The following is a 113,570-nucleotide window of genomic DNA, read 5'->3' as shown; positions in this document are numbered from 1 at the left end:
CCCAAAATTTGTGGAAGCTGGGTATGGACCTCCATGTACCATCGTGTCGCTGACTTCCACTCCAGTCGGGAAGCCATTTACAAGAACCCGGCCAGCTTTGCGTTCAAGAACAGGCATCAACATTTGGGCAATTTCTGCGTCACCTGGATCCATGTGCAGCGTGCACGTGAGCTGCCCCTGCAGCGACATTGAGACTTCACGCATCTGCCCCATGTTTTCTGCGACTACGAGAAGCCCCAATGGCCCGAAAACCTTATGTCCAAGTGTTTCATTACCCAGCCAATCCTGTGCCGAGACCTGGTATAGGAATGGGGTTGCTGTGCGCCCGTCGGACACGCTTGCCAGCAATTCGGTAACAGACGGTTCTGCAGCAAGCGCTGACTGACCACTGCGATAAGCCGCCGCAATGCCGTCCGTCAGCATCGGTTGAGGGGCGGTATCCTTCAAACATTCGACTGCTGCCTTGGCCATTGCTTCGGCGTGGTCCTTCAATACGACTGCAACGCCAGGGTTGGTACAGAATTGGCCCACACCCATCGTAAGCGAACCTGCCCAGCCGGCACCAATTTCAGCACCCCGGGTGGCAGCGGCAGCCGGCAGGATGAACATCGGGTTGATTGAGCCCAGCTCACCAAAGAACGGAATAGGTTCAGGACGCTGTGCACAAAGATCGAACAGTGCCCGGCCACCGGTCAGAGATCCGGTAAACCCTACCGCTCGGATCAGCGGGTGTTTTACCAACGCCTGGAGTGTTGCTCAAACTTGGAGTTGAGGAAGATCGACGCCGGAGCGCGACGCGCGTAGTCGCCGAAAAGATCGAAGAGCGTGTTGAGGAAGACAGACTTGCCGTTCCGACCGGTGCCGTAGAGAAACAACATCTTATGCTCGCTGGTCATGCCAGTCAGCGCATAACCGGCCGCACGCTTTATGAAAGAAATCACTTCCGCGTCGCCGTCAAAAACGTCACGCAGAAACTGCAACCAAAGCGACGGTTCTATACCGGCGGGAGCTGGTGCCACGGCGGTCTGTTTCGTGATCATGTCATCCCGGCGTGCTGCGCGCATTTCACCGGTGCGTAAGTCGACGGTTCCGCCCGGCGTGCCGAGGAGCATTCGGTTTCCGTCGAAATCGTCGGGACTGGCCGCGCTTGCCGGGTTTGAGCGGGCAAAATCCGCGACCGCGGCAACAGTTGTTTTCCCACGAATGATGTCCGCCTGTTTTTCCACCCTCTTGGATTGACCATCATCCTTGGCTTGCTCGATCAGCTCTGCCGCACGTTGCCGCAAGAATTTACGCGTCAACGTCATGTGCTGCAGGCGATCGTCGATCGCCCAATGCGTGCCAGTCCAGAATAGCCACTTGTTCCAGGCTGCAACGTAACGCGCATCCTCATTCCATCCGCTCTTTCCGAGTGCGATCGCGAGGGCATCATGGCTCAGGTCGACGGGTTTAATCGCATCGGATCGCGGCATGCCGCCAGACGACAACGGTGGCCTTTTGCTAAGAACGCTGCGCCAGATCGCTTTGTTTTGCGCCTCACCGACTGCCTGTTTCAGCAAGGCCAGAGCGGGTGCGATGGAGGTGATGCTGTGCGGGTTGCCGGATGAGTTCCAAACTTTGGCTGCGTCCCTGGCAGCGCAATCGCCACCGACATACTTCATTGAAAAGTCGATGAAGTCATCGCGCAGCGTGTCACCGAAACCTACACGCAACGAGACGGCAAGCTTTACCCAGTCTTCTCGGATCAGAGTGTTCGGGGCCGCCGCGAGCAACTCTCGCATTGCTTCAAGAGTTTCGTCATCCGTCGCTTGGGCCTGGCTGAAATCAATGACTTCGACTTTTGGCGTCAATGACGTTTGAGCATATTTTGCTGTGTCCTTTACGGAAACAGCTTTAAAATATGCCTCGAGCGGAAAGCCGGGCAGGTCCTGGGCCTCAAAGGCGGCCGATAGGTTTCGGCCCTCATAGGCGTAAGTCGCTCCGTTAGCCATGATCGAACCGGGTGCAATTATGTATCCGCCATCGCCACGCGTATCGACATGGCTGGCCGCTTTTTTGCTGGACGTGGGCGCGCCCTCGACATGCATGAAGATGAGCTGTACGCCGCCCGATTGCGTGCGCACCTTCACCGCATCCGGGTGCGACAGTGACAGTTGCTCGATCTGGTCTTCACCGACGGCTTCTCCAGTTTTCTTGTCAATGTCGCCATCAACGACAGACAACCCTGAAACACTCCCGGTCGGCAAACCGACGACCGCGCCGGGATACAGCTGCCACCATCGATCAATGGTGGCGATGTCAGCCGTCGCATCCTTGAACCCGCGCGACGTATATGGCGCTTTGGCTTTCTTGGTGCCGCGGTCCTCTTCCAAACAGGGAAATACAGGCACCCCGGCTCCGGCGAGCTTTCTTGCTAGCAAGTGGTTGTCGCGGATTCTTGTCTCGGGCGGTTGGAAATCGGCCGTTGCGGTGTGCGTTGCGGATGAAGCAGCCGTCATATCGCTTGCTCCGCATCATTTTCCGCCTCATCTTCGGGATTTTGTTCAGCCTCGGACTGCTCGGCTAGGGTAGTAGCCCCGGACCGATTGGCAGACGTTTTCGCCCTCATGGCGGCTTTTCTGTAGGCCTTGGGGACGCACCCCATGCGAAAGTCCCAAAGTGCACAACTTGTCTGAACGCATTAGCCCGACCCTGTCTGCCCCAGAGAACACCGCTGACGTTCCTGATTGGCTGAACCAGCCGGAGTCGACTCTCGTCCGTCTCCGGAGCACTCTGGGTGCAATCTGGAGCGGGCACCGGCGCGCCGCGCGCGCTGATCGTTATCGGGGCGGGTCAGCTGGATTGCCAGAAACTGGTGTTCGAATTCGACTGATAGCACTAGGCTCACTTCGGTGGACGACCTAAGGGAAAAATAGGAAATTCCTGCTCGTTCTCGGTACCAAACGACACAGGCCATGTCTCTGGGCCTACTATTTTCTGTCTGGACATCCATGCAGCGGCGATGAACACCAAAACTCCGGCAACAACATCTGCAACATAGTGCGCGCCTTGCCCAAGAATTGCGGGCAACATCGGAATGTTGACCACTACGACGGGCCAGCGTACAGGGGTGTCCCATGCATAAACCAAGACCAAAAGAAGCATCACTGTATGGTAGGATGGGAACGCAATAAGACCGAGTTTTGGTGTCGGCGGCACGGTGCCAGCACCATCGGTGACTAGATGCCACACTTCTGATTTAAAACGTGAATTGTTGACCAATTGAAATTTCGCTTCGGCTTCGGGGGGGAGTGTGTAAAAGATAGCGGGTCCAAAACTGGGTGCGATAATCCAAATGGCGACAGTTGCAAAAAGTGCCACAAACGCAGTTAGCAGCATCCGATACAAGGTGCGATCCCGTCCGGTTAGCGAAAGCACCGCAGCCATAAAAACAATCTGAAACAATGATGAAATATAGATGAAGCCCAATGTGTTGGCGATCTTGGGGTTTTCCGAAAGCCAAACCACAAAAGTCAGCCAGTCGTACCCAATCGCACTATCCGCAGCATCCAAAATCGGATCAAGCCATAGCGTGTCCACCGGAAACCGCAGGTAAATTAGGTTCATAGCTCCTGAAAGCAGGGCGATCAGAAAACCCATCGTAATGAAAAGTTTTGCCGATGCCTGAAGCTTCAGGCGAACCCTGAGATAAACGCCAAAGCAAACAGTTCCAAACATAAGTAGAAATTCAAATGTGGCCAGGTAACAATCAATCTCGATACCGCGCACCATCGCGATCAGCGGCCAAAGCACGTTCAGTGCAACAACCATTAGGCCGAGCGCGCATTCCACCGAGTTAATAAATTTGGAGATACTTATCTTGGCTTCAAACATAGTTCCGCTTTGAATTGCTTCATAACAGTTGAAGATTGGACGAAGTTTACCTGTCGTGAATTCTAGGAATCTTAGGATCGGGCAAGCGGTTTTATCCGACATTCCGTTTTACTCCACGTTGCCACTAACATGTTCACAGAGCAAGCTTCTCGGCGGCGCGTGGCCCCTTGCGTTTTGTTCCTGTCAGCCGATAAAGTCTCCGTTCAAACAACTTGGAATTGTCGAATCCCCTCAGGGCCGCTTAAAATGCCACCGAAACCGCCCCAGTTTCTCGGGCTTCGCCAAAAAGCCGATAACAATCATCAGAGGGCAAGGATTCTTACCACCCCAGCCAGTTCATCAGGATGCCCAACTGGCGCTACAGTACATGTAGTGATCTATTGCGTGTGCGCTGGATCAGCAAAAAAGCACGATGTTTTTCCGCAGAATTTGGATAGACATGTTCAATGAAGAGGTTCGCCTCAGGTTTTCTTTCAGCCAACGCCACTTGATGTCAGACCGTGACTAACCTTCGGTTTGCCATGGCTACCTTTGCAACACTAAGACGGGTATTTGCTCGAGCACGGATGTGCATTGGACAAGAAACTGGGCGCGTCTGAACGCGCCCAGTTTCGTCAAGTCGCGACGTGAGATATCTCTTTGTCCGGCGAGTATATGTCCAAGATGTTCCAGTGTCCGGTCGTTGGGGTTGGGTTGTTGATCATTGGCACATCGAGCACGGTTGGCTTGCCACTGGCGATTGCCGCTTCCAATGCGGGCAACAATTCGTCGGCAGCGCTGAGCCTGTGCCCTTCCGCACCGTAGGCTCGCGCTATGTCGGCATAGCCCGGTCCGTTTGCGGGTGCAGCGGCTGATCCGGGGAACGTGGTTCCGTAGGTCAAACCGTAATGCGCTTTTTGAAGGCCGGCGATCGTTCCGAAGGCGTTGTTGTTCATTACCAACCAGATGATACCCAGATCAAGTTCGACGGCCGTTGCGAGCATCGACGGATTTTGACCGAAGCCACCATCACCGACCAGACTGAGGACAACGCGATCAGGTGCCGCCAGTTTCGCGCCGATAGCTCCTGGCGGACCAAAACCCATGGTAGCGAACCCGCCCGGGGTCAGGATCGAACCGGGGGTCAGGATATCGAATTGCTGTCCGACACCGTTCTTGTTCCACCCAACGTCCGTGGTGATGATGGCATCCTCAGGCAGTGCCTTGCGGGTATCTGCCAGAATACGCTCGGGCATCATCGGAAAGGCTGCTGAGGTCGCCATTTCCACGTTGCGCGCTTTGAAATCCGTCCGGAATTCGGCGATCTTTTGTTCCAGAGCGGGGCGTTTGAAGCCGTCCGGATACATCTCGCGGGCAACGCGGGTCAGAACGCGCAAGGCGGCCTTGGCGTCAGCAACGACTCCGATCTCGGTGGGATAATTCCGGCCGATCTCCTGCGGTTCGATGTCGATATGGATGACCTTGGAACCGGGAATATTGAACGTGTACCCGGGATACCAGCTGGAGCAATCGGCCTCTTTGAACCGAGTGCCTACGGCAAAGATGTAGTCCGCATTCAAGCAGGACTGGTTGACCAATTCGGTGCCCCAAAACCCAGTCATCCCCAGCACAAGCGGATGGTCGTCCCGCAACGCGCCTTTCCCCATCAGGGAATGCGCGACTGGCAGGCCCATTTGCTCAACAAATTCTCGCAACTCCTCGCTGGCTTGCGCCAGGAGAATACCACCTCCGACATAAGCGACTGGGTTTTCGGCTTTTGCCAGCGCTTCGACAATCTCTCGCGCAGTCTCGTCGTCAATCGACGGTTTCTTGAGCGCGCGCGTGTTGTCGCGGATACGGTCGAAACTGTCCGAGGGGATCACCTCGGAAAAGATGTCCATGGGGACATTGACCAGTACCGGCCCGGGCTGGCCGCTTTCAGCGAGATGAAACGCCTTTTCCAGAATCTCGGCCATCAGGTCTGCCCGATCTACGCGCCATGCACGTTTGACAAAGGGGCGATAAATCTCCCATTGGGCAGCGTCCGCGTGCAGGTTCACCTCCTGATGCGGGTGTTTACCGTAGTAATGGGTCGGAATATCTCCCGCGATCACGACCATAGGGATACAGTCCAAGGCCGCGTTGGCGACCCCGGTGGCGCAATTGGTCAGTCCCGGGGAGAGATGGGACAGCACCACCGAGGCCCTGCCCGTCACGCGGGCATAAGCGTCCGCCGCGTGGCTGGCGATTTGTTCGTGTCGTACTGTGACGAAATCAATTGGACTTTCGGCCAAAGCAGCCAGAACCGCGATGTTCGTATGGCCGCACAGGCCGAACACGTGCTTGACCTCGCGACGTTCGAGGAAATCAACGATGTGTTCGGCGACGGTTTTACCGTCCAGTTTGCTTGCGTCCATCACGCGACCTCCTGTCCGTAGAACTCACCAAACAGGTCCGGCTCCGAGGGGCGGTCCTCGGGTATCGGACGGCTGACCCAGGTGTAGTTCATCATGTGTTTCATGGTGACGTTTTCGTTGGTGATGTTGCCGCCCCAGATGCCGCAGCCCAGGCTGCTGGTCATAGGCATGCCATTGGTCCAGGCACCCGCATTGGCCTTGGACTGAGGCTGTCGCACCATCATACGGCTGACCGGAGCCAGACGCGCCAACCGGTCGATGTGATCGTCATTGTGGCTGTAGATGCCGCAGGAATGGCCCTTACCCCCGGTGTTGTAGATCTGGCTGACCGTTTCCAGCGCATCATCGAACGTGTCGAAGTGATAAAGCGCCATCAGAGTGGTCAGTTTTTCCTTGGAGAACTTGTGCTGCGGGCCGATTTTCCCCTGATTTTCAACCATCAGAAACCTGCGATCTTCGGGGATGCTAAAACCGGCAACCTTGGCCGTTTGCTGCGGCGGACAGGCGATGGTCGGAAACGTACGGTTTCCCTTTTCATCCCACATAGCCGCTTCGAGCATGGCCTTCTCTTCATCCGAACACAGGTAGCCGCCCTCGGCTTGAAGCGCCTTCACCATATCGTCGTAAACCGAGCGCTGGATGATGATGTTACCGTCGGCCGAGCAGCCCGACCCAAAGTCAGACGTCTTTGAAATGCGAGTGTTCTGAGCGGCGATGTCCAGATCGGCGGTTTCATCGATGACGATGGAAGAATTGCCCGCGCCGACACCATAGGCCGGGCGCCCAGAACTGTAGGCCGCTTTGACCATCGGCTTGCCGCCCGTCGCCAAAGTCAGGTCGCAGATTTCCATCAGGTGTTGCGTCAACGGGATCGAGGGCTTGCGAATGGACTGAAACAAGTCCTCGGGGGCACCGGCAGCCCGACAAGCTGCGCGCATGACCTCAACCATCTCAAAGGTGGTATGGGCGGTTCGCGGATGCGGGCTGAAGATGACGGCATTCCGGGCGTTCGCAGCGGAAACACCGGTCACCGGTGGTGTCATTGCTGGATTGGTCATCGGGATGAGGGACGCGATGACGCCAGCAGGCTTGGCATATTTCACCAGACCTTTTTCCTCATCCACCTCGACGATACCGGTCGATGGAGTGCGCAGGACATCACGCAGCACCATGTGAATCTTAAATCGCTTCGCAGGACGCCCTGCGCGATCTCCGATGCCGCTCTCGTCCACGCCTTGCTGGGCCAGACGGGTGAAGGTTTTCTCGTTCCCCGCGTACCATGCAATGGCCTGAGACAGGCGGTCCAGCCTGTCCTGATCCCAATCCTCGATCTCGGCCATGGCAGCGCGGGCGCGTGCCAGCATATCGGCCGCGAGTTGTCGGTCGTTTTCAGTGAGCTCTTTGCCCATGATGATCCTCTTGGTGTTTTAGAATGGCTGCATCGGGCATACGGCGCTGTGATCGCGCCGCGCCGAATGTTCGCTTGGCGTGGCTGAGACAGCGACGCGCGTGTTCTTCATATCCCAACTCGGCAACGCGGCTTTGGTTGGGCAGTTCGATGGAATAGTCGACGGGCGGCATCCGTTCGATGATGCCGGTGAAATCGATCCATCCCTCACCGGGATAAAGCCGCGCATCGCGCGCCAGCTGGATCATGCCCTCACGCGTATCGGCGATGCCGGGCAGGCAATCAGAGATATGCAGGAAGTGAAACAGGTCCGAGGGGACGTGTAGAAGCTCTCCCAGATCTACACGGCTGAGGTGCAGGTAAAGCGTATCGACCAGAATACCGCCGTTGGGCTGATCGGAGGCACGCACGATATCAAGCGCCTCATCCAGAGTGCGCAAGCGGGAGAAGCTTGGAAACTCAAGGTCCACTGTTAGCCCATACGGAGCCGCCAGTTCGCAGGTCTCGGAATAGACGTCGATCAGGAAGTCACGATCATCGCGGGTGTTGGTCCACGCGCTCATGATCATGCGTTTAGCGCCCAATTCCCCACCGATCTCAAGAGAAGGCTCAAAACTGCGCGGATCGACATCTTCGGTGATGCGCGCAAGTTCGACATCGAGGACTTTCAAGCCAGTGGTAGAGAGAGCAGTTTTTGTGGCCTGCACCTGCGCCTTGTCGATTGGCGATTGAGTGAATTCACCGGGCACATGCATCGGAATGAACCGAGGGCTGACGGCATCGTAACCGGCGCGGGCGGCGATATAGACCAGCTCGGGCGGCGTACAGCCGATCAGCGTCAGATGCGCCAAGGAATAGAGAGAGGGGCTTGCGCCAACCTCTTCGGGTTTCACCATGAACGACAGCTCCACGTGTCTGCGAATCTCAATTTCATCACACGTAGTAAAAAATATCTGATATTTTGTAAAATATCAACTTATAATACTGGGAAGGAAATGAAAGCGCCCGGGCAACTGCCCGGGCGTGTTTTACATTCGTGTTGGCAGAGACTTAGAGAGTGACCCAGCCCCCTCCGGACTGGTGAGAGCGCACGGAGGCGTCAATGAATCGGACACCGTCTGCACCTTGTTCGACACTGGGATAGGCAAGCCAATCGGCCGGAACGGTAAGGCCATCCCGACGCGCGGCTACGGCCATGGCAAATTCCGTATAGAGATTGGCCCAGGCTTCGATAATCCCTTCGGGGAAGCCGCGCGCGGTACGGATCAGACGTTCTGCGCCGGGGCCGATACCATGCCCGTGGCCCCGGCTGATGATACGATCCGGCTCACCAAACCGATTGAACTTCAGCTGCTCAGAGTTCTCCAGGTCCCACTCGAGACCTCCTTCGCTCCCGAATATGCGCAACCGCAACCCACCCCGATTTCCCGGGGCAAGGCGTGTCGCCATCAGGGTTCCCGGAACCTCGTTTTGATAGCGGGTGAACATGAAAGCTGTGTCTTCCAAAGGCTTTGGCGCGCCGCAGACATGAAACTCGGCCCGTAGATGGGTCAAGGGCAGGCCCGAGACAAAACTGGCGAGATGCGCGGCATGGGTGCCAATATCGCCGACACAGCTGGTCGGACCAGAAATCTTTGGGTCCAGCCGCCATTTGACATGGGGCGCATCGGCCACATCTTCGGGCGTCATCCAGTCTTGCATGAACTCGACATGGATTTGGTTGATTTTTCCGATGCCGCCGTCCGCCACGATTTGTTTGGCCTGACGGATCACTGGAAAGCACGACATCGCATAGCCGACAGCAAAGACCTGCCCCGTGTGCGCGGCGATCTCCTCAAGCCCCTCGGCCTCGGCGACTTCGTTGGTCAGGGGCTTGTCGCACAGTACATCAATGCCCGCCTCCAGAAACGCTTTGGCCGCGTCGAAATGAACGTGGTTCGGAGTGGTGATCATCACCGCATCTACGCCATCCGAGCGCGCCGCCTCTGCCTGCGCCATCTCGTCGAAGGACGCATAGCACCTGTCTGCTGGCAGATACCACTCGGCCCCGCGCGCCTTGCTTCGCGCGGCGTCAGGACTGAGCGCGCCTGCGGTGACCTCCCACCGGTCGGTCATCCGCGCAGCCGTTGCCTGCGTGACAGAGATCCGTCCACCGCCAACAACGCCCAGCCGCAAACGGCGAGACAAGCGGGGGAAAGGGCCGTCAAAGTTCAGGACCTCGAGTAAAAGTCTCTCAGCCATTCTGAACCTCCATTTCCGGGACCCGTACGCCTTCCGGCAGCATTTCCACCGCCATGAAAATGCTGGGGGTAATCGTCTCGTATTGATGCCAGGGATAGTTGCCTTCGGCGTCATACATCGGTTTGTGCGTCGTGCCAGGGGCCATGAATTCTTCAAGGTAAAGGGTTTCAACGTCCCGTTCGCGGCATTGCTGCATTTTGCCAAAGCCTACGATTTGCGTATGCACTTCGCGAAATCCCGGTACCGGGCAGAACGGATGATCCTTGTGCAATCCGACATTCAGCGGCACTGAACCGGAATGGTACATGGTCAGTCCAACGTTACCCACAAAGACCTTCGGGGACATGTAGTGACTGACACCGCGCAGACGCTCCTCTTGGCGGATATCAAAAGCAGATGGCCATGTATCTTTCACCCATGCGAACAGCTCGTTGTCATCGGCATGGGCGTCGAAACCGTGGACAATGACTGCACGTTCCACGCCTTTGAGAGAGCTTTCTTGCACGATAACAGAGGAAAGCGGTGCAACGGTCTGATCCTCGACAGATAGATTTCGCCCCCCAAGGTTAAGGACGATAGCGCGACCCTCAACCGATACTCTATCTTCATCAGCGATGTGCTGGACGCGAAAGAATGGTTGAGCAAAGTCGAGTGTCTCAATCGGCATGAACCAATTCCTTCCTCTCATCGTTAAGGAAATCGACCGGCAGAGGCTCCGGGGCCGCGCAACGGCTTTCTATCGTCTGATAGGCGCCAAATTTCGGTGCCCGCTCGATCGCATCCATGACCTCAAAAACGTGGTAGGCAAGCGCTCCACTCGCTCGGGGTTGGCGTCCATCTTGTGCCGCCAGCGCGAGGTCCAACAGGCCGAGACCGCGGCTGTCTTCATTAAACCCATGTTTGTTCTCGACCACCTGCCAGTCTTCGCGACCGGTTGGACGAGGCTGATGAGACCAGCGTGAGGTCTCCCGCGTTTTCAGCCAGACATCCCCTTGAAAGATATTCGCACCATGAACCGGGTCAGGATCAGGAATGCTGATGGTGCCGTTTTCACCGTAGATCTCGAACCGCGGAGTTTCGCTGTCCCAGACGTCGAAGCTCATGGTCATCGACCCTATAGCTCCGGATGAGAACTGCAGCAGGCTTAAGGAGTGCGTGTCGACCTCGACGTCCATCCATTCGCCGTTGCGAGGGCCGTTTTCAATCATTCGTTTGTCGAATGTGCGTCGAGCCATTCCCGCGACCCGGTCAATTTGCCCAAGGCAAAAAATCATAGCGGTCAGGTAATATGGCCCAAGGTCCAGCAACGGCCCGCCACCGGCCTGGTAATAGAAATCCGGGTTGGGATGGTGGCGTTCCGTCCCGTGGGTACCGACATGAGCAAAAACTCCTGTCGGTTTGCCAATTGCACCCTCGTCGATCAAGCGCCGAACGGTTTGCCAGCGACCGCCCAGAAATGTGTCGGGCGCGCAACCGACCAGTAACCCCTTTTCAGATGCCATGTGCAGGATCGCCTTACCATCCGTTCGATTCATAACCAGCGGCTTCTCGGAATAGACGTGCTTGCCCGCCTCCAACGCGCGCAGGCTGATTTCCGCATGCGCCGCCGGAATTGTCAGATTCAGAACGCAGTCGATCATCGGATCGTCAAACACTTCATCTGGCGTGCAGGCCTTGGCGATGCCGTATTGATCCGCTTTGGCACGGCTTTCAGAAGGATCAAGGCTTGCACAGGCCGCGACCTCGATGTTTGAGAATTTGGATAGCGTTTTTAGATAGATATCGCTGATACGACCACAGCCGATAAGGCCGACCCGGAAGGATTTCGATGTCTCACGTGTCATCATTCCTGTCTTCGTAGAGGGGTAAGTAATTCGGGGGCATCGGCCCTTTGTTCCGACCGCCCTGCCCCATCTGCTCCCAAGCGTGGGCGAGTATTCCGACCGAGCGGGACAGGCAGAACAGCCCTCGTGACAAGGGCGCAGGAAAGCCAAGTTCGCAGAAGATCACAGCTGTCGCGCCGTCGATATTCATGGCAATCGGCCGACCGCCGCGTTGACGGCCAAGCTCGGCTTGAACCTCTTCTCCGATATCGGCAAACCGGCCAGAAACTGTGCCTTCTGCCGCCGCATCACGAACAAGTTGCATCAATCGTGGTGCGCGTGGATCGACGGGTTTGTGAAACCTGTGACCAAAGCCCGATACGATCTTGCCGTAGGTTTCGCGCCAGCTGTCCAGGCCGTCCTTTGCACCGCCATTCAACGATGCTCCTGCATCCATGCGGGCGGCGATATCATAGTACAGCTCTGCACATTGCTCCCCTGCCCCGCCGTGTACATCGCCCAGCATGTTCACTGCAGTCGCCATCGCATTATTAAGACCTACCCCGCAGGTGGCGGCCATACGCGCAGCCGCGATTGAGGGAGCTTGAGGGCCGTGATCCACGCCTGCGACCAAAGCAGACTCGAACAGGCGCGCTTGTGCATCGCTGGGCAGATCGCCCCGCACCATCAACCAGATCATCTGCGGGAATGATACGTTCCCGATCAGGTCCTCTATGGCGTTGCCGCGAAAAACGATCTGGCCTGGCTTCATGTCGATGATGGAGGTGCGCCACCATTGGCGAACGGCGCGCTCATCGCTTGTCATCTGTGTGGTCATTGCGCCTGCACCTCTTTCACCGCTTGTGTTTTGCTTTGTGCGGCGAGGCGAATGGGTGCGTTTCGCGCGCCATACCCGGCATAGCCCATGCGGCGCTCAACAATTTCAAAGAAGAAGCCGTTAAAGATGGGGCGGCTGTATATCTGAAAATACTCGGCACCCGCTGCCCGGTCGTAGAGAATGTTACCCCGGCGCATCTGGGCGACCAATTCGTCATCCAACCCGAATGTCGCTTGCAGATCAGCGTAGTAGTTTTCAGGGATGGACAGGCTGGGAAAGTCGCACTTGAGCAACTGAGTTGAGGTTTCAAAAATATCATCCGACTGGAAGGCGATGTGCTGAACACCGGCCCCAAAGCCATCTTCAAGGAATGACGCCGCCAGTGTTCGGCGCCCAACGGCCCCGTTCAGGTTCAGGCGCACTTCGCCCTCGGGGCTTTCGATGGCCTGGCTTTGCACAACACCCGACGGGTCGGCGACGTTCACGATAGGAGACTTTGCCATCTCAAAAGTCGAAATGTAGTAGAGCAGCCAGCTTTGCATCTCATCATGGCGCATCGTCTGCGCCAGATGATCGATACGGCGCAGACCGGCAGGCTGGATCGCTTTGGTTTTCGCAACCGGCTCGAACTCGATGTCCCAAACCCGATGCAGATCGGATTTCTCATCAATGAAATGAACGACGTTGCCACCAACGCCCCGAATGGCCGGGATATCCAGTTCCCCGGTCCCTACCGGTTGTGAGAAATTCGGCGCGCCCAACGCGGTCGCTCGCTGAACCGTCTGATCCGCATCTTTGACACGCAACCCCATGTCACAAACGGAGGGGCCGTGGCCCAGGAAAGCCGAATGGGCAAAACCTTCCTTTTCGGTATTCACAACGATGTTTATCGCGCCCTGCCGCCACAGCTCGACGGACTTGGTGACGTGTTTTCGCTCCATTCGAAAACACATTGCTGACAGCATATCTGCCAGTTGCGCGCCGCTTGTTTCGTCGGCTGTAAATTCGACGAACTCAAAGCCTGACGCATAGACGCGTTCCGGCAAGTCCGGGATGCCGAAATCGGTTCCCGGCTCGGCCCGTGATACCTCATCCAGGAGGTTCACCAGCGACCTGTAGCTGTCCCGGGCCAGTGTTCGGCCACCGGGTTGAGGAGCTGCTTCGTTGACGCGCGCAATGGACCAAGGCCCCTTGTACCCGGCGCGGGCAAGCACGCGCACAAAGCCCGCAAGGTTCAGCGACCCAAGCCCCGGCAGAAGCCCAAAGTGCCGTTTGAGCCGACGTATATCCATCTCAAGCCGGGGTGCATCGGACAGTTGCACATGGAACAGCCGCTCGCCAGGAATGTCCCGAAGGCGGGCTGGTTTGGACCCGTCGGCAAGCGAGAAGAAGGAATTCAAGGCCAGCCCCAAATGAGGGCTGTCAATGGCTTCAACGACGCGTAACGCCTGCTCATCCGAGTGGATGAGGTTGGACCACGGCAAGCCCATATACGCCAGACGCATCCCCATTTCTTTAGCGATTTGGGCCGCCTCGCCAAGATCTGCGATGACCTTTTCTTCGGTCGCGGCGACATCTACCTCGAAAGCGGACCCGATGAGCAGCAGGTCCGTGCCCAGATCATTCATCAGATCGAGTTTGCGCTTCAGCCGATCAAAGGCGCGCTCACGTCCGGCATCGGGCTGGCCTTCAAGGTTATGGAAAGGTTGCAGCAAGCAAATCTTCAGGCCGAGGTCCGATGCAATCTCGCGGACTTGTGACGGCGGTCCGTCAAAAGCGGTCAAATCCGGTTCGTGTAATTCAACACCCCCGAATCCCGCGTCAGCGATAGCACTCAGCTTTTCTGCCAGATCACCGGGGATCGACGTTGTCGAAACCGAGAGGCACATTATCCCTGATATCCAAACATACGCGGCAACCACAGGACCAAATCCGGCATCAGCATCATTATCACCAAGGCGAAGATGAGAACTGCGAGGAAGGCCCAAATCTCCGAGATGATTTCACGCAGCGGAATGTCCGTCACGGCGTTGATCACAAAGAGTAGAATGCCATAGGGCGGCGTGATCAGACCGATCATCGAGTTCACGACGACCAGCACTCCGAAATGCACCAGATCAATCCCAAGCGCTTCGCAGGTCGGGATGAACAGCGGCACGATTACCAGAATGATCGTTGTTGCGTCTAACACGCATCCCAGCGCGAGGATCAGCAGGTTTACGAGGATCAGGAACACAATCGGGCTGACATCCGAACCCTCCAGCAGCGCCGAGATCGACTGCGGGATCTGTTCCTGAATGACGATGAAGTTCAGAATGAACGCGCCCCCAATGACCACCCCGACCGCTGCGGAAGAGCGCGCGCTGTCGACGAACACTTGATATAGGCCACGGAAGGTCAGCGCGCGGTAGAATAACGCTGCCAATAGCAGAGCGTAGAATGCAGCCACGGCTGCAGCCTCGGTCGGAGTGGTAACGCCGCCATATATGCCGTACAGCAGGATGGCGGGCATCAGCAGTGCCGGGAACGCGTTGGCGGTTTTAGCCGGCAACTCGCGCAGTGGAACAGGTTCTTCCAATGCAAAGTTCCGCTTTCCGGCCAGATAGTAGTTCATCGCCATGAGGACGACGCCCATGATCAGGCCCGGAAGAATCCCGGCCAGGAACAGCGACCCGATAGAGGCCTTGGAAACGAGCGCGTACAAAACCATCGGGATCGAGGGCGGAATGATCGGGCCGATCGTCGCCGACGCCGCCGTGATTGCGGCTGCGTAACCTCGGCTGTAGCGGCCATCCTTGGTCATCATCTCAATGATGATCTTGCCGATCCCGGCAGCATCCGCGACAGCCGAGCCGGACATACCCGAGAAAATCAACGACGCCACCACGTTGACATGCCCGAGGCCGCCCTTGAAACGACCGACAGCAGCGACGCAGAAGTTCAGCAGACGGTCCGTGATCGACCCAGCATTCATGATATTCGCGGCGACGATGAACAACGGCACGGCAAGCAGGATCGTGCTTTTGTAGAAGCCTTGCAGGATCTTCTCACCCGCGAGGGCGACGTCCAATCCAGCCGTGCCCAGATACACTAACGAGGCCAAAAGGATGGAATAGCCGATAGGTGTCCCGATGCCTGCCAGAAGAAAGAGAGCGAGCAGGCAGGAAAGAAGTTCAAAACTCATTTCTTAACTTCCTCGTCCTCTTCGACGTCGACACGGGGATGGTCGTCAACAACGTTGTACCCAACGACCAGTTCCAGCTCGGTTTTAGGTGGGCCATTGCGCATGACGTCGAAGAATAGCCACGCGTAGCGCGCAGCCACGACCAGCATGAATACCGCATAGATCGAAAACACGGTGCGCAGTGGAATCTTCTCGCCCGAGAACGGATTGCGGACAGTCGATGTCTTGCGAATTTTCATCCAGTCGATGTAGTCCCACGTCGGCAGGAAACTGTAGAGCATACCGACCACGATCGCTGCGGCCGCCAGCATCGCAAAGACCTGCCGCACGCGCATCGGTACGGAAAGGTAGATGATGTCGAACTTCACGTGATCCCGTTCACGCACTATGAAAGCGCAACTGAAGAAGATCACCCAGACCCACAGAATGCCGATGAGTTCAAGCGTCCATCCGGCGGGGGTAAAGAAGTAGCGCAAGAGTATTTGCAATAGGAAGATCAGGAAGATTGCCGCCAGCATCCCGCCGGCAATCGCTTCGGTCAGTCGGGAGAACCCCTTGATAAAGGCTTTCATTATGGTTCTCCCTCCCTTGTCTTGCTGGGCTCAGTTGCCCAGAGCGTTTATCTGATCCAGAACGCCTTCGGGCCATGAGCCTGCGAACTCGCTATCCAGATACATAGACTGTACCTGATCGCGGAACGCAGCGAGATCGGGTTCGTAGATCTCCATGCCTTGCTCTTTCAGGAAGCTGACAAGATCTTCTTCTTTCTGAAGCTGCTTCTGGCGACCGGATTCAGCCGCTGCATCCGCAGCTTCCTGAACCTTGGCTTGCTGTTCCGGGGTCAGCCCGTCCCAAACCTCTTTGCCGATGGCGATATAGTTCAAGTCGACCAAGTGGGATGTCAGGATGATCTGATTGGTCACTTCGTAAAACTTGGCATCAACCACGGTCGGCAATGGGTTGTCCTGACCGTCAACGGCACCGGTCGACAGAGCTGTGTAGACCTCTGAGAACGCCATTGGTGTCGGGGCGGCACCCAGCGCTTTGCCAAGGAACTGCCACGCATCTGTGCCCGGCATCCGAAGGTTCACACCCTCCAGATCAGCCGGAGTGCTGACGGTCAGTTCATCCTTGGGTTGGCGCAGGTTCACCTGACGACGGCCCAGATACATGACCGACAGCAGTTTGACGCCCAGTTCTTCTTCGGCCTTTTGCTTGAAGGCATCCATTAGGGGATCGTTGAAGACAGCCACCTGATGCGCGGCGTCCTGGTGGACATAGCCTGCGGTAAAGATCGAAAACTCGGGGAAGAACTGTGCCAGTTCCTGCGCCGAGGTGATCGACATTTCCAGGTTACCCCGGCTGATGGCATCCAGCTCAGTACCCTGAGCGAAGATGGTTCCGTTATAGCTGGGCTCATAACTTGCGAAATCAGCGACCATGGGTGCGAAAACCTCGGCCATGGCGACCGAGCGCTGATCGGTCTCCGATCCTGATGTTGCGAGGCGAAGTTGCACTTTGTCTTCCGCCAGCACACCACTTGTTGCGCTAAACAGAACACCGGTTGCGACCAGGGCTGATACAGCAGCCCGGCGGGTAAGTTTGGTAATCACTTTGCTCCTCCCTGAGACATCATGATGCATTTTTCCGATTCTGAGTTTTGACCTATTTTGGACATTTTGCAAGATTTTTTACAAAATATCTGATATTTTATACTGCGGTCATGTTTACCTTTGGTGTCTTTTGTAAGTTTTTGATCCTGATCGTTTCACCTGTTCTGCAGGAATTCTGAATAGCTTCAATAACTTGAAGCGTTCTGAAACCTTCCCACCCAGACACAATCGGCTCTGCTTCGTGCCGAGCTACTTCAACAAAGTGCCTAAGCTGATTGACCAAGGGGTCGGATGCCCCCTTCTTCAGCGCGGTTGATGAGATTGGCGTCCACCAGTCTCTTTGCTCGCTCTGGTAACTCCACAATCGAAGATCGGGAACGGACAGCGAACCATGAGAGCCACCTATCATGTAGCTACTCTCGGTGGTTGAAGGATAGATTGGATATTCCTGAGACGTCATCTCCCAGCTCCATGGGGCAACGATGCTGTCGGACACACTTATGGTCCCTATCGCCCCGCTTTCAAACGTCAACAGAGCACCGGCAACATCTTCGTTGTCGTAACCCCGCTGCGATGCAGCCGATTGAGCCTGCACGGTCACGACTTCTCCGGCCAAATACCGCAGAAGATCGACGTCGTGGACCAGATTGACCGAGATCGGCCCTGCACCGGGTTTCTTTCTCCAGGGCGCAGCCTCAAAATACTCGTCTGGCTTATAGAACCAGCAATTCGCATGGACAGCGCGCACATCTCCAATCTTTCCATCGACAATGGCTTCCTTAGCCGACCGGATTAGGGGATTGTGTCGACGATGATGCCCGACCATCAGTGGCACATTGGCCTTCTCCGCTGCTTGAACAAGCTCAAGTGCAGCGGTGGCTTCTACGGCGATCGGCTTTTCGACAAGAACGGGACAACCATGTCGAACACACATGAGGCCTTGTTCAACATGAAGCGTAGTTGGGGTCGCAAGAACAGCTCCGTCCGGCGTCTGATTTGCAAACATGTCCTCGAGGGTCTCGTAACATGCGACCCCGTGCTCAACGGCGTAAGCACGACCTTCATCGCTGGGGTCGACCACCGCGACGAGATCAACATGGCGCAACGCTCGGATGGCGTCTGCGTGGCGGCGTCCAACAAGACCAATGCCGACAATGGCAATGCGAAAATTCTTAGACACTTTGCTTCCTTCCGGAGGGTCTGGAAAATCCCGAAACCGATGATTGCGGTCGGGCTGCTTTGCCCAACTTGGCCACGACCGTATTGGGGTTTTCGCGATTCCGCAATAATGTATGATATTTTTATTTTTACCATACATCAGTTTGGATTGCTGATGTCTCTGAAAAATGCTAATTGAACGAGGAAACTAATAATATCGGGTGAAACGCATGGCGAAACAGCCGTCTACGATAGGTGCAAGCACCTATCAGCGCATCAAGCGGGACATCATCTTCGGGGAGCTGCAGCCCGGCTCCAAACTGAAGCTGGACGCCTTGAAGGAACGCTACTCGGCAAGCCTTTCGACACTTCGTGAAACGCTGAACAGGCTCGCCAGCGATGGATTTGTCGAAGCTCCCGAGCAACGGGGTTTCCTGGTCACGCCCGTTTCACGAGAAGACCTGACCGAGATTTCAGAGCTGCGCGTTCTGTTGGAATGCCACGCGTTGGAATTGTCCATTGCGAATGGCGACACGGACTGGGAAGGCAACCTCGTTGCCGCACACCACAAGCTGCACCTGATGGAACAGCAGCTTCTCAAGGGCGACGAGTCCGAGAAAGAAACCTGGAAACGATATGATTGGGAGTTTCACCAGGCGATGATCGCGGCCTGCAACTCCAAGAACCTTCTGTCTCTGCACTCGATCATCTACGACAAGTACCTGCGGTATCAGATGCTCGTGCTGACCTATCGCGGCGAAGAGGCCGTCAAGGAGCACAAGGGCATGTTCGATGCCGCACTGGCCAGAGACGCCGACACGGCCAAGAAACTGTTGGAAGATCACATCCGAAACGGCCTCACCCACACGTTGGAGGCTATGTAAGGCGGCATGCTGATTGCGTGCTTCGACGTCTTCAGGTCGATTTGGCAGGGAATATCTCAAAATTCTACATTTAAACCGAGACGTTTGGGAGCGGCCCAAAGCGGCCATTCGCGTTGCTGGTTGCAGCGTGCAGCCCTCCTACCCAGGCTTCCATTGGTCACTGACGCGAACGGTCAGACTGCCATCCAAATCAACTCAAGCGGGCTGACATGCTACGAGTCGACCTGTCTGGAGATCACAAGGGGCAGCGTTCGCGCGATCGGACATAAAAGAGCGCGGATTCCAAAAGGTATCGATGTCAGCAGCGGAACCGTCACCCCAGACGAGTTCAAGCGGATGCGCCAATCAGCAATGCTGGCGGGCGGACCCGGTTCTGGCAATCGTTAAACGAAGGAGAGGTCGCGATATGTTCAACGATGACGTCCAGGCACGATGCCCGGAATGCGGCTCGCCGGATACGGTGATTACGGGCGAGAAAGCTGCCTGCAATGCATGTGGGTACGAGGAGCCTTACCTGCTAGATGAAGAGATGCGCGACGGAGCGCATGAGGTTGTGGCCCACGCGCAGAAAATGGCACGGGCAAGAGACGTTCTGCAGCGCTGGGATTTTGCTGGGTAAATGGGCGGCTAAGGGGTCTGAAATCCAGAAAAGTGAAAACGCGCTGTGCGGGCCTATCAGGGACGAAACGACGGCCGCACCTGTCACGATAGGAAAATCCGCCCCCCTTTGAATGGGCTTAGAAGGGGTTAATCTGCTGCAACTTGCCCGGCAGGGCTCACGCGCTTCATTCTGCGCGGGGTGCGCTGTAATCCTCGTCTGAGACATGCTCCATCCAATCCGCAGTCTTGCCCTCGACAGAGGTCTGCACAGCCAGATGGGTCATCGCACAGTCCGGCGACGCGCCGTGCCAATGCCGCTCTCCTGGCGCGAACCACACTGTATCGCCAGGGCGCAACACCTGTACTGGCTTCCCCTCAGAACCAGCCAAGCCTAAGCCTGACAAAACATGCAACGTTTGACCGGCAGGGTGCGTGTGCCACGCTGTCCGTGCGCCGGGCTCAAAGGTCACCGTAAGGATCTTGACCGGCGAGGGATCACTCCCCGTCACAACGGGATCAAAACGGACCGTGCCGGTGAAATACTCATTGCCGGGAAATTGAGAGGGCCGGTCCCCGGCGCGGTGAATCTCCATGACGTGCTCCTTCGTTGCGCTGCTTATTGGGACTTAGCAGAATTCCAATTTCAAACCCAGAAGCGCGCCGGGTCGACGTGGCCGTCTGAGCACCATTGTCGAATGCCCAGAATGCGACTGGAACCGGACATCGGTTTAGACAGGATTTACGTCCGAGTTGCGGACTTTGCTGCCTTTTGCATTGATTTTCCAGATGTCCGCTTGCCAAATAGTATTTATCGCGCTAATTCCCGGCCACGCGCTGCACCGACGCAGAGCGATGGAGATTTTATGTCTACGATTGCGGCCCGCCGCTAAGGTCCACCCGATTGGACCATCTTGAACCAAAAGACGTCCGCGCGAGATGCCGGATGCCTTTTCGGCTGACATAAGACCAAGAGACAATCCATTGAATATCTCAAAACACGAACAGCGTGTTTTGCACGTTCTGGCACAAGGTGGAGCCATCCACTTTGAGCGCATGACGAACGGCAAAGTGCGCGCAGTTTCCTGCTTTACACGCGACGGCCATGTTTTGGCTGATTGCTCGTTGAAGCTATTCAACCGCCTGAAGAAACGGCGGTTCATCAAATCTGAAAACGGACGACCCTATCGCGCCACAAGGCTGGGCATTCGCTCTGTGAACCCTCAGTACGACAACCGATAAGGACATACAAAAAAATGACAAACCCAATCATCAAAGCAACTTCGACCGATGACATTGCGGGGCTTCGGGCCGTGCTGGATGGGACCGAGCTTTTTCCAAGCGAGATGCTTGCGGATATGCTGACCCCTTACTTGGCGGGAGAAACAGAAGCCTTTTGGCTGACTTGCCACATCAACGGAGAAGCTGTGGGCCTGTGCTACACGGTACCAGAAGACCTAGCCGATGGCACATGGAACATGCTCGCCCTCGCGGTGCGCCCAGATTTGCAAGGCAAACGGCTGGGGGCGGCGTTGGTACGCGCAGCCGAGCAGCGCCTAATAGACAAGGGCCAACGCATCTTGATCGTAGATACGTCTGGTACAGATGACTTCGCATTGACGCGCAAGTTTTACGCTCAGAATGGCTATGAAGAAGAAGCACGTATCCGCGACTTCTGGGCTGAAGGTGATGACAAAGTGATCTTCCGAAAAGCCCTCTAGACAGCACAGACCTCCGCCATCCTTGTGGCGGGGGGCGCTCCATTGCCTACGTTCGCTACGATGCAACAACTTGGTAGGTTTGGGCTCAGAACGGTCGTTCGCGGCAGTTTGCCTGAACGTCCGCGCCACCCCGGCCAGTCCTTCAGAACATGGAATGACAACAGGTATTTGGGTCAGTGATACCCAAATAATGAACCGGCGATTTCAACGTCATTGCGGGTGAATGGTGTTGAGGCTCCAAACGCGCCAAAGGCGGGTATCGCGCGCCTCTCGTCTAAGCCAAACTTTAAAAAACTCTGTAAACTGTATATAATCTGCCGAATTACACTGATCTATGGTCTCGTTCACGGGGCGTGTCATGGGGGGCGAAAAACCAAAAACTGCCCAACGGAATGGCGGCGAGTGGCATGCCTCCATGTCGGTCGCCTTGGCGCTTGGGCTGGGTTTTTTTGTTCTGACCTCGGTCGCAGGTGTCTTGGGCGTAGGACTGGTCGTCGGCTACCGAAATACCTCGGAACTACTGACGCAAAAAGGGCAACTCATAATTGGCGCACAACGCCAACAGGTTGAGCGCTATCTGACTGCAGCTTCAGACCAGATCGATTTCATCGCCAGCAGGATTTCATCCGGAGAAGTGGAGCCGGACGGGTCTGAAGAATTTGTTAGCCTGCTGCTTGGCGCCGTTTCAGCGACCCCCCAGATCCTACGGATACAGTTTATCGACAGAGAGCAAATCCTGACGGGCGTTGAGCGTGACGAAGACGAGACGCTTCCCATTTTCATGAAACTCGGCGACGACGTCGACCTGCGCCAGCTCATCGACGAGACAATTGAAACTGGAAAAGCCCATTGGGGTAATATTCTTTGGCGCGAAGAATACGGCCAGTCTGTGCTGACATACCAAAGGCCGGTCATTCAGAAAGGTCGGATAACCGGCGTTCTTTCAGCTTGGATTTCGGTGGTAAAACTGTCTGAATTCCTAGCTGATCAGGAAATGGAGTTCGGCGCAAACGTCTTCATGTTGCACGGAAGAAATGCAGTTCTGGCCCACCCGCTCATGGCGTTTGGTTACGCTGGCTTGAACCGCGCGGCACCGCTTCCGCAGCAAGACCGTTTCTCTGACCCTATTGTTTCGGCAATGTGGCTGCCCAATGACCAATTCAGCGTCGCAAAGTACTTTCTAACCGGTGAAAACACCCGCTTCGTTGCATATGCCGACTGGGAATATGTTGTATTCTTTGAGGAGTTGTCTGCCTATGGCGTTCAGCCGCTCACGGTTGCTACTTACTTTGAAGCCCACGACATTATTGCAGAAGCGGCTCGACTGAGGTGGGCGATAATATTCTGCCTAATCATGGCGGTCGTTTCGGCTGGGGTGGCGGCCTTGATCGGTCAGAAGATCGCCAAACCGGTGCGGCGCCTGTCCGAAAGTGCGAAACGCGTTCACGATCTGAATATCTCGAACATCGCTGAAATCGAAGGCTCCTTTTTCAGGGAACTGGACGAGGCGGCGCGTTCATACAATTTCATGCTGGAAGGTCTGAGGTGGTTTGAACTCTACGTCCCGAAACGATTGGTCCGCCAATTGATGCGCCGCAATGCAGGAAAACGGATCGACTCGTCCCACAGAGATGTCGTCATAATGTTTACAGATATCGTCGAGTTCACGACACTGTCGGAACACCTTACCGCCCCGCAAACGGCGTTGTTTCTCAACGACCATTTTGCGGGGCTGGCTGATTGCATCCAAAAAAGCGGCGGCACAATCGACAAATTCATCGGCGACTCGGTTATGGCCATATGGGGGGCTCTGGAACATCAGGACGATGCCGCTGACCTCGCGTGTAACGCCGCAATCGAGATCGGAAAGTGGATTTCGGAGTATAACCGACATGAGCGAGTAGAAGCGGGCCTGGCCTATTCAGTCAGGCTGCGTATCGGCATCCACATAGGCCGAGTGGTCGTTGGAAATATCGGCAGCGAAGGGCGGCTCAGCTATACCGTGGTCGGAGACGCAGTGAATGTCGCGCAACGGCTGGAAGAAGCTGGCAGAGTTTTGGGCAACACTCAGGGTGAGGTGAATATCCTTGTCTCCAGCTCTGTTCGCAGCGCGTTGGTCCAGCCAATAGAATTTGAGCGTATCGGCGCACACAAACTTCGCGGCAGAGAGGAGTTGGTCGAAATCTATTCGCTAACAACAAACTAGCCACGAAGCCTGTTTCAACAGCTCACCAATCTGATGACGAGACCATAGACAATAAATGAACAAATACTGAGGCAGATGCGGGCTGGTTCAAAATCTATGTCGGCACCGATTCATTGACAGATGCGAATAAGTATCCTCCACTATTCCCACCCACGACCTGAACTTTTCAAAGTTGCGAAGGGAAATTTTCAATGACCAGATTCAGCGTATTTTCATTGGTTGGCGCAGCTACTCTTGCACTTACCGCTTGCGATGATGCCAGCAGCACAAGTGGCTCTGCCGAAACAACGCCTGCGCAACAAGCCTGTTTGCGCGATGTGGCCGCTGCCACGAACAATACACAGGTTGTCGTCCTTGCCTCTGCCTTCAGCGAGGCCGGAACACAAGTGCAAGTCGGCGTGGGCCCGGATCAGGCGCCTTGGAACTGCATAGCTTACAGCGATGGCACAACGGCGGGCATAGAATCTCTCAGCGATGAGGGGACGCTTTAGGCGCTGAATAGCTGCCACCATTTCTCGAGCCCCGTCGTCGGGTCCCAAGTTCATGCCCATAGAGCGACCCTATCAATCGAAAGGACAACGTGATGCTTAAGAGATACTTTTTGGCGCTTGCCATTCTACCCATGCCCGCACTTTCAGACATATCCGACGAGGCGAACGCTTGTATTGATGAATTGGTCTCACGATTTGGGAACATTGGCGGCGAAGTCCTGGGGCAAGAATTCAGCGAAGCCGCGACTATGGTCCGACTTCGCGACGGGAATGGGGTCGAGTACGAATGTATCGTTTGGTCCGGTCCCGAAGTCGCTGAATTGCGGGCCGTCGGGGAAAACGCGGACGCGGCTGATGACGGAGGCGGCGCAATGGACGGCGCTTCTGCGCCGATAGTTTCGGGGGATCACGTCGTAAAGTTCGATGCCGGAACAAGCGGCACAGCCATGAGCGCAACCCTCCAGCCCGGCACGTCGGTGCGATACATCCTAGGTGCAAGTGACGGCCAGTTTCTGAATGTCGATGTCGGATCACGGGGCGGAGCATTGGACTACAAAATAGTCAATCCAGACGGCTCTTTTCTGTTGGACTTGATCGCTTCGGACACTCCGTACCGAGGTCAGCTTTGGCAGTCTGGCGACCACGTTGTCGAGGTTGTCAACGCGGGTGCCCAACCGGTGACGTTTGACATCGGCATCGGCATTGACTGATCCGTGGAAAGTCGCAGTAACCCGGTTTGAAGATAGAGGACCTACCTCTTTCGCTTTACGGAAATGATGCAGCCTGAATGTTTCGGATGTCGCGCAGGAACATCCCGTGCCATCGCATCTACGTTGCCGAGGTGTCGTAGCGCCCCACTGCTCAGCAACACTCCCCGACCGGCGTCATACCGTCGCTGGCCAAAGCCGCTTGCGACGCAATCCCAATGCTCTCCGGTCTCGGCCTTCCGAAAGCGCGGTAGATCATGCGAGTCGTGACGCCCCGTTGTCGTAGCAATATGATCAAACTTCTTTGAGGCCGTCTGGTGGGTCTGGTGATGGGTCACCTGGGTTTTGCCGGGTTGTGCCACCGCTCCCTTAGTCGGTCGGGGCTTTGGACGCGTGATTGTCACGACACCATGAGGTTTGGGGTGACCGGGAACAGCGACATGTGTGGCAATTGGACGAGCAGCCAAAGGCGGCACCTGGCCGGGCACTGCAATCGGAACCTGGTTTGGTGTCGCAGTCGGTACCTGGTTCGGCGTTGCGGTCGGCACTTGTGGTGGTATCACAATGGGTTGCGGGACTTGCCCCTGGACAGCAACAGGAGCCTGGTTCGGCGTCGCGGTCTGCACCTGAGACGGAACGGCGACCTGCGGTTGAACTTGAGGGGGCACCGCAATGGGAACCTGGTTCGGTGTAGGTGTGGGAACCAAAGGCGGAATTGCGTTTGGAGCAACGATCGGGGATGGAACCTGTCCGGGAACGGCGATCGGTGTTGCTACGGGAACTTGTCCCGGTATGGGGTTGGGAATGGCGTCAGGAGCCAGAACAGGAACTACAACCGAAGACGGCGTTTGCTGTGTCCCTTTGGGTGGTAACTGGTTTGCAGTTGGTTGGGTCGGACCCGAAACTTGGTTGCTGGGCCTTTGACCTCCGGCTTGTCCGCATCCTTGGCTGGATTGATGCGGGTTTCCGACCCCTCGACACCAACCGTAGTGGTTTCCTCTTGCAAGTGTTGGCACTGCCGCTGTTTCAACAACCAGGAAAGCCGCGAAAAAGATCAATGTGGTGTTCAGTTTCATAACGTCCTCACCAACTTGTTGTTAAGGCCAGATACCCGCCCGGATCGCCAGAATCTGTCAAAGGTCCGTCCCGCAAAGGAACGCCAACATATCCGGAAAGGAAGAAATTCCGTTTGAAGTCTACATCCAAACCGATGCCGGCAGAAGCCAGTGTCGCGTCCTTGACCTCGAAACTGGCAGGGTCGTTGTTCGAGACATACCCCACATCGAAAAATGCAAAAGGCGTCAGACGATCAACGCTTTGCGAGTTGGGGAAATAGGAATGCGACACCTCAAAAAGGGCAGATATCCCGGAATCCCCTTCGACCTCATCGAACCGATACCCACGAAGGGCATATCGATCCCCAAGAAAAAACTCTTCAACCGATGGCAAGCGATCTGGCGTGTATTGACCCCAGATTTCCGTGCGCCATGCAGTATTGGGCGACACTCCCGTCAGTGGGCTTTCGTACCCGACCCCTCCACGAAGATGCCAGAACGAAGGGTCACCGTCGTCAAAATTTGCGTCGGCTGTTTCGTTTTCGTTGTTCCCAAATGACAGGGTTGCCCCTGCTTCAAGCGCACGACCGTCGGTGTAATTCTTGCCGAAAAGGTAGGTCAGCCCAAATACGCTTGCGTCGCTAGACAGCGGCTCGCCGCCACTGACTGAATCCGCCTTGGACAATCGATAATCCAGCAGGACATAGCCGTATCTTGCGACATCACGGATCACGGGGTAACCCAACGCGACAGTCAGGTTTTCGCCGTCGATATCGGTGCGCGCAAAGTCACCGGAAAGGTCCCGGCGAGCATTTATGTTCCCGTAGTATATCTCGCCATATAAACCTTCACTATTCAGCGGTGTTCGGTACGTCAAAGCCCCCCAGAGCGAACGCTCGTCTTCTACATCCCAGTTATAGGCACCCGATCCTTCAAACCTCAGCAGGTCGCCTACGGCCAGCGTGGAATAGAACTCCTGCACGACATAAAAGCTCAACGCTTCGCCAAGTTCACGAGGAGGGTTATCAAGTGTTGCGCTGCCTGCCTGCTTGCGAAGTGGGTCTCCCAAGACACGAAGCCTTCCACCGGGACCATTCGGAAAATCAATCTCGGTCGATACTTCAAGGTCGGGGATATCTTCGGCGAGCATTACTGCGCGCTCAAAGCGCTTCAGCGTCAAAGGTGCTTCGGTCGTCAGCGGGGCAAAAATCCTCTCGAGTGTTTTGAAAGTCCTGCCGTCTACGCCCTCGATGTTGATGGTCTCAATATTTCCTTCATCAACTATGATGTTTCGCCCGTCGGGTGCGGGCCATGCCTCGGCAAGGAAATAACCATCTTCGCGATATATCTGGGTTATGATTTCGGCAACGTCCCCCGCCGTGATACGCCCAGAACGATCATACGCCAGTTGCCCTGCAAAAGTTAAAAGCTCGTCACCGTCATATACTGTGACACCTTGAACCGAATGTCGGGCCTCAATATCCCAAATCTGGGCGCGCAGAGAGCTTGGTTTAATTGCACCGGCACACAGAACAAGGGCTACAAATAACAATTTAACTATGCGCATTTCCGTAAACCTCTTTCGGGTTCTGAAAACTAGAGTTTTGAATAGCATGGCGTGATCAATGCGGACGCGTGAAATAAAAAAAATAAGGAAATCTGTGGCAAACACGGTCCACACTTAAAGGGTAAAACCGCTGGTCTGGAACGGTGCCACCACCCAAGCCCTGAACCTGGGGAAACCGCGTCTCGGAACAAGATCACACCTAGATTTTTAGGATCCTGCGAAATCAAAACTGGGCCGCCCCGCGAACTACAGCGCCACCCGGAAGGGGCAACGACCGCATCGGTCTAGTCAAGGAACCTGAAACAAACGCGCGTTCATGTCCCAGCGCCAAAGACACTTGGAGGGCAATTTTCTAAAGATAGGGCAGCCTACGTACTCAATGATCAAGACGCTCGGCTTGGGTATGCCTCAATGGTAGCGGTTCACCTGCCGCTGCATCTGGGAACAGCGACGCAATAACCGGACCAAAGGTTGCACGATTGCAGAAGGATACGAGGGGTCAACGTGTGTTGCGATTGAAGTCGAATGGGACATGGCGGCCTCCTAACATTGACGCCACGTTAACCTAGGTCAATGGAAAGGTCTGTGAACCAGAGCACACAAGGCGGCAATCTTTGAGCAATCTTAGACTTGGCAGTGCCAAGACTGCTCATCTGGATCACATCAAGAAGGACACATAGCTGTCTACGGACGCTTTCTGGAGGCAATACAACAACAAAATCGCGAAGACCGAAATCGGAGCCGCGACCTCCATTGCCACCTTGAAAGGTACTAGGGAGCCGTTTCCGAGGCGGATCGAAACAGCGATCTTCCGGGCGAGCGGGAACAGCTCCCTTGTGCTTGATTTAAACATATTGAACTCGTTACTGAACATGTCGAAAAAATTACCACCGGCCATTTGAACTGAATATTAACGGCGCTGTTTTGCGGCTTTTTTCTAAAAATGTCGGGAAAAATGAGGGACAGTAACGGGAATAACCGCCTCACTGTTCACTCATCCAGAACGTTTAGCGAGAAAATCAGAACTCAATCGGCGCAAATTTTGCCTAGCGGCACGCAAAAGCTGACCAAGACCCAAGGCTCTGTGGCCTTCGGGCCATTCAACATGCCCGCAAAGCCCGACCGAAATAAGCCAAGCGCGATTTGGCCCTGAACGTGGACGACCGTCGATCGAGCGTGAACAGACGGCCCAACCGAGGTAAGTCTCTCTAGTGAAACACAGTTGCACCGGCATCGTTGGACACCGTGGTTCCTTTTTCGCCGCGAACGGCTGCCGGGACATCGGCAAGGGCACAAATGATCGCGCGGCCACCGGTTGTTCTGGCAAAGTCTTGCGCCGCTTGCACTTTCGGGCCCATCGACCCGGCGGGAAACTCATATTCGTCCAAAGCGTCCGGGGTGATAGACCGTATTCCCCTTTGATCGGCTGTTCCCCAATCGAGGAAAACCGCATCGGCATCGGTCGCGATCACAAAGAAATCCGCACCGAGGTTCTGGGCCAACAGGCACGAGGCAAAATCCTTGTCGATAACGGCTTCAACGCCCACCAGTTTCCGGTCGGCCCCTTTTTCATACATCGTGGGAATCCCACCGCCGCCAGCCGCAATGACAGTTGCGCCTCTTTCAAGGATCCAACGTATGGGCTCGACCTGGAAAATGCGTTTGGGTCGGGGTGACGGGACGACACGGCGCCAATAATCCCCGTCCGGCTTTACGGTCCAGCTTTTCTCGGCCGCTTCCTTTTTCGCCTCTGCTTCTGAATAGACCTGACCGATGAATTTGGTTGGGTCGCGAAAGGCGGGATCGTCCGGGTCGACCTCGATCATCGTCAGCAAGGTGGCGATGTGGTGTTCAAAGGGCAGGATGTTTCCAAGCTCCTGCTCGATCATGTAGCCAATCATGCCCATCGTCTCGCCGACCAAGACGTCCAATGGGTATTCCTCGACATCGGTGTACATGATTTCCTGCAAGGCCAGCATTCCGACCTGAGGACCATTGCCGTGGGTGATCACGGTCTCATGCGCTTCGCACAGCGGGGCAAGGGCATTTGCGGCAATCTTTGCGTTCCTGCGCTGATTGTCCGCCGTCATCGCCTCACCCCGTTTGAGAAGCGCGTTGCCGCCCAGTGCTACAACAACGCGTCCCATTGCTCAGGCTCCCAGTGTGGCGACGAGGATCGCCTTGATGGTGTGCATCCGGTTTTCGGCTTGTTCAAACGCGATGTTCATATCGCTCTCGAACACGTCTTCGGTGACCTCCATTTCGGAAATGCCGAACTGTTCGTGGATGTCTTTGCCGACCTTGGTTTCCAGATTGTGGAATGCGGGCAGGCAATGCATGAACTTTACGTTTGGATTGCCGGACTTTTTCATCAGGTCCATGTTCACCTGATACGGAGACAACAACTTGATCCGCTCGGCCCATACTTCCTTAGGCTCTCCCATCGACACCCAAACGTCGGTGTGAATGAAATCGACCCCTTCCACAGCCGAGGTATCATCGGTGATGGTGACACGCGCGCCCGACTTTTCGGCCCGCGCCATGGCCAACTCGCGCACATCGTCATGGGGCTGCGTTTCCTTGGGTGAAATCATACGCACGTCGCACCCCATCAATGCACCCAGCATCAGCAGCGAATTCCCCATGTTCGATCGACAGTCTCCGGAATAGGCATAGACAATGTCCTTGCGCGGTTTGTCTGCGTGCTCGATCATCGTCAGCATGTCCGCCAGCATTTGCGTGGGGTGCCAATCGTCCGTCAGGCCGTTATAGACCGGGACGCCGGAATACTCTGACAGTTCCTCAACCATGTCCTGACCGGCACCGCGGAACTCGATCCCATCAAACATACGCCCTAGAACTCGGGCTGTATCCTTCATGGATTCCTTGTGGCCAATCTGCGACCCCGACGGATCAAGATACGTGATGTTGGCCCCTTGATCATAGGCGGCGACCTCAAAGGCGCACCGTGTGCGGGTCGAGGTTTTCTCGAAAATCAGACAAATGTTCTTGCCGGTCAGCGACGGTTGTTCGGCCCGAGCGTATTTTGCTCGCTTCAGGTCACGGGCCAGGTCCAGCAGGTAAAGCATTTCGCGCTGGCTGAAATCTGCGATCTTGAGGTAGCTTCGACCCTTTAGATTAAATGCCATTGTGTCTCTCCCTTAAAAATGAGTTTGCGCAATCCGGTGCGCCCTTTGCGAGTTTAATAAGCTGGGTCGCGGTCAATCGGGCATGTCATGCAGTGACCACCGCCCCGACCCCGGCCAAGCTCTTGTCCGGATATCTCGATGACTTCGACGCCTGCTGCGCGCATCTTTCCATTTGTGAATGTGTTGCGCGCATAGCCGACGACAACACCGGGCGAGAGGGCAACGACGTTGTTCCCATCGTCCCATTGCTCACGCTCGGCCTGGAATTCGTTTCCTCCGGTCGAAATGACCTCAAGCGAGTTCAAACCCAATGCTTCTTTGTAGACATCAAACAGGTGACCTTTTTCGACATGGATGTCCAAGTCCCCTCGGTCGCCGGGGCGGATCGAAATGCAGGTGATCTGGTCCGCAACTTCTGAGAACGCCGTCACCTTGTCGTAGTCGAGGCAGGTAAAGACCGTATCCAGATGCATGGCCGCACGACTTTTCGGCATTGCGCAGGCGACAACACGTTCAGCACCGCCTTTTCTGAACAACGCCTCGGAAACCTGCGCGACCGCCTGCCGCGTCGTGCGTTCCCCCATTCCGATGAAAACAGTACCCTTGCCAACCGGCTGCACGTCGCCGCCTTCGACCGACGCTAGACCAAAGTCATCGTCGCTGTCGCCCCACCAGAACTCGAACTCGGCATCCTTAAACATCTGGTGATACCGATAGACGGTTCGCATGATCAGAGTTTCGGGCTTGCGGGCAGGCCAGAACATCGGGTTCGTGGTGACGCCGTTGAAAATCCAACAGGATGGGTCCCGTTGAAACTGCGCATTCGGAATAGCAGGCAGGATGAAATCACCCAGCGAAACAAGATCACCGAACTGCTCATCAATCATGCCTTTGGGCAGGTCGGCAAAGATTATTCCACCCAGCATGTGACGAGCCAGCGTTTTGGCGTCCATTTCGTCCAACCAGGCTCGCATCTCGACCGAGAACCCAAGACCAACCATGTTGGGCGTAATCAGGCGGTCCAGCATGAAGGCGCGCGCCGCCGGGTCCGCGTCAATCGCTTGGGCCAATAGATCCTGAATGTCATACACCTCGACCCCGCGTTCGCGCATGAGCGAACAGAACTCGGCGTGGTCTTTTCGCGCCTGTTCCACCCAGATCACATCATCGAACAGAAGCTCTTCGCAGTTTCGGGGTGTCAGGCGGTCATGCGCAAGGGATGGGCGCGACACGATCACCTTATTGAGCTTTCCGATCTCGGAATGGACACCAAGCTTCATGGCAACTCTCCTTTCGAGGCAGCGGTTTTCTGATTAACTTCAATGTCTTTGGCCTGGCTCCAGCGCACCCAGACGTGAATTGGCACTCCGGCCAGCAGCAAGACCGAACCGATAAGAACGGTCTCGGCACCGGACCCGATGAAAGCCCAAACGGAATAGACAAAGCCCAAAGCGCCCAGGACAACAACTTTGGCAAGTTCGGGGCCGTGCAGTACCTCGCCGCCCTTGAGCCGGATCATGATCTCGGCGACCGAACAGATCGCATAGGGAAGCAGACTGGCGACGACGGCCAGCAAAATGACGAAATTGAATGCCGCAACCAAACCTTGGGCGAAATTCAGAATGATCAGAACAGAGGCAAGCACATTGGACAGGATCAGCGCATTTGCTGGCGTGCCGAATTTGGATTTCTGTCCCAGTGCAGCGGGAAAAACACGATCCAGAGCCGCCCCATAAGGAACCTGTCCGCTGAGCAGCGTAAAGCCGTTAAGGGTGCCAAAAGTAGAAATGACAGCTCCGCACGCCACAAGAATACCGCCGTACGTGCCGAACATGACCTCTCCGACTGCGGCCAGCGGAGCGGCGGACACCGCCAGAGTTTCCGGCGGAATAACCCCCATCGAAACGGCCGTTACCGAGATATAGACGCAGGCTGCGATAATGACCCCGATCACCGTGGCGCGCGGGATTGTCTTTTCGGGCTCAACTACATCGCCGGAGGGCACCGTCGCGGATTCCAGCCCGAGATAGGCCCAAAGCGTCAACGCAGCCGCCGCCGAAATCGCCGAAATCGCAGTCGTACCGCTGTGATTTACGGGGATGTAGTTCTCATGTTCGATCCAGAATATGCCGAGTGTACCGATCAGGATAAGCGGGGCCAGCTTGAGGACAGTGGTGACAATCTGGACCACTCCAGCCCCTTCAACGCCGCGTATATTGATCAGCGTCAACGACCAGATCGCGACCAAGGCCGTAGCCAGCCCATACATGGGAACATCAACAATCACCGGGAACAGAAAGCCCAGATACCCCACAAGCGCGACGGCTACCGCAGCGTTCCCGGTCCACAGGGCGATCCAATATCCCCACGCAATGATGAACCCCGCGAAATCTCCGAACGCTTCTTGGGAATAGGCGTAAGGACCACCCGGCTTGGATACGACCCGAGACAGCCTTCCAAAGATGATCGCCAATACTAGTGCGCCCGCAGATGTGAGTATCCATCCACCGATTGCAATCGGTCCAAACGGGGCGAGGGATGCAGGAAGTAGGAAAACGCCGGAGCCGATCATGTTCCCCACGACCAGCGCGATACAGGCCGTCAACCCAAGAGCCCCCGTAGTCGTTTTTGTCGAGGAAATATCGGTCATCCTGGCGGCTCAGTCGGACGTGGGTTCTGTTGTCTCGGCCGCCGGTGTGTCTATACCCGGGTCCACCATCGCCCCAACCGTAAGCGCCGCACAAATGATGACCGCCAGCACGACAAGCAACGGAAAGACAAAGCGCAACCATCGATCATAGGACACCCGTCCGATCGCCAGACCGCCCATGACAACGGCAAAAGTTGGGTTGAACAGGTTCACCCACCCGTTTGCCGATTGATACGCTGTTACGACCAGGTCCCGCCCCACTCCGGCAAAGTCGGCCAAGGGTGCCATGATCGGCATTGAAAGCGTCGCCAATCCTGACGAGGACGGAACAAGGAAGGACATCAGGATTTGAATGCCGAACATGGCATTGATAAATGCAAACTCGCTTAGACCGGACACGAAACCTTCGGCGCTAGCGAGGATCGTATCTGTGATCTTACCGGCATCCATGATGACGACGACGCCGCGTGCAACGCCGATAATCAGTGCGACACCAAGCAGATCCCGGGCACCATCAACGAAGGTTTCGACAAAGGTCGCTTCGTCCATCCGCGACCCTTCGTCGAGCTTTCCGACCCACCAGACGATGATCGACATGACAAGGAACAGGCCCGACATCTCGGCCATCCACCAGCCCAGCGCGACCACGCCGTAAATCATGACCGCAAATGTCAGCCCGAACAGGCTGAGGATGATCGAACGGGTCCGGGTCATTTCGGGGAATGCGTCATCGCTTTCAGAACCCTTCAGGAAATGCGCCCTGTTTTCTTCGGTCTGATCCGCGACCACGGACACGGAAGGGTCTGCCTTGACCCGCTTGGCATACCTCATGACAAAGACAATCCCCGCGGCAAGGCACAGCCCGAGTATAACAAACCTGAGCACGATCCCATTGGTGAATGGAATTCCCGCGCCCTGTGATGCAACCACTGTCGCAAACGCGTTGAACGTCGAACCGAGCGTCCCGATGCCCGCCCCCAGCATGATCACAGCTACACCGGTCAACGAGTCATATCCGGCGCGAATGAACACCGGTATGATCAGCGCATAGAACGCCAGCGACTCTTCCGCCATTCCATAGCTGGTTCCTCCAAACGCAAAGGCCGTCATCAGGATCGGGATCATCAGGATTTCCCGCCCCTCCAACCGGTGCAGCAGCCACCCAATACCCGCGTCGATCGCTCCGGTTCTGGTCACAACCATCAGGAAACCACCGATGATCAAAACAAAGAACGCGACATCAATTGCGGCGCTGGACGAACTTCCCAGCAGGCCCGGATCATACATGCCTGCGATCGGAGCCAATATGACTGCGGTCAAACCCTGTGGGTTCGCTTCGACCTCGTGATAGGTGCCGGGAACCGGGGCTTCGCTGCCCAGAGCTTCATTCATCTGTCGCTCGTATTCTCCCGCCGGGATAACCCAGGTCAGGGCCGCGACAACGGCGATCAAAATGAAAAGGATCGTAAAGGCGGTCGGAAACTTGAACTTGGACATGAATAACTCGCGCTAGATTGGACTGGGCGGGTAGTTCTTCAATTAATTGAACGTCGTAGTCTCAAAACAATAGATAGAAGCCCCTCCGGCCGCGAGTCAAGAAAAGTCGAGAAGTGAAAGCCCGATCAATGTGGTCAACTGATCGGGCATCCAGCGATACATTGCGCGTCACACAAACCGGTTTACGTAGTTTTCCAATTGTTCCTGACGCCCGGAACGCGGTTGCGGGTTAATACCTTGCGACAGGACGCGCGCTGAAATTTCATCGAGCCCAGCGCCCAGCATGGCCTGCGCTTCTGGCGCATCCCATCCGGAATACCGTTCAGACAGCGCCTTATCCAAACCACCATCTTCGATCATCGCTGCGGCTGCTTTCAATCCTCTAGCGCAGATGTCCATGCCGCCGATATGGGCCGCAATCAGGTCTTCGGCGTCTATCGACTGGCGACGGATTTTGGCGTCAAAGTTTGTACCGCCCGTCACGAAACCACCGGACATTAGAATGTAGTAGTAGGCCAACGCGACTTCGGGGGTGTTGTTCGGGAACTGGTCCGTATCCCAGCCTGACTGATAATCGTTCCGGTTCATATCAATCGAACCCAGCATCCCCTCGGCCGTGGCAACGGCTATTTCATGTTCAAAACTGTGGCCCGCAAGAATAGCGTGGCCTTGTTCCAGGTTCAGCTTCACCTCGTTCTCCAGCCCGTATTTCCGCAGGAAACCAATGCAGGTCGCCGCGTCGTAGTCGTACTGGTGCTTTGAAGGCTCCTGCGGCTTGGGCTCGACCAGAATGGTGCCCTTGAACCCGATCTTGTGCTTGTACTCGACAACCATATTCAGGAACCGCCCCATATGATCGAGTTCCCGCTTCATGTCGGTATTCAAAAGGGTTTCATACCCTTCCCTTCCTCCCCAGAGCACATAGTTCTCGCCCCCAAGCTTATGCGTCGCATCCATACAGGACTTCACAGTCGCCGCCGCAAACGCAAAGACATCCGGGTCCGGGTTCGTACTGGCCCCCGCCATCCAGCGGCGGTGGCTGAACATGTTTGCCGTCCCCCACAAAAGCTTGGTTCCGACGGATGTCATTTTGTTACCGATGTAATCCGTGATTTCCTCAAGCGTTCTGAGGTTATCAGCGAAGTTACCCTGTTCGGGACGGATATCCGCGTCGTGCCAGCAGAAATAGGGTTGTCCGAGGATTTCAAACATCTCGAACGCGATATCCGCTTTCATGCGCGCCCGGCCCATCTCGTCCTGAGGGTGCCAGGGCCGTTCCAGCGTCGGACCTCCGAATGGGTCTCCTCCCTCCCATGCGAATGAGTGCCACCAGGCCACGGCAAAACGCAGGTGGTCCTCCATACGTTTACCCATGACGATCTCATCAGGGTTGTAGTGCCGAAAGCAGAGCGGATTGCTGCTGTTCGCACCTTCATACCGGATCTTTTCGATCCCCTTGAAAAAGCCGCTAGTCATGCCTGCCCCCTACTCTGTTGTTTGTCCCGGCTGCTTGCCGAGAATGATCATCGACAGCAGGTCGTCATCGGTCACGTCGGCGATCTCAACAGTGCCGACGAGTTTGCCGTTTTTCATCACGGATGCCCGATCGCACAGCTCCATCACGGCGTGAACGTCATGATCAATCAGGAAGATGCCAATCCCCTGAGCCTTGAGTTGATGGATCAGGTCCGCGACCATCTGGGTTTCGTGCGGGCCAAGCGCGGCTGTTGGCTCATCCATGATGAGGATACGAGCGTTGAAATAGACCGCCCTTGCGATCGCCACGGATTGCCTCTGACCCCCCGAAAGCGCCGAAACTGGGTCACTGAATTTCTGAAAATTCGGGTTCAGTTGCCCCATAATCTTGCGGCATTCGGCCTCCATCGCGGCGTCATTGACCAAACCGAAAGGCGTTGTCATCTCGCGCCCAAGAAAAAGGTTCGAAGTTGCATCCAGATTGTCGGCCAGCGCCAGCGTCTGATAGATCGTCTCAATATTATTCGCGCGCGCGTCCCGAGGGTTGTTGATCTCAACCGGCTTGCCGTCGATCAGAATCTCGCCGTGATCCATCTGATAGGCACCGGACAGAACCTTGATCAGCGTGGACTTTCCGGCACCGTTGTGGCCCAGCAAGCCAACAACTTCGCCGGGGTAGAGATCGACCGAGACGTGGTCCACCGCCTTGATCCCGCCAAACGAAATCGAGATATCTCGCATTTCGACAAGGGGAGGCGCACCTGAACCGCGACCAGAGCCTAAGGGCGATTTCTGCGTGTCCTGAACCTGCATCATTTTGCCCCCAATCGCTTGCGATAGACGATGTCGATATAGACGGCCAAAACCAGCACGCTGCCGACGACGATGTTCTGGAACGGCGCATCAACACCCACCATTGCCATCCCTGACTGAAGGGCCTGCATAATCAAGGCTCCAAGTATTGCGCCGTAAATCGTGCCGATCCCGCCGGACAGAGCCGTTCCGCCGATTACCGCAGCCGCGATCACGCGCAGCTCATCCAGCGTTCCGATGTCATTCGAGTGGTTCGCCAAACGGGCCGAGGCGACAACGGCTGAAACAGCACACAAGAACCCCATCAGGGCAAATATCTTGACGGTCAAAAGTCGCGTGTTGATCCCGGAAAGTTCGGCTGCATCCGGGTTTCCGCCGGTGGCAAAGATATATCTGCCAAACCTCGTTTTTCGCGCCACGACCGTCAGGGTCACGGCCACGATGATCAGGATGAGGACCGAAATCGGGATGCCGTAGCCAACAACCAAGCTTTCCGGCATTGTTTCGCCGCGCGCCTCGAACATCCGCTGTAGTCTTCGCGTGGGGATCGCATAGCTATTCACGACATAGACATACCCCAATATCGCAAATGCGATTATCCCAGCCAGCGTTGCTTCGGCCCAGACAGGTTTCACCGGAAAGCCGTGAGACGCCTTGGCTCGCCTGCCACTCCACAAAGCCCAGATCGCAACGGCCGCGGCAAACAGGCCGAACATCCAGCTTGCCGTTGTACCCAGCGTTCCATTCGTGCCGCCGAATTTCAGGAAATTGCTGTCCAAGGGGCCGATGGTCTGACCGCTGGTCAGATACCACGCCACATTCCGCCAGACCAGGAAACCACCCAGTGTAACAATGAACGCAGGGATCGTCAGATAACCGACCATCCACCCGTGAAATGCTCCGATCAAGGTACCAACTACAAGACCGACCACTAGTGTGATCGCCCATGTCACCGGATTATCCAGCCCCAACCCCAGCACATTCGGCAACAGCTCGGTCTGGGTCATTGCCATGACTGCGGAACTGGTCGCCAAAAGAGCGCCCACGGACAGGTCAATGTGGCGTGTCACGATGATAAAGACCATGCCGCACGCCATGATCGCCACAGAGACCGTCTGAATTGACAGGTTGAACAGGTTCCGAGGGGTCAGAAAGCGCCCGTCGGTGACGATGTTGAACCCAATACACAGGATGACAAACGCGCCGATCATTCCCAAAAGCCGCATATCCAGTTCCAATTGCTGAAACAGGCTGGGCTTAGTTTTTTGAGGTATCGGCTGAGACGAAGTTTCGGTCATTTCCGATCTTTCACATTCAGCAATGGTCCCCGGACCAGATCAAATGGTCCGGGGATTGTGCGATTTAGTTACACGGTGCGGGGCCGTTCTCGACGCCCTGACACAGGTCTTCCAATGGAATCCACCCGGCGTCCACAACAACAGACAGGTTGTCCTTTGTGATTGGAACAGGTGCCAGGAAGACCGAGTTCATTTCGGTCCCGCCCGGTGAGGTCCAGCTAATAGCGCCATCAATGTCTGCGGGGCTTGCTCCTCCGCTCAAGGCCACGGCGATTTCACCAGCCGCTTTTCCGAGCTCGCGCGCGTCCTTCCAAACCGAAACGGTTTGCGTCCCCAAAGCGACACGGTTCAACGCCGCATGATCGCCATCCTGACCCGAAACCGGTATCCCCTCCATGCCCTGCGCCGTCAGCGCAGCAACGACGCCACCGGCGGTGCCATCGTTCGATGCAACAACAGCATCCACGTTGTTTTCATTCGCAGTCAGAATCTGCTCCATGTTCCGCTGGGCGTTGGCTGGCAACCACCCATCCGTGTAGGCTTCGCCCACAATGACAATGTCGCCGCTGTCCACTGCGGATTGGATGATCTCTTGCTGACCACCACGCAGGAAATCCGCGTTCGGGTCCGTGGGCGACCCTTTGATCATGACATAGTTACCCTTGGGCATCGCCGCGAACACTGCGCGGGCCTGCATCCGGCCGACTTCAACATTGTCGAAGGTCAGGTAAAAGGCGCGGTCGTCTTCAATCAGACGGTCATATGCAATGACGGGTATACCCTCATCCGCAGCAGCCTGAACCGCCGGGCCGATAGCCTGGGAATCTTGTGCAAGAATGATCAGGGCATCCACACCCTGAGCGATCAGACTTTCGATGTCCGACAACTGTTTCGCAGAAGATGACTGTGCATCTGACGAGATATACTCGGCCCCGCCCGCCTCAAGCGCGGACTTGATCGCGGCTTCGTCTGTTTTCCAGCGTTCTTCCTGAAAATTGGACCAGCTTACGCCAACCACCGGTTCGGCAAATGCTGCCGACCCCAACAAGGCAACCGCAGCCGAAAAGCTGAGAATACGTTTCATGATTTCCTCCCGTTTATTGAGCCGCGTTCTTTCGATTCGTGGCTCTCAAGATCTTGAGTATCATATTTAATTCAGTCAGTAAAATATTTACTCTGTTAGATTGGTGGATTTCCAACTAGATTGGGGCAGCAACAAGATTCGCGAGATCAAGATGCTGAAAAGCAAGGGTTCTCCAAGCTCTGTGGACCAAAGAAATGCGACCCGCCTCAGGGTGCTGGAACATATCAGAACGCGAGGCTCGGTCTCGCGGATCGACATCGCGTCTGCGTTGCAAACCAGCCCGGCGACGGTCACCGCTGCGACCGCCGACCTTATCTCGGCTGGGCTGATAAAAGAGGTTGAGAGCGCCCCACCGTCCAAATCCGCCAAAAGAGGACGACCACGCGTTCTGCTACAGCTGGACGGGGGATCTTATCTGGTCGCCGGTCTGAAAGTTGCACGGCAATTCATTTCAGTCATCCTCGTCGACTTTGAAGGTAACGAGGTCGCCTCGCACAAATACGCTTTGGACAACGCGCGAATGTCACCCGGTGATTTCGTTCAAGAGGTATGTCGCGCACTAGAAGAAACCTGCGCGGGGATTGATGGCGCAATCCAGAATCTGTCCGGCGTTTCAATCGGAATAGCGGGGCTGGTCGACGCCGAAAGGAATTTCGTCCACTGGTCCTCCTCGATAACAGATCGCAATGTTGATTTCAGTCGGCGGCTGGCAGATGCGTTGCACTGTCCTGCCTTCATAGAAAACGACGCCAACCTTGTCGCCAAGGCCGAGCAACTGTTTGGCCTCGGAAAGGGTCTAAAAAACTTCCTGGTCGTTACGACAGAGCATGGCGTTGGGCTTGGCATCGTGCTTGGCGGCAAACTCTACCGCGGAGAGCGGGGCTGCGGCGCCGAATTTGGCCACGTCAAAGTTCAGCTTGATGGTGCGTTGTGCCAATGCGGTCAGCGTGGCTGCCTTGAGGCATATGTCGGGGACTATGCGCTTATACGCGAAATGACCGTTGCCGGACATGACAGGCAGATGAACACTATTTCAGACATCCACGATCTTGCCAACGCGGGGAACGAAAGGGCAAGCTCGGTGCTCGCGCGGGCGGGGCAGATGTTTGGTCTTGGCGTCTCTAATCTGATCAACCTGTTTGACCCTGAATGCATTATTGTGTCCGGCCCTCATACGAGTTTCGGGCATCTGTGTTCCGAGGACGTCATGGCGCGTATCCAAAGCGGAGTCGTCAAGGTGGATGCCCCCCTGCCCGAGATTAAGATACATCATTGGGGCGACCTGATGTGGGCAAAGGGTGCCGCAGCCTACGGGATCGAACAGGTTTCGATCCTCAAGGTAAAGGAGCTTGCGGCGCATGCGTCCTGAGCTGATTGCTTTGGTCACACTGGCCACCGCAGCAACGGCCGAGGTCCAAGCACCGCTTTTCAGCCGGGTGGAGTTGCCCTCTCATGTCTATGACGGTGGATGGGAACACTTCGTCGGTGGCGGTGTCGCCGTTTTCGACTGTAACGAAGACTCATTGCCGGACCTCTTTGTGGCGGGTGGGGCCAACCCTTCGCAACTGTTTCTGAACACCTCGGGACCAGAAGCCTCTTTCCAAACCGGCACACCTGATCACTTGGCGCTTACCGGCGTGACCGGCGCCTACCCCATTGATATCGACAGCGACGGAATGACGGACCTTGCCATTCTACGTGTCGGTCAGGACGTGCTTTTGCGGGGGCAGCCCGATTGCGCGTTCACCCCATTCACCACCCTGGACTTCCAGTCGGAAGATCACTGGACGACAGGGTTTTCCGCCACTTGGGAACAGGACCAGACTTTACCGACGCTGGCCTTTGGCACCTACGTGGATCGGTTCGACCCCAACGGTCCCTTTGAAACCTGCGGTCCGACGGTTCTGTATCGGCCTGACGGGAATACATATCGAAAGCCTCAGCATCTGGAGCCGGGATATTGCTCACTGTCCATCCTGTTTTCAGACTGGGCGAGACAGGGGCGCGCGGACCTGCGTGTCAGCAACGACCGCCATTACTATGTGCGCAACGGGCACGAGCAGCTTTGGGCGATGGAGACAGAGCCGCGTCTTTATACGCAGAACGACGGCTGGATTCCTTATTCGATCTGGGGCATGGGCATTGCATCGCGCGACTTGACCGGAGACGGGTTCCCAGAGGTCTACCTGACATCCATGGGCGACCAGAAGTTTCAGGTGTTCGACCCGGATGCCAATGGTCCGGCGTGGCGCGACGCAACCTTTGAGAAAGGAACCACGGCGCACAGGCCCCACACCGGCGGTGATGGCAGACCCTCGACCGGATGGCACGCGCAGTTTGCCGATGTGAACAACGATGGGCTCGACGACATTTTCGTGGCCAAGGGCAACGTTGAGCAAATGCCAGACGCCGCGTTGAACGATCCGAACAATTTGCTGATCCAGAAACCGGACGGTCAATTTGTCGAGGCGGCCACCCAAGCGGGTATTGCGTCAATGTCCAAGTCCCGAGGCGCGGCGGTCGCCGATCTGAACAATGACGGCTGGCTTGATCTGGTGGTCGTCAATCGCGGCACTGATTTGGAGGTCAGTCAAAACCAGCGCGCAGAGGGGAATTGGCTGTTGGCTGACATCTCTCAGAACCGGCCAAATCGTCAAGCAGTCGGAGGATTTATCGAACTCAAGACCTCGCTTGGCATCCAAACCCGAGAGATTGCGATCGGCGGGGGTCACGCCGGAGGCATTGCAGGGTTTCATCATTTTGGGTTGGGAGCCGACGACACCGTGCGCCTGCGCGTCATCTGGCCAGATGGGAATACAACAAAGTGGCAGGAACACCCTTCAAACCAGATCATTCAAATTCATCGGTGATCAACGATCAATCGCAAGCCCACTCGGAACCTGACTTGGAACGCCCAACCGTTCCGCCGGGTCTTCAAGACTGGTCAGAAAGCTAAGGATCGCGAGGACTTCCTGATCAGACAGGCTGACCGGTGACAGATCGCTGGACAGTGCTATCTTATCGATGTGATCTGCGTCCTCTAAAGCCAAATGATCTTGTGCCTGCGGCCAGTCTGGAAGCGTCGCGTCATTCACAGCGTAGCGATGCAAGGATGTGACCGGATCAAGGTGGTGGCGGACCATATCTTCGAGACGGCTAAACGCTCCGTTATGGCCGTATGGCGCGGTCAAGGTCACGTTGCGCAGGGATGGGGTCCTGAACGCAAACGCGTCCTCAGGGTCCCCAGTAACGCGCAGACGTCCGTCATCCCTGACGTGGCTTTCAAACCTCGCCGCCTTTCCTGGCCCGATTTGAGGCAGCGCGATCGAATGGAACTTGTGATCCGTCTGCAGCCAACCCGAGTGACACGCGCTGCACCCGGCCTTGCCGTAAAACAACGTCATCCCCTGCCGAGCCTCATCAGGCAGGTCTTCCTCGCCCCTCATGGCCCGGTCAAACGGGCTGTTATCGGCGCGCCATTCAAACGCAATGAAGTCGGCGATCACGTTGGCAATAGCGGTGAACGAGATCGCCTCACTCGGTGCGACTTCTTCAAACCGGCGCTGGTACTCTGGAATTTCCGCGACCCGCGCCGCAATCAGGTCCCACGCGCCGCCTTCCTGCGTCAAAAGCCCAAGGCGCACTGATTTGCTCACCTCATTCTCGGAATAATGGCCCGCCATTTCGTCGGGTGACAAAACAGGGAACATGGCCTGAGCTGCCAATGCGGATTTGAACCCCGGCCTCATATGCGTCCCCAGCGGGGTTCTGATCCCGTTGGGCTGGCTTGGGTCCGCTTCCAGCCGCCCATCGTGAAAGAACGTCGTGAATTGAGTTGCTCCGAGGTTCCAAAGACCAGGAGAATTCCGCGGTATCCGCTGTTCGGGCAAATTCGCGGGGTCAAGCCGGCGGTCGGCTCCTAATCCGACACCGCCCTCGCCTATTCCAAGTGACACGCCATCCGACGTGCCAAGCCTGGGGTGGTGGCAGGTTGCACAACTGATGTTTCGGTTTCCTGACAGGATCGGATCGTAAAATAGCAGTTGCCCCAACTGGGCGCTTGCCAGATCCGGCTCTACGAACTTGGGCGCGGGTCCAAGCGGCTGTGCACCAGCACTGACGGCGTGAAAACTGAACACGAGAATGGCTATGACAATGGCCCGTAAGCTCATGCCAGGCCCTCGGACACTTCTAGGGCAAGCACCTGTCGATACGGTTTTTCAGGGCTGCACAAGATAGAAGGGAACGTCGCAATATTGACCGCGTTCGGATAGCCGGACGGCTCAATGCAAAGCCCTGCCCGGCTGAAAAACGGATGGGCCATCTTCGCCCCGGAATATATCTGCGCCCCAGGCTGGTCGGACATGACAGACAGTCGCAAACCGGACGGGGACGTAAAATCTGCGATCGGCGCATCAAGGGCTCGGTCGGGATCAAAACAATAGTAGTGATCCAAATCTTCGGGCGCGCTTTGGACAGTTTTGGCTTGCGTGAAATCCAAATGCCCGGCGCACACCTCGATCGTTGCGCCCGTCGCGCATCCAGAAGCGTCTGTTTCCAGAAACCTCTGAGACGCAAGTCTCAACCTATGCACCGAGATACCCTCAGCGCTCCCAAGCGAATAATAGTTGTGCTGCGCAATGCTGATCGGGGTGGGCCGGTCCGGGAAGGCTTGGATCGTGTAAACCAGACGCGGGCAGTCCAACTTGATGGTGACTTCAAACCTGACAGTTCCCGGGAAACCATCTTCTCCGTCTTGGGAAATCAGGCTCAGGGCTACCTCTGTCTGCGAAACGTGTTCTATCGCCCAGTTGCGATGAGACAAGCCAACCGCTCCACCATGCAAGGTGTTCCCGTGTTCGTTCGCCGTCAGCTCGACCCTTTCGTTGCCGAGATCGAATTGAGCCCCTGAGATTCGATTGGCAACCCGGCCAACGATTGCCCCCATATAGTTTGTATCGGACACATACGCCTGCGGATCATCGTACCCAAGGATCAAGGGCGTGCCCTTGTGCCACCAGCCCTGAGTTATGGCCCCATAGCTCAGCAGGCAAACCCGCATATCGCCATCCGTCAGCACGGCCTGCTCAAGTTGGGGTTGGTTTTGGGTATCCCCGTTCATCACTTAGCCAAGGATGCCAGCGCCTTATAATACTGCCTATAGCGCTGATATTCACTTTCATAGACATCCACAAACTCATCGCGCGGATCTATGGTTTCGTTAATGGCAGGCGGAGTCATTACGTCTGCCGGGCTTGAGTTCGTGACGGCACAGATAGCCAGACGAGCCGCACCTATTGCCGCGCCAAATTCGCTGCCCGCTGGCAGAGCAAGAGGTATCTTCAAAACCGTGGCCAGTGTCTCCAACCAGAACCGAGACTTTGCGCCGCCGCCAACCGCCAGCAATCGACCCGGTTCGGTTCCCGTGCTTTTCAAAGCCTCAAGACAATCACGCATCGCGAAAGCAACTCCCTCCATCACGGATCGTGTCAGGTCCACCGGGTTCGACGCAATGTCCACGCCCAGAAAAGCAGCCCGTATGTTGCTGTCATTATGCGGCGTTCTTTCACCCGATAGATAGGGCAAGAAGGTAATTGGCGATGGACCGTCCACAGAGTCGGGCAATTCGCCCGCCAAGTCCTCGACCGGACGGCCCAGATTTTGCGACAGCCAGTTCATGCTGTTTGTTGCCGAAAGAATGACACCCATCTGAATCCAACGCTCAGGCACGGCGTGGCAAAAGCAGTGGACTGCGGTATCCGGCGCAGGCGCGTACTGCTCGGTCGCGACAAGCAATACGCCCGAGGTGCCAAGCGACAGAAATCCCGTTCCATCCTTTACGCTGCCGATACCGCAGGCTGCGGCGGCGTTGTCACCGGCACCCCCGGCAACGATCACCTTCCCGGATAGCCCCCATTCTTGCAGCAGCTCGGTGCGCAGCTCGCCCCCCGGTTCGCTTCCCTCGACCAAACGGGGCATCTGATCCAGCCGCATGTGGCTGAGGCTCAGCGCCCTTTCCGACCAGCACCGAGCACCGACATCCACCCACGAAGTACCAGCACTGTCGGACAGGTCGCTGACATACTCGCCGGTCAACCAGAACCGAAGGGAGTCCTTCGGCAATAAAACCTTTGCAGTTTCCGAAAACACCTCGGGTTCATGTGATCTCACCCATTCCAGCTTGGGCGCTGTGAAGCCCGGAAAAACAATGTTTCCCGAGATGGCACGCATCTCGGGGTTCTGATCCAATACCTTTGCCTGTTCAGACGACCGGGTGTCGTTCCAAAGAATACATGGCCTTAGAACCCTCCCGTCCGAGTTCAGCAAGGTCGCTCCGTGCATGTGCCCGCTCAGCCCGATTCCGCGTAAGGCGGCAAAAGCCTGTTCGTTTTCAGACCGAAGCGTTGCAACAACCTTCTTGCAAGCATCAACCCAGTCTTGCGGCGATTGCTCGGACCAACCCGGATGCGGTGCCGAGGTTGAAATGCTGGCTTCCGCATCGCACACAACACTGCCAGCTTCGTCTACGAGAATTCCCCGCAGACCTGACGTCCCCAAGTCTAATCCAAGATACAATTTGACAGTCCACCATATTTTTTACCAAGTAAAATAATTGATGTCAGGATCAAGTCAATGCTGCAATGCCTATCACTCTTTTCACCTGTGTCGGCACTTCCCATGACCAAATGCAGGACGGCTCAACAGTCTCGAGACTTGTCAGACTTACATTGTAATGTTTCTATGTGATCAGCACGTTATTCAGAAGACAGGACTTTCAATCACATCTTTGGGAGGAACAGAATGAAATTGCATTGCTTGGCCGCTTTTTCAGCGGGCCTGATTTGTGCGCAGGCCCATGCACAGAAAGGGCCAACCCAGCATGATGCAGAGTTCTATGTTCTTCAGACCCAACACGCCCAGAAATGGGACCGGGATGATACAGCGGTCGAGGCATTCCTCGCCAAGCAAAGTTCGTCACAACAATAGCCTGAAACCTTTCGCCCAGCATCGGCGGCGGTCGCACTTTTAGAACATCAGGGATCACTTATGGTAGCAAACGTAATATTCGCACTCAGCTTGATCGTATCGCTTGGCATCGGGTTCATCTACTTCCGTGATCTGGGCGACGTTTCGCAGATGCTATTGAAAGTAAAGCGCAAAAACATGGTGCGCTTCATACGCCACGAATACCGGCTGATTGCTGTCGGGTTGGGCGGTTTTGCAGTGGCCACGCTTGTTCACTTTATCTTTGGCAGTGGACCTTTGTGGCTATGGATCATCTCGGCGCTACTCGTGATTTTCCTTTATGGTTTTCCGTATGTCTGGGTGCATCTGGGGCTGCGAAACCAACTCAACGACGCCGCGTTCTTTCCCATTTCCGAAGCCCGAAAATACGTCGGCCCGTCGGCGCCCGTTATCGTGATTGAAAACAACGGGCATGCGCGCGCGCACCCGGACGCCCAGATCATGCGGCCTCATCTAGCTGGCGACGTGAATGGATTGGGCGGCGAGGACATCGTGATGACCTACTGCGCGATGGCAAATCTCGGGCAGGGCTATGCTCCTCGGATCGAGGGCAAACGACTGGATCTGGAGGTTTTGGCACAACATGGGAACAACCTGATCCTGCGCGACAATGAAACCGGCGAGCCGATACAGCATATCTATGGATTTCGCGAGGCCGACCTTGACCCAAATGCGGACGGGCTGGCATGCCCCCTTCGGCCCGAAGCTCAGATGACCCCCTGGCCGACTTACCGCATGACCTTCCGCGGCTTTCAGAAAGCCTTTCCCGAAGGCGAAGTCTTTCTCAACAAGCCCTCACCAAATCCCGTTCTGCGCCTACTGGACATGGTGACCGAGATCACCTTTGGCTGGGGGATCAGTCGCCAGCATCAAGAAGACGCCCCGGTCATGGATAATATGGAACGGTCTGACAACCGTCTGCCCAACAAGACCTACGTTTGGGGGATCACGATTGGCAACGACGCCGCCTGCTGGACGGACGACTTCGTCGTCGAGAATAACTGGGTCGTCAACGCAAGTGTCGGTGGACGCGATGTGGTCGTCAGTCTGGACCCCAAATACGAAAGCCTTGGCGTGTGGTACAATGACAGCGGCAAGCCTGTGACTCGCTGCGACTTTTGGGGCATGTCGGATCAGGGCAGGCTGAAACGGGTCGAAACGCTGCGCGCTGGTGTTTTCTGGCACGTCTGGTCCGAGTTCTTTCCGGACACCGACATCAACCGCTCGGCACTTGGATCGAACAACAGTGAGGCAGCCGCCTAACCTTACAGTACAACGCTTTGCGATCTTGGGAGGGACCAATGAGAACAACCGAAAGGCTAAGAAAAACAGCATTGAAACTGGCGTTAGCCGTGGCGCTGCCAACCTCTGTTTCCGCGCAGCAGTCTGACTGGTCTTATCAAGCAACGATTTACCTGTTTACTCCTGAAACCAAAGTCTCGCAGGAAACACCCAATGGCAAGGTAGAGGGAACGCTGTCCTTCGCAGACGCGCTTGAAAACTTTGACCTTGCCTTTATGGGGACGTTTGCCGCGACAAATGGGCGGTGGTCGTTACTTGCGGATTACAACTATACCGACCTCTCGTTCAGCAACACCACTCCTGGCCCGGCCAGCTCAGGCGTGGAAACATCTCTTACCACGCAATTTCTAAGCGGGTATGTGGGTTACCGGGTCCTGACCACGGACACGTCAACGGTTGATGTCGCCGGAGGGTTCAGATGGTTCCGCACTCAGACAGATTTTACGGTTCTGCCGGGAACTGCACCGGGCCGGATGGTCAACATCGACGAGAGCTGGACCGACCCCGTGATCGGGGTTAGAGCCCGCGTTGATTTCAACGACAGATGGTCCGGGACGGGCTTTTTCGACTATGGCGGTTTCACGAATGACAGCGAAACATGGCAGGTTCTTCTGACTGCGGACTACGCCATCAACGACAGGTGGCTGCTTAGGGGCGGATACCGTTACATCTCGTTTGACCACGAGATTAACGGAGGCGACTTCAAGTTCGAACAATCCGGCCCACTGTTTGGTGCAACCTACCGATTTTAAGTTTGGCGAGTGCGATGAGAAGCGGCCTCATACTTAGGCCCGCCAGCACCCGGCTGCGTTTCTCGCAAAGAATACGATTCAGGTTAGAGGTACCTTGATGCGCTGCGGGGTGGCACCTGCGAACCATTGCTGCGGCCTTGAGACAGACATGTTCTGATGTGCCTGCTCCACCCATGTGCGCAGTTGCAAAAGGACCACCGCCCCGCCCACAACAATGGTGGCCCCAATCACCGGAGAGGCCGCAATCTCGTAGCTTTGCGTGCTGGAAATCCACAAGGCAAAACCCAAACGGGTCACGGCCACGGCATCCGTTACTCGGGTCAGCTTGGGAAGGAAATAGGAAGTGATTGCCGATGCACACACGACCAATCCCATGTAGACAAATCCCGCAAGTACAGGAAGCGGCAGCCCCATGCGTGTGACGTCAACATGCGAATACAGCACAAAACCTGCGGAAAACGCCAAAAATGCGATTGAATAGAGCCTGCGCTTTTCCCGGTCGATATGTTTGACGATGCGGTTCACTGGGGCTCCTATGCCAACTGACTTGACCTTTCTGGAGCCCGAATTTGCAGTTGATCTGACAAAATCAGGGCGGAATTTTGACTTTGTTTCCCCAACCGTTCCCGTTCAGCGCGCCTGTCATTCCGCGTTCAAGGATTCCGGTGCAATCATATCCGCATAGTTTTCGGCCAGCAGGCTGGCATCGGTGCGATTGAATTTGACCGAAGGCAGCACCTGCATGTCGATTTGCGACGCGCCGTCGAACAATTTCGATAGGTCCACGTTCAGGTGTATCGTGGTCTCAGATGAAAGGTCGGGCGGCAAAGCGATCGACACTTCCCGCGCATTTTCAGAAAAACCCACATGATATACCAGCGGCGACACGGCCTCTCCGACCCGGAGCGCCCCCTCAAAGACAACAAACTTGTATCCCACCTCCCAATTCCAGGCCATCTGGCTGTTCGGGTCCAGTTCTCCGCGTGCTTCGATCGAGCCATTGGCCGCTGGGTCTACGCCGATCAGAAACCGCACCTCCTCGACCGAGCGCAACGGAACCTTGGGCAACTCGATCGTATGGGTTGTTTCGGGATTATCAAATCTCAGCAGATGATAACTGTCCGGTTCCGCAAAGGTTTTCTCGCCCTGAACCAATGTCAGATTGCTGGCGAAAAACCGAAAGTCACGCACTCGAAACACCCCTGATCCACCTGGGTTTTCGTAGATGAACTCGTCATACACCAACGGATCATCTCCCATTCGGGCATGGAAGGACAAAGTCACGTCTGTCTCTCGCTGAGCTTTGGAGGCCAGAACGAACCAAGCTCCGATTACCAGAACCAAAAGAAAGGCAAGACCGGTCATGACGTTGGATCGTTCCATCAGGTGTCTCCTGCGAGCGGGTCGGAAAACAGCGGATTTTCCAGAAAAGCAGTGTCGGTCAACGTGTTCAGAAATGCGATGATCGCGTCCGTCTCCTCTGGTGTCATACGCAGCCCGACGGTGCCCGATGCCCTATCCGGCGCATTGTCGGCCTCAAGGATCAATGGGCTTAACGTATCGCTGACCACGATCCCGTCATTGTAATGAGCCATGACCTCCTCCAGCGTCGCAAATCGCCCGTCGTGCATGTAAGGAGCGGTCACAGCAATGTTTCGCAGCGTTGGAACCTTGAAAAATCCCTTATGGGCAGAGTTGCCAGTGACTGACATCAGACCCGGCGCAAGCGCGTGATCCGGGTCCAGCCCGTTATTCGAGAACCCGTCGAACGCATCCCGAAAACCCGAGGTCAAGAACTGGCTGTGACAATCGATACAGTTTCCACCCCGCAGCGAGACCTTCGTGTCCGGGTGCGCCATGAAAAGTTTGCGCCCATGTTCTTCCTGAGCGGTCAAGCGCACCTCGCCACGCAAGTATTTGTCGTACTTGGAGTCGGACGAAATCAACATCCGCATGAAACTCGACAAGGCCCGCGCGATATTGTCTGCGCTGACGTCCCCATAAGCATCACGAAACATCCTGCGGTACTTGCCCGAGGCGGACAGCTCCTCAATCAGTTCTCCAATGTCCTGGCCCATCTCGTCGGGGTGCTGAATCGGCATCAACGCCTGTTCCTCCAGCGAGGCGGCGCGGCCGTCCCAAAAGAACCGTTCCTGCCCCCAAAGGAGGTTCGCCAGACTCATAGAGCTAAAGTCCAGCTCGCCGCCGGAAAGGGTTGGTGATCTGGCGCGTCCATCCGTAAAGGCCAACGCCTGCACATGGCAGGACGCGCAGGACACCTCGTTATTGCCAGATAGCATGGGATCATAAAAAAGATGCCTGCCAAGGGCGAACCCTTCTTCCGTCAGGGGGTTGTCCGGTGGAACGGCAAAACGTCCAAACACAAATGGGGCCGAGAAATTCGCGATCGGCGTCGGGGACGGAGCGCGCACACGATCCCAGATCAGCCACCCCGCCACCACCAGAACGGCGGTGACGGTCATGGCGAGAATTACCCGATGCATGGTGCCCTCAGGTTGCTAGTGATGGTGTACGAAACCCGAACCGAACAACCCTTCGACGTTGTCCACACCCTTGTTGTAACGCTCTTTGAAGTTGACGGTTGCGATACGTTCGCCGGTTTCAAGGTCATGAACCGAGATGGTATGCGCGTTCAGGTCCGCTATGAAATCCACATCAGTCGGGTCGTCTTCGGCTCCGTTCCCCAGATTGAGCAGATTGTTCTGGATCGCGATCAGTTCCCGCCCCGAGGCCGAGGTAAAAAAGATCATGTGATGCGCCCCCGGATCGGCGACGATATCCGGGCCGCTGGATACCAGTTCCGGCAAGGCGGCCAATTCGTAACGCTTTACGACCCCGGGCAGCGCATGAGAGATGAACAGCTCATCTTCGGTGCCGTAAAACTCCAGCGGGACTGCCGTATCATTGGCTACGCCGCTGTAGATGACTTCGGGCGCGCCAAACGTTTTGGAGCTGGCGTCATAAGGCACTTTCCAGGTTTCAAACCCGAACATCGTGTTTGCAAGGATTGCTGGCTGGATTTCCGGGTGCATGCCGGGGCGCGCAAACAGAACCTCGACCGGCGAAGACGGAAAATCCAACGGCTTTTCTTTTTCGACCAGAATATTCTCGATGGGCTCAAGAGTGTTCAGGTCGATGATTGTCAGAACATTGCCAACGCCGGTGGCCAGATCCGGGTGCACGGTTGAGGTTACAACCATGCGGTCCTCAAAGGCTGAAATCCCGTGCGGATACATGATATATGGCTCACCCTCGCCCACCTGGCTTTTGCGTGCTTCAATGATTTTGACGACTTCGTTTGTCTGCGGGTCGAACACGCCCACTGATCCACCGTCATCGCCACCAGTACCGCCCATGAACGTGACGAACATGTATTCCTGCCCGTTGGAGGTCGTCCACATGATGTCTTCCCCCACCATCTGTCCTTGGGTATCCAGACAGGTGAACCCAGAGATCACGGGTGCTCCGTTTGAATCACGGGACAAACCGATCTCTGCCAGACTGCAAGACGGATCCAGCCCGGTCGAATACAGCCTGCCATTTGGACTATAATACAAATGGTGCAGAGGGTGTTCGATGTCGGGCTGTTCCACTTCACTCAGGATTTCTCCGAAACGGTCAGACTCCGGGTCCAGCTCAACAATCGCCACGCTGTGTTTCGTGTCCAGTGTCGGCAATCCTCGCAGCAGCACCATCCCCTGACTTTCCTCGCGGTTCTGCGCCTGTGCCGATGACATTCCGATCAATATCAGGCCAGAGCCAAACAAGATGCCTTGCACTAAACGACTGAATCTCATGGTCTTTCCCCTTGTGATGCAGTTATGAAAATAGCAGCGCGAAATATGCTTTACCTTACGTCATATCACATGGTGGGATTTGCGCCAAACCAACCACCAGTGGACGTCAGACGAGATGGCTGCCGGCCCTTAGACGGCTGGCAGAAAATTCAATAACAGAACGGACCTTGGGGGACTGTTCCGCATCGCACGGTCGTCAGGCTCGGATTCCCCGACTCGATGATGCGAAAGCCAACAACCACGCAATGCTGATCTGTGTCGCGACCAAAACGGAGCAATGTCGCGCTTTTAATCCTCTGGAAACATTGCCTTGAGCAACCGACGGATATCTGCCGCAAAGTCTTCCTTTGTCTGCGCAACAACCATCGCGCCACGGGCCGCAGTAATCAGAAGGTAAGACAGGTCCTGCGCACGTTCAGGGGATGAAGCCAGACCTTGACGCAGCAGGAACTCACCCACCTTGGCCAAATATGCCTCTGGCCAGTTTTCCGGCTGCGCGGCGGCCACGTCCAGCGCGTTCTCAAGCAGTTCGGCCCCGTGGTGTGTTCTGGACAATTCCAGCGAGTCACCCACGACGTACAGCAGAACCTTTTCCAGAACCTCTAGCGGTGCACCATCCGCCTTTTCCAAATCCGAGAAGACATCGCGGTACAAATTCTCCATGTAGGTCTTCAACGCCCAAGTATAGCACGCCTCTTTGGACCCGAATTTCTTGTAGATAGACTGGCGCGACAACCCGACAGCCCGCGCAATTTCTTCCATAGACGTTTTACGAAAACCGTATTGGGCAACGACATTCATGATATCGCGCGGGTCAACACCCGAGATTGTAGAAGAAACTATCATCATTCAACTTTCCAAAATCCAGTCCCGCGATAAAACGGCAGCGGTTCCGGCTGTTGATTTTCCCCGCCCGCGATCGCGGTTGGGAAGCCACGACTTTCCCGCCCTGACTTTACCAATTGCACTCGGCTTACATAAGTTATCCACTTTGCCAACAGCTTAAAGGCGTGTCTCTGGCATTGCAAATTCACCCAAGGGTTGGGTGCTCAAAAAAACCGCCGCCTGCGCAATAACAAGGCGGCGGATTGAACATGTACAGACTGCGACGGTCAGCTCAGGACTGAACCGCCTTCATGAACCGGTCGCGGATGACGACGGGGTCCATCGTAATCGGAGGCATTTTCGCGTTACCGCTTTCACACTTACTAACGATTATCGTCATTTGCTTGGCGTCCAGTGCCTCTTGCAAAACGCGGCCCGTATCCTCTGCCTGACATTCGATCACCCGTTCACAGCCCGCCGCCTCAGCCATTTTAGCAAGCGAGGTTTTCTGCCCGGCATATGTCGGCTGATCACCGGTCGATCCGTATGATCCATTGTCGACAATCAGCAGGATGTAATTGTCAGCCTCGTTGTTTGCGATTGTGGGCAGCGTGCCAAGATTGGTCAAAACAGACCCATCGCCGTCGATGACGATTACCGGCTTAGGTTGCGCAAGCGCCAAGCCCAAACCGATGGATGAGGCCAGCCCCATCGTGCCCAGCATGTAGAAATTGGTCGGCTGATCGTCGATTGCGTGTAGCTCCTGACTGGGGATGCCAATATTGCAGACCACAAGCTGATCCCGCAGGATCGGAGCGATTTCTTTAAGGATTTCTGAACGTATCATTGGTCGCCGTAGCCTCCCCAAAAGTTGGCATCGGTCAGAATGGCGACCGGCTTGTTGCACATGAACGTGTATTTCAGGATTGCATCCAGTTCCTCGACATCTGCCTGATGATGGAAGTGGTAGGTCGGGATGTTCAACTGGGCAAGCAGCGCCTTGGTGTGCACCGCCATTTCAACCTGACAGGCGATCGGTTCGCGCAGTTCCCCTCGGTATGAGATCAACATGGGCAAAGGCATCCGGTAATACTGAATCAACGTCGCAAGCGTGTTGATCGTCACGCCGATTGCCGTGTTCTGCATGATGATGGCCGGGCGCTTTCCCCCCATCCATGCACCAGCGCACAGGCCCATCCCTTCATCCTCTTTGTTGGAGGGGATGTGGTAGATGCCTTCGCGCTCATCAATCTCGGCAATGACGCCCGCAAGTTGCTTGCACGGGACGGTGGTGACGAACGAGATATCGTTGGCCATCAGATCATCCGTGATCTTTTTGTCTATGTTCATGTCCGGTCTGTCAGTCCTGATTGGGGCGCAAAGGCGCGATTGACGAATTACGGCCTGCGGTGCACATGCACGGCACAAGCTGCGTGACGGACGACACGCGACGCGGTCGACCCTAGGAAATAGTCGCTGAGGCCGGGTTTGTGCGACCCTATGACGATGCATTCAACATCGTTGTCATTGGCATAGTCGATAATGGTTCGCGCCGTGTGCCCTTTGACGATGTCGCACTTTATCCCGTCCACGCCCGACACCTTGTCGCGCAGCAGGTTGCGGGCCGCGCGAAACCCTTCGGCGACCACGTCCTTGTCCAGATATGCGCTGACCGACCCTTGCGGCATTTCATAGACATGCAGGGCTATGATCTCGCTGTCTTCGGCAGACAAGGCACGCGCGACCTGCAATGTGTGCGGTGACAACCCATGATCCAGCGCCATCGGCACGAGAATTTTCTTGTACATAAAAGCCTCCTATTCCCATGGCGCGAGGATGATCTTGGGCGCGGCTACCGCACCCTGCCGCAGATCCTGGAATGCGCGTGCCCCCTCAGACAACGCGCGCGCTTCGACCCAGTCAAGCGCACCCAGACGGCCATCAAATATGGCCTGTGCGGTTTCTCGGAAATCCTCAGCCGTATACGTATAGGTGCCGAAAAACGTGATTTCCTGCAAGGTCATACGACGCACATCCAGCCCGCCGCTGTCCTCTCCCAAACCTGCGTGGGCGATCACCCCGCCCGGCTGTGCCAGAGCGGAGGCCGTCGCGCGGGTCGCGGCAAACCCGACCGCGTCTATGATCAGCGGAAACATATCGGCGGTTTCAGCGACGACCTCAAAAGGGATCGCATTTTGCAGATATGCACGTCGCAACGTGTTGGGCTCAACGATCCGCACCTGTTTAACCCCCATCGCGGACAGGGCCAGCGCAGCGGCAACCCCAATGGCACCCCCGCCCAATACCAACGCGCGGCGCTCCATAGACGAATGCAATGCCTCAAGCCCAAGGCGCGCCGCATGCCACCCCACGGCCAGCGGTTCAGCCAATGCAGCCTGCGCGAGGCTGACATGCTGCGGCACCTCGACCAGATTTCTGTCTGGCATCGCGACGAACTGGGCAAATGCACCTTCGCGCGGCGGCATTGAGATGATCTGACGGTCCGGGCACAGATTTTCACGCCCCGTATTGCAAGCATCGCAGCGCCCACAAGCGACCAACGGGTTAATGGTGACCCGCGCACCATCACGAGGACCGCCCGTGATAACACCCGCCGCCTCATGACCAAGGATCAACGGCGCGGGTCGGCGCGCATCATGGCCCAGATAGGCGTGCATGTCGGACCCGCAGATCCCTACCGCTTCGACCCGGATGAGGTGCTCGCCCGGATTGGGCTTGGCATCCGGGACATCCCGATAGGCCACGTGTTCGAAACCTTCATAGACCAAAGCCTTCATTTTGCGGTGAACCCTCCGTCAACCATCAGCACCTGTCCGGTCACGTAATCCGACGCGCGTGAGCACAGAAACAGGATCGGGCCGTTGATGTCCGCCATTTCTCCATTGCGTCGAATACAGGTCTGGTCTGCATTGCGTTCGGCACGCGCCGGATCATCAAAGACAGCCCGCGTCAGTTCGGTCGGGAAAAACCCCGGACCGATGGCATTGGCCGTGATACCGAAAGGCGACCATGCCTCGGCCATTGCGCGGGTTAGCTGGCCGATCCCTGCCTTCGTCGCGCCATAGGCGACCCCACCCGGAAAGGCGCGTGTGGTCTGGAGCGAGGCGAAATTCACGATGCGACCCCACCCCTTTTTCTTCATCTCGGGAACCATTGACTGGCTTAGAAAAAACGGCGCGCTAAGGTTCACGGCCAGTGTCTGATCCCACCCTTCGGAGGTCACGTCATCCGCTGCCTCTCGGGTGTTCAGACCGGCCGCGTGGACGAGGATATCCGGCGAGCCAAACTTGGCCGAGACGTCCCGCGTCAACGCATCAACGCGCGATCTGTCTGATACGTCCGCGACGACGGCATCGGCGTTTGCGCCGATCTCCTCAGTCAGTCCTTCCAACGCCTCGGGCCGGCGCGCAACACCCACAACGCGCGCACCGGCGGCCGCCAGAACCTTGGCTACTTGCCGCCCAAGGCCCGAGCTTGCGCCGGTCACACAGGCAACCCTGCCCGTCAGGTCAAATAGCGCGCGCGGGTCATCCATCTGCGGTCAGGTCAAACTGTTCGTCAGGAAAATACTTGGCCAGACGCACGTCTGCGGCACGCGCATGCCCCTCCATCCCTTCCAGCCGGGAAATGCGGGCTGTTGCGACGGCAATAGGCTTGGACCCTTCCCGCGTTGCGCGCTGCCACGTGACGATCTTCATGTATTTGTGGACGCTCAAACCCCCAGTATAGCTGGCCGCGCCCGAGGTCGGCAGCACGTGGTTCGTGCCCGTTGCCTTGTCACCATAGGACACCGTGGTTTCTTCGCCCAGAAACAAAGAGCCATAGCAGGTCAGCCGATCCAGCCACCAATCCAAATCATCGGCCTGAACAGTCAGATGTTCGGGCGCGTAAGCGTCGGAACAGGCGGCCATTTCCTCACGATCCGAGCAGACAATCACTTCGGCATAGTCCCGCCACGCGGCAGAGGCGTTTTCGCGGTTCAAATCAGGCAGGTCTGCGATCAGGGTTGGAACCAGTTCCATCACCTTTTGCGCCAGTGTCCGATCATCCGTCACCAGCCAGACGGGTGAGTTGTACCCGTGTTCGGCCTGACTGACCAAATCGGTAGCCACCACATGCGCGTCGGCGGATTTATCCGCAAGGATCAGGCTATCGGTCGGGCCTGCGATCATGTCGATACCGACCTTGCCGTAGAGAATACGCTTGGCCTCGGCCACGAATTGGTTGCCCGGGCCCACAAGGATATTCGCGCGCGGCAGACCGAACAGGCCATAGGTCATCGCGGCCACGCCCTGCACGCCACCCATGGCCAGAATGCTGTCTGCCCCGCAGATATGAGCCGCATACACGATGGCTGGGGCAACGCCTTCTCCGGGCTTTGGCGGAGAACACGCGGTGATGTGGCGGCATCCGGCTACTTTTGCCGTGGTCACCGTCATTATCGCACTGGCGATGTGGCTATACCGTCCGCCGGGCACGTAACACCCCGCCGCATCCACCGGGATCGCCTTTTGACCGGCGACAACGCCCGGCACGATCTCGACCTCGACATCGGACACGGTCGCTTTCTGAGCTTCGGCAAAGCGACGCACGTTATCATGGGCAAACCGGATATCGGCTTTCAGCTTTTCAGGCACGCGCGCGATGGCCGCATCAATCTCGGCCTGTGTCATCAGCACGCTGCCCTCGAACTTGTCGAACTTGGCCGCGTATTCCATTGCCTTGGCGTCGCCGCCCGTTTCGATATCGGCAAGGATTGTCTTTACCGTGTCATGCACCTCGGTTGCATGAGACTGAGGGGTTAGCGTCGCTTTTTTCAAATACTCGCGCGGCATGGTCAAAATACCCTATTGGTAGATTTCAGGAAGCAACGTGGTCGAAACCGCCGGGACATAGGCGATCAGAATAACCACGATCAGCATTGTCAAAACAAACGGAACGGCGCGGGCCGCGATCTTTAGGATCGACTCGCCGGTAATCCCCGAGACTACGAACAGGTTCAGCCCCAGCGGAGGCGTAATGAACCCGACGCCCAGCGCAGTGATCATCATGATGCAGAACTGGATCTCGTTCATGCCGATATTGTCTGCCAAGGGTTTCAAGATCGGGGCAAGGATCACGATGTTGGGAGTCGTTTCCATGACGCAGCCCGCGGCGATCAGGATACCGATCATCAGCAGGATCAGCAGATATGGATCATCGGTCAGCGAGGTCACGGCGGTCACGAACCCCTGCGGCACACCCATGATCGCCAGCGCCTCGGCCAAGGGCGCGGAAAAGGCGATGATCGGCAGGATCACCCCGTTCACCTTGGCGGAACTGACCAGCATTGACGGAAAGTCGGCCAGCGTCAGCGTGCGCAGGATGAAGCCCATGATGATGGTGACGACAACGGCGGTCGCACCGGCCTCGGTGGGCGTCAGGCGGCCCGAGAAGATGCCGTAGAAGATGATCCCCGGCACGATGAACGCATACCAACCGGATTTCAGCGCCTTGCCCAGATTGGCCAGCCACTCACCCATGGTCATCATGCCGCCGCCCTCATAAGCGTAGATCCGGTTCATGATGATGTTGGTCACAAGGATCGAGATCAGAATGGCCAGTCCGGGGATCAACGCGGCCAGAAACAGCGTGGACGCCGAAATACCCAGCACCAGACCAATGATGATATAGGCAATCGAAGGGGGGATTAGGATGCCGGTACACGCCCCGGCAGCCACCAGCGCACAGGCATAGGGGCGTGGATAGCCGCTTTCGACCAGACGGTTGATCGTCATGCGCCCCACGGCAGCAGCCCCGGCTGCATCGGACCCCGAGATCGCGGCGAACATGCCGCAGACCAGAACGGTGGCTGACCCGAACCCGCCCTTGGCGAAGCATGTCAGCGCCTCGGCCACGTCCAGAAACTTGCGCGACAGCCCGGTGCGAACCAGCACGTCGCCCGTCAGGATGAACAGCGGGACGGCTGTCAGGGCAAAGGCGTCAATGCCAGTGAACAGGCTTTCCCCCACAAGGCTGAGCGGCAGATCGCCCGACATGATCAGCATCACAATCGCCGCTGTGCCGATGGCCGCCCACACAGGCACGGCCAGCGCGATCAGGCCAACGAACAGGATCACCGGCAGGTAGAAATCCCAGCCCAGTTCAACGGTTTGATTGAGGGAACCCCAGAGCATCGCGTGTCCCCTCAGTCAAACAGCTTGTCGCCTTCAAAGACGGGCTTGCCGTCCTTCAGGCATTTCAGGTCGCGTATCAGCGACTGGATCAAGCGCCAGATCATCAGCGCAAATCCAGTGGGCACGGCCATCAGGAACCAGACCTTTGAGACCCGCAGCCCATCCGTCACCGACCCGAACTTGGCCGAGACATGCACCGCCTCATACGACCAATAGAGCGCGATGACGGCCACGCCGAACATCACCAGATCGCCGAAGATATACAGCAGCGCCTTGGGACGCGGCCCGAGGTAGTGCATGATCACGTCGATGCGAATATGCGCGCGTTCCTTCACCGCCGCCGCCGCACCGATCCACGCGAGGTAGATAAAGGAATAGCGGACGATCTCTTCACCCCAGATCGACGAGTACGCGAATATTTCGCGTCGAAGAACCTCGATGGCCATGGTGATGACCAGCATCACGTAGAACACCAGCAGCAGCCAGCGCTCGGCGTTGCGGTCTATGTTTTGAAGTAAGGTCATCGGTTCCCTCGGCGTGCAGGCAGTCAGGCGCGCGCCTTCTGGTCCGGGCGTTTACCGGCCTGACTGCTTGAAGGTGTGGTGGTCGATCAGGCGTCATGGACGAAGTACTTGCCCTGCGTCCCTGCGGCTTCGACCAGCTTCTCGAAGGCGTCCATCGACCCGGCGAGTTCCGTCTTGAACGGGTCCCAATCGGCGTTCTGATAACCACCGACGCTTTCCCATTCTGCCAACTGGTCAGAGCTGAGCGAATGGAACTCCACGCCCGCTTTGTTCAGTTCAGCCATTGCATAGGCGCGGGCCGAGGGCACTTTGGCAAGGTTCTGATGGCTCGTCATTTCGGACGCCCACATAATACCTTCCTGCACGTCTGCCGGCATCGAGTTGAACCACTCAAGATTACAGGAATATACCTGACTGTCCGGCACCGCCTGCGTAAAGGTCACATGGCTGAGGATGTCCTTAAAGCCAAAGACAAACAGCGCGCCCACGGATGGATCAAGCGCATCCGCGACGCCCTGCTTGATGGCCGAGGGGGTCTCACCCCAAGCGACAGGCGTCGGGTTTGCGCCGACCATGCGATAATATTGCTGCAACATCTTGGACCCCGGCACACGGAACTTGATACCGCTCATGTCGCCCGGAGTGATAACGGCGTTCCCGCCCTGCCGCACAGCAACAACGCGCGGGTCGATCACAACGTAGAACAACGCCTTGAACCCGGCGGCCTCGACCTTGGGATGGACTTCGTTCTTCCAGGTGTCCGAATTCACAAGATTGGTGAATTTCTGGTTCGAGCCGCACAGATACGGCATATTGATCAGATCAACGGTCGAGGCGAAGGGCGCAAAGTTCGACAACGAATGCTGTGCGGCCTGAATGGTTCCGCCCTGCACTTTCTGCACCAGAGAACCACCCGCACCCAACTGTCCGCCGGGGGCCAGCTTGACATAGACCTTGCCGTTCGTGGCGTTCTGGATGTTTTCCTTCAGGTCCAACTGCATGATCGGATAGCTGCGCGATGCGCCCAGCACATAGGCTGTGGCAACGGTCATCACATGCTCTGCCGCCTGCTCACGCTCGCGTTCTTCCTTGGCCGTCTGCGCTGCGGCCTCTGACGACCAAAGAACCCCACCTGCACCTGCGACCAAGGCCGCGGTGAACGCGCCGCTTGCGCTGAGTTTCAGGAAATTGCGACGTTCTTCCGACGCAAGCTCGTTTCTGTCGTTGTTCATCTATTGCCCTCCCAAGCAAAAAATTCAGCTGTCGCCTTCTGCGTTGCGGTCAGCCTCCTTTTTCAGAATTGCGACAACGAACAGGATCGACGCCGCGAACAGGACCAACATCTCACCCACGTCCCCAAGAAATGCGCTATCTGAAAAGGCACCCAAAGCCACGTTCGCAAAGTAGATGACAAACACGATGATGGATGCGGTCAGAAACACTTTTCCGGACTCCCTTAGGATTCGGCCCAAAGCCATTTGTAAGCGCTTACATTAAAAATGCAAGCGCTTACATATCTGCTTTCCTTGAAGGTCGGTTGAGATTAGACTTATTGGCAAAAGTGAATTGCGGGTTTGAGAATGTCGAAACTGGGGGCAGCACCAACGCTGGATGATGTGGCCAAGATGGCAGGCGTTTCGACCGCGACTGTCTCGCGCTGCCTCAACAACCCTGACCGTGTCGTCAAGGCAACGCGGGAACGTGTCCAATCGGCTGTTGATGCCCTGGGTTACACGCCGAACTTTGCAGCTAGGGTGATGGCCGCCAAGCGCACCTTTACCATCGGCGCCATAATTCCGACAATGGAAAACGCGATTTTCGCGCGCGGGTTGCAAGCCTTCCAGGAAGAGCTGCACCAGCACGGATATACCCTTTTGGTGTCAAGCTCGGCCTACAAACCCGACATCGAAGAAGAACAGATCAGGACGTTGGCGGCACGGGGCGCGGATGGGCTTTTGCTGATTGGCCATGACCGCGACCCAAAGATTTATGAGTTTTTGGACCGTCGTAAAATCCCAACTTTGGCCGCGTGGTCTTTTGCGCCTGATGCGCCGGTCCCCTCGATCGGGTTCGACAACCGTGCGGCGATGAACGCGCTGGCAAGCCGTGTGATTGCTATGGGTCATACCCAAATCGGGGTGATTTCCGGCATCAGCGCAGGCAATGATCGCGCGCGCCTGCGGATCGAAGGCGTGAAGGACGCCGCACGGCAGAACGGATTGCACACTGAGCATCTGACAATCATCGAAACGCCTTACGAGATTGAGAACGGCGCTGCCGCGTTTTCCAAGTTAATGGGCCAAGCCACGCGCCCGACGGCGATCCTTTGCGGGAACGACGTTTTGGCGGCCGGCGCGTTGCGGCGGGCTCAGGACATCGGGCTGCACGTTCCCAAGGATGTCTCGATCACCGGTTTTGACGACATCGAACTGGCCCGAATTGTGAGCCCCGCCCTAACAACAGTACATGTCCCGCACCGCGAGATGGGTCGCAAGGCCGCTCTGCAATTGGTCGAGATGGTCGAAAAACAAATCACAGGCCAGGGTGAACAACTCGCGACCAGTATCATCGACGGCCAGTCGCTTGGGCCGCCGGGCGGTATTTAAGCGGCCTCGGCTTCCATCGTCCTGAATTCGTTTTTCAGCCAGATGTGTTTTTTGCACATAGGCTCGGTGAAGTGTTGCCGTATCAGCTTTTCCATAACCTTTTGGATCAAAGCCGATGTCGTTTCGGGATAAACCTCGGTGGTGAATAACGACACGGTCCGCACAAAGTTCCGGCCGGGAAACGGCATTGCTTTGACGCTGTCGTGAAACCGCTGTGCGCGGTGGAAACACGCTGCGGTGGTGATCGCCCATCCCGCGCCCTCGGCGACCAGTCCAATGATCGACTGGTTGCACTCCAACTCGAACCGGTTTGGCAGATTGTATTTGCTTCGGGTCAACTGAATTTCGATCTGTTTACCAATCATGTAGTCCCGCGAGTATCTCAGCAGCGGAAGGCTCGCATCTGGCTCGAATAGTTCTTCGGGCTGACCTTCAAAACTGTTTGGCAGGATGACGATGAACGGGTCGCGCATCAGCGGGTATTCAATCAACCCCTCTGTGCGCTCCGACGGTCGCGTGGCGACACCTGCGTCCAGCTTATGCTCTTGAAGTTTTGCAATAATCTCATGGCTGGGGCGGGTGTAGTGACGAAAATTGCAGCGCGGCAGCGCCTGAGCCAGAAACCGGAACAGATCAGGCGCGATCTGGTTGTCGAAATCGTCGATCAGGGCCAGCCTCAAATCTGTCGCGTGACGCCAGTTGCCCGTGCGGATTTCGGCCTCACCCCGTTTCAATACCGTCAGACCATCGCGGACATAGCGCGCGAACACCTCTCCGGCCGGGGTCAGCCCCATCGGGCGGCGGCCATGGTCTACCAGTTCGATGCCAAGCGCACGTTCAAGACTGCGCAGGTGGTTTGAGACCGTACTGATGGAAAGGCCGGTTTCCGACGCGACCTGTTGGATCGACCCTGACTTGGCGATAAGCTGAAACACTTCCAGCCAGCGCAGGCTTAGAGATTTCGACACAGCAACCGTCCGTTGTTTCGATTACATCGAAACAAGCCAAGCAGAGAAATGCGGTTTCGGCAATGGTGATGTTATTGAAACGGCCCCGACCTAAAGCCTAACCCGGTCAAGATTTGGGTCGTAGGGCGAGGCCGGGACGACGGTGGCCACCACATGCTCGCCACAGCGGTCCAACACCATTTCGCAGCCGATTTCGGCCAGTTCCGGTTCGACAAAGGCATGCGCCAGATTAAGGCCGGTTCGATGCCCCCATTCGCCGGACGTAATCGTACCCACAACCCTATCCCCTTGCATAAGAGACGCTCCGGGATGTGCAGGGCCACGCGTTGTGTGCACCTGCAAGACAACCAGCTTTTTGCGCGGGCCGTCCGCTTTGCGCGCCTCCAACGCCTTGCGCCCGGTAAAGTCACCTTTGTCGCGTTTCACGAACCGCTCCAATCCGGTTTCAAAAGGGTCAAACTCGGTAATCAAGTCGGACTTCCAATGCAGAAAGCTCTTTTCCATACGCATCGAGTCGACGGCGCGTGCGCCAAATAGCTTCATGCCCAAGGGTTCGCCGGCCTGACGTAAAGCCAAGTATGCAGCATAGAGCGACGCATTAGGCACGTGGATTTCATAGGCCAACTCGCCCGAGAAACTGACACCCATAACGGTGGCCGGTGCGATCCCCACAAAGCACTCACGAACACTGAGCCACGGGAACGCCTCGGCCGACCAATCGCCGCGCGCACAGGCGGACAGGACATCGCGCGATTTTGGGCCTGCGAGGACCAGAATGGTCTGATCGTTGGTCAGGCTGCGCAGGTGGACGTCTTCGTCAGTTCGCAAATGGCTGGTCAGCCAGTCCATGTCGTGAAACTCACTGGCCGCGGCCGAGCCGTACCAGATGCGTTCAGGGCCGCGGTCGCTGGCGGGCAGATTGGCGACTGTCGCCTCGGCCTTGACCATACCGTGATGGTTCGACAGATAGCCCAGCCCCACACGCCCGTCGCGGCGGGTGACAGTGCCGCAGAACATCCGGTCTAGAAAGGTGTGACGGTCCGCGCCGGTGATTTCGATCCGGTTGAAACCGTTCACCTCGGCCAACCCCACATTGGTCTGAACATTGGCAACCTCGGCGGCCACCAGATCGAAGGTTTCGTCAAAATCGAAACTGTGGGCGGGCGCGAAATCGGGAGATGGCTTGATGTAATCCATCCGCTCCCACCCATTCACCACGGTGAACTCGGCCCCCTCCGCCGCCAGAACCGGAGTCAGAGGGGTTGTCTTGGCCGGCCGCCCTGCGGGGCGATGTTCATGCGGGAAGTGAAAGCGGAACTCGTTCTGATAATCCTCGATGGCCTTCAGCGCTGTCAGTTCCACATTTGCGTGCCCCGTGAACCGTCGGGGATCAAGACACCACGTGTCATAGCACGCCTCGCCATGCACGATCTGTTGTGCCAGCAGCCAGCCGTGGCCGCCGCCCTCACCCAGACCCGCGCGCAGACCGATGATGCAGAAAGCGTTGCGCTTACCCGGGATCGGCCCGACCAGAGGCGCGCCGTCGATCGTATAGGTGATCGGGCCATTGACCACCGTATGCACCCCGGCCTCCATCAGCGCGGGCATACGGGCGAAAGCGCCCTCCAGCACATCCGTCACGCGGTCCAGATCATCGGGGCACAAGGCGTTGACAAAGTTCGGGTCGATCCCGTCCATGCCCCATGTCTTGCAGTCCTGTTCATAGAACCCCAGCAGCAACCCGTTCTTTTCCTGCCGGCAGTAATAGTCACTGATAGGGCAGCGCAGCAGAGGCATCCTGTGGCCTGCATCCCGGATGGCGGGAATCTCTTCGGTCAGGAAATACTGATGCTCCATCGAGGCGACCGGGTGATGCACCCCCATCATCGCGCCCACTTCGTTCACCCGATAGCCGCCCGCGTTGACGACGATATCGCAGTCGATATCGCCCTTTTCGGTCTGCACGGTCCACGTGTCATCGGCATGTTGCTTCAGCCCGATGACCGGCGTGTTGCGGTACACCTCGGCGCCCGCCTTGCGCGCCCGACGCGCCAGTGCCTGACACAACTGCGCGGGGTCGATGTCCCCATCCATCGGATCCCACAGCCCGCCGATCAGGTTCTCGGTCGAGATCAAAGGGTGGCGGCGCGCGCATTCCTCGGCATCGATCACCTCGAACTGCACGTCCATCCCACGTGCCATGGATGCGAAATGACGATAGCCCTGCATCTGCGCCTCGGTATTGGCCAGCCGGATGCCGCCGTCACCGTGGTGGTAGTTGATCGGATAGTCCGGGTCCTCGGCCAGTTCCTTATACAGCCGGATCGAGTGTGTTTTCAGCCCGACCATCGTCTGGTTCATCCCGAAATTCGTCACTTGCGCCGCCGAATGCCACGTGGTGCCCGAGGTCAGTTCGTTCCGCTCGACCAGAACCACATCGCTCCACCCTTCCTGCGTCAGGTGATAGAGGGTGGAACAACCCGCAATCCCGCCTCCGATGACAACGACCTTGGTCCGAGATTTCATGGGCGCGGCTCCTGTATTTGTTCCGCCCAAGTCTTGCGGAACAATACCTGCGCACGACAAGCCACCCGGTGCTTGTATTGAAAAATCGAAACCGCGATTGCGGATTCTGCAAATTGCAGTTGGTCTTTGCATGGGGCGCAAACCCGCGCTTAGGGTTCGGGGGAAGCGCCACGAAAGGAACCGGATGAGCACGGGCAGCAAACGAAGCGGCAGACGCGCCCGGCACGCGCAACGCGCAGCGGCACCCAGGGTTGATCCTTGCCCTCCCGGTCAGATCGGCGGGGCCTTTAAGCCATTGACCGCCCCCGAAATCGCGCAGATTTATGACACCGCCCTGCGCCTATTGGAAACCCTCGGCATGGGAGAGGTGCCGGACCGATTGGCCGGTGATCTGCGGACCGCTGGCGCAGAACCCGGCCCTGACGACCGATTGCTGTTCCCGCGCGCCATGGTCGAACAGGCCATTCAGTCCGCCGCCAAACAGTTCACCTTTCACGGCCGCGATCCGGCGCGTTCGATCGAGGTGGGCGGCGACCGCGTGTTCTTTGGCACCGGCGGCGCGGCGGTTCAGACGTTGGACATCGACACCGGCCTTTATCGACCATCGACCCTGACCGATCTGCATGACTTCACCCGATTGCAGGACACGCTGGCCAATGTCAGTTGGTTCACCCGGTGTTGTGTTGCGACCGACGTGCCGGACAATTTCGATCTGGACGTGAACACCGCCTATGCGCTGGTCCGCAATACCACCAAGCCCATCGCCACGTCCTTTACGCTGGCCGAACATGTCGCGCCCATTGTCGAGATGCTGGATATCGTTGCCGGAGGGTCCGGCGCATTCGCCGCGCGCCCGTTTCTGAAGGCGCATATCAGCCCGGTCATCTCACCCCTGCGCTATGGCGAGGATGCGGTGGACGTAGTCTATGAATGTATCGCCCATAACATCCCCATGTCCTGCATCACGGCAGCCCAAGCGGGCGCGACGGCCCCGGCGACTCTGGCCGGGTTTCTGGCGCAATCACTGGCTGAGACGCTGGCCAGCCTTGTGATGGTCAACACAATCAAACCGGGCTTTCCCATGGTGTTTTCCAACTGGCCCTTCATCGTGGACCTGCGCACAGGTAGCTTTGCGGGCGGCAGTGGAGAGACTGCGATCCTCAACGCGGCCTCGGCCCAGATTTCCAATTGGTTGGGGCTGCCTTCGGGCGTGGCGGCCTCGATGACTGATGCCAAGGCGATTGACGCGCAATACGGGGCGGAAAAGGGCATCACCTCTCTGGCGGCGGCACTGGCAGGTGGGAACCTGATCTATGAAAGCTCGGGCATGACCGCATCGCTGCTGGGGGCCAGTTTCGAGGGCTTTGTGCTGGACAACGAAATGCACGCCCACACCTACCGCGCCCTGCGCGGGATCGAAGTGACCGAGGAAAACCTCGGGTTCGATGCGATCTGCCAGTCGGTTCTGGGTGACGGTCATTTTCTGGGCAGCACCCATACCTATAACGCGATGGAGCGCGACTATTATTACCCCGAGCTCGCCGACCGGACAGAGCCGCGTACTTGGGCGGACGAAGGTGCCAGCGACGCCTGGACCACCGCCCGCGCCCGCGCGAAAGAGATTTTGGCCACGCACCGCCCCCAATATCTGACCGCCGAACAGGATGCGGAAATCCGCGCCCGGTTTCGTATCCTTGATTGACCTTCCCCAACCGCCCGGAGGCGGCTAGGGTCGGCTTGATTGCACATGAATGAGGCCCAGATGACCGATCCTTTCTTTCAGCCCGTCTCGGCCATGGAACTGGCGCGATTTGCGGGTGTGCCGACCTTCATGCGTTTGCCCGGTATGACGCTGGATCACGCACGGATCGCCGAAGTTGATATCGGGCTGGTCGGCATCCCCTGGGACGGCGGCACCACGAACCGCCCCGGCGCGCGTCACGGGCCGCGCCAGTTGCGGGACTACTCGACCATGATCCGCGCGATGAACCCTGTGACCGGGGTTGCGCCCTTTGCGATGATGAACTGCGCCGATCTGGGCGACGTGGCTCCGAACCCGGTGGACATCGACGATACGCTGGATCGCGTGACGTCATTCTACAGCGACCTGACCACGCGCGGCATCACCCCTCTGACCGCCGGAGGGGATCACCTGACCACCCTGCCCGTTCTGCGCGCACTGGCCAAATCCGGCCCGCTGGGGCTGATCCAGTTCGACAGCCATACCGATCTGTTCGACAGCTATTTCGGCGGGCATAAATTCACCCATGGCACCCCGTTCCGCCGCGCGGTCGAGGAAGGTCTGGTCGATCCCAAACGCTTTGTTCAGGTGGGCATTCGCGGCACAGCCTATAACACCGAGGATATCGAGTGGGGCGAGGCGCAGGGCATCCGTATCATCCGCATCGAGGAACTGTTTGATCGCGGCATCAACGATGTCATGGCCGAGGTGCGCAGCATCGTCGGCGACGCACCGACCTATTGCACCTATGATATCGACTTCGTGGACCCCACCTTTGCCCCCGGCACCGGCACGCCCGAGATCGGCGGCCCGAACAGTTTTCAGGCCCAGCACGTAATCCGCGAGATGGCCGGAGTGAACCTTATAGGGGCCGATCTGGTCGAGGTCTCACCGCCCTTCGACGCTTCGGGCGGCACCGCTTGGCTGGGGATTTCGCTGATGTTCGAGCTGCTCTGCGTGTTGGCGCAGGCCGTAGATGCGCGGCGTTAACTGACGTTTTCGGCGATCATCGAGATCATCTCGAACATCACCGCCGCCGCTGTCAGGGCGGTGATATTGTTGGGGCTGTCCTTGGTGGGCATCATGCAGACCACGTCTCCGCCGACGATATTCAGCCCGCGCGCGGCACGCAAAATCCCCACGGCCTCGTCAATGTCGAACCCCTTCTCACCGGGCTCCAGATTGGACACCGCAGGCGCGACGGTCGGGTCAAGGCAATCCAGATCGAAAGTGATATAGACCGGACGGTCACCCAACACTTCGCGCGTCTGCGCCACCACGTCCGCAAGCCCGCGCTGGCGGAACTCACGCATGGTGACGATGTTGTAGCCGTAGTCATAGGAAGGTTGCAGCCAGTCCAGACTACGCGGATGACCCCGCAGCCCGATCTGCATGGATCGCGTTGGATCAACCTGCCCCTGATCTGCCAGATAAGCGCCCCAATGGGCCGCCGATTTTTTCGCGCCGAGAAAGTGGTCAACCTTGGTAAATACATCCGTATGGGCGTCGAGATGCAGAAAGCTAACCGGCTCACCCCCGGACAGTTCACCGCGCCCCAGCGCCTGCACGATGCCGCCGGTGATCGAGTGATCCCCACCCACCGACACGGGCCGCGCCCCTGCTGCGTCGATATCTTTGTAAAAGGCGGTGATCCGTTCGATGCAGTCTTCGTTGTCATTGGCGCGTGGAAAAGGCACGTCGCCCACATCGGCGATTTTGGCGCTGTTCCACGGGTCAATCTCGAACACCGAATGCACCCTGCGTTGCACCGCCGAGACATGGCGCAACGCGCGCGGGCCTAGATGCTGATCCCGCTCGGTCGTGCCATTGCCGGTGGAATGCGGGACGCCAACTAGGGCGATGTCCTGCCCCTCGGGGCCGGTGTTGGGACAGCGAAACAGGGTCGGCACGCCCCACCAATAAAGGTTATCCATCATCGACTGTTCATATCGGTCGGTCATCTGCATCCCCTTTGAAGAAACGCCCCCGGCTGGCGGGGGCGCATGTGATCAGATTTTCTCGTCTTCTCGCCGGAAGGCCCCCTGCACGATCCGGTCGATGACCATGGCGCAGAACAGGATGGCAAAGCCGCCTAGCAGACCCGGACCCTTGGCCGCGTATTGCAACGCCTCAAGGATTTCCTTGCCCAGACCGCCGCCGCCGATCAGCGAGATGATCACCACCATCGACAGGCACATCAGAATGGTCTGGTTCACCCCGGTCATGATCGAAGGCAGCGCCAGCGGGATTTCGACATCCTTCAACAACTGCCATTTCGAGGCGCCAAAGGCGACCGCAGCCTCTTTGATGCTTTCGGGCACACCGCGCATCCCCAAGGCGGTCAGGCGGATCACGGGCGGCATTCCAAAGATGATCGTGGCCAGAATACCAGGCGGGTTGCCGGTGCCAAAGAAGGCGATGATCGGGATCAGGTAGACGAAGGCGGGCAGCGTCTGCATTAAATCCAGCACAGGTTCTGCCGCACGATAGGCGCGCTGGGACTTCCCGAACCAGATGCCCAGCGGGATACCGAAGATCACGCACAGGATCACGGCAGCACCAACCAGAGCCACCGTCTCCATCGCGACGTCCCAGTACCCAAGAAGCGCGATATAGGCCAGCGACGCGGCGGTGAAGATCGCGACACGCGGACCTGCCGCACGCCATGCGGTGACGCAGATGACCAGCATAACAACGGGCCACGGGGACCCGATCAACGCAACCGTCAGCGCATCCAGAACCGAGCGGACACCAGCCACAATCCCGTCAAAGACGTCCCCACCCGCCGCTGCAGCGGCATCAATCTTGGCTTCCATCCAACTGGCGAGGGCAGAAAACAGCGTTCCGTTGCCTTCGCCAAGAAATATCTCGGAAACCTCCTGTTCCGGGAAGGCATCCAGCAAGGGCAGCGACGCGTTGACCGTGAACTTGTACACAATCAAGGGACCGATCGCGGCGATGAGGACCGCACCCAGCACAGTGTTCCTTCTGGACTGTCCGCTTTCCGTGCTGTCCGGATCAATCCGCCATTTCGAGTATTGCTTTTCGTAGACCCGATCCGCGTAGAAACCCTGTACCAGTTTGAAAACCAGCAACATCAACAGACCCGTGATCAGGATCCCTGCCGCTTCGGATTGCGCGGCAGCGGCCCTTTCAAGGCTGGTATCCGCCGCTTTCTGGATGTTTTCGGCCAGCTTGGTAAAGCGGTCGATATCCGCCTTTTCCGTGGCATCCGCTGCGCGTGCCATCAACTCGGCCGCTCGTTCCTGTTGGCGCGCGGCCCTTTCCGCGAAGTCAGCGCCGGGATTGCCCCACGCGCCCCGGCCAATCTGAACCCATGCGATGATCTCAAGGATCAGGAAGGTCCAGAACATCCCCCAGATCGCACGCGAGGCCGACCAGAACGGCCCCAGCACTGCAGCCCACAGATTGAATGTATTGGGCACAGGGCTGGTCGCGTCATGGATCTTGTGAAACGCGTCGACGTAATAGTCGCCATTCGGTCCCGCGAATTCTTTGATCGAGCGGTCCAGCTCATCGCGATCGACTTCGATGTCAGAGGCGGCTGTAACTTTCAGCTCTGTTGTTGCGTCAGTCATTTTTGCCCCCCTGAATACCACGCAGCAGGCGCGGCTTGGTCACGATCCCCACATCATTGCCTGCGTCCGTTATGACCACCGGCATCTCGGTATTCACCGCAAGGTCGATCAACTGGTCCAGATCCGCGCCCTCATCCGCGCGCGGTGCGCCGTCGAGTGAACCGGAATAGCTGCCCATCGGCTCCATGATCGAGTGCGCCTTGACCAGTTTGAGTTTTGAGATGCCCTGCACAAACTCGCGCACGTAATCGTCGGCGGGGTTCATGACGATATCTTCGGGTGTGCCAATCTGAACGATCACACCGTCTTTCATGATCGCGATGCGATGTCCGATCCGGATCGCCTCGTCCAAGTCGTGCGTGATGAACAAGGTCGTCTTCTTGAGCTGCGCCACCAGCGCCTTGAACTGATCCTGCAGTTGCAACCGGATCAGCGGGTCAAGCGCCGAGAACGGCTCGTCCATCAACAGGATTTCCGGGTCCGAGGCCAACGCGCGGGCGATGCCAACGCGCTGTTGCATCCCGCCGGAAAGCTCTTTGGGCAGGCGATCTTCGTAACCGGTCAGGTTCACGAGGCTGAGCGCATGGTCGGACACCGCCCATCGCTTGGATTTCGGCACTTTGCGGATTTCCAGAGGATACGCCACGTTGTCGCGCACCGAACGGTGCGGCATCAGCGCCATGTGCTGAAAGACCATCCCGATCTGTTGCGCCCGGATGCGGCGCAGTTCCGACTCGGATATCTTTGAGACATCCCGCCCCAGAATTTCGATCTTGCCCGCGGTCGGCTCAATCAGCCGATTGATATGACGCACCAGCGTCGACTTGCCGGACCCTGACAGGCCCATGATGCAGAAAATCTCGCCGCGCGGTACTTCAAAGGTTGCGCCCTGCACGCCGACAACGCAGTTGAAACGCTCTAGAACTTCGGGTTTGCCAATGCCTTCGCTGCGCACGGCAGCCATGGCTTCTTCTGCCCGTGCGCCAAAGATTTTCCAGACATTTTCCAGTTTTACGACAGGTTCGTCCATTTGCCCCTCATGTGCAGGGCTTTGCCCCGGCATATAAGAAAAGGGCCGCCACGAACTGTCGCGACGGCCCCCTGATATTGGATGTCAGTTGGTGAGCCAACCGATGACTGTGTCTTCGTTGTCGGCCACCCACTGTCGGGCGAAATCAGCCGCTTCGACATTGTCGACAGCCAGCGCCTTGCCCATCGCACTCAGGTCGTCGCCCTGCATCTGGTAGTTGCGGAACAGGGCCGCCACTTCTGGATAGTTTTCCTCCAGTTCCTTGGCGTAGTGCAGATGGAGCGTCGCGCCATTCCATGCCGAAGACGCCTCGGACTTGGCCAGCCAATCCGGGTCATCCGTGGGCTGAACGATGGTCCACGTGGCCGGATCATGCGCGGGTTCTTCCAGAACCGTCAGATCCTGCGTCACAAAGATGTAGTGCGGGCTGTAGCAGAACCCGATCCACGGATCACCCGCCTTGGTCGCATTGGCGAGATTGGCATAGGCAATCGTCTCTTCGTACTCAGTCAGGTCGAAAACCTGGTCATAGCCGTAAGACTTGGCCCGGATCTTCTCGACCACGGTCGAGGCCCAGCCCGGCGCGCCAATCCAGACCTCAGGTGTGCCGTTCCCGTCCGTGTCAAAGATCGCTATCTTGTCGGGATCGCTCAGATCATCAATGGATTTGATGTCGTGCTGTTCGGCAATATAGGTCGGAACACACATACCCTGTTCGGCCTGCACAGGGTTTTCATTCATCACAACCGTGCCGTTATCCTTGACGTATGTGTCATGCAGGTTTTGCTGGTTCGGCATCCAAACCTCGGGATGGACATGCATCGACCCGCTGTCCATAGCCTCAAAAACAATTGGGTTGGTTCCATTCTGCAATTCCACATCAAGGCCAAGGTTTTCCTCGATTACGACCTCAAGGATATGCGCGGTGGCATTTACAGATGCCCAGTTCGGCACACCGATCACGATATCCGCAGCAATGGCGGGACCGGCTGCGACAACTGTCGCGCTTCCCAATAGCGTGGCTAGTTTTTTCATCAGGTATCTCCATGTTGGGCGTTCACGGTGCTGTTTTCTGTCCGGCCCGGGCCGGCGTCGCACTTTGCAAACAGTATCAAAAAGCAGCGGCTTTCCGGTTTTTTGACCAGCGGCTCGCGGTGCCGGGTTGGTCAGAAAAGTCAAGCACGCCTGCGCGCCACCCATCAAGAATTACCTAAGCCAAAACCGCATATGCGAAATTATCATAGATTAGTTTCGGTTTATTGCGATTTGAGGGGCTCAGGTTCAATGACAGTCTGCAGCAGAGCTTCGCCCAAATGGCGCAGACATGTTAATACCCACGCACCTGAACGCCACATATCTGGAAATGGAGACTCTGCCGACATTTGCAGCTTTGGATGTTATGAAAACCTACGATCGAGTCCAATTTCTTAAGGCTTAAAGACCATTTGGGCCGCTTATTCGCAGAGGTAGACTAATGTCGCAGCCTGATATTCATCTTTACACCGCCGGAACGATGAACGGATACAAACCCGTTATTTTTCTGGAAGAGGCAAGTGTTCCCTACGACGTGACGCATATCAACTTCTCAAAGCAGGAACAAAAGACCCCCGAGTATCTGGCGCTGAATCCCAATGGAAAGATTCCCACGATCTTTGACCGGTCAGAAGGGCGCGCTATCTTTGAAAGCGGCGCGATCCTGTGGCATTTGGCCGAGAAATACGGAAAGTTCCTGCCAGCCGATCCGGTCAAACGGTCCGAGGTTATGCAGTGGATGTTCTTTCAGGTGGGCCATATTGGTCCGATGATGGGTCAAGCCATGTATTTTCAGCATATCGCGGCACCGAACGGCCACGTTGAGCCCTTTTCAATCCGCCGCTATGTCGATGAAAGCCGCAGGTTGCTAGAGGTCATGAACACTCGGCTGGAAGGGCGCGACTGGGTCGCCGCGGATGAGTACACGATCGCCGATATGATGCTGTACCCGTGGGCGCGCGCCTATGTCTGGGCCCGGGTCGAGGTCGACGGCCTGCCCCATCTGAGTGCCTGGTTCGACCGGATCGACGCCCGCCCCGCCGTTCAAAAGGCGCTGACGATCCCCAAGGCCAACCCGCAGTTCTGGGACGCGGCAACGGATGCCTCGGCTTTTGCAAAAGAAAACGCCGCGCGCTTTGCCAGCGATGTGAAGTCAGACTCCGACTAGGTGCAGTGCGACAGAATAAACTCGGTCGTCGCACTGGTCAGATCAGGAAAGCGGGACCTTTCGCTGACATACAAATAGACCTGCCGCTGTTCCGGCAGGTCTTCGATCAGGCGAAATGCCGTTGCTTCGGGAATGAAATCGGCAACGGTTTGCGGCAGCACCGTCACCCACCCCCCTGTTCGGACCATCGTGATCAAGGAATGTGTGTTGTGAATGGTGATATCCGCCTGTCCGATCACCTCATGCAAACGCGGCGACTGGATCAAGTCACACAGCGCGTTCCGAATGAACGGCACCGATAGGATATCGTCGATCACCAGAGGGGCTGCTCGCGTCATCAACGGGTGGTCTACGGCAGAGACAAGGCCAAACCTGTCTTCAAACAACGGCAGAGCTGTCACACCATTCAAGGCATGGTAGCCCGAAGCGATGCCGATATCTGCCTTTCCTTCAGCCAGCGCGTCCAGCACTTGCGCAGTGTCCGTATCCCGCAGCTCGACCTTCACGCCCGGAGAGGTCCGCGTCATGTGCTGCAGCACTTTAGGGAACACGATTGCCGCCACCGATGGCACGGATACGATCCGCAACAACCCGTGTTCAGCATCCACAGCGGCTTCAATATCCAGAACCGTCTGATCGAACTGGCGCACTTGTTTCAGACTCAATTCAAACACTTGCTTGCCCAGCGGGGACAGGCGGTTCTTACGCTCACCTTCAAAAAGCTTTTTACCAAGGTGATCTTCAAACTGTTTTAGCGTCATTGAAACGGCGGACTGGGTTCTGCCCAGCCGGTCGGCGGCTTCCATCAGGTTGCCGGTTTGCGCCACGGTGCAAAAGCACCGCAATGTCTCAATCTTGATCGCCATACTTCAGCTTTTCTGAATTTTGTTCAATTTATTTGAGTTTGACTGATACCGCAACAACCCCGCACACTACGCGCGACCAAAATAGGACTCTGGGGCGCATTGTGACCAAATTGAATCTGATTGCCGGCGAATGGCTGGCAGGTGAATCCGAAATCGAGAACCGCAACCCTTCGGACCTGAGCGATCTGGTTGGCACCTTCGCGCAGGCCAGCGCAGATCAGTTGGAGGCCACGCTGGATCAGGCGCGCGCCGCTCAGGTCGAGTGGGCCGCCTACCTTCCCGAGCGCAAGCAGGCGGTTCTGAACGCCATCGGCACCGAACTCATGGCACGGGCCGAGGAACTGGGCACGCTACTGTCGCGCGAAGAGGGTAAACCCCTGGCAGAAGGCAAGGGCGAGGTCTACCGCGCCGGTCAGTTCTTTACCTACTACGCCGCCGAGTGCTTGCGTCAAATCGGCGAGAACGCGGATTCTGTCCGCCCCGGCGTTGAGATTGACGTGCGGCGCGAGGCCGTGGGCATTGTCGCCATCATAAGCCCGTGGAATTTTCCAACCGCGACCGCCTCGTGGAAGATTGCACCGGCGCTGTGCTACGGCAACGCGGTGGTGTGGAAGCCTGCAAACATCACCCCGGCCTCGGCCGTGGCGCTGACCGAGATCATCGCGCGGCAGGACATCCCCAAGGGTCTGTTCAGCCTGGTGATGGGGTCAGGGCGCAGTATCGGCCAACAGCTGGTGGAAAGCCCCAAGGTGAACGCGATCTCTTTCACCGGGTCGGTGCCTGTGGGCAAGGGTATTGCTGCCGCTGCCATTCAGAACCTGACCAAAGTGCAGATGGAGATGGGGTCCAAGAACGCGCTGGCGGTCATGGACGACGCCGATCTGGATCTGGCGGTGACATTGGCGCTGGGAGGCGCATTTGGCGGCACCGGGCAGAAATGCACAGCCTCGTCGCGTCTGGTGGTGCATGCGGGCATCCATGATGCCTTTGTCGAGAAACTGGTCGCCGGGGCGCAGGCCATGAAGGTCGGCCACGCGCTTGAGGACGACACCCAGATGGGGCCGGTCGTCAGTGAGCAGCAGTTGCAAGAGAACCTCGCCTATGTCGAGCTTGGCAAATCCGAAGGCGCGGAACTCGCCAGCGGCGGTGCGCGGCTGCAAATGCCTCATGACGGGTTCTACATGTCGCCCGGAGTGTTCCTGAACACCACCAATACCATGCGCATCAACCGCGAAGAAATGTTCGCCCCCCTGACCAGCGTTATCAAGGTGGACAGCTATGATGAGGCGCTGAGCGTCGTCAATGACACCAATTTCGGTCTGACCTCGGGCATCGTCACCCAAAGCCTTGCCCGCGCCACCCATTTCCGCCGCAACGCGCGCACCGGCGTCGTCACCGTGAACCTGCCCACGGCGGGCACTGATTATCACGTGCCGTTCGGCGGGCGCGGAGACAGCTCATACGGCCCGCGCGAACAGGGCAAAGCGGCGGCGGAATTCTACACCACGGTCAAAACCGCCTATATCAGCGCGGGGACGCCGGACTGATGCGTATCGACGGGCTGCAATACGCCAACTGGTCGGAAAAGATTTTCCGGCAACTGCGCGAAGGTGGCGTGGACGCGATCCATGTCACTATCGCCTATCATGAGAATTTCCGCGAAACCGTTCTGAACTTTGAAAAGTGGAACCGCTGGTTCGAGCAATTCCCGGACCTGATCATGAAGGGCCGCTGGGCCAGCGATATCGACACCGCGCGCGAAACCGGGCGGACGGCGGTGTTTTTCGGCTTTCAGAACCCCTCGCCCATCGAAGACGATATCGGGCTTGTTGAAATCCTGCACGATCTGGGCGCGCGGTTCATGCAGCTCACGTATAACAACCAATCTCTGCTGGCGACCGGGTGTTACGAGGCCGAAGACACCGGCATCACCCGCATGGGCAAGCAGGTCATCAAAGAGATGAACCGCGTGGGCCTTGTGGTCGACATGAGCCATTCGGCCGATCGTTCCACCATCGAGGCCGCTGAATTGTCCGAGCGCCCAATCGCCATCACGCATGCCAACCCCCATGGCTGGGCCCCTGCCCTGCGCAACAAGCGCGACGCGGTAATCCGGGCCGTAACAGAAAACGGTGGGATGCTGGGCTTTTCGGTCTACCCTCATCACCTGAAGGACAAATCCGCCTGCACAGTGGAAAGCTTTTGCAAGATGATCGCCCGCACTGCCGACAGATATGGCGTTCAGCATCTGGGGATTGGCACCGATCTGTGTCAGGACCAGCCTGACAGCGTGGTTGAATGGATGCGCGTGGGGCGTTGGACCAAAGAGATCGACTATGGCGAAGGCTCGGCCTCGGCCCCCGGCTTTCCGCCGATGCCCGGCTGGTTTAAGGACAACCGCGATTTCGGAAATATCGAGGCCGGGCTGCGCGCGGTTGGTATGAACGAAGATGAGATTTCGGGTATCATGGGCGGGAATTGGTACCGCTTTTTCGACCAGAATTTCGGACCGCAGGGAAAATGAACGAAACCGGCCGCCATATCGCCCGCAGAGACCCCGCTCAGGTCATGCGCCTGTCGCGGTTGGGGTCCCTGCACCAATGCCGCCTCAGCTTTATGCGACAGTTGACGCGACGCATGGCGCACGAGCATTGGACCTTTACCCGACCTGTTTTTGACATCGACGCAAATGGGGTCGGCCACGCCGTCTATACTGCACAAGGCCCGGACGATGCCTATTCGCTGGTCGCGTTCGCACACGACCTGCCGCCCGAACAACGCTCTGACAGGGTGATTGCTGAAGCCTGGGATGCCACTTTCACGCTGTTCGACGGAGTTCCGACCGCGCAGGATATCGAACGCCTTGCCCAGAATGTTCCCTTGCAAGAGGCTGGCCGTGTCAGTGAACACGAGCTGTCACTGTCGCGCGCGAACCGCTCTGTGCGCTTGTGGGCGCATGTCGTCGATAGACTGGCCGATGGGCAACAACCGGACCTCGATCAAATTTACGACGTCGGCTACCTGATGCGCACGACGGCCGTGTATGGGTCAGGCAAATTCGGCGCGGCGGACCGGGAAAAGACCGCTGACCGCCCGGAATTGAACGCCCCATTCCAGACCGAAATGCTATCGGTCTACCTGACCCGCACATTCGTCCGCGATCTGGTTCAGCACATGGCCCGCGTCAAAGGCGGAGAGAAAACAGCCGATCTGGACCCTGCCATCGCCCGCTGGCTGGGCATCGGCAATTCGACGGGGCTGGGTATGGCACCGTTTATCGTGAACCATCCGATCCTGTTCAACAACTGGATCATGGTACGCGAAGAAGCAATCTCGCGCGTGCGGTCATTGCCCAGAGCCTCTGACGCGGAAATCGCGCAATTCCAGAGCATTTTTGACCGCAGCAAATTGTCGATGTCGTGGTGGCAATCCGAGCATCCTGTCCAAATCAGAAAGCTGGCGGCTTTGACGTCCGACCTTCAGGCAATCTCGAACCATCTGGACGGGGATGTCCTGACGCAGAACAACCCGTGGGACCGCCTGATCTTGTGGGCTGAGGGCGCGCTGAGCGAGGAAGGTCAGGAACTTCTCGCGTCGCTGGTGCTCGAGCCATATGGCGATCTGGTGGACGGGTTGGCAAGTTGCATGGCCGACAGCAACCCAAATGCGCAAGTCATCGACGGTGCGATGTCGGTGTCCGAGGTGCGCGATCTGATCCTGAACAACTTTGAATGGGCGCTTGATCTGGATTGGGCGGCCGAGCCGAATTGCGCCCGCGCCTGGTATGTGTCCGAGGAAAAGCTGGAACCCAGATTGGGCGAACGGTTTGAAGAGCCTATCGCCGAATACGAACAACCCTTAGCCCCCGCGCGGGACTCTGCCGCGGCGTATAAGGTGCTTACTGACTGGCGCGACGATACCCCGGTCCGCGACTTCTTGTTGCAGCACCCCGAACATCGGCACACCATCCGGCGCGCACAGATCGGACGTGTCGCCCCTTACGGAGAAATCCACGACAACACGATCAGCGCCGATGTCATGCCCATCGACATGCTGCGCGCCAAGCTCTCGTTTTTTGGCGCGACGCACTTCGATCCGCGTTCCGATCGCTGGGTTCGGATCTGCATGTATGCGGGCGCGCCCTACCCCGAAGAACTGTCTGAAGACACGGCGGACACTTGGGTTTACCCGGAGCCTGCAGCATGAGCTTTTCGCTAAACGAAATTGAAGCGACCGCCAAACGTGCCGCCCGTGGCGCAGGTTATACTTGGGGTCATGCGGAGGAGGCAGGAAAGGCGACCCGCTGGCTCTGCGCGCATGGGTTGGACGGCGTAGAGGCGCTTGCATCCTTGCTGCACCGGAATCTGGCACAAGCGCCTGAAAAACACGCCCCCTGTATTTCAGGCGAAACATGGACCGGAACGGATGTGCTGTGTCCGCTTGCCACAGGCTGTACGCTTTCTGACAGCGCAGAAATATTGGGGGCAGCACCCGTCACGCTAACCAATGTGACTGCTCCCACATTGCTGCTGCCATTCGCATCCAACGCAGCACGTTTATTGAACCGAGGCGTCGCGATCACGATCGACGGCGCAGAGGCGCAAACAGATGGGCTGGCCCTGCAACTGTCCGGGGCGATACCGGATCAGGCCCATACCGTTACTGTGCGGTTAGCAGAGGTTGCGCCGCCGACCCAACGGCAGCAGTCACGCGCAACACCTGATCCTGCGGCTTGGTCCGTCCTGACCCGCTTTGCCCACTTCACCTATGCCCCCGCGACCGAAGAATCCCGCCTGCGCGGTGCCGGAGCGGGCCTGTCCGACAACGATTAGTGAGATTGAAATGGTTGAAACCCGCACCCTGACCCTGACCGAAATCGAAGACCTCGCCTTTCGGGCACTTGTGGCCGCCGGTACGAGCGAGGCCAACGCGCGCCCTCTAGCCGTTGCCACAGCCGCAACCGAGGCGGACGGCGTCGCCAGCCACGGCCTCGCCTACATCCCGATCTATTGCGAGCATGTTCAGTGCGGCAAGGTCGATGGAATGGCCGAGCCGGTTCTGTCGCGTCCTCGGCCCGGTGTGGTCACAGTCGATGCCGCCACCGGTTTTGCGCATCCAGCCATCGACGCCGGGTTTGACGCGCTGATCCCTGCCGCGCGCGAACAGGGCATCGCAGCGCTTGCCATCCGCAACAGCTATAACTGCGGCGTTCTCGGCTATCATACATATCGCCTTGCACAGGCCGGGCTGGTCGGTTTGGGCTTTACCAATGCACCAGCATCCATCGCGCCGTCGGGTGGCTCCAAGCCCGTGGTTGGAACCAACCCGTTCTCGATCGCCGCCTCCGGCACGGATGGCCAACCTGCACTTCTGATCGACCAGAGCGCCAGCACCATCGCCAAAAGCGAAGTCATGAAACACGCCCGTGAAGGAAAACCCATTCCTGTTGACTGGGCACTGGACGCTGACGGAAATCCCACGACCGACCCGAATGTCGGTCTGAAAGGATCAATGGCACCTTCAGGGGGCTACAAGGGCGTCGGCGTCGCGTTGCTTACGGAAATCATGGCCGCCGCTTTGACAGGGGCGACTTTGGGCCTGAACGCGTCACCCTTTTCCGGAACCGCCGGAGGGCCGCCCAGGACGGGGCAGTTCTTTATAGCAATAGACCCTTCGACCACGTCCGAGGACGCGTTTGCCTCAGGTATCGGAGAGCTCGTGTCTGCGATCCGTTCACAAGACGGGGCGCACCTGCCAGGCGACGGTCGACGCGCAAAACGGATAGCTGCAGAGGAAGACGGAGTCGCCGTAAACCTTGCTACCCTCGAAAAGATCGCGACAATTTTGGACTAACTGTCCCATTGGCGCTGACGTCGCGCGAAGGCGGTCGCGCAACGAGTGACGGAAGCTGTGCATAGTGCAACCAACCGGAACCATCGACTTGAGCCACTTGTTTAGCGCTGCACTAGCCGAGTTCGCGTTTGTTTGACCCGAGTTGTTGTAACGAGGGAAAGCGTGTGTTTTGCTGGTCGCTGTATCGTGGATGCGTTTTGCTGCCCACAGAGCCGCACCAACGAGCGGAACCTCACGCGCACTGCCCAAGTTCTTGAGCCTACGCCAAGGGTGTTCTCTTATGATTACCCTTGGATGCTCTCCGCCGATCTCGAGATCATCCAGCGTTAGACCTGCAGCCTCCGCAAGCCTCATCCCCGTATCAGATACGAGCGCGACCATCCATCGAAGCTCGTCATCAAGCTGTTGGCATTCCCATTGCACCGCGCGAACTGCATCGGTGGACAAGGGTTCACGCTCCTGAACCCCAGCTTGGCGGTCGAAATAGACTCCGCCGAAAGGGTTCGTGAACGAGATACCTATCTCGCTGGCGGCGAAATTCGTAACGGAGCGAACTGTCCCGAAGATGCGTGTGATGCTGCTGCCCGAAAGTCCACGCTCTATCAATGCATCACGGAAGGCATTAGCGTCTCGCTTCGTATATGCCCGAAGGTCCTTATCACCAGCGACATCGACCACGTAGCCACAGCTCCGCTCAGCGGCTCGATGGAAGGTGGTTGGTCGCCCCATTCCTTTTAGCTTTAGGTAGACCGCGACTGCCTCTGATAGCGTTAAGGAGTAAGACGTAGCGATTGGCGACGTTTCAACTACCGCGCTCTGAACTTTGCGAAGCCGGTGATTACCCGGCAACTCAGCGTCCTTGCACCGCAGGTAGTACCAGTGCTCATCAAGTTGATCCGCAGCTCGCTTCGCCCGTACCGCCGCAACCCGCACTAACCGCGTTCGCAAGGAAAACGCGATCTTCTTCGTATTGTAATGATCCAAAAGGTCCGCTGGGACCCGCCTCTCGAAGTAATAAATGCCGTTCTTGGTGAACGAATAAGGCACCGATTTGTCATACGCCATGTCCTACGCCCTCGCAGTCTCCACAAGAAAACTGATGGCGAACAACAGGTTATGACTAAAAGTGGTGCCCGGGGGCGGAATCGAACCACCGACACGAGGATTTTCAATCCACTGCTCTACCCCTGAGCTACCCGGGCACGGGAACGGCGACTGCCGTTGGGTGGGGGCGTTCTATGACTTGCCACTGGCAGTGTCCAGAGCCTTTTTCACATTTTTTCAATGTGGACGTTGCAGCCCTTTATCTTCTGACGGCATGTCCGTTTCGACATCCTCTTCGCGTTGGGACGGAACGGAATATGAGCCATTCAGCCACTTGGCCAAATCAATATCCGCGCAACGTTTTGAACAGAACGGACGAAACTTCGTAGCGGTGTCTTCTCCGCAGATCGGGCAACTCACTTCAACACCTCCGACAGAGGGATTCGGCCCCGTTTGCGCTGCAGCTCGAAATGCCCAAGCGGGGTCCAACCCGCCAATGTTGTCTCGATCGGGTCGGTCTTGAAAGCAGCACGCAGAGCCGATTCAAAACCGCGGCGATCTTTCTTGGGCATGGGGGCCAGATCCAAGGTGATTTGCCCGCCCAGACCGCGCACACGTAGCGCACGGGCCAACCCCTTGGCACAGGCGAAGTTGGCCTTGGTTCCTGCCGCCAGCGACGTGTCAGCCCCTGTATTTACATCTACGGCGACCAAGGCGCGGGTTGGCTGAATATAGAGATGACCGCCCCCGGGCAACGGCTCGGAAATCCCTCGGGCAACATCCAGAGCGTCAAGCACCCCGTGCGTATCGAAGCCGCCAGCCTGCGTCACGACCTCGGCCGGATCCGTCCAGTCGCGCCATGCAAGAACATGTGGCCCATCGCCCTCCAACAGGCGTTCCGGCTCGGTCCCAGGATCGTTTATGACCTCATCTGCATTGGCCAACATCGCGTTGATATCCTCGGCGATCTCACCTGCATCTTCCCCGACACAGCACGACCGCAGAATCAATCCGTAGGAACTGCCATCCATACACTCATGAGCGATTTCCAGAAGGCGGTCACGCTCATCCTCGTCCCGGATAGAACGCGAGATGTTCAGCCCCGGAGCGTCGGGCGTCACGATCGCATAGCGGCTTTTGAACAGCACCCGATCCGTGACCGATAACGCCTTGCCCGGCTCGGCATAGCCGGTCACCTGAACCAGCATCAAGGCACCGGGTGACAAGCCTTTGACCTGACGCAGAAAAGCGGGTCCGTCCGGTGTTGTCAGGAACATACCGCCTTGCCCTTTGACCGGACGGTCTGCGCGGGCGCGATATATTGTTCCGGGCACAGGCGCGTTCCCTGCGATCAGGAAATCGTCAAGTTTTCCGTCGACCATCAACGCCGCGGCTTCGCGGTTGTCGATGTGGTCCAATACGATGGTGCGGCCTTTCATGATGCCTCACGATATAGGGGGTAGCCGATGCCTTGCAGCAATGCGGCGGTTTCAGACAGTGGCAAGCCGACGATACCTGTGAAGGAACCGGAAATCCAAGGAATGAACGCGCCTGCTGGTCCTTGAATCGCGTAAGCACCCGCCTTGCCCTGCCAATCGCCGGTTGCCAGATATGCGTTGATCTCAACGTCGGACAGGCGCTTGACCTTGACCTGAGAGACCACATCGCGCTGTAGCACACGCTCGCCACGCCGAACCGCGACCGAGGTGATCACCCGATGGCGACGCCCGGACAAAGCGTGAAGAAATTCGGCCGCCTGCCCTGCGTTCTCGGGCTTGCCCAATATCCGGCGCCCCAGCGCAACCGTGGTATCGGCGCAGAGGGTGATATCATCACTATCCGCCTGAACCGCCTGCACTTTTGCCCGCGTGATGCGGTTGCAATACGGGACGGGCAATTCGCCCTTCAGGGGCGTTTCGTCGATATCTGGGGCGCGGATGGCATCGGGCTGCACACCAAGCTGGGCCAGCAGGTCCAGCCGCCTTGGGCTGCCCGATCCTAAAATAAACGCCATTGGGTAGGGCGTTACTTGAAGCGGTAGTTGATCCGACCCTTGGTCAGATCATAGGGGGTCATCTCGACCTGAACCTTGTCGCCGGCCAGAACACGGATGCGGTTCTTGCGCATCTTGCCTGCCGTATGTGCGATGATCTCATGGCCGTTTTCCAGCTCGACCCGAAACGTCGCATTAGGCAGGAGTTCCTTCACGACACCGGGAAATTCGAGCGTATCTTCCTTGGCCATGTTGTCTCCATCATTACGTTGCACTCGCAGAATCTGCGAGGATGTGCGCCTAAATGAGCCTATTTTGGGCTTATTTCAAGGCCGGAATCACTAAAGACGGGATAATGTGACCGATTCGACTCGGGAAGTCTGCTCGTCCCAATGGCTGCGGTTCAGCACATGGCCGTCCGCACGAACCGTCGCGATGGCGTCAAGGTCGATTTCCGCGAAGGTCCAGCCGGGCTGATTTAGCGCACCTTCTGCCAGCACACCTGTTGCGGGGAACCCCTTGTCAGGCGGGCCAAAAATGCCGCCGGTGCCGGTGTTCATGTCCACAGCTTCGGACCAGTCATTGTTTCCCACGAGGGAAGCCATCACCGTAACACATTGATTTTCCAAGGCTCTGGACATCGCGCCGATGCGTACACGCCAATAGCCGGACAATGCCTCGGTGCAGGATGGTACAAGGATCAGGTCCGCGTCGCTCAGCGCGCGACCCAGCAAGGGGAATTCGCTGTCATAGCAGATCAGCACGCCGATCTTACCCAGCGCGGTATCGAACAGCTTGAGGGGGCCGCCGGGGGCGATGTCCCATTCCTCGCGCTCGAACCGGGTCATGATCTGTTTGTCTTGATGATCCTGCCTGCCATCGGGTGTATAAAGCGCTGCTCGGTTCACCGGGCGGCCCGGACCGTCCACAACCGGGGCTGACGCGCCCAGAATATAGGCCTTATACTCCCGTGCCAGCCGCTGGTGCAGGGTGCGCACATCCTCCATCCGGTCGGATACTGCGTGGATTGACCGCTCCAAATCGCCCGCAACCTCAGCCCCATCCAGCGTCGACAATTCCATCGCGCCGTATTCGGGAAAAACCAGCAACTCGGCCCCCTGCCCGACCGCATCGCGGACCCAGCGTTCCAACTTGTCCTCATATTGTGCCCAGCTATCGAGCCAATCGAGGTTATAGGCGGCGGTTGCGACTTTCATTTGCGGGCGGATCCTTTGGGCCAATTTGCGCGACTTTAGTCAGTTGCGCCTCGATCTGTACAGTCTCATTGCAACCGCAGCGACATATCCACAACCGGGTCCCATTGGGGCGAAAAAGTAAGGGGCATTGAGTATTCGGCCCCACGTCCGCGCCACCGGATTCGGAGGAAGCCCTCAGTTTTGCTATAATTTCCTGAATGGGAGGAGGAGTGTTATGGCAAATGCGTTTTCATATGCTTGTCGCGACTGTGAAGGCATGGAGGCTTGCCCCGCGAGCGTAGTGGCAGAAACCAAAGAAGAAGTTTGGAAGCTAATGGAGCTTCATGCGCAAGTCGCGCACGGCGAAAATCCGGGCGACTGGGATAGCCAAACGCGGGAATACTTAGGGACCTTGATCAAGCCCGTGAGCGTCTGATTAGCCGGAATACGCAGCAGGATAGCCGCTCGAAAAGCATATCAGGGCTGGTCTACAAGTCTCTGATCCAGAATTGCAGCGGCTTCGGTGTCTCAGCGTCCTGCCCGATGTCTTTCCACGAAAACTGAGCGATCGCTCCGGGCAGAGGCACATATCCCCGCGCGCGCCAAAACTCGTCCAGCGGTCGGTAGTTACCGGGCCGCATCGGATGATCCGACGGGCGCTGCACCCCGCAGAAAGCGCATTTTTTGAAGCCCTGCACACGGGCATGCGCCTCACGCAGATCGAAGAACTTATGACCAACACCCTGCCCCCGGTAGTCCGAGAGCAAAACGGATTCCGCACAATAGAAGATTTGCGACAGGTCCAGACCTGTGCCCTCAAAAGCCGCCGCAAAATCTTCGGAATGGTCGGTCAAAGGGGCACCGGTGGACGCGCCGATCAGTCGATCGCCATCAAAGGCACCTACGACGATGGCCTTTTCGCTATCACGGTAGGATTGCAGGTATTTCCGTTCGTAATCCAGATCGCCGTCATACAGGTACGGCCACGCCCGAAACACCTCGATCCGCAGGCGGGCAACGTCGTCCAGGGCAGCCTCAAGCGCCGCTCCGGTCAGAGGGCGGACGGCTGTAACCTCAGCCATTCGAGACCTGTTTGGTCCAGTCGGCGAGGTTGTAGAAGGTCGTGACGCGGGTGATTTTTCCGTCCTTCAGGTCAAAGAATGACCCGGCGGGTAGACGATAGGTCTGGCCGTGCGCATCGGGCAACCCTTCGTCGGTTTCCAGATAGGTGCCGTTCACGGTGAACTCGGCCGCGGCGCGGGTGCTATTTTCGGCGTCAAACACCACGATATCGGTCAGATTTTCACGGTAGCAGCGGTTCATATGGGCGCAGAAGGCTGCGAACTTTTCTTTGCCAACACGAATTTGGCCTTCGTTCACATGGTGGGCCACGTCGTCGGAGAGGCAAGCCAGCATGCCCTCGACATCACCTGCATTGAAGGCATCGAAATAGGTTTTGACGGTCTCGTTCATGATCACTCCGTAGGCTCGCCCCAGCGGTCTTTCAGATGCTTGATGATCTGATCGCGGGTCTGTCGGTAGTGATGTAGCTTTTCTTCGCGGCTCTCGCCCAGTCCAGTAGGGTCCATTATTGGCCAATAATCGACATCCAGGTGGAAAATCCGTGTTAGTTCCAGCGCCCGGCGCTGGCTGGCGGGCGACAGGGCGACGATCAGGTCAAACGAGCTGAGGTCATCGCCCCATTCCTGCATCTCATCGAACGAGCGCGAGCGATGGCGGGACAGCTCGACTCCGATTTCCTGACACACTGCGATGCAGAAACCGTCGATTTCCAGATCGTTGTGAACCCCGGCGGACTGGACATACGTGCCAGTGCCGTAGAACTTTTTCATGATGCCTTCGGCCATCGGTGACCGAACCGAATTATGGTCGCAACAGAACAGGATGGACTGCGGCAGAGGCGTCACCCGTCACCCCCCAAAATGCAGCACGCAGATCAGCGTGAACAAGCGGCGGGCCGTGTCGGTATCAACTTCGGCCTTCCCTTCCAGCCGCTCCTGCAGGACCCGGCTGCCTTCGTTGTGGATGCCGCGCCGGGCCATGTCGATGGTTTCAATCTGACTGGGCGGCAGGGACTTCACAGCGTCGAAATAGCTTTCGCAAATCTGGAAGTAATCCTTCACCACCTGCTTGAACGGTCCCAGCGAAAGATGGAACTCGGCCGCTTTCTCCTCGGCCTCTGTCGCGATATCGAACACCAGCCGTTTGTCGCGGATCGACAACTGCACATGGTAGGGGCCATCCGGCACCGCCCTGTCCTCACGCTTGGGCAGGACAAACGAGTTGTCTTCCAACAGGTCATAGATCGCGACCTTGCGCTCCTGCTCGATCTCAGGGGTCGGCGGAGGCAGGTTTCGGTCGTCCAGTTCTATATGCGAAATGCGGGTCATGTGCGTGCAGTCCGTTCAGGTCGGATCAGGCTTATCGCAACAAAAATAATTGGACAACGCGGGAATGGGCCAAATCGGATACTCCGCTGGGTTAATTCCGTGCTTTTGCAGCAAATGTTCGACCAGAGCACCCTTTTTGACGTGCCCTATCACTGCGAACAGGCCGCGAAACCATGAACCGTGGAGGAACGGCAGTAAGCTCTCCACGAGCAGCTGCCATTTCCATCACACCATTTCCTGCGGTTGCCGCGGGGAAAGAGATACTGGCTCTTTGTCTCCAGTGGCCGCAGCGCGTAGATATCCGCGTCACCCCAGACGTCATCATTCTTCTGCAATAGCTTCAGCCGAAACAGATCTGCATGAACCGCCACGGACCGGTTGATCGGGTCGCGGTAAATTTCAGGCACAGGTGTTCCAGAAAGCAGAATCGACGCCCGACCCAAAGAGTTGCCACACGTTCCAACTATGATTTCTTGGTGCCTGACACCCAGCTCCAGGCCGCCGCAGATCAGAGGCGCGATTCAAGACCCGTCAAACCAACTGATGCAGCGGCAGGCAGACAGAGACCCCAAAGCCATAGAGGGCTCACTCGTTCAATCTTTTCAGCCGAGCTGTAACAGACAGTCCGTGCGCCTCAAGACTTTCTGAACTGGCCAACTGCTCGGCCGCGGGGCCAATCGCCCGCAGAGCCTCGGGTGTCATGTGGCTAAGCGTCGTGCGCTTGAGGAAATCCATCACACTCAGACCCGAAGAAAAGCGGGCTGAACGTGCTGTGGGCAACACATGGTTGGGACCCCCAACGTAGTCCCCGATTGCTTCGGGAGTGTACTGGCCCAAAAAGATTGCACCTGCGTGAATGGTTGTCTGGCTAAGCGACAAAGGATCGGCCACGCAAAGCTCCAGGTGCTCGGGCGCGATACGGTTGGACAGGGCAGCAGCCTCGCCCAAATCACGCACCGTGACGATGGCCCCAAAGTCGCGCCAGCTTGCCCCCGCAATCGCGCGGCGTTGCAGGGTTTCAAGACGCTTTTCCACCGCTTCTGCCACGGCTTGACCAAAGGCGGCGTCATCTGTGATCAGAATCGACTGCGCACTTTCGTCGTGTTCGGCTTGACTGAGAAGGTCCAACGCAATCCAGTCAGGGTCGTTGTCCTTGTCAGCTATGACCAAAATCTCGGACGGGCCCGCGATCATGTCGATGCCCACCTTGCCGAACACTCGGCGTTTTGCTGCGGCGACGAAAGCGTTTCCCGGCCCGGTTATCTTGTCCACTGGGGCAATCGTGTCCGTTCCAAAAGCCAGCGCCGCGATCGCCTGCGCTCCACCGATGCGATAAATCTCGTCCACGCCCGAAAGTTGCGCTGCCAGCAAGACCAGCGGGTTCACCTGACCGTCCGGCGTTGGCACGGCAATCGCCAACCTCTCAACCCCGGCCACTTTTGCCGGGATAGCGTTCATCAGCACCGAAGACGGATATGAGGCCAAACCGCCCGGAACATACAAACCGGCCGCCGAAACTGCGGACCAACGCCAGCCCAGTGTCGCGCCGGTTTCCTCGACCCATTGATGGTCAGAGGGCATCTGTTTTTCGTGATACACACGGATGCGATCTGCCGCCAGCTCAAGCGCGGCTCGATCCTCGGGCGAAACTTGCGCGACCGCGTCTGCGATTTCTGCCGGGGAAAACGCCAAAGTGTCAGGCGTAAGGTCCAGCCTGTCGAATTTGGCCGTCAGCTCAATGACTGCCGCATCGCCACGAAGGCGCACCTCATCAATAATCTGCGCCACAACAGCGTCCACGTCCGGGCTGTCCTCGCGCTTGGCGGACAACAGGGTTTTGAACGCAGTCTCGAAATCAGACGAAGTCGTATCTAGAAAAACGGGCATATTGTGCTCTCCGGGGCGTTTCACCGGGACATATCGCCCGGATGGTCCAGCCTCAACCCTTCCGCGACCAGGTGCAGCGATTTGCGCATGGGGAAATGAGACATACCGATCAAATTGCCGGAACGAGACAGAAAACCGTTGATCTGAAACACGTCAAACACGGTCGCAAGCCGCAAGTCCCAACCCGAGGGCAGGCTTATAAAAGCCCGAGCTACGCCGCGTTTATTCCGGATGATGCGGTGCCTGACCGGACGGAGCCTGATACGGACGGGTGACATCTTTCAGGGTGGCGTCCAGCGCTTCGACCGTCAGGCGAATTGCACCATCGCCGGCCAAAGTCAGCATGACCTGCCCCGCCCCGTCATCGGCTGGCTCGAAATCGACCGACAGCAGAGACATGACCATGTCCTTGTCGCTTCGGTCTATGCCCTGGCTGGCAACCGAAAGAACCGAGTCGAAAACCAGTACTGACTGCACCCGCTCGAATGGGCGATCCCGCATGGCCGCAGCGTCCTTGTCCTCCCACCGAAAACGGTTGAGCAGCAGGCCGAAACGACGCTCGGAGGGGCGCCAGGTCATTTCCGTGATCGGAAATACTGCGTCCTGCGTAAGCGTCGAAATCACCTGAAGATCATCGGTGTCTTCAGCCCCCAGATTCAGCGGGGCTTCGCGTCCATCGTGAAAACTTGCGTCTGTCATTGGCCCTTGATCCGTTCAATTTTGGCACCCACGCCTTCCAGCTTGCGCACCACATGCTCATAACCGCGATCCAGATGATAGACCCGACTTACGGTCGTTTCACCTTCTGCAGCCAACCCAGCCAGAATCAGCGAAACCGACGCACGCAGATCGGTCGCCATGACCGGCGCTCCTTTCAGACGCTCGACACCTGTTACGGTCGCCGTGCCGCCGTGCACTTCGATATTCGCACCCATGCGCACCAATTCCGGGGCGTGCATAAAGCGATTCTCGAAGATACGCTCCTCTAGAACCGAGACTCCGTCCGCGGTGCACATCAGTGCCATCATCTGCGCCTGCAGGTCTGTCGGGAATCCGGGGAAGGGTTCCGTGACCACATCCACGGCGCTGACCCGTCCATTCTTACGCGCGACTTTCAAGCCCTTGTCGGTTTCAGTGACATTTACACCTGCCGCATCCAGTTTCGCCGCGAAGCTTTCGACCAGAGACATACGACCTCCCAGCAGTTCGACCTCACCCCCGCAAATGGCCGGAGCCAGCATGTAGGTGCCCAGTTCAATCCGGTCGGTCACAACCTGATGAGTCGCGCCGTGCAGACGATCGACGCCCTGAATCTCGATGGTCGAGGTGCCCTCACCGGCAATCTGCGCACCCATCTTGCGCAGGCATTCCACCAGATCGACGATCTCGGGCTCGCGCGCGGCGTTTTTCAGAACCGTGGTGCCCTTGGCCAGCGTGGCGGCCATAACGATGTTCTCGGTCGCACCAACGGATGCAAAACGCATCTCATGCACCGCGCCTTTCAGCCCACCGGGTGCCTTGGCATGCAGATACCCGTCTTTCAGTTCAATCTCTGCGCCCAGCGCCTCAAGCCCTTCGACATGCAGGTCCATGGGCCGCGCACCGATCGCGCAGCCGCCGGGAAGCGAGACCACAGCCTCGCCAAACCGCGCCAGCAGTGGACCCAGCACCAGATTCGAGGCCCGCATCTTGCGCACGATCTCATAGTCCGCCGTGTGGCTGGTCAGGTCATGGCTGGACATCGCCAGCACCTGCCCGTCCTGCAGCGACGATACCTCGGCCCCCAGCGATTGCAGCAGGGCGGACATGGTCTTGATGTCGCTCAGCCGTGGCGCATTGGTCAGCGTCAGCGGTTCATCGCTTAACAGCGTGGCCGGCATCAAGGTCAGGCACGCATTCTTGGCCCCCGCAATCGGTATCTGACCATTCAGCGGCCCATTGCCTGTCACCAGAATCGAATCCATTTGCTCTTATCCCTCGTCCTTGCCGGTCTTGTCCTCAGATGCCGCGCGCGCCTTGGCCTGCGCCTTGCGCCGCGCCATATTCGCCTTGAGCGCTGCCTTGAGCCGCTCTTCGCGTGCATCACCGGATTTGCCGTGTTTTTTAGGTGTATTTCTGTCTGCCATTGTCTTTCTCTACAGGAGGTGAAAAAAACCGTCCAGACACCCTTGCGCACCGTTTCGTTTGAGTCTAATCACCCGCCCACAGCGCTGCTGTAGCTCAGAGGTAGAGCACTCCCTTGGTAAGGGAGAGGTCGAGAGTTCAATTCTCTCCAGCAGCACCATCTTTTCAGTGACTTAGCCCCCATTACCGCAAATCACGCCTTGCCCCGTGGCGCACATGTGGCGCACCAAAACCCCAAACAGGCGCTATCCCAGCCGCTTTAGGCGTTGCTGGTACGGGCGACCGTCCTGCGCCAACTGCGTGGCCCCTCATTCCTGCAGACAGGCGACGGACAGGGGGGCAGGCCAGAACCCGCTAAAGCACAGGAAAATCCCAGTGCTGAGGCGTTTTCCGAGCGATTTCAGACAGGCGCAGGCTTTTTGCGGTACGTTTTCGACCCAGATCCTTAGCGTGCAGCCCCTACCTTAAGGCTGTCAGCGCGTGCAGTATTCCGCCCAGACACAGGGAGAAAACGCATGACTATATCCACACATGCCGAATACCTGACCGCCCAGAAGCGTCTGCGATCGCTCAGAGGGACAGAGCGCGCAGAGCTGGCAAAGGCAATCACCGACTGGAAAGAGGCAGCGTCACGCGCACGATCGGTCAACTCTGGCACGGCACCGGTTGAGGCTGGCCAGAGGCACAACTGCGCGAAACTCATACAGGTGGGCATGTCCAATCCGTATGGCCTCCAGCCCCGTGCAAACCGTAAAGCGGTATGGTCTGCGCACGTCACCTGAGCAGCGTCTATGGCTGTCGGTCCTGCTGGCGCAGATATCAGCAGCGCAGGGATGGGGCTTGGGCGTGGCTCCAAAGTCTCGGCGGGCGATCGTGCAGGCAGAGGCGAAGAAGTGGCTCAAGTCCAGAGATGCGCGTTTGGTCGCTGGCTATGCTGAGGTAAGCCTGACCCGTCTGCAGCGCTTTGCCCGGCGGACTGAACGTCAGGGTTGGGGAGGGCAGAAACCCCGCATGGCAGCGTGACGCCTGAGCGCATAACTTAGGACGCGCCTAATATTATCCGCTCTGTTCCCTCTGTCGTGCTACCCTACGCCTGCAGGCCGCGCTGCAATACTGGGCTGTGGCACGCACGATCGGAAACGCTTCACCGCAGCAGGGGCAGGTTCTGATGCGCTGCCCGTTTGCCTGCCCCTCACGCAATCGATGCTGGGCTGTCTCTTTTTTTTCCTTCGCCGCGTGCCAGTGATCCGCCAGGGCTTGCGCTGATCCATTGCGCTTAATCGCCCGTCGCATACAAGCCTCTGAGCAAACGCTGACCAGATTGATGCGATCGTGACGCCAAGGATGCAGACGCCGGGATTGCAGGGGCATACCCAAGATCCAGCGGTAATCAGGGTTGTCCCGTCGCAATTGCAGAGACAGCGGGTGCGGATCCGGATTGCAGCGCCCGCCACACACGGCGCATTGCTTGGGTTCTGTCATGGTGGTTTCCTCCGTCATCCGGTCCGCGCAGAGCTGGGTGTTTGCCTGTCTATAGGTAAACCCCATCGCAGGGCGTTCCGGCGCTGTGTGAGGCCAACCGCGCAGCTCGTCAAACACCTCTCTCTAATGCTCTGCGCTGAGCTGCTCCATCGTGATCCCCGACTTCATCAGCACCAGCTTGCCCGACTGATCCCGCGCAGCCGCAAGCATCGGCACCTCTGCAGCACTGATCAAAGCGCTGGCCCGAGCCATGTGGTCCTCTGCAGCGCAGGATGCAGCAACCACGGCCCCGGCCAGCAGGTCCGCAACATGATCGGTCATGCCACGGACCCTCAATCACTGGCGCTCCGTCAGGCCCGCCGCCCTCTGCAACAGGGTTCCGCTTGCCCCTTGCGCGTGCAGGGGCGCTCTGAGATTGATCCAGAGGCATTTCCGCCTGCTGGCGTGCTGCCTGCTGCTTGGCCTTCCACCGTTCCCGGTTGGCCCGCACATTTTCGGCAGTATCCAGAATTGCGATGTCCTGCGCGCTGCTCACGCTCAGGTATGAATTGTGCTCATGGGTTTCCAAAGACAGCGCCCCCGATACCGTGACCGGAACGCCCCGTACCAGATGTTCCGCCAGCGCCTGAGCGCATTTGCCCCAGAGACTGCACCCGACAATCTGTGCGTCATCGCCCCGGCCAGCCGATACGCTGAAATTGCACAATTCGGAATTGCCCACCTTGGTGAGTTTAGCGCCCTTTTATACACGTCCTGAAATTGTGATGCTCAGCATCTGTCTGTTCCCCTAGTGCTCAGCTGTAGATCGTGATGCCGCCGGAGCCGCGCAGAATTCGTGCCATTGACGGATTGTCCCGTTCCATCTTGTCAGCCATTGCGCGGGTTTCGTCAGCGGTGAAACGCATAAATTCCTCGCCGCCGCTGGCTTCCCAGTCCCGTGTTTGGGCGGCGAATGTGGCGGTGAAACACTCATACAGATCGTCAAAGCCGGAATATCTCAGGTCAGTGCAGCCCCAACTGCTTCCGTCGGTGACCTTCATCAGCTCGTCTTGCGCTTCTGCGCTTGGGTTCCACGTGTATAGAAATTTCCCCATCGTTTTGTCTCCTGTGATGGTTGGTTGGTAGTTCTGGTCCGTAATCGGGATTTCCTCCGTTTGACGTTTGCGATGGTCTATTTTTTTCCTCCCCGCCCAGACACACAGCCGTTCTGCCCGTGGCAGCGTTGCATCGGCCTGTGGTGAGCGTGGGGGATACAAGGGCGATGTTGCGCCCGTGGGCTCTGGTGCGTCAGTGCTGAGACAGCACAGCGGGTGCGGATGGCGTTGCGCATCATCGGCCACCGATCGGACAGCTGATATGATGCGCAGGGCAATCCACACGTCCTGCGTTTCCCCAGCATCAGCGCAAACGGCGACACAGGGACAGGCGCCAAGGATGGAAAGACAGCGGGTGCCACATGCAGGGTGCAGCGCTGGGGTGATTGGAGAGGGCGTCACTCTGACCACCACGGGACAGGATCCCAAGCAGCGCCGGACAGGTCGATTTGATCCGCGCGTGAGGCGTCAGTTTCTGCCGCGCGCCCCCCCCGTATACCGTTAGCCGCCCCATTTTGAGGCGGAGTCGCGCCGTACTCCGCCCCATTTTGTAATTCGTCTCCGCCCCATTTTGAGGCGGAGTTCACGTTGCCTTCCGCCTGACCATCAGGCGGAGTAGAACCAGACGCGCAGTCCTCATCATCCGTCAGGTCAAACGCGTTAGGCCCGAAATCATAGACCGCAGCCCGCCGGGGTGCCGCAGGCTCAACCACGCAAATCAGATCCAGCGCCAACAATTCATTTAGCGCGCGATCGGCTGTGGCATTGGAAGTCCCCAGCGCATTGGCGATCGTGTCCCGCCCCTTACGTCTACGCCCTCATTGAACATGTCGACCGCGTAAACGATATCAAGATCGCCATCTTCGAGCGCCTTCAACGCGCTAGCACGCGGGGCTGATTTTTCGCCCGAATGGACCGCCACGGCCCGCAAGCCGCGTTCCCGCGAGAACTCGGCCATGAAGTCCGCGTGGCGGCGGGAAACACAAAAGCCAATCTATGCGTGTCAGTACACGGCACCGCACGAGTTCGATCTAAACCTGCCGAAAGCTCTGGCCGAAGTGCGGCGGGACTGGAGATCATTTCCACCGGCACCAAACCCGCCAAGTTCCAAAGACGCAATCCCAGTCCATTTCTGGTTTACCCGCCACATTCCTCGTATTCCGACTACTGGTTCGATCCATCCCTGATCTCCGCCCAATGTAGGTGGATTTCTCGGTCCCGGGGTAGTTAGGTCAATTTCCTGACGAATGGAGTTGTACCTCAGACCGCCTTGGAGATCGATTGCATATCGCTGGCTCCTGCTACCGTACACGCCATTTGCAACACGGTAAGCCCCCAGCACACCAAACCATTTTTGACGAACGTCGACGTTAATCCCGGCACCGAGAGGGCCAGGCAATGTGGTATCCTGTTCGATCCCCACATAATTCGCATCAACGATGATCCCAAAATCCCCGTTCCAAGCCTCGTACCGGCCGGCTGCCGCGAAATCGAGCACATCCAGGACGTCACCAAGGTCCAGATCCAATTCCGCGGATTGTCCAGCCACGGTTGACGTACCTGTGGTTCTTAGGGGTGTGAACAGATAGAATGAGGCTCCATGCCGCCAGCCTGTTTCGTTTTGACCTGGCGCAGGTAGAGACTGAGCGCGGGAATGCCCGGGCATAGATAATACGCCGGACAGAAATACGAGTGCGCTAATTGATCTGAGATGGAGCATCGGAGTTTCCTTGCATATTGGCGGCGGTTAGTAGTTGAATCTGAGACCTATCCCGGCACCTTGGTCGTAGGGTCTGTCAGCACCAATACCGACCAACACATCTGCGTAGAGGGCAATTCCAGGGCTGAGGTTCTTACCGATCTGGAATTCTGCGGTCGCGGGCCACGCATCATTTTCCCAATCGTATGGAGCTTTGATATCTGCTTTGACCCAATACCCGTCACCAAATGGCTGAAGCGCAATAAGGCGCATCGCAGTCTGGCTGACATCGGTCGAACCGTTATATGAAGCAAAGTGCTGGACCAGAGGGATCAGAGTCAGCCCAGTATTAGTGTTTGCAAATGCGAACCCACCAAATGGGGCTATCTGATCCGACCCGGTGCCGATGCCTTCGTCGGGGTCACCAAAATCGAGGATCCACTCCAAACCAAGTGCGGACTTCACGCTCCAGGTGTCATTCAAGGGTTTCTGTGAGGGAAAGTAGATCAGCTTGAAGCTTGTCTTTTCGAACCCGTTGAACCTTTCGCCAGTAGCATTCGTTGAATTGTAGTGGAGCTCGTATTTTAGTTTTAGATCGGGGCGTAACATGTATGCACCATCGACAAAGGCATCCTGACGGTCTGCACCCCCTGCCAAATCGAAGTACTGATATCGAATGTCGGTGTTGTTAACCGCAGCCAATGGATTTGACGCGTTTTCCTCAGCTTCGGAAGCAGAGCCTACCACGACCAGTGCATAGATCAGAGGAACAAGACAATGGAAGTTGCGTAACATCATACACCTGGGAGAAGTTGGATGGTCAGGTTAGACGGCGACAGGTTCTCGCCGCCGTCTACCTTCATCATTGCCAGCTGGAGAAGACTTCTCGGGTCAACTCGCTTTCGGGACGAAGGTTCTCAATACCTTCATACGGCACACCCTTGCCCAGCGGCAGATGCGGGTGCTTTGCAATGGTTTTCTCATGCCGCTTCACCATGTCTTGGAATGATGCACCGGACCATAATGAATACCCGACAAGCGGATGTTCTTCACGTGGGTCGCGATAGACATTGAACACGGGGGCCGCAGCTCCGGGCTGACCGGGGGCCGGCAAATGCATTTTGAACTCTTGCTTCACGACTGAACGCAACACGGGCCCTTCGTACACATAGACGTAGTCGCGACGCGAGTTGCCTTCACCTTCAAGTAACAGCGCAGTCTGGTCAATGCCGTCGATCACGCGGTCGCGCGGGATGCGGTCAGTTGCGCCTGCGATCCGCGCGAAGGTGGTGAACAGGTCAGATACATGCACGATGTCACCTGCTGCACTACCTGGCTCAATAGCGCCGGGCCAGCGGATGAACGCGTCAGTTCGCACTCCGCCTTCAAGGTGCTGCGTCTTGCCGCCGCGATAAATCAACTGGTTCAGACCGGACGTTCCTTCGTAGTGATACATCAAGCCATTGTCAGCCATGATCATGACGACGGTGTTGTTCGCCTTGCCAGTTTCATCCAGCTTAGCCAGAACCTCACCGATCCAGCCGTCCAGAACCTGCAACTTGTCGGCATGAAAGCCACCATTGCGGGAAACGGCTTGATCCGGATAAGCAAAATTCAGCGGATAGAGTGGCCAGTATTGCATAAAGAAAGGGTCGTCCTGCGAGGCGAGGCGGTCTAGCTGTTCCAGTGCCTGTCGCTGATAGCGCAGGTTCATTTCTTCGTATTTGGCCTGTGTCCATTCTTCGCCCGGCGCCATGTCGACTTCGCGAGCCAAGCCGCCTACTTCCCCTTCAACGCCGGTTACCAGACCGTAGGGTTTGAATCGCTCATCCAGCTGGAATTGGTTGGACTGACCGGATGGATGGAAGCCAAGCATGTTGTTGGCAACCATAGCATCCCGGGTCATCAGGCTGAGTTGAACCTGCTGATGCAAGGGGAATGCGGCCCAATCAAACCCTTGGTTGTGCGGATAGGCCTGCTCAATATCGCCCTGGTGCCATTTCCCAACATGCGCAGTGTTGTATCCTTCTTCCTTCAGGATCTCGGCAATCGTGACTTCTTCAGCTGCAAGACCTTCGCCAACCAGCGCAACTTTGACCTCTTCAACGCCGGCGCGCACCGGATGACGACCGGTCAACATGGCCGTTCGTGTCGGTGTGCAGGATGGCTCAGTATACATCCTCATCAAGGACATACCTTCGGTGGCAAAGTCGTTGATGTTGGGCGTATCGAAACCGGTGACGTAGTTCATCGTCCGGTTACCCATTTGACCGAAGCTGACATCGTCGATCAGGATATACAAGATATTGGGCGGCTGGCCGCCATTGGCGTCGCGGATCTCGGCAAGTTTCGCCTCAATCTCGGTGTCCTGCGCATCCCATTGCTCTCCAAACTGTGCGCGCAAGAACTCAAACTCTCCATCATGGATGATGGGCGCATCCTGGGCAAAACCCGCGCCAGCCATCAGCACCATGGCTGAGGCATGTTTCAATAATGATCTCATTGGTATCCCTTCCCCTATGGATTACATCTTTCCTGTGCGCCGCAGCGATTGGAGGATTTCATCCCGAAGACCATCCAGGGTATCGCGGATATCGCAGGCGAATTGGTACGAGTGGCTTCCCGGCTCCGAGTTCATTGACAGAAACTCGTCACATAGAAGCTGATAGTCGCGGCAGATCTCATCGAATTCCGTATCCGCGCGCCGTAAATCCGCAATTGCGGTTTGGTGATCGGGAAACAGGGTATCAAAGGCGTAACGTTCCAATTGCGATGACTCATTCGATGGATCAGCAGACTGCCCTGAGTTTTCGCCGAATTCACTTTTCACAAAAGGTTTATCGGGGCATAATACGGTGTAATCTAATGCGTAACTTACTGAAAATATGGATTTAACCAAAGACACATCTACTGCACTGAATGAGGGCGGGTCACCTGTTCCCAAAGATGTTCGGGCGGCACTTCAGCGGCTTGTCAAATCTTCGACCTTCGCGGGTTCGCAGCGATTGCAGGACTTTTTGGTGTATGTGGTCGAAGAATCGCTCAACGGTCGGGCCGATGATATTCGTGCCAAGACCATCGCCATGGATGTTTATGGTGGGACCCCGTCAGAGATGTCGCGCCGTGAAAACGTGGTTCGGGTCGATGCTGGTCGACTGCGTCGCAAGCTTGCCGAATACTATACCAAAGACGGTCTCGAAGAAGGCACGATATTCGACCTGCCAAAGGGCGGCTATGCACCTGAGATTCTGGTCAGGTCGCCCGAGACGTTTCAGCCTCCTCCGGCTGGGTCGGAAATCAGAGCAAACACTTGGCGTCGCCCGTTCGTTGGAGTTGCCGGCCTCTTCGTTCTAGCCTGTTTTGTCGTTGCTGTTGTGGTGCTATCGAAAAAACTGGCGGATCCAGTCGGTTCGCCAGCCGACGGACTGAGTCGTGACGAGCGCAGCGCCATATTTGATGCATCCCCTATGCGCCTTCAGGCTGTAAATCTGGCCAATACTGGTCGTGATCTAATCTTTCCGGCCTTGGAACCTGCGCGCCTTGACGCGGCCTTAACCATATTCAAGGGGGCAATTGAAAACGACGAAAGCTACTTCGGCGGTCATGCAGGCGCTGCGCAGGTCGCTGCGACAATTGCTGTGCTTACATCAGATGCCGGCCTAGCTAAGGAAATGTTGAACTACGCCGACGCTCAGGCAAACAGGGCCATCGAGTTGGCCCCGGAAACGGGGTGGAGTCAGTCCGCAATGGCCTGGGTCAAGTTTGCCAAGGGAAACTGGCCTGAGGCCATAGAATTTGCGCAAAGAGCACGGCGTTTGGCACCACACGACGTACATGTTTTGGAGTTCGTGTCGCTGGTTCTGCTCTATTCCGGTTCATTTGAACAAGTCGTAGAAATTAGCGAGGACGCACTTTCAAAAATCAAACTAGAGCGGGGTTATGTGTTTCAGAACGCGATGGGGTCAGCAAAGTTCCATATGAAGGACTATGAAGGCGCTGTGTCAGCCATTGAACGAGTAACGGAAAAAGGCGGCCCTGTCGGACCTGTAACCGTTGCTTACCTAATGGCGTCACATCAGATGTTGGGGAATAAGGCTGAAGCTCAGACTCTATCTGAACAACTGTCACGCGAGTGGCCTGACAGTCGCGTGGATGCGCTGTTTGAGAAGCTTTTTGCAAATCCGCAATACGGGGAAGACCTTGGTAACGCAATGAGACAGGCCAATTGGAAGCCACCAACTTAGAAGTTTGAATTCGAATTGCGGCCGCTATTTCTCGCAATGCGGTCGTTCGCTACAACTTGCTTGAACGTCTAATTTGCGGACGGAGCTGCCTGATGCGTCCGCAGCGAAAAACACCTTGATTGCTCGACCGATTCACTGTGTTGTCCGCGGCGGCGCGGCATGATTTCCAAAAACCGGACATTCGAATCGTGCAAAAGGTCCAAAACCAATCCGGCCATTCACTGCACGGCCGTCGGATGTTTCACATGCGGCCGTAATCGCCGATTGCTGAAATGCCGCTCGGGTAGATTTCCTTGGAAACCGAACCCCGACTGACCGTCAAGTGACGGTTGATTTGGCGGAGCCGGCCTGATTAACTCACCGAGTTCGACCAAAGTGAATTGTTGGGATCTGATTTGATGATGAACCGCAGAATGATGCTGGGAACTTCCCTGGCTGCGTCGGCACTGCTAATCGCCGGATGCGCCGCTACGCGTCAAAGTATCGTGCCCGGCAGTTTTGCTTGGTTTGATCTGATCACCAGCGACCCTGATGCGGCGAAGTCCTTTTATGGCGGCATGTTCGGCTGGCAATTCGGATCCCCGGCCAGTGACGGGTATATTCCTGTCAGCGGAGGTGGAGAGGCGCTGGGCGGTGTGATCGCTTCTGCCGATGCGGGCTCTGATGTCGAGTTTCCGTCGCAATGGGTCCCCGTGCTGACCGTCGTCGATACCATCGCCGCAACGAAGATTGCCCTGGGCAGGGGTGGCAAGCAGGTCAGGTCTCCCTTCGCCACATCTGCCGGGACGTTCTCGACCATTCGCGACTCAAGCGGGGCGTTGCTGGTGCTGTATGACGGGCCGGGCGGGTTCCCGCTGAACGGTTCACTGCGGGAGAACACATGGTACTGGGCCGATCTTCTGACTGACAACCCCAGCCGGGCCCGGTCTTTCTATCACGCGCTCGCCGGATGGGAGACCGCGCAGAAGAATGGTCAAACCGTCTTTTCCAGCGGTGGCGCCGTCCGTGGCGGGTTGGTGCGGATATCCCGACGCAAAGCGGAACCGACATGGCTGCCCTACGTTGGTGTCTCGGATATCGGTCGGGCCATTGCCCGGTCTCAGGAACTGGGCGGAGGCCCGCTGACCGTCGCCGAAGATGCAGCCGTGCTGCTCGATCCCACCGGCGCGGCGGTTGGGGTGTCGCTGATCGGAGGTGCGGCATGATGGTGCCCATACTGCGCCTGACCTTGCCCGTGTCTCTTGTCGCTGCGACCTTCGCACTGACCGCCTGCGAGCCTAACACTGGCCAGCCCAACGTGCGGACCGGCGTTTCCGTCCATGTCGGCTATGGTCGTGGCCCCTGGTGGCGCTGGGGTGGTTACTATCCGCGCCCGCCGGGCGTTCTGCCGCCCGATGTCTTACCACCTGAGCCCGGCTTGCCGATCGAACCCAGCCCGCCAATTGCGGTTCCGCTCCCGGAACCCGATTTTGGCGGCGGCGATTTCGGAGGGTTTGACGGCGGCTTTGATGCTGGCGGTTTTGATCTCTGACCCGGCAATCCAGCTGAGCAATCAAGGTGATTTGGCTGCATCAGCGACCGGCAGAAACGTCCGCGTTGCAGACACGACCCCTTCAGTCTTCGCTGCGGACCAAACGAACGTCCGGTTCTAATGCTGCCTGCGGCTGGCCAAGAGTCACTGCGGGATGCCGCAGTTGCGAACTTGACAGAAGCAGGGTTGACTTAAAAGATGCGCTAAGCCGACATTTGCAGTGACATCTTCGAAACTCCGACTATCAATGCCCGCTTTGCGCAGGAGCGGACGGTGGCAAAAAACCACGCTATGACCGGGTCGCGGACAAACCGCTGCTCCCATCGTCTAAGCCAAAGTCGTCAGCCAGACTAAAGCGGACAATCGCTCAGAGGCGCTGCACCAATGGCCGGCTGAAACTAGCGCATCCCGAGTTCAGTGTAATTCTGTTTCAAGGTAAGATCGGCTTTCCGGCTCTCAAGAATGACATGTTCAGCATTGGGCAGGTCGTTGGCTTTAACGCGTTGCAACGCGGTATTCGTGTCAAAACCATTTTTGATCCAGCGATGCTGTAGCCTGTTTTCGAGTTCTTCCATAGTTGGGCTGACAAAAACCGTTGCGGAATAGACGTCCGCCAGCGTTCTCCACGGGTCGCGATCTATAAGAAGGTAATTCCCCTCAACAACAACAGTCGGAGTGTCAGGGTGAACCGTAATCGCGTTGGCAATGGCTAAATCCATTTGGCGGTCAAACATGGGGTGAAAGGACTCAAGTTGCGAGGATTTCAACCCTTTAATTGCATTGCAAAAACCAATTGCGTTGAAGGTTTCTGGTGCGCCTTTTCTCGCCAACAAACCTCGCGCTTCAAGTATACGATTGTCCAAATGGTAGCCATCCATTGGCACCAGCGTGGCTAATGGAAACGCCGAGCTCTGTTGTGCGTTCAGCGATTGCACAACGGTCTCTGCCAAGGTCGACTTTCCGGATGCAGGAGGTCCTGCGATTGCGACAATCGTCCGAACCCCAACCTGCCTCCGAGAGGAAATCAGGTCGCACACGCACGCTGCATCTTGCTCGATCACGCAGCGTCTTCTTTCGGTGGTTCTTTGGCGCCTGTCATAAACGCTACGGCATCGGACATCGTGTAATCCTTGGGATCAATTGTGCAGAGCCTTTTGCCAAGCCGGTGCACATGGATTCGGTCAGCTACTTCGAAGACATGAGGCATGTTGTGGCTGATCAGGATGATAGGAATGCCACGTGCGCGTACGTCTTGTATGAGTTCAAGCACCTTGCGGCTCTCTTTCACGCCCAAAGCTGCTGTGGGTTCGTCCATGATGATGAACTTGGTCGCAAAGGCGGCTGCGCGCGCAACGGCAACGCCTTGGCGCTGGCCACCAGACAGTGTTTCAACCGCCTGATTAATCGACTGTACGGTCATCAGCCCAAGCTCAGTCAGCTTTTCACGAGCAAACTTCTCCATAGCTGGCCGATCTAGCTGACGCATGTACTTGCCCATGAAACCCTGTTTGCGGATCTCGCGCCCCATGAACATGTTGTCCGCAATTGAAAGGGCAGGAGACATGGCAAGCTGCTGATAAACGATTTCGATACCCATATTGCGGGCGTCTATTGGAGAGGTAAAGTTTACCTTCTTTCCTTCGATCAGAATCTCACCCTCATCTGGGATTGTGGCACCGCATATCGCCTTAACGATAGACGATTTGCCAGCGCCGTTGTCCCCGATAACTGCAAGGATTTCTCCTTTCCGCAGTTCAAAGTCGGAATGGTCAATAGCGGTAACGTGGCCATAGCGCTTCACGATACCACGCCCTTGGACGACTGGAGTTGCGTCTGACATTAGCCCGATACCTTTCTAATCCACTGGTCAACTGCGACCGCTGCGATGATGAGAAGACCGATGAGTAGAAAGGTCCACTGCGCGTCGGCGCCGAGCAACCTCAGCCCAAGTGTGAATACGCCAACGATCAAAGCACCGAACAGTGACCCCAGAATGGAGCCTCGCCCGCCGAACAGAGAGATGCCCCCGATCACAACAGCAGTGATACTTTCAATGTTGGCCAATTGGCCGGACGTTGGCGAGACTGATCCGATGCGCCCAATCAGAGCCCAGCCTGCGAAGGCACAGATCAGGCCAGACAACATATAGACGGACATAAGCGTTCGATGGACGTTGACACCTGATAGTTCGGCGGCCTCAGGATCATCACCCACGGCATAGACATGCCTTCCCCAAGCTGTGTGTTTTAGCGCGTAGGCCAACACGAAGATAAGGGCGAGCATGAAGATGACGCCAACAGTAAAGGTCGCTCCACCGATGCTGAATTTGGTTCCAAAAAACTGAAGGAAAGGTGCGTTCGCTTCGATATCCTGGCTGCGGATTGTCTCGTTTGCGGAGTACAGGAAGTTGGTGGCGAGAACGATCTGCCACATTCCCAGCGTGACAATGAACGGGGGCAATTTAACGCGGCTTACAAGCCAACCGTTCAGCGCACCGATCATGGTTCCTACCGCAAGCCCGCACACAACAGCAATTGGTACTGGAATGCCGTATCGGAACGTGAATTGCCCCATAATGACTGATGAAAACACCATGATCGCGCCGACGCTTAGGTCGATGCCGGCGGTGAGAATGACCAAGCTTTGCGCTGCGGCAACGATACCTACAATCTGAACCTGCTGGAGGATCAATGTCATTGCAAAGGGTGAAAAGAATTTTGAACCCAGAGCCAGGCCGAAAATCACGATTGCACCGACCAACACGATAAGCGGGACAAAGGACGGGTTCACGTGGAGAAGGTGCTGTAACTTCCCTAGCACGCCGCGCCGATGATCTTCAAATTCCGCCACCGTTTCCGTTTTATTTGCGGCGGTTTCAAATCCCTGAGCGCCTTGGTTTGCTTCAGACATATCTCCCCCTTTTCGCGACTGGCATTGCGCCCACGAGATCAGTGTACAGGAAGTTTCAGTTTGCTGGTGAAAGGAATGATGGCGCGCGCGTGCGCGCCTCATCCATTAAGTCTGCGTTAGCCCCAGCAGAGTTCCAAACCTTCGGCGACTGAAATTGATTCCACGCCGTCAACAGGCTGGTCCGTGATGAGCGCTACACCGGTATCGTAGAAGTCTTTGCCCGGTGTATTTTCAGGCTTAACGCCCTCTTCGGCCCATTTCTTTACAGCCTCAACACCAAGCGAAGCCATCAACAGTGGGTATTGCTGGCTTGTCGCCCCGATCACACCGGCCTGTACATTTTGCACGCCGGGGCAGCCGCCATCGACCGAGACGATCAGCACGTCGTTTTCGCGCCCAATCGACTTCAAGGCTTCATACGCACCTGCTGCTGCTGGCTCGTTGATTGTGTGAACCACATTGATCGTCGAGTCTTTTGCCAGAAGGTTCTCCATGGCGCGGCGCCCGCCTTCTTCGTTGCCGTCGGTCACGTCACTGCCAACCAGTCGGGCATCGGTCTCATCGCCGATAACATTTGGATCCGCTAGGTCCACTCCGAAACCGTCGAGGAAGCCCTGATTACGTAGAACATCCACTGTTGGCTGACTAACGTTCAAGTCCAGCGTCGCGATTTTGGCGTCCACTGCCGCGTCACCCATTTTTGCCTTTGCCCATTGGCCGATTAACAGGCCTGCCTTGTAGTTATCCGTGGCAAATGTTGCGTCGGCAGAGTCAATCGGGCTCAGCGGTGTGTCCAAAGCAATTACCAGCAGGCCGGCGTCCCGAGCCTGCTGAACCGCAGGGACAATCGAGCTGGTGTCAGACGCCGTCAGCAAAATTCCCTTTGCTCCATCAAGGATGCACGTTTCAATGGCCTGAACCTGAGTTTCGTGGTCGCCGTCGATCTTGCCCGCGAAGGCCTTCAGAGTCATGCCAAGCTCTTCAGCTTTGGCTGTGGCGCCTTCTTTCATCTTTACAAAGAATGGATTGGTGTCAGTCTTCGTGATCAGGCAAACCGTCTCCCCGGCCGCTTGAACAGATGTAGCAGCGAGTGTGAGTACAGTCGCTGATGCGGCAAGCTTGAGTAGATTTCTCATGTTGTCCTCCCAGAAAGTTGTTTTTGTCCCGCGTGGCATGACAGCGAGATCCACCTCCATCCTCCAATGCAGGTTGCGTTCAAGCAAACCGCGATTCTAGCCTTCATGTCAATAAATAAATAAAGTTTATTTATTAATTTGCTTCGGCATCTTTTCATAAGAAAACAAGGGGTTTATGTTCAGGCTTATGGAAAGAGAAGCGCTAAAAACACTGACTGGCGGGGTAAGTCAAAGCGGGGTTCGCGATCACAACGAACGTTTGATTTTGACGGTTTTACAAAGGCATGGCCCTGCTGCGGGTGCCGACGTCGCGCGACTAACGGGCCTGTCTCCTCAGACTGTCTCAATTATTCTTCGCAAGCTGGAAAAGGACGAGATTCTCAAACGCGGAACCCCTTTGCGCGGAAAAGTAGGTAAGCCCTCAGTCCCTATGGAGCTCAACCCGGAAGGCATCCTTTCAGTTGGGATGAAGATCGGGCGGCGCAGCGCCGATCTGCTTTTGATCGACTTTATGGGCAACCCGCGCCACCAACTTTCCACGACATACGATTATCCGTTGCCAGAGGTCATTTTTGGGTTTCTGGAGTCTGGCCTGCAAACACTTCTCTCTCGCGAACCTCAACGTCTTCGCGACCGCGTATGCGGTATCGGGATCGGCACCCCGTTCGAGCTTTGGAAATGGCATGATCTGTCCGGGCTCGCCGCCAAGAAATTCAGGTCATGGAAAAATGTGAATTTCTTCTCCGAGGTCGCCAAGTTCAGCGACTTGCCGGTTTTTGTGGTTAACGACGCAACGGCAGCCTGTCACGCGGAGCACCTTTATGGCCGCGGGGCTGAGTATCGGGATTACTTCTATTTTTTCATCGGCTCGATGATCGGCGGTGGCGTCGCATTGAACGGCACCGTATTCGAGGGCAACCAAGGCAATGCCGGTGCGCTAGGCGCTATGCGGACTACGGGCCCATTGGGTGAAAGCCAGCAACTGATCGACACAGCTTCGCTGTTCCTGCTCGAGGACAGATTGATCGAAGCAGGTGCCGATCCTGAAATTCTCTGGAAGAAGCCCCAGGATTGGAATAGCATCTCTCGCTATGTCGAACCATGGATCGGCACGACGGCTCAGGAATTGGCCAAGGCCGCACTGTCTATTTGCGCGGTCATCGACTTTGAGGCGATTTTCATCGACGGTGCATTCCCACCTGAAGTGCGGGAAGAGTTGGTCTCACGTGTTCGCCGATACCTAATCAACCAAGACAAACGCGGTTTAATTCCTCCAGTTGTGGAAGCCGCAGCGGTCGGGGAAAACGCCCGAGGCATTGGTGCGGCGAGCAGCCCAATTTTCCGCCAGTTTCTATTAAATACTAATGCTGGGCTTTCTGGGATGTAGTCTCAACTCATTGACGGCAAACTTCCCAGGTAGGACGGAACCGCGACTCCTGCTCAAGGTGGCTGCCTTAAAACGGCCCATTTTCGGGCTGTTGCAGTGCCGTAAGGCAAATAGCAACTGAGGAATGCTTTGCGCCTGCTGCTGAGCATTCCAATTTCACCTAACTGCGCATAGCAGAAATCCATACGAGGCGTAGCTTCGGTAGCGAAGGGCTCACTCCGGTCGTCCGCTGCAACTTGCTTGAACGCCAGCTTTGCGGGCTTTGCGGACGTCGGCTGTTCTGTAGCCTGAGAAGGTTTAACCTCGGCAGGTTTCTTTACCCCGCTCAAGCAAAGTTATTCGGACAAGACCCTCCCAGCTACTGCTCCGATGATTTCAGTTTGGTTTTTCGGAAGCAGGAACCCTACACAGGGTTAGACTTTGAAGATTTCCCCGCGCTCTTTGTAGAGGCTGCAACATCACCAACTGTTTTCTCAACAGCTTCAGCTTCGGTTTCAGCAACATAAGATGCACAACGGGACACGGTTTCAAACCATTCCTGCGCGTCAGCAACCAACCGCTCAGCCGAATGGCGCTGCCATTCCGCCATGCTCTGAAGGGCTTTCGATGGATCGGACGGGTTCGCGGAAGACACATTGCGTGCAGCTTGTAGAGCCGTCCGGACGGCCTCATGACGCCGTTCGAACCAATGCTGCGCAAAGGCCTCTGTTTCTTCGAGCAATTTTTCTTGTGCGTCCCAAAATTGTTCGATCTGGGCACCGAAGGCCGGATTGCCAGACATGGGCGGCTGCATTTGTTTGAAAACATCCAAAAGTGAGGTCGGGCTATTTGTGTTAAATTTCTTTGTCGGCATCGAAAGTTCCTCCTCATTTCTTAATGAGTTATTGTGCCAAGTGCGGCGCGCTTTCGCCTTAATACAGATCAATATCCCTTTTTTAGGGATCTTCGGCCTAAGCTGCGACGGGACACTCGCATTTTCTCCGTCATCGGTTCCTAGCAGGCAGGGTTGGGGTTAGAGTAGTCTAGACAAGAACTTAACGCTTGGTTTTCTATGCACATTGCCGGCTTTCTGATTACCCTTGGTGTGCTCTTCCTTGCCGGATTGGCCGCCGACCAACTCGGCCGGGCCACGCATCTTCCTCGTGTTACAACCTTACTTTTCCTTGGCTTGATCGCAGGGAATGCCGGAATGGGGTTGATCCCACTCGACGTTGCAATGTGGTTCGATGAGGTATCCATCGTTGCATTGACGATGGTCGCATTTCTTCTTGGAGGATCATTGACCCGCGAGAACCTAGCTCGGCATGGCCGAGCCATTCTGACGATTTCGATTTCAACCGTGGTTGCAACCCTTGTTATTGTGTCTGCTGGACTGGCCGCAATTGGCGTGCCCTTCGGGTTGGCGCTGGTGCTGGCGACAATTGCTACGGCTACGGCTCCGGCCGCCATGACTGATGTGATCAAACAATCTGGGGTGTCCAACAGCTTTACCGAGACATTAAAGGGCGTCGTCGCAATTGATGACGCTTGGGGTCTGATCGTTTTTAGCATCGCCTTGGTTCTGGCCGGTCATTCGGATGGTTGGGCCACCATCACGACCACAGCGATGTGGGATTTCGGAGGGGCGATACTGTTAGGTTTCGCACTAGGCGTGCCATCCGCTTATCTGACCGGCCGCTTGAAACCGGGAGAGCCGATGCAGGCAGAAGCAGTGGGCATAGTCTTTCTTACAGCGGGCCTCGCGCTTTGGTTGGAGGTTTCATTCTTGGTAGCAGGCATGGTTGCGGGCGCAGTGATCGGGAATCTCGCCCGCCATCACGAGCGTGCTTTCCATGAGATCGAGCACATTCAGTGGCCATTCATGATCCTGTTCTTCCTGTTGGCTGGCGCCACGTTGGATATTGAAGCCTTCGGCTTGATGGGCTGGGCTGGTGCTCTTTTCCTATTCTTGCGCGCCGTCGCCCGCCTCGTCGGGGGTTATTACGGAGCGAGACTTGGCGGCCTGCCTAGCCGTCAGACCCGCTGGTACGGTCCAGCTTTGTTACCACAGGCCGGTGTCGCGGTAGGAATGGCCCTTGTCGCCGGAGAGCAATTTCCACATTGGGCCGCGTCGATCATGGCCTTTACTCTAGTCAGTACTGTGGCCTTCGAGGTGTTGGGGCCGCCGTTGACTCTCATGTCAATCAGACGAACGGCTGACACGGATGAGCAGATTGGTCAGTGACTATTCAGACTGGATCGATTCAAGAAAGGCGAGCAAATTCGCCAACGGCAGGCCTACCATTATAGGTTGCCCATTAGGCAGAGCCACCGTGATTTGTTGATCTGTCTCAAACACCGCGCCAAAGACTGGCATTTCGCCACCATATGCAAACCTCGCGGATCGCATCTACACGCATCATTCCCTGGCCGACAAGCACATCAACTTGCCGCAGCTTCTTAACTATTTCTTCCGGCTTATGTCTCTTGTTCGCCATTCTCGGCCCTCCGTTTCTCAGACGTAACGGTGGTCCATATAAAATCGGGCACTCCAGTTGCTTAGGTGTGTTGGCATCAGGTTCAAAATGGCCACCAAGGCACTCGTCGCGAGTCCTCAAATTTCTAAAGCCTGAACCAGAGTATTAGTCAATTTCGCTCAACAGCCACTCAGCCCGTTTGACACTCTCGTGCGCTGTTCCGAGTTTTCGAACCAGTCTGGCTTTCCTGTCAGAATTCTTCTCCAAATGAATTTCGGCTTCAAGATCTGCCACCTTCTTGCGCAGCTTTTTGAGTACCTTTTGAACATGGCTGAATTTAATTTTCTCCGCTTTGCCTGCCTCAAGACGCGAGTTGTACTCGACCATTTTTTCGGCAAGTTTTTTCAATCCCATCTTAATACCCCCCGCAGATCGTCGCACAATTTCAGCATGCTATTTGCTTTCTACGACTTTACTGTGATGTTTTTCGGATTCTTCTTCCTTAGAGAGCGCATCGGTTTCAATTTTATACTCACCGAGTTCTTCTTCTTCTAAAGCCAACAAACGTTCGACTTCGGCTATGGCGCTGTCTCGTTCGATGTAAAAGGTTCTCGCTGCTTCGATCAGCTTACGCATCGCGCTATAGGCATAATCCGAGTCGTTGAGAAATGAAGTTGCGGCATCGGGAGTGAGTTGGTTTTTTCGAATGAGCTGTTCTACACGGCGTGTAGCGGTCCGAGCATCTTCTTCTATTTGCGCACGTTCCTGATCAAGCCAGAGCGCACTACGCTCATCCGGTTCTGCTTCTTCAAGTTTCTGAATCTCAATGAGTATTCTGGCAATTTCAGTACGGAGGTCATCATACAGTTCGGTTGCACTCCCGGAAAACCGTACAGTGTGACGCAAGATATTCTTTCGCAGGTGTTTGACCGACTTAACCGCTTGAACGATGTCGCCAGCGACATCTCTCAGGGCATAAACTCGTTCCGCTACATCTGGTTCGACACGTTTTTCCCCGATGCGCGTCGAGAATTCGACAATGGCGGAATAGAGTGTCTTGATCTTGCGCCGGTAGCTTTCCTCAATATCCATGTCGGTAGGTGTTCGACTGCTTCGAACCACCTCTGCAACGCTGTTCGCGCTAAGCACATCCTTCCTATGCAGATTCAGGCCATGCAAGATCAACGTCATCGCGTTTTCGTATAGGTGCATGACCTCCTTTCGAAGTGCAATCTCAAGAGTTTGTGGGAAATCATCGGCCGCATCGTTCAGGTAACGCGGTTGACTAACATCCGGGATTGGTTCGATAATACTGCGTTCTAGAAAGGAGATCAGCCCCCGCATCAATGGTAACATGAGCAAGACGCCGAGCACGTTAAAGATAGTATGGAACACTGCCAACTTCAGAGCAAAATCTTCCGCACCTATACCCACGGCACCACTGATCAGGTCAACCATCTCACGTAGCGGGACTATGAAAACCAAAGCTACCGTCGCAGTTATTGTATTGAAGATCAGGTGCGCCAATGCCAGTCGCTTGCCCTGAAAATTGGCGCTGATCGAGCCAATAATCGCCGTAATCGTGGTTCCAATATTTGCCCCGATCGCGAGAGCCAGCGCGTTTTCATAGCTAATTTGTGAAGCGGCAAGCGCAGTGAGAGTAAGCACCATCGTCGCGTGGCTCGACTGCATAATCACGGTTGCGGCAGTCCCCAACAAACAATAGACCACCAGCCCCCAAAATCCCGACAAAGCAAATCGCATTAGATCGACCTGGTCCTTGAACGCGTCGAAACCCTCTTTCATGTAATGAATGCCTAGGAACAGAAAACCCAGTCCGCCAAGGGCGTAACCAATCCCACGGAGCACCTTCGGCTTCTGAAACACAAGGATTATGCTAAGGCCGATAATTGGCATGGCATAGGTTGCGATATTCACCTTCAATCCTAGCCCGGCAACCAACCACGCACCCGTCGTCGTTCCGATATTGGCCCCAAAGATTATGCCCACCCCACCGACCAGAGAAATCAGGTCAGCACTTAAAAATGAAATCGTTATGACCGAAACCAGTGAACTGGACTGCAACAACGTAGTAGAGACGAAACCGAATAAGAGAGATCGCGAAACGGATTTTGTCGCCCGCTGAAGCATTCGTTCTAGTGTTCCGCCTCCAAGTAGCTTGAAGCCGTCTTCAAGCATAAGCATGCCAAACAAAAAGATAGCGATCCCAGCTGCAACCACCTGCGCGTCAGGACTTACCCAAAAGGCAATTAGTAGCGCGCCAATTGCGACCGGTAGGTAGTACTTGATCATTCAATCAATCCAAACTTTTGGATCGCAAAAACACCGCATGGCGCAAATTTCGACCTCCAGGAAGACCGCACACTAACCTCAACCAACGTTCGTGCAGCGCCAAGATTCTCAGCAGATACCACTTCCCAAACCCGGGCGCTTTCTGACCTCGATGTTTCTACTACCGCAACGTACATGTCTCATTGATTCAAATCATGGCGTAGGAACTCTACTTGCCCAAATGTTTGGACTGACTTGCTACATGACACCGATGGACCAAACATGTTGAGAACTGAAAGAGTAGAAAAAGCAGTTCGCCTAAACCGCGAAGAACTTTTCCGGTTTGGAACGGCTCTGCTCTTCATCGTCGGCATCATGCTGGTAGCAATGGCCAGATCAGAAGGCGGAACAGACGGAGTGCTCTTGATCGTCGCCGCAATGATCGGTGGATACATGGCTATGAACATTGGCGCGAACGACGTGGCAAACAATGTTGGCCCCGCCGTCGGGTCCCAAGCAATTACTTTGACCGGCGCTATCCTGATTGCGGCTTTCTTTGAAGCAGGCGGCGCCATGATTGCGGGGGGCGATGTTGTCGGCACAATAAAAAAGGCACTATCGACCCGGACTTGGTTGCGGACCGAGACACATTCATCTGGCTGATGACGGCGGCTCTACTCGCGGCAGCGGTGTGGCTGAACTTCGCCACAGCTGTCGGTGCCCCGGTTTCCACAACGCATTCAATCGTCGGTGGCGTACTTGGGGCTGGGATAGCCGCGGCCGGCTGGAGCATAGCGGACTGGTATCAGGTTGGGATGATCGCGGCGAGCTGGATTAATTCTCCCGTCCTTGGAGGAGTTATTGCGGCAACATTCCTTTACGTCATCAAGCGTACAATAACCTATAAATCGGTTGTATTGACTGCAGCCAACCGAATGGTGCCATTCCTTGTTGCCGTTATGGCGTGGGCCTTCGGCACGTATCTTATGCTCAAGGGTGTGAAGAAGTTGGTGAAGGTCGACTTCCCTACCGCGCTGGTGATTGGCCTGTTGCTTGCGATCGTCGTTTACTTTCTTATTCGTCCGTATGTCGCAAACACGACAAAGCGTCTGGAAAACAAAA

General features: G+C 56.8%; 110 protein-coding genes, 2 tRNA genes and 2 pseudogenes (1 of these 114 running past the window's edge). 32 read left to right on the top strand and 82 right to left on the bottom strand.

Translation table 11 applies throughout. The features are described from left to right. From ACR0B7_RS19400 to ACR0B7_RS19330, 15 genes and pseudogenes are all read right to left on the bottom strand, one after another. Positions 1–744 (bottom strand): annotated as a pseudogene (locus ACR0B7_RS19400) (aldehyde dehydrogenase family protein) (its annotated part extends 93 nt beyond the left edge of the window); the annotation flags it as partial. Further along, positions 735–2,498 carry a phage/plasmid primase, P4 family gene (locus ACR0B7_RS19395; RefSeq protein ID WP_170486261.1) on the bottom strand — a complete coding sequence of 588 codons (1,764 nt, stop codon included), beginning with the start codon at positions 2,496–2,498 and terminating at the stop codon, positions 735–737. The gene ACR0B7_RS19395 and the pseudogene ACR0B7_RS19400, both read right to left, overlap by 10 nt. 385 nt (positions 2,499–2,883) lie before the next feature. Next, the gene (locus tag ACR0B7_RS19390) at positions 2,884–3,975 is read right to left on the bottom strand and encodes a phosphatase PAP2 family protein (protein ID WP_170576991.1); all 1,092 of its coding nucleotides are present in this window, start codon (positions 3,973–3,975) and stop codon (positions 2,884–2,886) included. 512 nt (positions 3,976–4,487) lie between these two features. Continuing rightward, on the bottom strand, positions 4,488–6,269 hold the full coding sequence (locus ACR0B7_RS19385; RefSeq protein ID WP_170486263.1) for a thiamine pyrophosphate-binding protein: 1,782 nt from the start codon (positions 6,267–6,269) through the stop codon (positions 4,488–4,490). Then, positions 6,269–7,678, bottom strand: coding sequence for an aldehyde dehydrogenase family protein (locus ACR0B7_RS19380; protein WP_170486264.1), 1,410 nt, complete (start codon positions 7,676–7,678; stop codon positions 6,269–6,271). The genes ACR0B7_RS19385 and ACR0B7_RS19380 overlap by 1 nt, the downstream gene beginning before the upstream one ends. Next, entirely contained in the window at positions 7,659–8,573 is a 915-nt protein-coding gene (locus ACR0B7_RS19375) for a sugar phosphate isomerase/epimerase family protein (RefSeq protein WP_170486265.1), read from the bottom strand. Before ACR0B7_RS19375 ends, ACR0B7_RS19380 begins: the two co-directional genes overlap by 20 nt. A gap of 154 nt (positions 8,574–8,727) precedes the next feature. Then, positions 8,728–9,918 carry a Gfo/Idh/MocA family protein gene (locus ACR0B7_RS19370; RefSeq protein WP_170571249.1) on the bottom strand — a complete coding sequence of 397 codons (1,191 nt, stop codon included), beginning with the start codon at positions 9,916–9,918 and terminating at the stop codon, positions 8,728–8,730. Next, complete coding sequence (locus ACR0B7_RS19365; protein ID WP_170486267.1) at positions 9,911–10,585, bottom strand: hypothetical protein; 675 nt, start codon at positions 10,583–10,585, stop codon at positions 9,911–9,913. Before ACR0B7_RS19365 ends, ACR0B7_RS19370 begins: the two co-directional genes overlap by 8 nt. Further along, a complete protein-coding gene (locus ACR0B7_RS19360; RefSeq protein WP_170486268.1) occupies positions 10,575–11,765 on the bottom strand; it encodes a Gfo/Idh/MocA family protein in 1,191 nt (396 codons plus the stop codon). Before ACR0B7_RS19360 ends, ACR0B7_RS19365 begins: the two co-directional genes overlap by 11 nt. Continuing rightward, positions 11,752–12,567 (bottom strand): citryl-CoA lyase, encoded by an 816-nt coding sequence (locus ACR0B7_RS19355; protein ID WP_170486334.1) that lies wholly within the window; start codon positions 12,565–12,567, stop codon positions 11,752–11,754. Before ACR0B7_RS19355 ends, ACR0B7_RS19360 begins: the two co-directional genes overlap by 14 nt. An 8-nt stretch (positions 12,568–12,575) precedes the next feature. After that, positions 12,576–14,468, bottom strand: coding sequence for a TIM barrel protein (locus ACR0B7_RS19350; RefSeq protein WP_170571252.1), 1,893 nt, complete (start codon positions 14,466–14,468; stop codon positions 12,576–12,578). Beyond that, complete coding sequence (locus ACR0B7_RS19345) at positions 14,468–15,763, bottom strand: TRAP transporter large permease (protein ID WP_170328647.1); 1,296 nt, start codon at positions 15,761–15,763, stop codon at positions 14,468–14,470. Before ACR0B7_RS19345 ends, ACR0B7_RS19350 begins: the two co-directional genes overlap by 1 nt. After that, positions 15,760–16,335 (bottom strand): TRAP transporter small permease, encoded by a 576-nt coding sequence (locus tag ACR0B7_RS19340; protein ID WP_170460347.1) that lies wholly within the window; start codon positions 16,333–16,335, stop codon positions 15,760–15,762. Before ACR0B7_RS19340 ends, ACR0B7_RS19345 begins: the two co-directional genes overlap by 4 nt. A 30-nt stretch (positions 16,336–16,365) precedes the next feature. After that, entirely contained in the window at positions 16,366–17,376 is a 1,011-nt protein-coding gene (gene dctP, locus ACR0B7_RS19335; RefSeq protein ID WP_170486271.1) for a TRAP transporter substrate-binding protein DctP, read from the bottom strand. Positions 17,377–17,473: 97 nt separating this feature from the next. Continuing rightward, a complete protein-coding gene (locus tag ACR0B7_RS19330) occupies positions 17,474–18,694 on the bottom strand; it encodes a Gfo/Idh/MocA family protein (protein ID WP_480682232.1) in 1,221 nt (406 codons plus the stop codon). 70 nt (positions 18,695–18,764) lie between these two features. On the opposite strand from ACR0B7_RS19330, the gene ACR0B7_RS19325 reads away from it, so the two are divergent. Together ACR0B7_RS19325 and ACR0B7_RS19320 are read left to right on the top strand one after the other, a co-directional pair. After that, positions 18,765–19,418 carry a GntR family transcriptional regulator gene (locus ACR0B7_RS19325; RefSeq protein ID WP_170328650.1) on the top strand — a complete coding sequence of 218 codons (654 nt, stop codon included), beginning with the start codon at positions 18,765–18,767 and terminating at the stop codon, positions 19,416–19,418. Positions 19,419–19,824: 406 nt separating this feature from the next. Continuing rightward, the gene (locus ACR0B7_RS19320) at positions 19,825–20,037 is read left to right on the top strand and encodes a eukaryotic translation initiation factor eIF-2-beta/eIF-5 family protein (RefSeq protein ID WP_170486273.1); all 213 of its coding nucleotides are present in this window, start codon (positions 19,825–19,827) and stop codon (positions 20,035–20,037) included. 166 nt (positions 20,038–20,203) lie between these two features. Here the strand turns inward: ACR0B7_RS19320 and ACR0B7_RS19315 are convergent, their stop codons facing one another. Continuing rightward, on the bottom strand, positions 20,204–20,611 hold the full coding sequence (locus ACR0B7_RS19315; protein ID WP_170486274.1) for a (R)-mandelonitrile lyase: 408 nt from the start codon (positions 20,609–20,611) through the stop codon (positions 20,204–20,206). Between the two features lie 388 nt (positions 20,612–20,999). On the opposite strand from ACR0B7_RS19315, the gene ACR0B7_RS19310 reads away from it, so the two are divergent. From ACR0B7_RS19310 to ACR0B7_RS19285, 6 genes are all read left to right on the top strand, one after another. Continuing rightward, entirely contained in the window at positions 21,000–21,257 is a 258-nt protein-coding gene (locus ACR0B7_RS19310) for a YjhX family toxin (protein WP_170383244.1), read from the top strand. A 14-nt stretch (positions 21,258–21,271) separates the two neighbouring features. Next, positions 21,272–21,736: a GNAT family N-acetyltransferase gene (locus ACR0B7_RS19305; RefSeq protein WP_480682229.1), complete on the top strand. Its 465-nt coding sequence runs from the start codon at positions 21,272–21,274 to the stop codon at positions 21,734–21,736. Between the two features lie 415 nt (positions 21,737–22,151). Continuing rightward, positions 22,152–23,942: an adenylate/guanylate cyclase domain-containing protein gene (locus ACR0B7_RS19300; protein WP_170576990.1), complete on the top strand. Its 1,791-nt coding sequence runs from the start codon at positions 22,152–22,154 to the stop codon at positions 23,940–23,942. A 191-nt stretch (positions 23,943–24,133) separates the two neighbouring features. Beyond that, the gene (locus ACR0B7_RS19295) at positions 24,134–24,433 is read left to right on the top strand and encodes a hypothetical protein (RefSeq protein ID WP_170486276.1); all 300 of its coding nucleotides are present in this window, start codon (positions 24,134–24,136) and stop codon (positions 24,431–24,433) included. Positions 24,434–24,525: 92 nt separating this feature from the next. Further along, positions 24,526–25,143 (top strand): hypothetical protein, encoded by a 618-nt coding sequence (locus ACR0B7_RS19290; RefSeq protein ID WP_170486277.1) that lies wholly within the window; start codon positions 24,526–24,528, stop codon positions 25,141–25,143. A gap of 669 nt (positions 25,144–25,812) precedes the next feature. Continuing rightward, positions 25,813–26,064, top strand: coding sequence for a hypothetical protein (locus ACR0B7_RS19285; RefSeq protein ID WP_170486278.1), 252 nt, complete (start codon positions 25,813–25,815; stop codon positions 26,062–26,064). A gap of 159 nt (positions 26,065–26,223) precedes the next feature. On the opposite strand, the gene ACR0B7_RS19280 is transcribed toward ACR0B7_RS19285, so the two are convergent. The 10 genes from ACR0B7_RS19280 to xylF all read right to left on the bottom strand — a co-directional run bounded on the left by ACR0B7_RS19280 (position 26,224) and on the right by xylF (position 39,729). Continuing rightward, positions 26,224–27,762: a ShlB/FhaC/HecB family hemolysin secretion/activation protein gene (locus ACR0B7_RS19280; RefSeq protein WP_170576989.1), complete on the bottom strand. Its 1,539-nt coding sequence runs from the start codon at positions 27,760–27,762 to the stop codon at positions 26,224–26,226. Between the two features lie 1,208 nt (positions 27,763–28,970). Next, on the bottom strand, positions 28,971–29,909 hold the full coding sequence (gene arcC / locus ACR0B7_RS19275; RefSeq protein ID WP_170486280.1) for a carbamate kinase: 939 nt from the start codon (positions 29,907–29,909) through the stop codon (positions 28,971–28,973). A gap of 3 nt (positions 29,910–29,912) precedes the next feature. Further along, a complete protein-coding gene (locus tag ACR0B7_RS19270; protein WP_170385803.1) occupies positions 29,913–30,911 on the bottom strand; it encodes an ornithine carbamoyltransferase in 999 nt (332 codons plus the stop codon). Positions 30,912–30,964: 53 nt separating this feature from the next. Further along, on the bottom strand, positions 30,965–32,191 hold the full coding sequence (locus ACR0B7_RS19265; RefSeq protein ID WP_170486281.1) for an arginine deiminase: 1,227 nt from the start codon (positions 32,189–32,191) through the stop codon (positions 30,965–30,967). After that, a complete protein-coding gene (locus tag ACR0B7_RS19260) occupies positions 32,188–33,561 on the bottom strand; it encodes an amino acid permease (protein WP_170486282.1) in 1,374 nt (457 codons plus the stop codon). Before ACR0B7_RS19260 ends, ACR0B7_RS19265 begins: the two co-directional genes overlap by 4 nt. A gap of 9 nt (positions 33,562–33,570) precedes the next feature. Continuing rightward, positions 33,571–35,058, bottom strand: a complete 1,488-nt coding sequence (locus tag ACR0B7_RS19255; RefSeq protein ID WP_170486283.1) for a YfcC family protein — start codon at positions 35,056–35,058, stop codon at positions 33,571–33,573. Positions 35,059–35,226: 168 nt separating this feature from the next. Beyond that, on the bottom strand, positions 35,227–36,534 hold the full coding sequence (gene xylA / locus ACR0B7_RS19250; RefSeq protein ID WP_170486284.1) for a xylose isomerase: 1,308 nt from the start codon (positions 36,532–36,534) through the stop codon (positions 35,227–35,229). Positions 36,535–36,543: 9 nt separating this feature from the next. Further along, a complete protein-coding gene (locus ACR0B7_RS19245; RefSeq protein ID WP_170486336.1) occupies positions 36,544–37,347 on the bottom strand; it encodes an ATP-binding cassette domain-containing protein in 804 nt (267 codons plus the stop codon). Beyond that, positions 37,347–38,645 (bottom strand): sugar ABC transporter permease, encoded by a 1,299-nt coding sequence (locus tag ACR0B7_RS19240; RefSeq protein WP_170486285.1) that lies wholly within the window; start codon positions 38,643–38,645, stop codon positions 37,347–37,349. Before ACR0B7_RS19240 ends, ACR0B7_RS19245 begins: the two co-directional genes overlap by 1 nt. A 64-nt stretch (positions 38,646–38,709) precedes the next feature. After that, positions 38,710–39,729: a D-xylose ABC transporter substrate-binding protein gene (gene xylF / locus ACR0B7_RS19235; RefSeq protein ID WP_170486286.1), complete on the bottom strand. Its 1,020-nt coding sequence runs from the start codon at positions 39,727–39,729 to the stop codon at positions 38,710–38,712. 151 nt (positions 39,730–39,880) lie between these two features. Between xylF and ACR0B7_RS19230 the strand changes: the two genes are divergently transcribed. Both ACR0B7_RS19230 and ACR0B7_RS19225 read left to right on the top strand, forming a co-directional pair. Beyond that, positions 39,881–41,098, top strand: coding sequence for an ROK family transcriptional regulator (locus ACR0B7_RS19230; protein WP_170486287.1), 1,218 nt, complete (start codon positions 39,881–39,883; stop codon positions 41,096–41,098). Beyond that, positions 41,088–42,599 carry a CRTAC1 family protein gene (locus ACR0B7_RS19225; RefSeq protein WP_170486288.1) on the top strand — a complete coding sequence of 504 codons (1,512 nt, stop codon included), beginning with the start codon at positions 41,088–41,090 and terminating at the stop codon, positions 42,597–42,599. The genes ACR0B7_RS19230 and ACR0B7_RS19225 overlap by 11 nt, the downstream gene beginning before the upstream one ends. On the opposite strand, the gene ACR0B7_RS19220 is transcribed toward ACR0B7_RS19225, so the two are convergent. Genes ACR0B7_RS19220 through xylB form a run of 3 tightly spaced genes read right to left on the bottom strand, consistent with a single transcriptional unit; the run spans position 42,600 to position 46,305 of the window. Continuing rightward, positions 42,600–43,901 carry a cytochrome c peroxidase gene (locus ACR0B7_RS19220; protein WP_170486289.1) on the bottom strand — a complete coding sequence of 434 codons (1,302 nt, stop codon included), beginning with the start codon at positions 43,899–43,901 and terminating at the stop codon, positions 42,600–42,602. It abuts the gene before it with no gap. Continuing rightward, complete coding sequence (locus tag ACR0B7_RS19215; RefSeq protein ID WP_170486290.1) at positions 43,898–44,851, bottom strand: aldose epimerase family protein; 954 nt, start codon at positions 44,849–44,851, stop codon at positions 43,898–43,900. The genes ACR0B7_RS19220 and ACR0B7_RS19215 overlap by 4 nt, the downstream gene beginning before the upstream one ends. Continuing rightward, complete coding sequence (gene xylB / locus ACR0B7_RS19210; protein ID WP_170486291.1) at positions 44,851–46,305, bottom strand: xylulokinase; 1,455 nt, start codon at positions 46,303–46,305, stop codon at positions 44,851–44,853. The genes ACR0B7_RS19215 and xylB overlap by 1 nt, the downstream gene beginning before the upstream one ends. Before the next feature lie 225 nt (positions 46,306–46,530). Here xylB and ACR0B7_RS19205 point away from each other — a divergent pair, with 225 nt between their 5' ends. The 3 genes from ACR0B7_RS19205 to ACR0B7_RS19195 are packed head-to-tail and all read left to right on the top strand — an operon-like array spanning position 46,531 to position 48,809. Continuing rightward, positions 46,531–46,716, top strand: a complete 186-nt coding sequence (locus tag ACR0B7_RS19205) for a hypothetical protein (protein WP_170486292.1) — start codon at positions 46,531–46,533, stop codon at positions 46,714–46,716. A 60-nt stretch (positions 46,717–46,776) separates the two neighbouring features. After that, positions 46,777–48,018, top strand: a complete 1,242-nt coding sequence (locus ACR0B7_RS19200) for a DUF3179 domain-containing (seleno)protein (RefSeq protein WP_170486293.1) — start codon at positions 46,777–46,779, stop codon at positions 48,016–48,018. Positions 48,019–48,056: 38 nt separating this feature from the next. Then, positions 48,057–48,809: an outer membrane protein gene (locus ACR0B7_RS19195; RefSeq protein ID WP_480682221.1), complete on the top strand. Its 753-nt coding sequence runs from the start codon at positions 48,057–48,059 to the stop codon at positions 48,807–48,809. Between the two features lie 78 nt (positions 48,810–48,887). Here the strand turns inward: ACR0B7_RS19195 and ACR0B7_RS19190 are convergent, their stop codons facing one another. The 15 genes from ACR0B7_RS19190 to ACR0B7_RS19120 all read right to left on the bottom strand — a co-directional run bounded on the left by ACR0B7_RS19190 (position 48,888) and on the right by ACR0B7_RS19120 (position 61,615). Further along, on the bottom strand, positions 48,888–49,334 hold the full coding sequence (locus ACR0B7_RS19190) for a hypothetical protein (protein WP_170486294.1): 447 nt from the start codon (positions 49,332–49,334) through the stop codon (positions 48,888–48,890). Positions 49,335–49,451: 117 nt separating this feature from the next. Continuing rightward, positions 49,452–50,192: an MbnP family protein gene (locus tag ACR0B7_RS19185; protein ID WP_170486295.1), complete on the bottom strand. Its 741-nt coding sequence runs from the start codon at positions 50,190–50,192 to the stop codon at positions 49,452–49,454. Beyond that, positions 50,192–51,313, bottom strand: a complete 1,122-nt coding sequence (locus ACR0B7_RS19180; protein ID WP_170486296.1) for a cytochrome c peroxidase — start codon at positions 51,311–51,313, stop codon at positions 50,192–50,194. Before ACR0B7_RS19180 ends, ACR0B7_RS19185 begins: the two co-directional genes overlap by 1 nt. A gap of 15 nt (positions 51,314–51,328) precedes the next feature. Then, a complete protein-coding gene (locus tag ACR0B7_RS19175) occupies positions 51,329–52,627 on the bottom strand; it encodes a hypothetical protein (RefSeq protein ID WP_170486297.1) in 1,299 nt (432 codons plus the stop codon). A 288-nt stretch (positions 52,628–52,915) separates the two neighbouring features. Next, the gene (locus ACR0B7_RS19170) at positions 52,916–53,476 is read right to left on the bottom strand and encodes a TetR/AcrR family transcriptional regulator (protein ID WP_170486298.1); all 561 of its coding nucleotides are present in this window, start codon (positions 53,474–53,476) and stop codon (positions 52,916–52,918) included. Between the two features lie 268 nt (positions 53,477–53,744). Next, positions 53,745–54,299 carry a sulfopyruvate decarboxylase subunit beta gene (gene comE, locus ACR0B7_RS19165; protein WP_170486299.1) on the bottom strand — a complete coding sequence of 185 codons (555 nt, stop codon included), beginning with the start codon at positions 54,297–54,299 and terminating at the stop codon, positions 53,745–53,747. After that, positions 54,296–54,802 carry a sulfopyruvate decarboxylase subunit alpha gene (comD, locus tag ACR0B7_RS19160; RefSeq protein WP_170385740.1) on the bottom strand — a complete coding sequence of 169 codons (507 nt, stop codon included), beginning with the start codon at positions 54,800–54,802 and terminating at the stop codon, positions 54,296–54,298. The genes comE and comD overlap by 4 nt, the downstream gene beginning before the upstream one ends. 47 nt (positions 54,803–54,849) lie before the next feature. Next, positions 54,850–55,260, bottom strand: a complete 411-nt coding sequence (locus ACR0B7_RS19155; RefSeq protein ID WP_170486300.1) for a universal stress protein — start codon at positions 55,258–55,260, stop codon at positions 54,850–54,852. Between the two features lie 9 nt (positions 55,261–55,269). Then, a complete protein-coding gene (locus ACR0B7_RS19150) occupies positions 55,270–56,250 on the bottom strand; it encodes an alcohol dehydrogenase catalytic domain-containing protein (protein ID WP_170486301.1) in 981 nt (326 codons plus the stop codon). Continuing rightward, positions 56,247–57,008, bottom strand: a complete 762-nt coding sequence (locus ACR0B7_RS19145; protein ID WP_170486302.1) for an SDR family oxidoreductase — start codon at positions 57,006–57,008, stop codon at positions 56,247–56,249. Before ACR0B7_RS19145 ends, ACR0B7_RS19150 begins: the two co-directional genes overlap by 4 nt. Further along, positions 57,001–58,308, bottom strand: coding sequence for a histidinol dehydrogenase (hisD, locus tag ACR0B7_RS19140; protein ID WP_170486303.1), 1,308 nt, complete (start codon positions 58,306–58,308; stop codon positions 57,001–57,003). Before hisD (ACR0B7_RS19140) ends, ACR0B7_RS19145 begins: the two co-directional genes overlap by 8 nt. Positions 58,309–58,320: 12 nt before the next feature. Next, on the bottom strand, positions 58,321–59,649 hold the full coding sequence (locus ACR0B7_RS19135; protein ID WP_170411718.1) for a TRAP transporter large permease: 1,329 nt from the start codon (positions 59,647–59,649) through the stop codon (positions 58,321–58,323). A gap of 11 nt (positions 59,650–59,660) precedes the next feature. Continuing rightward, positions 59,661–60,173: a TRAP transporter small permease gene (locus ACR0B7_RS19130; protein ID WP_170486304.1), complete on the bottom strand. Its 513-nt coding sequence runs from the start codon at positions 60,171–60,173 to the stop codon at positions 59,661–59,663. Between the two features lie 86 nt (positions 60,174–60,259). After that, complete coding sequence (locus tag ACR0B7_RS19125; RefSeq protein ID WP_170486305.1) at positions 60,260–61,405, bottom strand: TRAP transporter substrate-binding protein; 1,146 nt, start codon at positions 61,403–61,405, stop codon at positions 60,260–60,262. A gap of 24 nt (positions 61,406–61,429) precedes the next feature. Further along, the gene (locus tag ACR0B7_RS19120) at positions 61,430–61,615 is read right to left on the bottom strand and encodes a hypothetical protein (protein WP_170486306.1); all 186 of its coding nucleotides are present in this window, start codon (positions 61,613–61,615) and stop codon (positions 61,430–61,432) included. Positions 61,616–61,753: 138 nt separating this feature from the next. On the opposite strand from ACR0B7_RS19120, the gene ACR0B7_RS19115 reads away from it, so the two are divergent. Beyond that, positions 61,754–62,779 carry a LacI family DNA-binding transcriptional regulator gene (locus tag ACR0B7_RS19115; protein ID WP_170486307.1) on the top strand — a complete coding sequence of 342 codons (1,026 nt, stop codon included), beginning with the start codon at positions 61,754–61,756 and terminating at the stop codon, positions 62,777–62,779. On the opposite strand, the gene ACR0B7_RS19110 is transcribed toward ACR0B7_RS19115, so the two are convergent. Continuing rightward, positions 62,776–63,747, bottom strand: a complete 972-nt coding sequence (locus tag ACR0B7_RS19110; RefSeq protein ID WP_170385711.1) for a LysR family transcriptional regulator — start codon at positions 63,745–63,747, stop codon at positions 62,776–62,778. The genes ACR0B7_RS19115 and ACR0B7_RS19110 overlap by 4 nt on opposite strands. A gap of 90 nt (positions 63,748–63,837) precedes the next feature. Then, the gene (locus tag ACR0B7_RS19105) at positions 63,838–66,273 is read right to left on the bottom strand and encodes a GcvT family protein (protein WP_170486308.1); all 2,436 of its coding nucleotides are present in this window, start codon (positions 66,271–66,273) and stop codon (positions 63,838–63,840) included. 184 nt (positions 66,274–66,457) lie between these two features. Here ACR0B7_RS19105 and ACR0B7_RS19100 point away from each other — a divergent pair, with 184 nt between their 5' ends. Then, the gene (locus tag ACR0B7_RS19100) at positions 66,458–67,975 is read left to right on the top strand and encodes a trimethylamine methyltransferase family protein (protein WP_170486309.1); all 1,518 of its coding nucleotides are present in this window, start codon (positions 66,458–66,460) and stop codon (positions 67,973–67,975) included. Positions 67,976–68,035: 60 nt separating this feature from the next. Further along, the gene (gene speB / locus ACR0B7_RS19095; RefSeq protein ID WP_170486310.1) at positions 68,036–69,004 is read left to right on the top strand and encodes an agmatinase; all 969 of its coding nucleotides are present in this window, start codon (positions 68,036–68,038) and stop codon (positions 69,002–69,004) included. On the opposite strand, the gene ACR0B7_RS19090 is transcribed toward speB, so the two are convergent. The 4 genes from ACR0B7_RS19090 to ACR0B7_RS19075 form a co-directional block, all read right to left on the bottom strand. Next, entirely contained in the window at positions 69,001–69,975 is a 975-nt protein-coding gene (locus tag ACR0B7_RS19090) for an arginase family protein (protein ID WP_170486311.1), read from the bottom strand. The genes speB and ACR0B7_RS19090 overlap by 4 nt on opposite strands. A 48-nt stretch (positions 69,976–70,023) precedes the next feature. Further along, entirely contained in the window at positions 70,024–71,613 is a 1,590-nt protein-coding gene (locus tag ACR0B7_RS19085) for an ABC transporter permease subunit (RefSeq protein ID WP_170486312.1), read from the bottom strand. Then, entirely contained in the window at positions 71,606–72,643 is a 1,038-nt protein-coding gene (locus tag ACR0B7_RS19080; RefSeq protein WP_170385692.1) for a glycine betaine/L-proline ABC transporter ATP-binding protein, read from the bottom strand. Before ACR0B7_RS19080 ends, ACR0B7_RS19085 begins: the two co-directional genes overlap by 8 nt. Before the next feature lie 84 nt (positions 72,644–72,727). Further along, positions 72,728–73,678, bottom strand: coding sequence for an ABC transporter substrate-binding protein (locus tag ACR0B7_RS19075; RefSeq protein WP_170385689.1), 951 nt, complete (start codon positions 73,676–73,678; stop codon positions 72,728–72,730). 439 nt (positions 73,679–74,117) lie between these two features. Here ACR0B7_RS19075 and ACR0B7_RS19070 point away from each other — a divergent pair, with 439 nt between their 5' ends. Beyond that, a complete protein-coding gene (locus tag ACR0B7_RS19070; protein ID WP_170486313.1) occupies positions 74,118–74,843 on the top strand; it encodes a glutathione binding-like protein in 726 nt (241 codons plus the stop codon). Here ACR0B7_RS19070 and ACR0B7_RS19065 read toward each other — a convergent pair. Next, positions 74,840–75,709, bottom strand: coding sequence for a LysR family transcriptional regulator (locus ACR0B7_RS19065; protein WP_170486314.1), 870 nt, complete (start codon positions 75,707–75,709; stop codon positions 74,840–74,842). The two genes, ACR0B7_RS19070 and ACR0B7_RS19065, sit on opposite strands and share 4 nt — an antisense overlap. 101 nt (positions 75,710–75,810) lie before the next feature. Here ACR0B7_RS19065 and ACR0B7_RS19060 point away from each other — a divergent pair, with 101 nt between their 5' ends. From ACR0B7_RS19060 to ACR0B7_RS19040, 5 genes are read left to right on the top strand one after another with little or no spacing between them, the layout of a single operon-like run. Beyond that, positions 75,811–77,256: an aldehyde dehydrogenase family protein gene (locus ACR0B7_RS19060; RefSeq protein ID WP_170486315.1), complete on the top strand. Its 1,446-nt coding sequence runs from the start codon at positions 75,811–75,813 to the stop codon at positions 77,254–77,256. Then, positions 77,256–78,233 (top strand): membrane dipeptidase, encoded by a 978-nt coding sequence (locus ACR0B7_RS19055; protein ID WP_170486316.1) that lies wholly within the window; start codon positions 77,256–77,258, stop codon positions 78,231–78,233. The genes ACR0B7_RS19060 and ACR0B7_RS19055 overlap by 1 nt, the downstream gene beginning before the upstream one ends. After that, a complete protein-coding gene (locus ACR0B7_RS19050; RefSeq protein WP_170486317.1) occupies positions 78,230–79,915 on the top strand; it encodes a hypothetical protein in 1,686 nt (561 codons plus the stop codon). Before ACR0B7_RS19055 ends, ACR0B7_RS19050 begins: the two co-directional genes overlap by 4 nt. Further along, positions 79,912–80,541 carry a DUF3726 domain-containing protein gene (locus tag ACR0B7_RS19045; RefSeq protein ID WP_170486318.1) on the top strand — a complete coding sequence of 210 codons (630 nt, stop codon included), beginning with the start codon at positions 79,912–79,914 and terminating at the stop codon, positions 80,539–80,541. The genes ACR0B7_RS19050 and ACR0B7_RS19045 overlap by 4 nt, the downstream gene beginning before the upstream one ends. 10 nt (positions 80,542–80,551) lie before the next feature. Next, a complete protein-coding gene (locus tag ACR0B7_RS19040) occupies positions 80,552–81,562 on the top strand; it encodes an Ldh family oxidoreductase (RefSeq protein WP_170486319.1) in 1,011 nt (336 codons plus the stop codon). Here the strand turns inward: ACR0B7_RS19040 and ACR0B7_RS19035 are convergent. The 7 genes from ACR0B7_RS19035 to ACR0B7_RS19005 all read right to left on the bottom strand — a co-directional run bounded on the left by ACR0B7_RS19035 (position 81,443) and on the right by ACR0B7_RS19005 (position 85,816). Then, entirely contained in the window at positions 81,443–82,627 is a 1,185-nt protein-coding gene (locus tag ACR0B7_RS19035) for a DUF6538 domain-containing protein (RefSeq protein WP_170576988.1), read from the bottom strand. The genes ACR0B7_RS19040 and ACR0B7_RS19035 overlap by 120 nt on opposite strands. 62 nt (positions 82,628–82,689) lie before the next feature. After that, a tRNA-Phe gene (locus tag ACR0B7_RS19030) sits at positions 82,690–82,764 on the bottom strand. Between the two features lie 79 nt (positions 82,765–82,843). After that, positions 82,844–83,026, bottom strand: coding sequence for a DNA gyrase inhibitor YacG (locus tag ACR0B7_RS19025; protein ID WP_170486320.1), 183 nt, complete (start codon positions 83,024–83,026; stop codon positions 82,844–82,846). Continuing rightward, positions 83,023–84,045, bottom strand: a complete 1,023-nt coding sequence (locus ACR0B7_RS19020; protein ID WP_170576962.1) for a ribonuclease E/G — start codon at positions 84,043–84,045, stop codon at positions 83,023–83,025. The genes ACR0B7_RS19025 and ACR0B7_RS19020 overlap by 4 nt, the downstream gene beginning before the upstream one ends. Then, entirely contained in the window at positions 84,042–84,620 is a 579-nt protein-coding gene (locus ACR0B7_RS19015; RefSeq protein ID WP_170486322.1) for a Maf family protein, read from the bottom strand. Before ACR0B7_RS19015 ends, ACR0B7_RS19020 begins: the two co-directional genes overlap by 4 nt. Before the next feature lie 11 nt (positions 84,621–84,631). Beyond that, complete coding sequence (gene infA, locus ACR0B7_RS19010; RefSeq protein WP_005978431.1) at positions 84,632–84,850, bottom strand: translation initiation factor IF-1; 219 nt, start codon at positions 84,848–84,850, stop codon at positions 84,632–84,634. Positions 84,851–84,940: 90 nt separating this feature from the next. Continuing rightward, entirely contained in the window at positions 84,941–85,816 is an 876-nt protein-coding gene (locus ACR0B7_RS19005) for a carbon-nitrogen hydrolase family protein (RefSeq protein WP_170486323.1), read from the bottom strand. A 214-nt stretch (positions 85,817–86,030) separates the two neighbouring features. Here ACR0B7_RS19005 and ACR0B7_RS19000 point away from each other — a divergent pair, with 214 nt between their 5' ends. Next, on the top strand, positions 86,031–86,231 hold the full coding sequence (locus ACR0B7_RS19000; protein WP_170385525.1) for a DUF1059 domain-containing protein: 201 nt from the start codon (positions 86,031–86,033) through the stop codon (positions 86,229–86,231). A 52-nt stretch (positions 86,232–86,283) separates the two neighbouring features. Here the strand turns inward: ACR0B7_RS19000 and ACR0B7_RS18995 are convergent, their stop codons facing one another. The 9 genes from ACR0B7_RS18995 to ACR0B7_RS18955 form a co-directional block, all read right to left on the bottom strand. Beyond that, positions 86,284–86,877, bottom strand: coding sequence for a GNAT family N-acetyltransferase (locus tag ACR0B7_RS18995; RefSeq protein ID WP_170486324.1), 594 nt, complete (start codon positions 86,875–86,877; stop codon positions 86,284–86,286). Further along, a complete protein-coding gene (locus ACR0B7_RS18990; RefSeq protein ID WP_170486325.1) occupies positions 86,870–87,268 on the bottom strand; it encodes a ketosteroid isomerase-related protein in 399 nt (132 codons plus the stop codon). Before ACR0B7_RS18990 ends, ACR0B7_RS18995 begins: the two co-directional genes overlap by 8 nt. A gap of 2 nt (positions 87,269–87,270) precedes the next feature. Continuing rightward, entirely contained in the window at positions 87,271–87,723 is a 453-nt protein-coding gene (locus ACR0B7_RS18985) for an arsenate-mycothiol transferase ArsC (RefSeq protein WP_170411792.1), read from the bottom strand. Between the two features lie 3 nt (positions 87,724–87,726). After that, positions 87,727–88,206: a UPF0262 family protein gene (locus tag ACR0B7_RS18980; RefSeq protein ID WP_170385513.1), complete on the bottom strand. Its 480-nt coding sequence runs from the start codon at positions 88,204–88,206 to the stop codon at positions 87,727–87,729. A 585-nt stretch (positions 88,207–88,791) separates the two neighbouring features. Then, entirely contained in the window at positions 88,792–90,093 is a 1,302-nt protein-coding gene (hisD, locus tag ACR0B7_RS18975; RefSeq protein ID WP_170486326.1) for a histidinol dehydrogenase, read from the bottom strand. Positions 90,094–90,113: 20 nt separating this feature from the next. After that, a complete protein-coding gene (locus ACR0B7_RS18970; protein WP_170486327.1) occupies positions 90,114–90,269 on the bottom strand; it encodes a hypothetical protein in 156 nt (51 codons plus the stop codon). A 46-nt stretch (positions 90,270–90,315) separates the two neighbouring features. Next, on the bottom strand, positions 90,316–90,792 hold the full coding sequence (locus tag ACR0B7_RS18965) for a DUF2948 family protein (RefSeq protein ID WP_170411804.1): 477 nt from the start codon (positions 90,790–90,792) through the stop codon (positions 90,316–90,318). Continuing rightward, the gene (gene murA, locus ACR0B7_RS18960; RefSeq protein WP_170486328.1) at positions 90,789–92,057 is read right to left on the bottom strand and encodes a UDP-N-acetylglucosamine 1-carboxyvinyltransferase; all 1,269 of its coding nucleotides are present in this window, start codon (positions 92,055–92,057) and stop codon (positions 90,789–90,791) included. Before murA ends, ACR0B7_RS18965 begins: the two co-directional genes overlap by 4 nt. 6 nt (positions 92,058–92,063) lie before the next feature. Next, positions 92,064–92,219, bottom strand: coding sequence for a hypothetical protein (locus tag ACR0B7_RS18955; protein ID WP_170411807.1), 156 nt, complete (start codon positions 92,217–92,219; stop codon positions 92,064–92,066). Between the two features lie 83 nt (positions 92,220–92,302). Between ACR0B7_RS18955 and ACR0B7_RS18950 the strand changes: the two genes are divergently transcribed. The 3 genes from ACR0B7_RS18950 to ACR0B7_RS18940 all read left to right on the top strand — a co-directional run bounded on the left by ACR0B7_RS18950 (position 92,303) and on the right by ACR0B7_RS18940 (position 93,240). Further along, positions 92,303–92,377: transfer RNA gene (locus ACR0B7_RS18950), tRNA-Thr, on the top strand. A gap of 355 nt (positions 92,378–92,732) precedes the next feature. Next, complete coding sequence (locus ACR0B7_RS18945) at positions 92,733–92,999, top strand: hypothetical protein (RefSeq protein ID WP_170576961.1); 267 nt, start codon at positions 92,733–92,735, stop codon at positions 92,997–92,999. After that, positions 92,959–93,240, top strand: coding sequence for a hypothetical protein (locus tag ACR0B7_RS18940; protein WP_170804178.1), 282 nt, complete (start codon positions 92,959–92,961; stop codon positions 93,238–93,240). The genes ACR0B7_RS18945 and ACR0B7_RS18940 overlap by 41 nt, the downstream gene beginning before the upstream one ends. Before the next feature lie 582 nt (positions 93,241–93,822). On the opposite strand, the gene ACR0B7_RS18935 is transcribed toward ACR0B7_RS18940, so the two are convergent. From ACR0B7_RS18935 to ACR0B7_RS18900, 8 genes are all read right to left on the bottom strand, one after another. Then, on the bottom strand, positions 93,823–94,020 hold the full coding sequence (locus tag ACR0B7_RS18935; RefSeq protein ID WP_170576959.1) for a hypothetical protein: 198 nt from the start codon (positions 94,018–94,020) through the stop codon (positions 93,823–93,825). A 473-nt stretch (positions 94,021–94,493) separates the two neighbouring features. After that, a complete protein-coding gene (locus tag ACR0B7_RS18930) occupies positions 94,494–94,793 on the bottom strand; it encodes a hypothetical protein (protein ID WP_170576958.1) in 300 nt (99 codons plus the stop codon). Between the two features lie 398 nt (positions 94,794–95,191). Further along, a complete protein-coding gene (locus ACR0B7_RS18925; protein WP_480682204.1) occupies positions 95,192–95,527 on the bottom strand; it encodes a hypothetical protein in 336 nt (111 codons plus the stop codon). Between the two features lie 8 nt (positions 95,528–95,535). Next, complete coding sequence (locus tag ACR0B7_RS18920; protein ID WP_480682263.1) at positions 95,536–95,787, bottom strand: helicase-related protein; 252 nt, start codon at positions 95,785–95,787, stop codon at positions 95,536–95,538. A 9-nt stretch (positions 95,788–95,796) separates the two neighbouring features. Continuing rightward, complete coding sequence (locus tag ACR0B7_RS18915; protein WP_170576956.1) at positions 95,797–96,342, bottom strand: hypothetical protein; 546 nt, start codon at positions 96,340–96,342, stop codon at positions 95,797–95,799. 198 nt (positions 96,343–96,540) lie between these two features. Then, a complete protein-coding gene (locus ACR0B7_RS18910) occupies positions 96,541–97,287 on the bottom strand; it encodes a hypothetical protein (RefSeq protein ID WP_170804131.1) in 747 nt (248 codons plus the stop codon). A gap of 67 nt (positions 97,288–97,354) precedes the next feature. Next, positions 97,355–98,995: a sulfatase-like hydrolase/transferase gene (locus ACR0B7_RS18905; protein ID WP_010443743.1), complete on the bottom strand. Its 1,641-nt coding sequence runs from the start codon at positions 98,993–98,995 to the stop codon at positions 97,355–97,357. A 21-nt stretch (positions 98,996–99,016) separates the two neighbouring features. After that, positions 99,017–99,259, bottom strand: coding sequence for a hypothetical protein (locus tag ACR0B7_RS18900; protein WP_170486699.1), 243 nt, complete (start codon positions 99,257–99,259; stop codon positions 99,017–99,019). Positions 99,260–99,377: 118 nt separating this feature from the next. Here ACR0B7_RS18900 and ACR0B7_RS18895 point away from each other — a divergent pair, with 118 nt between their 5' ends. From ACR0B7_RS18895 to ACR0B7_RS18885, 3 genes are all read left to right on the top strand, one after another. After that, positions 99,378–100,736 carry a tetratricopeptide repeat protein gene (locus ACR0B7_RS18895; protein ID WP_170486697.1) on the top strand — a complete coding sequence of 453 codons (1,359 nt, stop codon included), beginning with the start codon at positions 99,378–99,380 and terminating at the stop codon, positions 100,734–100,736. A gap of 398 nt (positions 100,737–101,134) precedes the next feature. Continuing rightward, entirely contained in the window at positions 101,135–101,941 is an 807-nt protein-coding gene (locus ACR0B7_RS18890; protein ID WP_170486695.1) for a VOC family protein, read from the top strand. Further along, positions 101,938–102,267 (top strand): hypothetical protein, encoded by a 330-nt coding sequence (locus ACR0B7_RS18885; protein WP_170486693.1) that lies wholly within the window; start codon positions 101,938–101,940, stop codon positions 102,265–102,267. The genes ACR0B7_RS18890 and ACR0B7_RS18885 overlap by 4 nt, the downstream gene beginning before the upstream one ends. 398 nt (positions 102,268–102,665) lie before the next feature. On the opposite strand, the gene ACR0B7_RS18880 is transcribed toward ACR0B7_RS18885, so the two are convergent. From ACR0B7_RS18880 to ACR0B7_RS18865, 4 genes are all read right to left on the bottom strand, one after another. Continuing rightward, positions 102,666–103,304 carry a nucleoside/nucleotide kinase family protein gene (locus tag ACR0B7_RS18880; protein ID WP_480682261.1) on the bottom strand — a complete coding sequence of 213 codons (639 nt, stop codon included), beginning with the start codon at positions 103,302–103,304 and terminating at the stop codon, positions 102,666–102,668. Positions 103,305–103,324: 20 nt separating this feature from the next. Then, complete coding sequence (locus ACR0B7_RS18875; RefSeq protein WP_170486669.1) at positions 103,325–104,107, bottom strand: ATP-binding cassette domain-containing protein; 783 nt, start codon at positions 104,105–104,107, stop codon at positions 103,325–103,327. Then, positions 104,107–105,177, bottom strand: coding sequence for an ABC transporter permease (locus ACR0B7_RS18870; protein WP_170486666.1), 1,071 nt, complete (start codon positions 105,175–105,177; stop codon positions 104,107–104,109). The genes ACR0B7_RS18875 and ACR0B7_RS18870 overlap by 1 nt, the downstream gene beginning before the upstream one ends. Positions 105,178–105,293: 116 nt before the next feature. Next, complete coding sequence (locus ACR0B7_RS18865) at positions 105,294–106,313, bottom strand: sugar ABC transporter substrate-binding protein (protein ID WP_170486664.1); 1,020 nt, start codon at positions 106,311–106,313, stop codon at positions 105,294–105,296. Between the two features lie 175 nt (positions 106,314–106,488). Between ACR0B7_RS18865 and ACR0B7_RS18860 the strand changes: the two genes are divergently transcribed. Next, positions 106,489–107,700 carry an ROK family transcriptional regulator gene (locus ACR0B7_RS18860; protein WP_480682198.1) on the top strand — a complete coding sequence of 404 codons (1,212 nt, stop codon included), beginning with the start codon at positions 106,489–106,491 and terminating at the stop codon, positions 107,698–107,700. 403 nt (positions 107,701–108,103) lie between these two features. Here the strand turns inward: ACR0B7_RS18860 and ACR0B7_RS18855 are convergent, their stop codons facing one another. Then, positions 108,104–108,553: a phasin family protein gene (locus ACR0B7_RS18855; RefSeq protein WP_170418691.1), complete on the bottom strand. Its 450-nt coding sequence runs from the start codon at positions 108,551–108,553 to the stop codon at positions 108,104–108,106. Positions 108,554–108,751: 198 nt separating this feature from the next. On the opposite strand from ACR0B7_RS18855, the gene ACR0B7_RS18850 reads away from it, so the two are divergent. After that, complete coding sequence (locus tag ACR0B7_RS18850; protein ID WP_170486662.1) at positions 108,752–109,924, top strand: cation:proton antiporter domain-containing protein; 1,173 nt, start codon at positions 108,752–108,754, stop codon at positions 109,922–109,924. A gap of 397 nt (positions 109,925–110,321) precedes the next feature. Here the strand turns inward: ACR0B7_RS18850 and ACR0B7_RS18845 are convergent, their stop codons facing one another. Both ACR0B7_RS18845 and ACR0B7_RS18840 read right to left on the bottom strand, forming a co-directional pair. Beyond that, entirely contained in the window at positions 110,322–110,570 is a 249-nt protein-coding gene (locus ACR0B7_RS18845) for a hypothetical protein (protein ID WP_170486660.1), read from the bottom strand. A gap of 39 nt (positions 110,571–110,609) precedes the next feature. Beyond that, on the bottom strand, positions 110,610–112,469 hold the full coding sequence (locus tag ACR0B7_RS18840) for a Na/Pi symporter (RefSeq protein WP_170486658.1): 1,860 nt from the start codon (positions 112,467–112,469) through the stop codon (positions 110,610–110,612). 261 nt (positions 112,470–112,730) lie between these two features. On the opposite strand from ACR0B7_RS18840, the pseudogene ACR0B7_RS18835 reads away from it, so the two are divergent. Next, positions 112,731–113,570: pseudogene (locus ACR0B7_RS18835) on the top strand (inorganic phosphate transporter); the annotation flags it as partial.

The sequence above is a fragment of the Ruegeria sp. BB6 genome, from assembly GCF_056539385.1.
The sequence above is the reverse complement of the archived record's forward strand: the minus strand, read 5'-3'. Positions and strand labels throughout refer to the sequence as shown.

What these genes read in the sequence shown, in the direction of transcription:
- ACR0B7_RS19395 (WP_170486261.1), bottom strand. Translation starts at nt 2,498, where the DNA reads ATGACGGCTGCTTCATCCGCAACGCACACCGCAACGGCCGATTTCCAA.
- ACR0B7_RS19390 (WP_170576991.1), bottom strand. Translation starts at nt 3,975, where the DNA reads ATGTCGGATAAAACCGCTTGCCCGATCCTAAGATTCCTAGAATTCACG.
- ACR0B7_RS19385 (WP_170486263.1), bottom strand. Translation starts at nt 6,269, where the DNA reads ATGGACGCAAGCAAACTGGACGGTAAAACCGTCGCCGAACACATCGTT.
- ACR0B7_RS19380 (WP_170486264.1), bottom strand. Translation starts at nt 7,678, where the DNA reads ATGGGCAAAGAGCTCACTGAAAACGACCGACAACTCGCGGCCGATATG.
- ACR0B7_RS19375 (WP_170486265.1), bottom strand. Translation starts at nt 8,573, where the DNA reads ATGGTGAAACCCGAAGAGGTTGGCGCAAGCCCCTCTCTCTATTCCTTG.
- ACR0B7_RS19370 (WP_170571249.1), bottom strand. Translation starts at nt 9,918, where the DNA reads ATGGCTGAGAGACTTTTACTCGAGGTCCTGAACTTTGACGGCCCTTTC.
- ACR0B7_RS19365 (WP_170486267.1), bottom strand. Translation starts at nt 10,585, where the DNA reads ATGCCGATTGAGACACTCGACTTTGCTCAACCATTCTTTCGCGTCCAG.
- ACR0B7_RS19360 (WP_170486268.1), bottom strand. Translation starts at nt 11,765, where the DNA reads ATGATGACACGTGAGACATCGAAATCCTTCCGGGTCGGCCTTATCGGC.
- ACR0B7_RS19355 (WP_170486334.1), bottom strand. Translation starts at nt 12,567, where the DNA reads ATGACAAGCGATGAGCGCGCCGTTCGCCAATGGTGGCGCACCTCCATC.
- ACR0B7_RS19350 (WP_170571252.1), bottom strand. Translation starts at nt 14,468, where the DNA reads ATGTGCCTCTCGGTTTCGACAACGTCGATCCCCGGTGATCTGGCAGAA.
- ACR0B7_RS19345 (WP_170328647.1), bottom strand. Translation starts at nt 15,763, where the DNA reads ATGAGTTTTGAACTTCTTTCCTGCCTGCTCGCTCTCTTTCTTCTGGCA.
- ACR0B7_RS19340 (WP_170460347.1), bottom strand. Translation starts at nt 16,335, where the DNA reads ATGAAAGCCTTTATCAAGGGGTTCTCCCGACTGACCGAAGCGATTGCC.
- ACR0B7_RS19330 (WP_480682232.1), bottom strand. Translation starts at nt 18,694, where the DNA reads ATGTATGGTAAAAATAAAAATATCATACATTATTGCGGAATCGCGAAA.
- ACR0B7_RS19325 (WP_170328650.1), top strand. Translation starts at nt 18,765, where the DNA reads ATGGCGAAACAGCCGTCTACGATAGGTGCAAGCACCTATCAGCGCATC.
- ACR0B7_RS19320 (WP_170486273.1), top strand. Translation starts at nt 19,825, where the DNA reads ATGTTCAACGATGACGTCCAGGCACGATGCCCGGAATGCGGCTCGCCG.
- ACR0B7_RS19315 (WP_170486274.1), bottom strand. Translation starts at nt 20,611, where the DNA reads ATGGAGATTCACCGCGCCGGGGACCGGCCCTCTCAATTTCCCGGCAAT.
- ACR0B7_RS19305 (WP_480682229.1), top strand. Translation starts at nt 21,272, where the DNA reads ATGACAAACCCAATCATCAAAGCAACTTCGACCGATGACATTGCGGGG.
- ACR0B7_RS19300 (WP_170576990.1), top strand. Translation starts at nt 22,152, where the DNA reads ATGTCGGTCGCCTTGGCGCTTGGGCTGGGTTTTTTTGTTCTGACCTCG.
- ACR0B7_RS19295 (WP_170486276.1), top strand. Translation starts at nt 24,134, where the DNA reads ATGACCAGATTCAGCGTATTTTCATTGGTTGGCGCAGCTACTCTTGCA.
- ACR0B7_RS19290 (WP_170486277.1), top strand. Translation starts at nt 24,526, where the DNA reads ATGCTTAAGAGATACTTTTTGGCGCTTGCCATTCTACCCATGCCCGCA.
- ACR0B7_RS19285 (WP_170486278.1), top strand. Translation starts at nt 25,813, where the DNA reads ATGGGAACCTGGTTCGGTGTAGGTGTGGGAACCAAAGGCGGAATTGCG.
- ACR0B7_RS19280 (WP_170576989.1), bottom strand. Translation starts at nt 27,762, where the DNA reads ATGCGCATAGTTAAATTGTTATTTGTAGCCCTTGTTCTGTGTGCCGGT.
- arcC (WP_170486280.1), bottom strand. Translation starts at nt 29,909, where the DNA reads ATGGGACGCGTTGTTGTAGCACTGGGCGGCAACGCGCTTCTCAAACGG.
- ACR0B7_RS19270 (WP_170385803.1), bottom strand. Translation starts at nt 30,911, where the DNA reads ATGGCATTTAATCTAAAGGGTCGAAGCTACCTCAAGATCGCAGATTTC.
- ACR0B7_RS19265 (WP_170486281.1), bottom strand. Translation starts at nt 32,191, where the DNA reads ATGAAGCTTGGTGTCCATTCCGAGATCGGAAAGCTCAATAAGGTGATC.
- ACR0B7_RS19260 (WP_170486282.1), bottom strand. Translation starts at nt 33,561, where the DNA reads ATGACCGATATTTCCTCGACAAAAACGACTACGGGGGCTCTTGGGTTG.
- ACR0B7_RS19255 (WP_170486283.1), bottom strand. Translation starts at nt 35,058, where the DNA reads ATGTCCAAGTTCAAGTTTCCGACCGCCTTTACGATCCTTTTCATTTTG.
- xylA (WP_170486284.1), bottom strand. Translation starts at nt 36,534, where the DNA reads ATGACTAGCGGCTTTTTCAAGGGGATCGAAAAGATCCGGTATGAAGGT.
- ACR0B7_RS19245 (WP_170486336.1), bottom strand. Translation starts at nt 37,347, where the DNA reads ATGCAGGTTCAGGACACGCAGAAATCGCCCTTAGGCTCTGGTCGCGGT.
- ACR0B7_RS19240 (WP_170486285.1), bottom strand. Translation starts at nt 38,645, where the DNA reads ATGACCGAAACTTCGTCTCAGCCGATACCTCAAAAAACTAAGCCCAGC.
- xylF (WP_170486286.1), bottom strand. Translation starts at nt 39,729, where the DNA reads ATGAAACGTATTCTCAGCTTTTCGGCTGCGGTTGCCTTGTTGGGGTCG.
- ACR0B7_RS19230 (WP_170486287.1), top strand. Translation starts at nt 39,881, where the DNA reads ATGCTGAAAAGCAAGGGTTCTCCAAGCTCTGTGGACCAAAGAAATGCG.
- ACR0B7_RS19225 (WP_170486288.1), top strand. Translation starts at nt 41,088, where the DNA reads ATGCGTCCTGAGCTGATTGCTTTGGTCACACTGGCCACCGCAGCAACG.
- ACR0B7_RS19220 (WP_170486289.1), bottom strand. Translation starts at nt 43,901, where the DNA reads ATGAGCTTACGGGCCATTGTCATAGCCATTCTCGTGTTCAGTTTTCAC.
- ACR0B7_RS19215 (WP_170486290.1), bottom strand. Translation starts at nt 44,851, where the DNA reads ATGAACGGGGATACCCAAAACCAACCCCAACTTGAGCAGGCCGTGCTG.
- ACR0B7_RS19205 (WP_170486292.1), top strand. Translation starts at nt 46,531, where the DNA reads ATGAAATTGCATTGCTTGGCCGCTTTTTCAGCGGGCCTGATTTGTGCG.
- ACR0B7_RS19200 (WP_170486293.1), top strand. Translation starts at nt 46,777, where the DNA reads ATGGTAGCAAACGTAATATTCGCACTCAGCTTGATCGTATCGCTTGGC.
- ACR0B7_RS19195 (WP_480682221.1), top strand. Translation starts at nt 48,057, where the DNA reads ATGAGAACAACCGAAAGGCTAAGAAAAACAGCATTGAAACTGGCGTTA.
- ACR0B7_RS19185 (WP_170486295.1), bottom strand. Translation starts at nt 50,192, where the DNA reads ATGGAACGATCCAACGTCATGACCGGTCTTGCCTTTCTTTTGGTTCTG.
- ACR0B7_RS19180 (WP_170486296.1), bottom strand. Translation starts at nt 51,313, where the DNA reads ATGCATCGGGTAATTCTCGCCATGACCGTCACCGCCGTTCTGGTGGTG.
- ACR0B7_RS19175 (WP_170486297.1), bottom strand. Translation starts at nt 52,627, where the DNA reads ATGAGATTCAGTCGTTTAGTGCAAGGCATCTTGTTTGGCTCTGGCCTG.
- ACR0B7_RS19170 (WP_170486298.1), bottom strand. Translation starts at nt 53,476, where the DNA reads ATGATGATAGTTTCTTCTACAATCTCGGGTGTTGACCCGCGCGATATC.
- comE (WP_170486299.1), bottom strand. Translation starts at nt 54,299, where the DNA reads ATGATACGTTCAGAAATCCTTAAAGAAATCGCTCCGATCCTGCGGGAT.
- comD (WP_170385740.1), bottom strand. Translation starts at nt 54,802, where the DNA reads ATGAACATAGACAAAAAGATCACGGATGATCTGATGGCCAACGATATC.
- ACR0B7_RS19155 (WP_170486300.1), bottom strand. Translation starts at nt 55,260, where the DNA reads ATGTACAAGAAAATTCTCGTGCCGATGGCGCTGGATCATGGGTTGTCA.
- ACR0B7_RS19150 (WP_170486301.1), bottom strand. Translation starts at nt 56,250, where the DNA reads ATGAAGGCTTTGGTCTATGAAGGTTTCGAACACGTGGCCTATCGGGAT.
- ACR0B7_RS19145 (WP_170486302.1), bottom strand. Translation starts at nt 57,008, where the DNA reads ATGGATGACCCGCGCGCGCTATTTGACCTGACGGGCAGGGTTGCCTGT.
- hisD (WP_170486303.1), bottom strand. Translation starts at nt 58,308, where the DNA reads ATGCCGCGCGAGTATTTGAAAAAAGCGACGCTAACCCCTCAGTCTCAT.
- ACR0B7_RS19135 (WP_170411718.1), bottom strand. Translation starts at nt 59,649, where the DNA reads ATGCTCTGGGGTTCCCTCAATCAAACCGTTGAACTGGGCTGGGATTTC.
- ACR0B7_RS19130 (WP_170486304.1), bottom strand. Translation starts at nt 60,173, where the DNA reads ATGACCTTACTTCAAAACATAGACCGCAACGCCGAGCGCTGGCTGCTG.
- ACR0B7_RS19125 (WP_170486305.1), bottom strand. Translation starts at nt 61,405, where the DNA reads ATGAACAACGACAGAAACGAGCTTGCGTCGGAAGAACGTCGCAATTTC.
- ACR0B7_RS19115 (WP_170486307.1), top strand. Translation starts at nt 61,754, where the DNA reads ATGTCGAAACTGGGGGCAGCACCAACGCTGGATGATGTGGCCAAGATG.
- ACR0B7_RS19105 (WP_170486308.1), bottom strand. Translation starts at nt 66,273, where the DNA reads ATGAAATCTCGGACCAAGGTCGTTGTCATCGGAGGCGGGATTGCGGGT.
- ACR0B7_RS19100 (WP_170486309.1), top strand. Translation starts at nt 66,458, where the DNA reads ATGAGCACGGGCAGCAAACGAAGCGGCAGACGCGCCCGGCACGCGCAA.
- speB (WP_170486310.1), top strand. Translation starts at nt 68,036, where the DNA reads ATGACCGATCCTTTCTTTCAGCCCGTCTCGGCCATGGAACTGGCGCGA.
- ACR0B7_RS19090 (WP_170486311.1), bottom strand. Translation starts at nt 69,975, where the DNA reads ATGACCGACCGATATGAACAGTCGATGATGGATAACCTTTATTGGTGG.
- ACR0B7_RS19085 (WP_170486312.1), bottom strand. Translation starts at nt 71,613, where the DNA reads ATGACTGACGCAACAACAGAGCTGAAAGTTACAGCCGCCTCTGACATC.
- ACR0B7_RS19080 (WP_170385692.1), bottom strand. Translation starts at nt 72,643, where the DNA reads ATGGACGAACCTGTCGTAAAACTGGAAAATGTCTGGAAAATCTTTGGC.
- ACR0B7_RS19075 (WP_170385689.1), bottom strand. Translation starts at nt 73,678, where the DNA reads ATGAAAAAACTAGCCACGCTATTGGGAAGCGCGACAGTTGTCGCAGCC.
- ACR0B7_RS19070 (WP_170486313.1), top strand. Translation starts at nt 74,118, where the DNA reads ATGTCGCAGCCTGATATTCATCTTTACACCGCCGGAACGATGAACGGA.
- ACR0B7_RS19065 (WP_170486314.1), bottom strand. Translation starts at nt 75,709, where the DNA reads ATGGCGATCAAGATTGAGACATTGCGGTGCTTTTGCACCGTGGCGCAA.
- ACR0B7_RS19055 (WP_170486316.1), top strand. Translation starts at nt 77,256, where the DNA reads ATGCGTATCGACGGGCTGCAATACGCCAACTGGTCGGAAAAGATTTTC.
- ACR0B7_RS19050 (WP_170486317.1), top strand. Translation starts at nt 78,230, where the DNA reads ATGAACGAAACCGGCCGCCATATCGCCCGCAGAGACCCCGCTCAGGTC.
- ACR0B7_RS19045 (WP_170486318.1), top strand. Translation starts at nt 79,912, where the DNA reads ATGAGCTTTTCGCTAAACGAAATTGAAGCGACCGCCAAACGTGCCGCC.
- ACR0B7_RS19040 (WP_170486319.1), top strand. Translation starts at nt 80,552, where the DNA reads ATGGTTGAAACCCGCACCCTGACCCTGACCGAAATCGAAGACCTCGCC.
- ACR0B7_RS19035 (WP_170576988.1), bottom strand. Translation starts at nt 82,627, where the DNA reads ATGGCGTATGACAAATCGGTGCCTTATTCGTTCACCAAGAACGGCATT.
- ACR0B7_RS19020 (WP_170576962.1), bottom strand. Translation starts at nt 84,045, where the DNA reads ATGAAAGGCCGCACCATCGTATTGGACCACATCGACAACCGCGAAGCC.
- ACR0B7_RS19015 (WP_170486322.1), bottom strand. Translation starts at nt 84,620, where the DNA reads ATGGCGTTTATTTTAGGATCGGGCAGCCCAAGGCGGCTGGACCTGCTG.
- infA (WP_005978431.1), bottom strand. Translation starts at nt 84,850, where the DNA reads ATGGCCAAGGAAGATACGCTCGAATTTCCCGGTGTCGTGAAGGAACTC.
- ACR0B7_RS19005 (WP_170486323.1), bottom strand. Translation starts at nt 85,816, where the DNA reads ATGAAAGTCGCAACCGCCGCCTATAACCTCGATTGGCTCGATAGCTGG.
- ACR0B7_RS19000 (WP_170385525.1), top strand. Translation starts at nt 86,031, where the DNA reads ATGGCAAATGCGTTTTCATATGCTTGTCGCGACTGTGAAGGCATGGAG.
- ACR0B7_RS18995 (WP_170486324.1), bottom strand. Translation starts at nt 86,877, where the DNA reads ATGGCTGAGGTTACAGCCGTCCGCCCTCTGACCGGAGCGGCGCTTGAG.
- ACR0B7_RS18990 (WP_170486325.1), bottom strand. Translation starts at nt 87,268, where the DNA reads ATGAACGAGACCGTCAAAACCTATTTCGATGCCTTCAATGCAGGTGAT.
- ACR0B7_RS18980 (WP_170385513.1), bottom strand. Translation starts at nt 88,206, where the DNA reads ATGACCCGCATTTCGCATATAGAACTGGACGACCGAAACCTGCCTCCG.
- hisD (WP_170486326.1), bottom strand. Translation starts at nt 90,093, where the DNA reads ATGCCCGTTTTTCTAGATACGACTTCGTCTGATTTCGAGACTGCGTTC.
- ACR0B7_RS18965 (WP_170411804.1), bottom strand. Translation starts at nt 90,792, where the DNA reads ATGACAGACGCAAGTTTTCACGATGGACGCGAAGCCCCGCTGAATCTG.
- murA (WP_170486328.1), bottom strand. Translation starts at nt 92,057, where the DNA reads ATGGATTCGATTCTGGTGACAGGCAATGGGCCGCTGAATGGTCAGATA.
- ACR0B7_RS18955 (WP_170411807.1), bottom strand. Translation starts at nt 92,219, where the DNA reads ATGGCAGACAGAAATACACCTAAAAAACACGGCAAATCCGGTGATGCA.
- ACR0B7_RS18945 (WP_170576961.1), top strand. Translation starts at nt 92,733, where the DNA reads ATGACTATATCCACACATGCCGAATACCTGACCGCCCAGAAGCGTCTG.
- ACR0B7_RS18935 (WP_170576959.1), bottom strand. Translation starts at nt 94,020, where the DNA reads ATGACCGATCATGTTGCGGACCTGCTGGCCGGGGCCGTGGTTGCTGCA.
- ACR0B7_RS18930 (WP_170576958.1), bottom strand. Translation starts at nt 94,793, where the DNA reads ATGGGGAAATTTCTATACACGTGGAACCCAAGCGCAGAAGCGCAAGAC.
- ACR0B7_RS18910 (WP_170804131.1), bottom strand. Translation starts at nt 97,287, where the DNA reads ATGTTACGCAACTTCCATTGTCTTGTTCCTCTGATCTATGCACTGGTC.
- ACR0B7_RS18905 (WP_010443743.1), bottom strand. Translation starts at nt 98,995, where the DNA reads ATGAGATCATTATTGAAACATGCCTCAGCCATGGTGCTGATGGCTGGC.
- ACR0B7_RS18895 (WP_170486697.1), top strand. Translation starts at nt 99,378, where the DNA reads ATGGATTTAACCAAAGACACATCTACTGCACTGAATGAGGGCGGGTCA.
- ACR0B7_RS18890 (WP_170486695.1), top strand. Translation starts at nt 101,135, where the DNA reads ATGATGAACCGCAGAATGATGCTGGGAACTTCCCTGGCTGCGTCGGCA.
- ACR0B7_RS18885 (WP_170486693.1), top strand. Translation starts at nt 101,938, where the DNA reads ATGATGGTGCCCATACTGCGCCTGACCTTGCCCGTGTCTCTTGTCGCT.
- ACR0B7_RS18875 (WP_170486669.1), bottom strand. Translation starts at nt 104,107, where the DNA reads ATGTCAGACGCAACTCCAGTCGTCCAAGGGCGTGGTATCGTGAAGCGC.
- ACR0B7_RS18870 (WP_170486666.1), bottom strand. Translation starts at nt 105,177, where the DNA reads ATGTCTGAAGCAAACCAAGGCGCTCAGGGATTTGAAACCGCCGCAAAT.
- ACR0B7_RS18865 (WP_170486664.1), bottom strand. Translation starts at nt 106,313, where the DNA reads ATGAGAAATCTACTCAAGCTTGCCGCATCAGCGACTGTACTCACACTC.
- ACR0B7_RS18860 (WP_480682198.1), top strand. Translation starts at nt 106,489, where the DNA reads ATGTTCAGGCTTATGGAAAGAGAAGCGCTAAAAACACTGACTGGCGGG.
- ACR0B7_RS18855 (WP_170418691.1), bottom strand. Translation starts at nt 108,553, where the DNA reads ATGCCGACAAAGAAATTTAACACAAATAGCCCGACCTCACTTTTGGAT.
- ACR0B7_RS18850 (WP_170486662.1), top strand. Translation starts at nt 108,752, where the DNA reads ATGCACATTGCCGGCTTTCTGATTACCCTTGGTGTGCTCTTCCTTGCC.
- ACR0B7_RS18845 (WP_170486660.1), bottom strand. Translation starts at nt 110,570, where the DNA reads ATGGGATTGAAAAAACTTGCCGAAAAAATGGTCGAGTACAACTCGCGT.
- ACR0B7_RS18840 (WP_170486658.1), bottom strand. Translation starts at nt 112,469, where the DNA reads ATGATCAAGTACTACCTACCGGTCGCAATTGGCGCGCTACTAATTGCC.